At 45.7% G+C, this 115,343-nt stretch carries 100 protein-coding genes, 4 pseudogenes and 2 riboswitches (1 of these 106 cut by a window edge); of the genes and pseudogenes, 79 read left to right on the top strand and 25 right to left on the bottom strand.

The window, feature by feature from the left end:
• A protein-coding gene (locus tag C161_RS26500) for a sensor histidine kinase (protein WP_036673821.1) crosses the window boundary here: on the top strand, window positions 1-1,149 show its 3' portion. The gene continues 360 nt to the left of window position 1, outside the view; only the last 1,149 of its 1,509 coding nucleotides appear in the window; the start codon falls outside the window, past its left edge; it ends in the stop codon at window positions 1,147-1,149.
• A gap of 115 nt (window positions 1,150-1,264) precedes the next feature.
• Here the strand turns inward: C161_RS26500 and C161_RS26495 are convergent, their stop codons facing one another.
• Window positions 1,265-2,491 carry a glucose-1-phosphate adenylyltransferase gene (locus C161_RS26495; protein ID WP_036613675.1) on the bottom strand — a complete coding sequence of 409 codons (1,227 nt, stop codon included), beginning with the start codon at window positions 2,489-2,491 and terminating at the stop codon, window positions 1,265-1,267.
• Between the two features lie 193 nt (window positions 2,492-2,684).
• On the opposite strand from C161_RS26495, the gene glgB reads away from it, so the two are divergent.
• Together glgB and glgA are read left to right on the top strand one after the other, a co-directional pair.
• Window positions 2,685-4,691, top strand: a complete 2,007-nt coding sequence (glgB, locus tag C161_RS26490; protein ID WP_051449962.1) for a 1,4-alpha-glucan branching protein GlgB — start codon at window positions 2,685-2,687, stop codon at window positions 4,689-4,691.
• A complete protein-coding gene (gene glgA / locus C161_RS26485; protein ID WP_036673819.1) occupies window positions 4,688-6,130 on the top strand; it encodes a glycogen synthase GlgA in 1,443 nt (480 codons plus the stop codon). The genes glgB and glgA overlap by 4 nt, the downstream gene beginning before the upstream one ends.
• 142 nt (window positions 6,131-6,272) lie before the next feature.
• Here glgA and C161_RS26480 read toward each other — a convergent pair whose 3' ends face one another.
• Window positions 6,273-8,039, bottom strand: a complete 1,767-nt coding sequence (locus tag C161_RS26480; protein WP_036673818.1) for an alpha-glycosidase — start codon at window positions 8,037-8,039, stop codon at window positions 6,273-6,275.
• A gap of 238 nt (window positions 8,040-8,277) precedes the next feature.
• Entirely contained in the window at window positions 8,278-9,453 is a 1,176-nt protein-coding gene (locus tag C161_RS26475) for a M20 family metallopeptidase (protein WP_036673816.1), read from the bottom strand.
• A gap of 184 nt (window positions 9,454-9,637) precedes the next feature.
• Here C161_RS26475 and C161_RS26470 point away from each other — a divergent pair, with 184 nt between their 5' ends.
• The 3 genes from C161_RS26470 (at window position 9,638) to C161_RS26460 (ending at window position 12,900) form a co-directional block, all read left to right on the top strand.
• Window positions 9,638-11,101 (top strand): ABC transporter substrate-binding protein/permease, encoded by a 1,464-nt coding sequence (locus C161_RS26470; protein ID WP_083677436.1) that lies wholly within the window; start codon window positions 9,638-9,640, stop codon window positions 11,099-11,101.
• Complete coding sequence (locus C161_RS26465; RefSeq protein ID WP_036613682.1) at window positions 11,088-11,810, top strand: amino acid ABC transporter ATP-binding protein; 723 nt, start codon at window positions 11,088-11,090, stop codon at window positions 11,808-11,810. The genes C161_RS26470 and C161_RS26465 overlap by 14 nt, the downstream gene beginning before the upstream one ends.
• Before the next feature lie 218 nt (window positions 11,811-12,028).
• Window positions 12,029-12,223: riboswitch (cyclic di-AMP (ydaO/yuaA leader) on the top strand.
• A 2-nt stretch (window positions 12,224-12,225) separates the two neighbouring features.
• Complete coding sequence (locus C161_RS26460) at window positions 12,226-12,900, top strand: 3D domain-containing protein (protein ID WP_036673815.1); 675 nt, start codon at window positions 12,226-12,228, stop codon at window positions 12,898-12,900.
• Window positions 12,901-13,007: 107 nt separating this feature from the next.
• Here C161_RS26460 and C161_RS26455 read toward each other — a convergent pair whose 3' ends face one another.
• Window positions 13,008-13,799 (bottom strand): polysaccharide deacetylase family protein, encoded by a 792-nt coding sequence (locus C161_RS26455; RefSeq protein WP_036673813.1) that lies wholly within the window; start codon window positions 13,797-13,799, stop codon window positions 13,008-13,010.
• Between the two features lie 153 nt (window positions 13,800-13,952).
• On the opposite strand from C161_RS26455, the gene C161_RS26450 reads away from it, so the two are divergent.
• From C161_RS26450 to C161_RS26430, 5 genes are all read left to right on the top strand, one after another.
• Window positions 13,953-14,294 (top strand): prenylated flavin chaperone LpdD, encoded by a 342-nt coding sequence (locus C161_RS26450; protein ID WP_036673812.1) that lies wholly within the window; start codon window positions 13,953-13,955, stop codon window positions 14,292-14,294.
• A gap of 111 nt (window positions 14,295-14,405) precedes the next feature.
• Window positions 14,406-15,077 carry a PspA/IM30 family protein gene (locus C161_RS26445; protein ID WP_036673811.1) on the top strand — a complete coding sequence of 224 codons (672 nt, stop codon included), beginning with the start codon at window positions 14,406-14,408 and terminating at the stop codon, window positions 15,075-15,077.
• A gap of 95 nt (window positions 15,078-15,172) precedes the next feature.
• The gene (locus C161_RS26440; RefSeq protein WP_036613690.1) at window positions 15,173-15,574 is read left to right on the top strand and encodes a DUF350 domain-containing protein; all 402 of its coding nucleotides are present in this window, start codon (window positions 15,173-15,175) and stop codon (window positions 15,572-15,574) included.
• Between the two features lie 23 nt (window positions 15,575-15,597).
• Window positions 15,598-16,104: a DUF4178 domain-containing protein gene (locus C161_RS26435; protein WP_036673809.1), complete on the top strand. Its 507-nt coding sequence runs from the start codon at window positions 15,598-15,600 to the stop codon at window positions 16,102-16,104.
• An 11-nt stretch (window positions 16,105-16,115) separates the two neighbouring features.
• Window positions 16,116-16,856: a DUF4247 domain-containing protein gene (locus C161_RS26430; RefSeq protein WP_017688102.1), complete on the top strand. Its 741-nt coding sequence runs from the start codon at window positions 16,116-16,118 to the stop codon at window positions 16,854-16,856.
• A gap of 114 nt (window positions 16,857-16,970) precedes the next feature.
• Here the strand turns inward: C161_RS26430 and C161_RS26425 are convergent, their stop codons facing one another.
• A complete protein-coding gene (locus tag C161_RS26425) occupies window positions 16,971-17,261 on the bottom strand; it encodes an HNH endonuclease (protein ID WP_156946171.1) in 291 nt (96 codons plus the stop codon).
• 198 nt (window positions 17,262-17,459) lie between these two features.
• Here C161_RS26425 and C161_RS26420 point away from each other — a divergent pair, with 198 nt between their 5' ends.
• Both C161_RS26420 and mobB read left to right on the top strand, forming a co-directional pair.
• Window positions 17,460-18,749 carry a molybdopterin molybdotransferase MoeA gene (locus tag C161_RS26420; RefSeq protein WP_036673991.1) on the top strand — a complete coding sequence of 430 codons (1,290 nt, stop codon included), beginning with the start codon at window positions 17,460-17,462 and terminating at the stop codon, window positions 18,747-18,749.
• 6 nt (window positions 18,750-18,755) lie between these two features.
• Window positions 18,756-19,289: a molybdopterin-guanine dinucleotide biosynthesis protein B gene (gene mobB, locus C161_RS26415; RefSeq protein ID WP_051449961.1), complete on the top strand. Its 534-nt coding sequence runs from the start codon at window positions 18,756-18,758 to the stop codon at window positions 19,287-19,289.
• Window positions 19,290-19,536: 247 nt separating this feature from the next.
• Here mobB and xerS read toward each other — a convergent pair whose 3' ends face one another.
• The gene (gene xerS / locus C161_RS26410) at window positions 19,537-20,643 is read right to left on the bottom strand and encodes a tyrosine recombinase XerS (RefSeq protein WP_036613698.1); all 1,107 of its coding nucleotides are present in this window, start codon (window positions 20,641-20,643) and stop codon (window positions 19,537-19,539) included.
• A 178-nt stretch (window positions 20,644-20,821) separates the two neighbouring features.
• On the opposite strand from xerS, the gene C161_RS26405 reads away from it, so the two are divergent.
• From C161_RS26405 to C161_RS26390, 4 genes are all read left to right on the top strand, one after another.
• Window positions 20,822-21,310 carry a GNAT family N-acetyltransferase gene (locus tag C161_RS26405; RefSeq protein WP_036613700.1) on the top strand — a complete coding sequence of 163 codons (489 nt, stop codon included), beginning with the start codon at window positions 20,822-20,824 and terminating at the stop codon, window positions 21,308-21,310.
• A 78-nt stretch (window positions 21,311-21,388) separates the two neighbouring features.
• A complete protein-coding gene (locus C161_RS26400; protein WP_036613702.1) occupies window positions 21,389-22,162 on the top strand; it encodes an SDR family NAD(P)-dependent oxidoreductase in 774 nt (257 codons plus the stop codon).
• A 134-nt stretch (window positions 22,163-22,296) separates the two neighbouring features.
• Window positions 22,297-23,190, top strand: coding sequence for an aldo/keto reductase (locus C161_RS26395; RefSeq protein ID WP_036673806.1), 894 nt, complete (start codon window positions 22,297-22,299; stop codon window positions 23,188-23,190).
• A 624-nt stretch (window positions 23,191-23,814) separates the two neighbouring features.
• On the top strand, window positions 23,815-25,161 hold the full coding sequence (locus C161_RS26390) for an amino acid permease (RefSeq protein WP_036673805.1): 1,347 nt from the start codon (window positions 23,815-23,817) through the stop codon (window positions 25,159-25,161).
• Window positions 25,162-25,217: 56 nt separating this feature from the next.
• Here the strand turns inward: C161_RS26390 and C161_RS26385 are convergent, their stop codons facing one another.
• The 6 genes from C161_RS26385 to C161_RS26360 all read right to left on the bottom strand — a co-directional run bounded on the left by C161_RS26385 (window position 25,218) and on the right by C161_RS26360 (window position 31,253).
• The gene (locus C161_RS26385) at window positions 25,218-25,979 is read right to left on the bottom strand and encodes a YqcI/YcgG family protein (protein ID WP_036673804.1); all 762 of its coding nucleotides are present in this window, start codon (window positions 25,977-25,979) and stop codon (window positions 25,218-25,220) included.
• Window positions 25,980-26,061: 82 nt separating this feature from the next.
• Window positions 26,062-26,688 (bottom strand): LysE family translocator, encoded by a 627-nt coding sequence (locus C161_RS26380; protein ID WP_036673803.1) that lies wholly within the window; start codon window positions 26,686-26,688, stop codon window positions 26,062-26,064.
• A gap of 138 nt (window positions 26,689-26,826) precedes the next feature.
• Window positions 26,827-27,435 (bottom strand): DUF1989 domain-containing protein, encoded by a 609-nt coding sequence (locus C161_RS26375; RefSeq protein ID WP_036673802.1) that lies wholly within the window; start codon window positions 27,433-27,435, stop codon window positions 26,827-26,829.
• A 134-nt stretch (window positions 27,436-27,569) separates the two neighbouring features.
• A complete protein-coding gene (locus C161_RS26370; protein ID WP_036673801.1) occupies window positions 27,570-29,066 on the bottom strand; it encodes an amidase in 1,497 nt (498 codons plus the stop codon).
• Window positions 29,067-29,389: 323 nt separating this feature from the next.
• A complete protein-coding gene (locus C161_RS26365; protein WP_036673800.1) occupies window positions 29,390-30,370 on the bottom strand; it encodes a DMT family transporter in 981 nt (326 codons plus the stop codon).
• Window positions 30,371-30,514: 144 nt separating this feature from the next.
• Window positions 30,515-30,668: riboswitch (FMN riboswitch) on the bottom strand.
• Between the two features lie 84 nt (window positions 30,669-30,752).
• Window positions 30,753-31,253 (bottom strand): DinB family protein, encoded by a 501-nt coding sequence (locus tag C161_RS26360; protein ID WP_036673799.1) that lies wholly within the window; start codon window positions 31,251-31,253, stop codon window positions 30,753-30,755.
• A gap of 143 nt (window positions 31,254-31,396) precedes the next feature.
• On the opposite strand from C161_RS26360, the gene C161_RS26355 reads away from it, so the two are divergent.
• The 5 genes from C161_RS26355 (at window position 31,397) to C161_RS26335 (ending at window position 37,702) form a co-directional block, all read left to right on the top strand.
• Window positions 31,397-31,948 carry a CGNR zinc finger domain-containing protein gene (locus C161_RS26355; RefSeq protein ID WP_036673798.1) on the top strand — a complete coding sequence of 184 codons (552 nt, stop codon included), beginning with the start codon at window positions 31,397-31,399 and terminating at the stop codon, window positions 31,946-31,948.
• Between the two features lie 120 nt (window positions 31,949-32,068).
• On the top strand, window positions 32,069-33,439 hold the full coding sequence (locus tag C161_RS26350; protein ID WP_442789438.1) for an amidohydrolase family protein: 1,371 nt from the start codon (window positions 32,069-32,071) through the stop codon (window positions 33,437-33,439).
• 520 nt (window positions 33,440-33,959) lie between these two features.
• The gene (locus tag C161_RS26345; RefSeq protein ID WP_036673796.1) at window positions 33,960-35,396 is read left to right on the top strand and encodes an amino acid permease; all 1,437 of its coding nucleotides are present in this window, start codon (window positions 33,960-33,962) and stop codon (window positions 35,394-35,396) included.
• Between the two features lie 259 nt (window positions 35,397-35,655).
• On the top strand, window positions 35,656-36,735 hold the full coding sequence (locus C161_RS26340; protein ID WP_036673795.1) for a hypothetical protein: 1,080 nt from the start codon (window positions 35,656-35,658) through the stop codon (window positions 36,733-36,735).
• A gap of 46 nt (window positions 36,736-36,781) precedes the next feature.
• A complete protein-coding gene (locus C161_RS26335; protein WP_036673794.1) occupies window positions 36,782-37,702 on the top strand; it encodes a tyrosine-type recombinase/integrase in 921 nt (306 codons plus the stop codon).
• A gap of 271 nt (window positions 37,703-37,973) precedes the next feature.
• On the opposite strand, the gene C161_RS26330 is transcribed toward C161_RS26335, so the two are convergent.
• Window positions 37,974-38,903 carry an L-lactate dehydrogenase gene (locus tag C161_RS26330; RefSeq protein ID WP_036613729.1) on the bottom strand — a complete coding sequence of 310 codons (930 nt, stop codon included), beginning with the start codon at window positions 38,901-38,903 and terminating at the stop codon, window positions 37,974-37,976.
• Window positions 38,904-39,239: 336 nt separating this feature from the next.
• Between C161_RS26330 and C161_RS26325 the strand changes: the two genes are divergently transcribed.
• Both C161_RS26325 and C161_RS26320 read left to right on the top strand, forming a co-directional pair.
• Window positions 39,240-40,517 (top strand): WD40/YVTN/BNR-like repeat-containing protein, encoded by a 1,278-nt coding sequence (locus tag C161_RS26325; RefSeq protein ID WP_051449960.1) that lies wholly within the window; start codon window positions 39,240-39,242, stop codon window positions 40,515-40,517.
• A 146-nt stretch (window positions 40,518-40,663) separates the two neighbouring features.
• Entirely contained in the window at window positions 40,664-40,873 is a 210-nt protein-coding gene (locus C161_RS26320) for a hypothetical protein (protein ID WP_036673792.1), read from the top strand.
• 83 nt (window positions 40,874-40,956) lie between these two features.
• Here C161_RS26320 and C161_RS33210 read toward each other — a convergent pair.
• Both C161_RS33210 and C161_RS26305 read right to left on the bottom strand, forming a co-directional pair.
• Window positions 40,957-41,934: pseudogene (locus C161_RS33210) on the bottom strand (IS3 family transposase); the annotation flags it as partial.
• A gap of 399 nt (window positions 41,935-42,333) precedes the next feature.
• Window positions 42,334-42,855, bottom strand: a complete 522-nt coding sequence (locus C161_RS26305; RefSeq protein ID WP_036673790.1) for a hypothetical protein — start codon at window positions 42,853-42,855, stop codon at window positions 42,334-42,336.
• Window positions 42,856-42,938: 83 nt separating this feature from the next.
• On the opposite strand from C161_RS26305, the gene terS reads away from it, so the two are divergent.
• The 5 genes and pseudogenes from terS to C161_RS33450 form a co-directional block, all read left to right on the top strand.
• The gene (gene terS / locus C161_RS26300; RefSeq protein WP_051449959.1) at window positions 42,939-43,421 is read left to right on the top strand and encodes a phage terminase small subunit; all 483 of its coding nucleotides are present in this window, start codon (window positions 42,939-42,941) and stop codon (window positions 43,419-43,421) included.
• Window positions 43,422-43,809: 388 nt separating this feature from the next.
• Window positions 43,810-44,040, top strand: a complete 231-nt coding sequence (locus tag C161_RS33205; protein WP_235193944.1) for a phage minor head protein — start codon at window positions 43,810-43,812, stop codon at window positions 44,038-44,040.
• Window positions 44,041-44,187: 147 nt separating this feature from the next.
• Entirely contained in the window at window positions 44,188-45,246 is a 1,059-nt protein-coding gene (locus tag C161_RS26290; RefSeq protein WP_036673788.1) for a M4 family metallopeptidase, read from the top strand.
• Window positions 45,243-45,809 carry a histidine phosphatase family protein gene (locus tag C161_RS26285; protein WP_036673786.1) on the top strand — a complete coding sequence of 189 codons (567 nt, stop codon included), beginning with the start codon at window positions 45,243-45,245 and terminating at the stop codon, window positions 45,807-45,809. Before C161_RS26290 ends, C161_RS26285 begins: the two co-directional genes overlap by 4 nt.
• 50 nt (window positions 45,810-45,859) lie before the next feature.
• Window positions 45,860-46,093 (top strand): annotated as a pseudogene (locus C161_RS33450) (XkdF-like putative serine protease domain-containing protein); the annotation flags it as partial.
• 132 nt (window positions 46,094-46,225) lie between these two features.
• On the opposite strand, the gene C161_RS26280 reads toward C161_RS33450, so the two are convergent.
• A complete protein-coding gene (locus C161_RS26280) occupies window positions 46,226-46,429 on the bottom strand; it encodes an SOS response-associated peptidase family protein (RefSeq protein WP_268745233.1) in 204 nt (67 codons plus the stop codon).
• A gap of 462 nt (window positions 46,430-46,891) precedes the next feature.
• On the opposite strand from C161_RS26280, the gene C161_RS33195 reads away from it, so the two are divergent.
• The 17 genes and pseudogenes from C161_RS33195 (at window position 46,892) to C161_RS26200 (ending at window position 64,418) form a co-directional block, all read left to right on the top strand.
• Window positions 46,892-47,086, top strand: coding sequence for a YolD-like family protein (locus C161_RS33195; RefSeq protein WP_235193943.1), 195 nt, complete (start codon window positions 46,892-46,894; stop codon window positions 47,084-47,086).
• 234 nt (window positions 47,087-47,320) lie between these two features.
• The gene (locus tag C161_RS26270) at window positions 47,321-48,688 is read left to right on the top strand and encodes an ATP-binding protein (protein WP_051449957.1); all 1,368 of its coding nucleotides are present in this window, start codon (window positions 47,321-47,323) and stop codon (window positions 48,686-48,688) included.
• A gap of 349 nt (window positions 48,689-49,037) precedes the next feature.
• A pseudogene (locus C161_RS33190) lies at window positions 49,038-49,216 on the top strand (class I SAM-dependent methyltransferase); the annotation flags it as partial.
• Window positions 49,217-49,244: 28 nt separating this feature from the next.
• A complete protein-coding gene (locus tag C161_RS26265) occupies window positions 49,245-51,032 on the top strand; it encodes a serine hydrolase domain-containing protein (protein ID WP_162163215.1) in 1,788 nt (595 codons plus the stop codon).
• Between the two features lie 61 nt (window positions 51,033-51,093).
• Entirely contained in the window at window positions 51,094-51,873 is a 780-nt protein-coding gene (locus C161_RS26260) for an aminoglycoside phosphotransferase APH(3') (protein ID WP_036673785.1), read from the top strand.
• Between the two features lie 57 nt (window positions 51,874-51,930).
• Entirely contained in the window at window positions 51,931-52,356 is a 426-nt protein-coding gene (locus C161_RS26255; RefSeq protein WP_036673784.1) for an NUDIX hydrolase, read from the top strand.
• Window positions 52,357-52,597: 241 nt separating this feature from the next.
• Window positions 52,598-53,344, top strand: a complete 747-nt coding sequence (locus tag C161_RS26250; protein WP_036673783.1) for a class I SAM-dependent methyltransferase — start codon at window positions 52,598-52,600, stop codon at window positions 53,342-53,344.
• Window positions 53,345-53,533: 189 nt separating this feature from the next.
• The gene (locus C161_RS26245) at window positions 53,534-54,127 is read left to right on the top strand and encodes a C39 family peptidase (protein ID WP_036673781.1); all 594 of its coding nucleotides are present in this window, start codon (window positions 53,534-53,536) and stop codon (window positions 54,125-54,127) included.
• 315 nt (window positions 54,128-54,442) lie between these two features.
• The gene (locus C161_RS26240; protein ID WP_036673779.1) at window positions 54,443-55,582 is read left to right on the top strand and encodes a collagen-like protein; all 1,140 of its coding nucleotides are present in this window, start codon (window positions 54,443-54,445) and stop codon (window positions 55,580-55,582) included.
• A gap of 252 nt (window positions 55,583-55,834) precedes the next feature.
• Window positions 55,835-56,404: a hypothetical protein gene (locus C161_RS26235; protein WP_036673778.1), complete on the top strand. Its 570-nt coding sequence runs from the start codon at window positions 55,835-55,837 to the stop codon at window positions 56,402-56,404.
• 209 nt (window positions 56,405-56,613) lie between these two features.
• Window positions 56,614-57,006: a DUF2500 domain-containing protein gene (locus C161_RS26230; RefSeq protein ID WP_017688132.1), complete on the top strand. Its 393-nt coding sequence runs from the start codon at window positions 56,614-56,616 to the stop codon at window positions 57,004-57,006.
• 147 nt (window positions 57,007-57,153) lie between these two features.
• Window positions 57,154-57,903: a glucose 1-dehydrogenase gene (locus C161_RS26225; RefSeq protein ID WP_017688133.1), complete on the top strand. Its 750-nt coding sequence runs from the start codon at window positions 57,154-57,156 to the stop codon at window positions 57,901-57,903.
• 204 nt (window positions 57,904-58,107) lie between these two features.
• Window positions 58,108-59,793 carry a hypothetical protein gene (locus C161_RS26220; protein ID WP_156946170.1) on the top strand — a complete coding sequence of 562 codons (1,686 nt, stop codon included), beginning with the start codon at window positions 58,108-58,110 and terminating at the stop codon, window positions 59,791-59,793.
• Window positions 59,794-59,952: 159 nt separating this feature from the next.
• The gene (locus tag C161_RS26215; protein WP_036613979.1) at window positions 59,953-60,375 is read left to right on the top strand and encodes a cell wall hydrolase; all 423 of its coding nucleotides are present in this window, start codon (window positions 59,953-59,955) and stop codon (window positions 60,373-60,375) included.
• 75 nt (window positions 60,376-60,450) lie between these two features.
• Window positions 60,451-60,909 (top strand): spore coat protein GerQ, encoded by a 459-nt coding sequence (gerQ, locus tag C161_RS26210; protein WP_036673979.1) that lies wholly within the window; start codon window positions 60,451-60,453, stop codon window positions 60,907-60,909.
• A 232-nt stretch (window positions 60,910-61,141) separates the two neighbouring features.
• Window positions 61,142-62,725, top strand: coding sequence for a sigma-70 family RNA polymerase sigma factor (locus tag C161_RS26205; protein WP_084650491.1), 1,584 nt, complete (start codon window positions 61,142-61,144; stop codon window positions 62,723-62,725).
• Between the two features lie 376 nt (window positions 62,726-63,101).
• Complete coding sequence (locus tag C161_RS26200) at window positions 63,102-64,418, top strand: hemolysin family protein (RefSeq protein WP_036673776.1); 1,317 nt, start codon at window positions 63,102-63,104, stop codon at window positions 64,416-64,418.
• A 69-nt stretch (window positions 64,419-64,487) separates the two neighbouring features.
• On the opposite strand, the gene C161_RS26195 is transcribed toward C161_RS26200, so the two are convergent.
• Window positions 64,488-65,138 carry a hypothetical protein gene (locus C161_RS26195; RefSeq protein ID WP_036673775.1) on the bottom strand — a complete coding sequence of 217 codons (651 nt, stop codon included), beginning with the start codon at window positions 65,136-65,138 and terminating at the stop codon, window positions 64,488-64,490.
• A gap of 233 nt (window positions 65,139-65,371) precedes the next feature.
• Here C161_RS26195 and C161_RS26190 point away from each other — a divergent pair, with 233 nt between their 5' ends.
• Together C161_RS26190 and C161_RS26185 are read left to right on the top strand one after the other, a co-directional pair.
• Entirely contained in the window at window positions 65,372-65,647 is a 276-nt protein-coding gene (locus C161_RS26190) for a hypothetical protein (RefSeq protein ID WP_036673774.1), read from the top strand.
• Window positions 65,644-65,883: a hypothetical protein gene (locus tag C161_RS26185; RefSeq protein WP_036673773.1), complete on the top strand. Its 240-nt coding sequence runs from the start codon at window positions 65,644-65,646 to the stop codon at window positions 65,881-65,883. The genes C161_RS26190 and C161_RS26185 overlap by 4 nt, the downstream gene beginning before the upstream one ends.
• Window positions 65,884-65,885: 2 nt before the next feature.
• On the opposite strand, the gene C161_RS31730 is transcribed toward C161_RS26185, so the two are convergent.
• The 4 genes from C161_RS31730 to C161_RS26165 form a co-directional block, all read right to left on the bottom strand.
• On the bottom strand, window positions 65,886-66,848 hold the full coding sequence (locus C161_RS31730) for a hypothetical protein (RefSeq protein WP_235193941.1): 963 nt from the start codon (window positions 66,846-66,848) through the stop codon (window positions 65,886-65,888).
• Window positions 66,817-67,407 (bottom strand): RNA polymerase sigma factor, encoded by a 591-nt coding sequence (locus C161_RS26175; RefSeq protein ID WP_017688141.1) that lies wholly within the window; start codon window positions 67,405-67,407, stop codon window positions 66,817-66,819. Before C161_RS26175 ends, C161_RS31730 begins: the two co-directional genes overlap by 32 nt.
• A gap of 246 nt (window positions 67,408-67,653) precedes the next feature.
• Entirely contained in the window at window positions 67,654-68,886 is a 1,233-nt protein-coding gene (locus tag C161_RS26170; protein ID WP_036673772.1) for an aminopeptidase, read from the bottom strand.
• 90 nt (window positions 68,887-68,976) lie between these two features.
• On the bottom strand, window positions 68,977-70,209 hold the full coding sequence (locus tag C161_RS26165) for an aminopeptidase (protein ID WP_036673771.1): 1,233 nt from the start codon (window positions 70,207-70,209) through the stop codon (window positions 68,977-68,979).
• Window positions 70,210-70,419: 210 nt separating this feature from the next.
• On the opposite strand from C161_RS26165, the gene C161_RS26160 reads away from it, so the two are divergent.
• The 19 genes from C161_RS26160 to C161_RS26065 all read left to right on the top strand — a co-directional run bounded on the left by C161_RS26160 (window position 70,420) and on the right by C161_RS26065 (window position 97,286).
• A complete protein-coding gene (locus C161_RS26160) occupies window positions 70,420-70,692 on the top strand; it encodes a hypothetical protein (RefSeq protein WP_036613754.1) in 273 nt (90 codons plus the stop codon).
• Window positions 70,693-70,872: 180 nt separating this feature from the next.
• Entirely contained in the window at window positions 70,873-71,682 is an 810-nt protein-coding gene (locus C161_RS26155; RefSeq protein WP_036673769.1) for an MBL fold metallo-hydrolase, read from the top strand.
• Between the two features lie 179 nt (window positions 71,683-71,861).
• Window positions 71,862-72,872, top strand: coding sequence for an aldose 1-epimerase (locus C161_RS26150; protein WP_036673768.1), 1,011 nt, complete (start codon window positions 71,862-71,864; stop codon window positions 72,870-72,872).
• 132 nt (window positions 72,873-73,004) lie between these two features.
• Window positions 73,005-74,393 carry a class II fumarate hydratase gene (gene fumC / locus C161_RS26145; RefSeq protein WP_017688147.1) on the top strand — a complete coding sequence of 463 codons (1,389 nt, stop codon included), beginning with the start codon at window positions 73,005-73,007 and terminating at the stop codon, window positions 74,391-74,393.
• Between the two features lie 176 nt (window positions 74,394-74,569).
• Window positions 74,570-77,314, top strand: a complete 2,745-nt coding sequence (locus tag C161_RS26140) for a CHASE3 domain-containing protein (RefSeq protein WP_036673767.1) — start codon at window positions 74,570-74,572, stop codon at window positions 77,312-77,314.
• A gap of 221 nt (window positions 77,315-77,535) precedes the next feature.
• On the top strand, window positions 77,536-79,158 hold the full coding sequence (locus tag C161_RS26135) for a PucR family transcriptional regulator (RefSeq protein WP_036673765.1): 1,623 nt from the start codon (window positions 77,536-77,538) through the stop codon (window positions 79,156-79,158).
• A 239-nt stretch (window positions 79,159-79,397) separates the two neighbouring features.
• Window positions 79,398-80,903 (top strand): factor-independent urate hydroxylase, encoded by a 1,506-nt coding sequence (pucL, locus tag C161_RS26130; protein ID WP_051449954.1) that lies wholly within the window; start codon window positions 79,398-79,400, stop codon window positions 80,901-80,903.
• Window positions 80,903-81,280 (top strand): hydroxyisourate hydrolase, encoded by a 378-nt coding sequence (uraH, locus tag C161_RS26125; RefSeq protein ID WP_036673764.1) that lies wholly within the window; start codon window positions 80,903-80,905, stop codon window positions 81,278-81,280. The genes pucL and uraH overlap by 1 nt, the downstream gene beginning before the upstream one ends.
• Window positions 81,281-81,323: 43 nt before the next feature.
• On the top strand, window positions 81,324-82,727 hold the full coding sequence (gene allB / locus C161_RS26120; protein ID WP_036673762.1) for an allantoinase AllB: 1,404 nt from the start codon (window positions 81,324-81,326) through the stop codon (window positions 82,725-82,727).
• A complete protein-coding gene (locus tag C161_RS26115; RefSeq protein ID WP_051449953.1) occupies window positions 82,724-84,031 on the top strand; it encodes a Zn-dependent hydrolase in 1,308 nt (435 codons plus the stop codon). The genes allB and C161_RS26115 overlap by 4 nt, the downstream gene beginning before the upstream one ends.
• A gap of 6 nt (window positions 84,032-84,037) precedes the next feature.
• On the top strand, window positions 84,038-85,279 hold the full coding sequence (locus C161_RS26110; protein WP_036673761.1) for a pyridoxal-phosphate-dependent aminotransferase family protein: 1,242 nt from the start codon (window positions 84,038-84,040) through the stop codon (window positions 85,277-85,279).
• Window positions 85,273-86,868 (top strand): gamma-glutamyltransferase, encoded by a 1,596-nt coding sequence (gene ggt, locus C161_RS26105; RefSeq protein ID WP_036673760.1) that lies wholly within the window; start codon window positions 85,273-85,275, stop codon window positions 86,866-86,868. Before C161_RS26110 ends, ggt begins: the two co-directional genes overlap by 7 nt.
• Window positions 86,869-87,005: 137 nt before the next feature.
• The gene (locus C161_RS26100; RefSeq protein ID WP_036613764.1) at window positions 87,006-88,328 is read left to right on the top strand and encodes a 5'-deoxyadenosine deaminase; all 1,323 of its coding nucleotides are present in this window, start codon (window positions 87,006-87,008) and stop codon (window positions 88,326-88,328) included.
• A gap of 30 nt (window positions 88,329-88,358) precedes the next feature.
• Window positions 88,359-89,651 carry an XdhC family protein gene (locus C161_RS31725; RefSeq protein ID WP_235193940.1) on the top strand — a complete coding sequence of 431 codons (1,293 nt, stop codon included), beginning with the start codon at window positions 88,359-88,361 and terminating at the stop codon, window positions 89,649-89,651.
• A complete protein-coding gene (locus C161_RS26085) occupies window positions 89,617-90,264 on the top strand; it encodes a nucleotidyltransferase family protein (RefSeq protein ID WP_051449951.1) in 648 nt (215 codons plus the stop codon). The genes C161_RS31725 and C161_RS26085 overlap by 35 nt, the downstream gene beginning before the upstream one ends.
• Window positions 90,265-90,553: 289 nt before the next feature.
• Complete coding sequence (locus tag C161_RS26080; RefSeq protein ID WP_036673759.1) at window positions 90,554-91,468, top strand: FAD binding domain-containing protein; 915 nt, start codon at window positions 90,554-90,556, stop codon at window positions 91,466-91,468.
• Between the two features lie 33 nt (window positions 91,469-91,501).
• Complete coding sequence (gene pucD / locus C161_RS26075; RefSeq protein WP_036673758.1) at window positions 91,502-93,829, top strand: xanthine dehydrogenase subunit D; 2,328 nt, start codon at window positions 91,502-91,504, stop codon at window positions 93,827-93,829.
• On the top strand, window positions 93,826-94,344 hold the full coding sequence (locus tag C161_RS26070; RefSeq protein WP_036673756.1) for a (2Fe-2S)-binding protein: 519 nt from the start codon (window positions 93,826-93,828) through the stop codon (window positions 94,342-94,344). Before pucD ends, C161_RS26070 begins: the two co-directional genes overlap by 4 nt.
• Before the next feature lie 362 nt (window positions 94,345-94,706).
• Window positions 94,707-97,286, top strand: coding sequence for a glycosyl hydrolase (locus tag C161_RS26065; RefSeq protein ID WP_036673755.1), 2,580 nt, complete (start codon window positions 94,707-94,709; stop codon window positions 97,284-97,286).
• An 82-nt stretch (window positions 97,287-97,368) separates the two neighbouring features.
• Here C161_RS26065 and C161_RS26060 read toward each other — a convergent pair.
• Window positions 97,369-98,012: pseudogene (locus tag C161_RS26060) on the bottom strand (YczE/YyaS/YitT family protein).
• Between the two features lie 123 nt (window positions 98,013-98,135).
• On the opposite strand from C161_RS26060, the gene C161_RS26055 reads away from it, so the two are divergent.
• From C161_RS26055 to C161_RS26030, 6 genes are all read left to right on the top strand, one after another.
• Complete coding sequence (locus tag C161_RS26055; protein WP_036673754.1) at window positions 98,136-98,654, top strand: GNAT family N-acetyltransferase; 519 nt, start codon at window positions 98,136-98,138, stop codon at window positions 98,652-98,654.
• A gap of 691 nt (window positions 98,655-99,345) precedes the next feature.
• The gene (glpX, locus tag C161_RS26050) at window positions 99,346-100,428 is read left to right on the top strand and encodes a class II fructose-bisphosphatase (protein ID WP_036613775.1); all 1,083 of its coding nucleotides are present in this window, start codon (window positions 99,346-99,348) and stop codon (window positions 100,426-100,428) included.
• Between the two features lie 293 nt (window positions 100,429-100,721).
• Window positions 100,722-101,771, top strand: a complete 1,050-nt coding sequence (locus C161_RS26045; protein ID WP_036673753.1) for a LacI family DNA-binding transcriptional regulator — start codon at window positions 100,722-100,724, stop codon at window positions 101,769-101,771.
• Window positions 101,772-101,825: 54 nt separating this feature from the next.
• Window positions 101,826-102,998, top strand: coding sequence for a Gfo/Idh/MocA family protein (locus C161_RS26040; protein ID WP_036613779.1), 1,173 nt, complete (start codon window positions 101,826-101,828; stop codon window positions 102,996-102,998).
• Between the two features lie 69 nt (window positions 102,999-103,067).
• Window positions 103,068-103,793 (top strand): ThuA domain-containing protein, encoded by a 726-nt coding sequence (locus tag C161_RS26035; protein ID WP_036673752.1) that lies wholly within the window; start codon window positions 103,068-103,070, stop codon window positions 103,791-103,793.
• Window positions 103,794-103,889: 96 nt separating this feature from the next.
• Window positions 103,890-104,996: a Gfo/Idh/MocA family protein gene (locus C161_RS26030; RefSeq protein ID WP_036673751.1), complete on the top strand. Its 1,107-nt coding sequence runs from the start codon at window positions 103,890-103,892 to the stop codon at window positions 104,994-104,996.
• A 164-nt stretch (window positions 104,997-105,160) separates the two neighbouring features.
• Here C161_RS26030 and C161_RS26025 read toward each other — a convergent pair whose 3' ends face one another.
• Both C161_RS26025 and C161_RS26020 read right to left on the bottom strand, forming a co-directional pair.
• Window positions 105,161-105,979 (bottom strand): SPL family radical SAM protein, encoded by an 819-nt coding sequence (locus C161_RS26025; RefSeq protein WP_036673749.1) that lies wholly within the window; start codon window positions 105,977-105,979, stop codon window positions 105,161-105,163.
• Window positions 105,976-106,560, bottom strand: coding sequence for a bifunctional transcriptional activator/DNA repair enzyme AdaA (locus C161_RS26020; protein WP_200868514.1), 585 nt, complete (start codon window positions 106,558-106,560; stop codon window positions 105,976-105,978). The genes C161_RS26025 and C161_RS26020 overlap by 4 nt, the downstream gene beginning before the upstream one ends.
• Window positions 106,561-106,749: 189 nt before the next feature.
• On the opposite strand from C161_RS26020, the gene C161_RS26015 reads away from it, so the two are divergent.
• From C161_RS26015 to C161_RS26005, 3 genes are read left to right on the top strand one after another with little or no spacing between them, the layout of a single operon-like run.
• Window positions 106,750-107,730 carry a Gfo/Idh/MocA family protein gene (locus C161_RS26015; RefSeq protein ID WP_036673747.1) on the top strand — a complete coding sequence of 327 codons (981 nt, stop codon included), beginning with the start codon at window positions 106,750-106,752 and terminating at the stop codon, window positions 107,728-107,730.
• A gap of 30 nt (window positions 107,731-107,760) precedes the next feature.
• Complete coding sequence (locus tag C161_RS26010) at window positions 107,761-108,528, top strand: SAM-dependent methyltransferase (RefSeq protein WP_084650489.1); 768 nt, start codon at window positions 107,761-107,763, stop codon at window positions 108,526-108,528.
• Window positions 108,529-108,543: 15 nt separating this feature from the next.
• Window positions 108,544-109,437, top strand: a complete 894-nt coding sequence (locus C161_RS26005) for an NAD-dependent epimerase/dehydratase family protein (RefSeq protein ID WP_036673746.1) — start codon at window positions 108,544-108,546, stop codon at window positions 109,435-109,437.
• Window positions 109,438-109,673: 236 nt separating this feature from the next.
• Here C161_RS26005 and C161_RS26000 read toward each other — a convergent pair whose 3' ends face one another.
• Window positions 109,674-110,690 (bottom strand): LacI family DNA-binding transcriptional regulator, encoded by a 1,017-nt coding sequence (locus C161_RS26000; protein WP_036673745.1) that lies wholly within the window; start codon window positions 110,688-110,690, stop codon window positions 109,674-109,676.
• A gap of 412 nt (window positions 110,691-111,102) precedes the next feature.
• Between C161_RS26000 and C161_RS25995 the strand changes: the two genes are divergently transcribed.
• From C161_RS25995 to C161_RS25985, 3 genes are all read left to right on the top strand, one after another.
• Entirely contained in the window at window positions 111,103-112,893 is a 1,791-nt protein-coding gene (locus tag C161_RS25995) for an L-fucose isomerase (RefSeq protein WP_036673744.1), read from the top strand.
• A 124-nt stretch (window positions 112,894-113,017) separates the two neighbouring features.
• Window positions 113,018-114,508 (top strand): rhamnulokinase, encoded by a 1,491-nt coding sequence (locus C161_RS25990; protein WP_036673743.1) that lies wholly within the window; start codon window positions 113,018-113,020, stop codon window positions 114,506-114,508.
• A gap of 69 nt (window positions 114,509-114,577) precedes the next feature.
• The gene (locus tag C161_RS25985; RefSeq protein WP_036673742.1) at window positions 114,578-115,240 is read left to right on the top strand and encodes a class II aldolase/adducin family protein; all 663 of its coding nucleotides are present in this window, start codon (window positions 114,578-114,580) and stop codon (window positions 115,238-115,240) included.
• Window positions 115,241-115,343 lie beyond the last annotated feature (103 nt).

The following is a 115,343-nucleotide window of genomic DNA, read 5'->3' as shown; positions in this document are numbered from 1 at the left end:
ATGGGACGCTGGATTGGAAGACAACCGGGTACTGGAGAATCTGTCATGGCCGTTTCACACAAGTTTGATCTGGGCGGCGAAAATACTTATGTTATTCGATATCTGACATCACTTGAAGATGTGAATTCAAAGCTGTTGAATATGGGACTACTCGCAGCTGCCGTTGGTGTTGGAGTGCTTGCTATAGTGTTGATCATCAGTATTGGTATGGCAAATTCCATTGTACGTCCAATTAACAACATCACCGCAGTATCTGCCCAAATGGCTAGAGGACGGCTGGATGTCAGGGTTAAGGGGAATTATAAGCACGAACTGGGCGAATTGGCATCAACACTTAACTTCATGGCACATGAAATCGTGCGCAGTAATCAGATCAAAGATGATTTTATCTCTTCGATCTCACATGAATTAAGAACACCTCTGACCAGTATCAAAGGCTGGAGCGAGACACTGGATTCAGGCGGTTATGATCCGGAAGAAACCCGTATCGGTATGGGTATTATCTCCAAGGAAACCGAACGACTGATTGGACTTGTTGAAGAGATGCTGGATTTCTCCAAATTGCAGCAGAATCAGATGAAGCTGGTCAAAGGAACCGTCAACATTCGTGAAATTGTACAGGAAACGATGTTGAATGTCTGGGCCAAAGCGGAACAAAAACAGGTCCATCTCAAGTTGGAAACGGACGAGACTCGTGCTTATAATGTCCATGGAGACGGTAACAGACTGAAACAAGTCTTCCTGAATGTTGTGGATAATGCGATCAAATTTTCACATGAGAATTCCTGGATCTTCTTGTCGGTCAAAGAGGAGAATGGTCAGATCATTGCAGCTGTTCAGGACACCGGTATCGGAATTAGTGAAGAACATTTAATTAAAGTACGGGACCGTTTCTTCCAAGTGAATCATCAAAATGGGGGAACGGGACTGGGTCTTGCGATTACGCAAGAACTGGTAGAACTGCATGAGGGAACGATCACGATGCAAAGTGAACTCGGATCTGGGACAACCGTTACGGTTACGTTACCGGCTGTGGCTGAGGAGATGGGTCCAGAAGAATCTGTAACCGCGTCTGGTGATGCTGAAGTCACAGATGAGCGAACAGCTAGTGATGCAAGCGATACAAAATCAGATCTAGAAAAGTCTTAAGGTCTTAAAAGATAAGCGATTTTTCTACCTGATGATCGAGCATGTACGCTTTATAACTTCCATATCAACACAAAAAAAAGGTGAGCCATCCAAGGCTCACCTTTTTTGCATATTCTTATGAAGAAAGTTCACCAGCGCGTAGGCGCCCACTTTTTTCATATACTTCTTTCAACATACGAACAGGTTGCGTACGGACAGCCGGTTTGGCAGAGACGATCTCGTTAGGTCCAACGACCACAATTTCATCTGCTGTACCTTTAACGATTGCACCGTCCTTGATTATTGCACCTTCACCGATGATGGCACGTTCGATGTGAACCCCACGGCCTATGCGTGCGTTAGGCATAACAACACTGTCTTTAACCTCAGAGCCTTTACCCACTTCTGCACCGCAGAAGATGACGGAACGTTCTGAACGACCTTCGATTGCACAAGAGTCGTGAATCATGGAAGTAACATGTTCGATCTTTGTATGTCTTGCTTTGTAAGCACTTGGTTTGGAGCGCCAGTCGCGAGTAAACATCGGCCAGTTTTCTTTTTGCAGACTCCAGTCTTCCTCGTTGTGTAACAGATCCATATGTGCATCCCAAAGGCTCTTAACCGTACCTACGTCTTTCCAATAACCATTAAAGTTATAGACAAAGAGGGGATTATTTTCGTTCAACATTTGAGGAATCACATCTTTACCGAAGTCATGGCTGGATTCAGGATTAGCGGCATCTTCCAACAGATGGCGTTTCAGATAATCCCATTTGAACATGTAAATGCCCATTGAAGCCAGATTACTTTTTGGTTCAGCCGGTTTCTCGGCAAACTCGGTTACACGCAAATCAGCATCGGCAGCCATAATCCCAAAGCGATGTGCTTCATCCCATGGCACTTCCATAACTGAAATCGTTGCAGCGGCATTATTGGCTTGATGAGCCTCCAACATATCGCGATAATTCATATGATAAATATGGTCACCCGACAAAATTAGAACATTTTCGGGGTTTTGTTGATCAATATAGTCGATATTTTTATAAATAGCATCCGCCGTTCCCAAGTATTCGTCATTTCCTGTATGATAAGATGGAAGCAAGGATATTCCTGCCTCACTTGAGTTGCCATGTCCCCATGGTTCTCCTCCACCGATGTGATCGTGTAAAGATTCCGCTTGGTACTGCGTCAATACTCCTACAGTATCGATCCCTGAGTTTACGCAGTTACTGAGAGGAAAATCGATGATCCGGTAGTGCCCGCCAAACGGTACAGCGGGTTTTGCGATACTCGAGGTTAAAGGGGCTAATCGCTTCCCTTCTCCTCCCGCCAACAGCATAGCGATGCAATCTTTATTAAACATAATCGTTTCCCTCCCAAAATATTGTGCATTGTAGTACATCATTAACGCAAAGTAGAGCAGATGAAACGATTGTTACTGTAAAAATTCTGAAAATGTACAACATTTTCTAATTCACCGCATTTTTCTTTTCAACTTGGCTAGACTGGGGTAATGGTTACTGTTATATCTATTTTCTTGAGAAGAAGGTGATCTCTTGGCCATTCAACCGTTAGCACACCCGGACATATTGCCGGAGCATATTTATTTATTTCATGAAGGTAACCTTCATCACAGTTATCGAATGTTGGGCGCGCAACCTGAGACTTGCGATGGCCTTCAGGGGTATCGCTTTACCGTGTGGGCACCAAACGCCGTAGAAGTAGGACTGGCTATGGACCGCAATGAATGGAAAGGCGAAAAGGAACCTTTATATAAGATACCCGAATCAGGATTTTGGAGTCGTTTTTTCCCGGAAATTAGCGAAGGAACTTTATACAAGTTCCGTATATTAACGGAAGATGGAACAGAATTGCTCAAAGCGGACCCATATGCGTTTCAAGCAGAGGTTCGACCTCAGACAGCCTCTGTCACCAGTTCAATCGAAGGGTACAAATGGAATGATGGACCCTGGAGACGCAAACAACGTGCCATGTATAACAAACCTCTACATATTTACGAAATGCACATGGGAACCTGGAAGCGCAAAGAAGACGGAAGCCTCTATAGTTATCGCGAGATGGCTGATTTGCTTGTTCCTTACTTATTAGAAATGAAATATACACATGTTGAAATGATGCCCCTTAGTGAGCATCCATATGACCTTTCGTGGGGCTACCAAAACACAGGGTTTTATGCGCCAACCAGTCGTTATGGGCATCCAAAAGATCTGATGTATCTAGTGGATACACTACATCAGGCAGGGATTGGCGTATTGCTGGATTGGGTACCTGCACATTTTGCCAAAGACGCTCATGGGTTGCGTATGTTTGATGGTACGCCTTTGTATGAGTATGCAGATCCGATGTTAGCAGAGAAGCCGGGCTGGGGCACACTTAGCTTTGACTACTCGAAACCTGAGATTCGTTCATTTCTGATCTCCAATGCATTATATTGGATGGAGATGTATCATTTTGACGGACTCCGTGTTGATGCGGTTACGAGTATGCTACGGCTTGATTTTGAGAAGCAGCCAGGACAATATCGTACCAATGATGAAGGTGGTCTTGAGAACAAGGAAGCTGTAGCCTTTTTGCAGCAACTGAATGAGACGGTGTTCAAGTATTTCCCTTATGCATTGATGATGGCTGAAGAATCCAGTGCATGGCCAATGGTGACTTTACCTGTAGATGAAGGTGGTCTGGGTTTCAACTACAAATGGAACATGGGCTGGATGAACGATACGCTTGATTACATGGAATCTGATTTTCATGAGCGTCCTTCCAAACATCATTTGCTGACTTTCCCGGTCGTATACTCCTTTGCTGAAAATTATGTGCTACCTCTGTCACATGACGAGGTTGTTCATGGCAAAAAGTCGCTCCTCGACAAGATGCCAGGAACTTATGAGCAGAAATTTGCCGGCATGCGTGCTTTTCTGGGCTATTTTATGACTTTCCCAGGGAAAAAGCTGTTGTTTATGGGTGGAGACTTTGGCCAGTTCATTGAATGGAAAGATGAGGATCAACTGGATTGGTTCTTACTGGATTATGACAGTCACCGCAATTTGCATAAGTTTGAGCGTGAGCTGTCTAACCTGTACTTGAGTGAAAAAGCTTTGTGGGAGCTTGATCATTCCCTAGACGGTTATGAATGGATCACTCCGGATGATCAGGACCAGAGTGTCATTTCATACGTACGCAAAGGAAAAAAACCTGCGGATACACTCCTTGTGCTCATTAACTTTCAGCCGGTCAAGCGGGAGCGTTACCGGATTGGTGTCATGCGTCCCGGTATGTATACCGAAGTTCTGAACAGTGACCATTCCGTTTACGGCGGTTCAGGCATTACTAATGATATGCAACTGCCTACCGAAAAGATTCCTTTTCATGGGCATCCGCATAGTCTCGAATTGGTATTACCTCCGCTTAGCATCGTGATTCTAAAAAAGAACACACGTCGGAAAACGGATGAATCACCTGCGAGTATAACTTCCGTCAGTTCAAAAACGAAGAATAAAAATGAAAGCAACACGCTCAAACCGAAGAGGAGGACAAAGGCATGAATATTCTATTTGCTGCTGCTGAAGTACATCCATTTATCAAAACAGGAGGCCTTGCTGACGTAATCGGTGCTCTCCCGTTTGCTTTGAAGAAGAGCGGGGCAGATGTGCGGGTGATTATGCCTAAGTACAAGGGGATTCCCGATGAGTATAAAGACGCGTTACAGCCCGTAATTACAACGGATGTGCCTCTTGGCTGGCGCAGGCCCTATTGTGGAATAGAAATGCTGGTTCATGATGGGATTCCAGTCTATTTTGTGGATAATGAGTATTATTTTGGGCGTGATGGAGTGTACGGTTATATGGATGATGGCGAGCGTTTCGCCTTCTTCAACCGTGCAGTTCTCGAAGTGTTGCCACAGATTGAGTTCAAGCCTGACGTGCTGCACAGTCATGACTGGCATGCAGGAATGATTCCTTTGGTGCTTGAAGCACACTACAGACACGATCCATTCTACAGTGATATTCGTACGGTATTCACCATACATAACTTGTTGTATCAAGGGGTATTCCCGCATCAGTTATTCAGTGATATCCTTGAGCTGGACGATCGATATTTCACCGTGGATGGAGCCGAGTATTACGGTAATGTCAACTTCCTGAAGGCTGGAATTGTCTACGCTGACCATGTAACAACCGTTAGTCCAACTTACGCACAGGAAGTGCAAACGTCTTATTATGGATATGGCCTGGACGGACTGCTCAGTTCACTTGGAGATCGTTTCAGCGGGATTGTAAACGGGATTGATACCAAGAGTTACAACCCGGCAACGGACACCAAAATTCCAGTGAAATACAGAACAAGTCTGTCCAAGAAAACGGAGAACAAAATTGAGCTGCAAAAGGAACTTGGACTTCCTGTTCGTCCTGATGTACCACTCATGGTGATGGTGACAAGGCTCGTGGACTCTAAGGGGCTTGATCTTGTGTGCCGTATCCTGGATGAATTGCTGTACTATGATGACATTCAATTCGCGGTACTGGGAACAGGAGAGCCTATGTATGAACACTGGTTCCGTGAAGCCGCTAATCGTTATCCGCTCAAAATGTCTGCCCAGATCACGTTTAACGATGGGTTATCCCGCCGTTTCTATGCAGGCAGTGATATCTTCCTGATGCCATCAAGGTTCGAACCATGTGGTATTAGTCAGCTGCTGGCTCTGCGATATGGTAGTGTGCCTCTCGTAAGGGAAACAGGCGGTCTGAACGACACTGTGCAGGCATACAATGAGTTTACTGGAGAAGGGAATGGTTTCTCATTCACAAGCTTTAACGCTCATGACATGATGAGTACCATTCGGCGTGCTGAGGAGATCTACAAACAGCCAGAACACTGGAAGAAAATTGTGAAAAATGCAATGGGCGGAGAATACAGCTGGAATGTCTCAGCTGAAGAATATATGGATATTTATCGTCGGATCACACTTGACCCTGTAAATTGATGTAGTCTTGAATGAGTCACAGCACATGATGCTGTGGCTTTTTCTCATCCAAAAAAACACTTCCAAAGTTCAGAATGAAGTATCATCTGAGACGGTGGAAGTGTTTTTCTTTTCTTTTATATGACTGTTTAGAATTTAAACCTCAGTTGTGTTGGATAGTTGCCGGATCAAGCTGTCTGTACAAAATGCGATACCCATAGGGGTCAAGCTTAATGTTCATCATTCCATCGGCTGGAAACACAGGCTCTTCAGTTAATGCATCTTTCCAGTCTTTTGTTTCCATGGGATGAGAAAGCGTTCGATCTTGAGGTGTATTGTTCATCCATACGGTAAAGTGAAGGTTGTCATCCACACGCTCGTACACGATACAGGGATCATTGTGATCCGCCTTGAGGAATCGGAAGCGTCCTTTGCGCAGGGCTTCATTGCTTTTGCGTAGATCGATCATCAGACGATAGAAATCATACAATTCTCTGTCTTGCTTGTCCGGGTCCCATTCCATACATTTTCGACAATCCGGGTCAGCATCACCACTAATCCCAACTTCGTCGCCGTAGAAGATACAAGGTGTACCGATATAGGTGAAAAGAAATACTACCGACAATTTTAATCGTCGTTTGTCTTCTCCTAACCGGGTGAGCAGTCGTGGGGTATCGTGGCTGCACAGCATATTAAAGATCACTTCGTTGGTTTGTTGCGGATAGCGCATAATCAGTGAACCCATCTCGTTGGCAAAGTTATAACCATCCATTGAACCACAGAAGAACTGAAGCACTTTGTCGGCAAATGGATAATTCATGACGGAATCAAATTGATCTCCCATAAGCCAGGTCAAGGAGTCGCTCCATACTTCACCAACAATATAGGCTTCAGGGTTCGCTGCCTTAACAATCTTGCGCAAATCACGCCAGAAATGGTTGTCCACTTCATTCGCTACATCCAGTCGCCACCCATCCAGCTTAATTTCCTTGATCCAGTACTCAGCTACATCAAGTAGATATGACTTAACCTCAGGGTTGGCTGTATTGAACTTGGGCATGTTGCCATAGAACCCAAATGTATCGTAGGTTGGTATACCATCCTTGATCTGAACCGGATATTCATTGATGTGGAACCAATCGGCATACTTGGAGTTTTTTCCATTCTGGAGAACGTCTTGAAAAGGAGGGAAGTCTTCGCTGCAATGGTTAAACACCGCGTCAAGCATGACACGTATACCCAGGCGATGACATTCTTCTGTCAACTGTTTAAGCAGGGCATTATCACCGAAATGAGGGTCGACTTTTTTATAATCAATCGTGTCGTATTTGTGGTAGGAATTGGCCTGGAATAACGGGGTAAAGTAAATGGCGTTCACGCCAAGTTCAGTTAAGTCATACAGATGATCCAGCACACCTTGCAGATCTCCACCAAAATAATTGTCTAACTCAGGTTTGCCACCCCAGTCATGCGTTTCTTTTGGATTCAGCTTAGGATCTCCATTAGCAAACCGTTCCGTCATGATCTGATAAAAGACGGCTTCTTTGGCCCACTCGGGCACCTTAAACACATCAATTTCATGTATATACGAGAATTCATAATATCCTCCAGTTGGATAGGGGGTCTCATAATGAATTCCGTTATCCGCAAGAAAAACATCTTCTGAACCGGCAGTTATCCGAAATATATAAGTGAGACGTTTGAATTGTGGCTTGACGGCCGCCTCCCAATAATCAAACATGTTATCCGAAGCAGCCTTCTCCAATTGAATTTCCTTGTATGTTCCATTCCAATCGTACTTATCTCCGGTCAGTGCAGTCACGTATTGCACATCATTACGTTTGGTTCGTACGCGCAGATGTATGGTAGACGAATTATAGGCATAAGCCCACTTGTCACGAGGAACATGATACATGGCTTCGAGCAGCATGACAGCACCTCCTGAATATAGGATAAGTTATAGTTATAATTAACCAAGTTAGCCAGCAAACGAATCACATTTACTGTAATAAAATGTATTATTTTCATCGTTTTCAAAGGTTTCTTTCACAGCATTTCCAGCTTTGTGCTGAATATACTTACAGCTAATTTAGAAAAAAGGGTGCCCTGAACAGCTTGGAATTCAAGATTGTTCAGGGCACCCCTATATAACATGTTGAAAGTGAATTTTAGCGAATAGCTTGCTCGAACTCCGTGCGGATGGTTTGAAGCAGCTCTGGCTGGCTCAGTACGTCATAGGCTGTTGTTGCAAGTGCCTTGGCTCCCAGAATCATGCCATCCAGCGCACGCTCCTGAAGTGCAAGGTCACGGAAGGCTATGGAGTGCAGTGTATGCACCTCGTCTACAACACGAATGTAGGGATGAATTGCAGGACATTTCAGGGAAACATTACCGATGTCCATAGAGCCGTGATCATTACCACTCACAATCTCTTCTTGCGGGATCCCAAGTTCCATCAGATTTTGACTAAACGCAGCTGAGAATGCTTCATTGGTAACCATCTCGTCATAGGACGTTTCATAGTTGGATGTCACCAGCTTGCATCCTGTCTGGAGAGCAGAACCTTCAGCGATCTGAATCACACGTTCTGTGAGGATATTCAGTTCTTTGCGAGTTGCTGCCCGTACATAAAATTGCGCAGAAGCATAGTCAGGAATGATGTTTGCTGCCTGACCTCCGTTGTTGATCACACCATGAATCCGAACGCTGCTTTTAACTTGTTGCCGAAATGCATTGATTCCGTTGAACGTTTGAATGACAGCATCAAGTGCATTAATACCTTCGTGCGGACTTGCAGCGGCATGTGAAGATCGGCCATGGAATTCAAATTGCACTGCATCAATAGCCAGTGAGCTGCCTGACTTTTCGTAGGCATAATATGGATGCGCCATGAGAGCGACATCACAGTCATCGAACAAACCTGCTTCAGCCATCGGAACTTTGGCACCACGTGTCTCTTCAGCGGGGGTACCAAACACTTTAATGGTTCCACCTACTTCATCCAGAATAGATTTTAGCCCAACAGCGGCCCCAAGACTCATCATACAGATCAGATGGTGACCACAAGCGTGACCGATCTCCGGCAAGGCGTCATATTCGCACAATAAAGCAATGGTAGGGCCTGGTTTGGCGGCTGAATAGGTTCCGATAAAGGCTGTCTCCAGACCAAGGATTGGAGCCTCTACAGTGAAACCGTGGAAGAGCAGTTCTTCTTTCAAACGGGCAGAAGCGAGATACTCTTCATTTCCCAGTTCGGGGTTGGCACCGATATATGATGAAATGGTTTTAAAACGGGAAGCATATTGATCAATAACCGTTAGAATTTGTGATTTGTTAGCTGTCATTAGTAAACTCCTTATGCAAAAATGAAAATAATTCATTGATTATATCATGTTTGCTTTATTTTTTTCAGAAACAAGTCAAGATTTGTATTGTCAAAATGCATTGCATAATCATGCATTGTACTTTATAATGACTCAGTCATCAACATGAGAAGCATACAAAGTATTGTAAGGGGAGAGAAAAAGGTTGAAATTAATAAGTCGTTACACCATGATGCTGTTGACCTTTGTTATTCTGCTGACGACTGCCGTTCCTGTGGCACTTGCTAGTGGAACTACAGATAATTCAAGCAGTAAAAAGCTGGTGCTCGGTACAAGTGCCGATTTTGCACCATATGAATTCCATAAAGTGATTAATGGCAAAGATGAAATCGTCGGCTTCGATATTGAGATCGCCAAAGAGATTGCCAAAGATCTTGGCGCTGAGCTTGTGATTGAGGATATGGGCTTCGACGGTCTTCTGCCTTCATTGCAGAGCGGGCGTGTTGATCTGGTGATTTCAGGTATGACGCCGACGGATGAGCGGAAGAAAAGTATCGATTTTTCCGACACCTATTATAAGTCAAAACAAGTGATTATGGTTCGCAATGTGGATAAAGACAAATATCCAACCATGGCAGAACTTGAAAATGCGAAGATTGGCGTTCAGAAAGGCTCCATTCAGGAAACGATCGGACAGAGTATTCCAGGAGCGAAGCTTACTGCGCTGGATAAAATCTCGGATATCGTGCTTCAACTGCAAACAAAACGCATTGACGCGGCAATCGTTGAAGATACCGTTGCTGTAGGTTATCTGGACGATATCATTGGACTTGCTGCTGCTGTTCCGGACGAAGAGCAAGCAGAAGCGGCAATCGGGATTCGTAAAGGTAATACCGAGCTGCTAGCTGCAGTAAATGGAACACTGGAGCGACTGAAAAGCGAAGATAAAATCAATCAGATGGTGACGGACGCCAGCCTCTTGATGGCGGATAAAGCGAACAAATCACAAAATATTTTCCAAGTATTCTGGGAGTACAAAAGTTTCTATGCTACAGGTGTAGGATACACACTTCTGTTGTCTGCACTTGGGGTTATCTTCGGGGTAATTATTGGATTGATCATCTGTTTGTTCCGTTTGCATGACGCTGCAATCTTGCGCTGGATCGGTACGGCTTACGTTGAAGTGATCCGTGGCACACCGATGTTGGTACAGTTGATGATTATTTACTATGGTTTTTCCCTGAGCTTTGGCATTAACTTCACTGCACTTCAGGCAGGTATCATTACACTTTCAATCAATAGTGGTGCCTATCTGGCGGAGATTTTCCGTGCAGGTATCCAAGGTGTGGATCGTGGTCAGTTGGAGGCAGCGCGTTCATTAGGTATGGGAAGAGGCGCCGCGATGCGTTATATCATATTGCCACAAGCCTTCAAAGCTGTATTACCAGCGATCGGTAATGAATTCATAACTATCATCAAAGAATCCTCCATTATCTCCGTTATCGGTATGGTGGACATTATGTATCAGGCAAGTGTAGTCAAGAACATTACGTACCAAGGCTTGAGTCCATTTTTGATTGCAGCAGCCATCTACTTTGTAATGACGTTCATTTTGTCCAAGCTGCTGGGACGACTGGAAAGGAAGTTGAGTGCAAGTGATAGACGTTAGACAATTACACAAATCTTATGGAAATAACGATGTGCTTAAGGGCATAAACGTGACGATTGGCAAAGGTGAGGTTGTCGTGGTCATCGGTCCTTCTGGTTCAGGTAAAAGTACGTTCTTGCGTTGTCTGAATCTGCTGGAACAGCCTACCTCAGGAGAGATTGATTTTGAAGGCGTGTCAATCACGGACCCCAAGCATAACATTAACGCAACTCGTGAGAAAATGGGCATGGTGTTCCAGCACTTCAACCTGTTCCCACACAAAACGGTAGAGCAAAACATTACGATTGCTCCAATTAAAGTGAAGAAACAATCCACTCAGGAAGCGGAAAAAATTGCTGCTGATCTGCTTAACACCGTGGGCTTGTACGATAAAAAAGATACATTCCCGAATCAGCTGTCTGGTGGACAGAAGCAGCGGATCGCCATTGCTAGAGCATTGGCCATGCAGCCGCATGTGATGCTGTTTGACGAGCCTACGTCGGCACTGGATCCTGAGATGGTCGGCGAAGTGCTGGATGTCATGAAACGTCTTGCAGAAGGCGGAATGACGATGGTCATCGTAACCCATGAGATGGGTTTCGCACGTGAAGTGGGAGACCGCATCTTGTTCATGGATGGCGGGGTTATTGTGGAAGAGGGAACACCTGATGAGGTGTTTGGAGCACCCAAAAATTCACGTACACGTGATTTTCTTGCGAAAGTACTCTAAACGATGTGATCAAATAGCGTTACTGACTTCGAGTCGGTAACGCTATTTTTTATGGATAATAATGACGTATGGATTCGGAAAAGTAACTATTCTGTTACCAAATGTAAAGGAATCGGGTCAACCAAACTTTCTGAATTAACCAGTATTCTTACAAATGCTTACATGCTAAAAACCATTTGGTAAGAATTACTACAAGTTCAGGTTACAAAATTGTGATATATTGAACTCTGCCGAAACTTCCGGACAGGGAGTGCGGGGGATGTAACGATGCAGATTGTGCAGGGGGAAGATCTACAGCACACTGCTTGGGGTGAATTGGGTACATAACGTTTCAAATGTAACGAAGAACCTATAGGGTGGGCTCCTCATCCGAATCCGACAACTAACTTCGCAGGCACAATGAGGGAGGAAGACCATGATTAACAAGAAACGTATAGCCAAAACAGCAGTAGCATTAATGACAACAGCAATGCTCATTCAAGCCGTTCCGGCTCACGCCGATTCAGTTCATGTGGCCAAAGAAGGGGATACCTTCTACACCTTATCAAAACAATATGGAGTAGCACTCAACACGTTAATTAAAGCAAACAACGACATTTCGGCTTACAACATTTATGGTGGTTTGAAAATTACGATTCCCGGTAAGGCAAACAATGTAGCAGACGCTGCGGCAACGGAGAGCAAGACCCAAGCGAAGACTGTTACTACAGCAAGCTTGGACGTCAACGCAGATAATAAAGTTGTTCAAGCCTGGGGTAAAACATTCGATTACAGCAAAGCTGTGAACGTAAAAGCAACGGCATACTCTGCAGATCCGTCTGAAAATGGAGGCTGGGGTGCAGTCGATTATTTCGGAAATGACCTTGAACTGGGTACGATTGCAGTTGATCCAAGTGTAATTCCACTTGGAACCAAAGTACTGGTAACTGGTCACAGCCATCCAGGATTGCCAAAACAGGCTTTTGTAGCCACAGCGCGGGATGTGGGCGGTGCAATCAAGGGTCACCGGATTGATATCTTTATCCCGGGTAGCAAACAGTCTGTAAGCTCATTTGGTTTTCAGGATATCGAGCTGTACATTCTGAAGTAGAGAGAAAATAACATTTAAAATGAATTCAAACAGGGTGTCTGCCAGTCGCTAATTCGCGATTGAACAGCACCCTTTTAATATTCTCATTATTTGTTATCACGGTCATCCTAATCTTTGGCCTTGGGCAATCCCAGCATTTCGTCCAAGGTGACCAGTTCATATCCCCGATTACGTAGTTCCTCAATAATTTCAGGCAAAGCCTCAATCGTGCCGTTCAGGTTTGACCCTACACCGCCTCCAGCATGTTGCAGAACGATGGAGCCAGGTTTCACGGCAGAGAGGATGTTATCTTTCACCTGTTCCTTTGAAAGGCCTTTCCAGTCCAGGGAGTCTACGTTCCAGTTCACAATGCTATAATGTTGTTTGGCAGCCCATCTCAGCTGTTCTTCATTAATGTCTCCATAAGGTGGCCGAATCATCTTGGGCGTATATCCCGCCAAACGTTGAATAATATCCCCGGTATGTAAAATTTGTTTGCGAAAGGCATTCATCGACAGCTTACTGAATTCAGGATGATTGTAGCTGTGATTACCAACCATATGCCCTTCCTTAACGATGCGTTTCACTAGATCCGGATGTTTCTCAGCACGACTACCCACGATGAAGAATGTAGCTCTGACATTGTATTTCTTCAATACATCCAGCACTTGTGGAGTAAACCGTGGATCAGGTACATCATCAAAAGTCAGTGCAACCTTCTTGGTTGAAGGACCATTGGTTTTGAACGTATCGGCATATTTTTGACGTAATTGTCCCAATGTCAGTTGTTCTTCTTCCGCAGAATCCAAACCTGATACGGATTCACCTGGCGGGCTTGAAACATCCCGCGATGAAACTGGAGCATGAGATCCCCCGAGAAAAATAACGATAACCATCAGCATAATGAGGCGTACGCGCATAATATCGGCCTCCTTTTTCAAAATGACGTTCTCCTTGGTATACCCGGGGGCTCCATAAAATATGCGCAGTGTGAGAAGTTTCATTGTGGATTTAGCTCATGACAGCCATAATTCCTCCATATATAACATATAGAAAAGGATAGGTGGATGGGTATGAGTACATCTGATTTGAAATCCATACGTTTACAGGTGATTGAAGCAGGAGAAGATAAGGTTTTTCTCGTTACCGGAGGAAAGGCGCATATTGGCGCCGTAGCCACGTTCTATGTGGATCATGAGCGCGTAAGCGGGACGACGGTACATATTCCCGGGCATAAAGAACAAGAGCTGTGTGAGCGGCTTGCCCGAAAGGCAGCCTTGCAACTGAAAGTAACCGTTACGGTGATCATGGGTATCCATTTTGATTCCATCACGCGGATGCAGATCGACGAAATCGTGCAGACTGCAGAGAGGTTGATGGAGGATCATCTGAACAAAGATAAACGATCTTCCTGACATAAGAGCCATCGAATGTTTTGATTTTATTTGCTAAAATTGAAACGAGTTGTAGATTGTTACGTATGTATGTTTATATACGATGTAATATCGACTAGGAGGAATAACATAATGTCCATTTTCAAACGTTTGCGTGATCTAACCATGTCTAACATCAACGCCATTATTGACAAGGCGGAAGATCCAATCAAGATGACGGACCAATATATCCGTGACATGCAAGAGGATCTGGAAGATGCGGAGAAAGCAGTAGCTCAACAGATCGCCATTGAGAAGAAATTCAAGCAGTTGTTCGAAGAGCAGGAAGCTCTTGTGAAGAAACGTGAAGAGCAGGCGCATACGGCGGCACGTGCTCAGAATCTAGATTTGGCTCGACGTGCTCTGGAAGAGAAAAAGGTTGCTGAAGAGAAGATGGCTGAGTACAAAACCAGCTATGACCAAAACAAGGCTTCTGCAGATAACCTGCGTGGCAAGCTCGACGAGATGCGTAAGCAACTGACTCAAATGAAGAACAAACGCGAAACACTGGTAGCGCGTTACAATGCAGCAAAAGCCCAAACGGAAATCAACAAAGCGTTGAATGGGTTTGGCTCTGATACCGCAAGTGCTGGTATGAAGCGTATGGAAGAGAAGATGATGCAGATGGAAGCACAGGCAGAAGCAAGCAACGAAATGTCTTCCAAAGGAAAATCTTTGGATGAAGAGTTCGAGAAGTTGGGTAAAGATCAGGCTGTTGAAGACGAACTCGCAGCATTGATGAAACAGTACGATAATAAGAACTAATACCTTGGTTGTCAGCAAGGTTAACCAGCGGAGGAGAAGAGTATTTCTCCTTCGCTTTTAAATGCGGTTCATGTTGATATGTGGGGGCTGTGTAAATGGATTTGAACATTTTGGCGATGCTGGTCTGGACCGGATCTGGTTCGGTTTTGCTGTTTGTCCTGATGTATGTTGATTCACTGTTCACGAAATATAAGGATTTTGCTGAAGTTAAGGCTGGCAATATGGCCGTTACTACACGTATGGTTATGAAATTATTTGCACAAGGATATGTACTCGCTACGTCCATTTCTACGGCCGGTCACCTGGGAGAAGCACTGCTGGTCTCCGTTGTATCCTTTATCATTTTGTTGATTCTGGAGAGTGTTGTACACTTTATGATTCGCAAATGGGCCAATCTGGATCTGGATACGGGAATTCAGCAAGGGAAGACAGGGTACGGATTGTTCTCTGGCGCTTTACATATCGTGGGCGCACTGATTATTGCAGCTTGTTTATAAGATAAGGAACAGGAGTAATTCTCATGAGTGTATGGAAACGAATTAAAGGAATACTAACGAAACCTGAACCACCGCAGGCAGAGAAAACGATGCTTCAGCTTGCACCTGGTGATATCTGTGAGGTTTCTCTGGTCACTTATGAAGTCGTTGGTCGGGTACAAAATCGTGCTCGAAATGCAGTTGTGCTCACGCTGCAGGATGGTACCGCATTTCGATATTTGCATATCGAAGAACGGGAACTCACACGTTACGCCCTATATACACCAATTGATGGCAGGCTTGATGCACATGATGAGGTGCCCACATTGCTGGACCTGGATGGACGCGCATATCATCTGGAGGAAGAGTATGGAGGCATGGTATCAACGGCAGGTAGAACTCCATATGGCCAGGCTGGAGAACAATTGGTATGGCAGTATCAGTCGGATGATAATATGCTTCTTCGCGTGGAGTGGCAAGACAGAAGATTTACACTGTATGAGGGTGAGTCCATTCTTCCTGCGGATATCAAAGTGATTCGTTCGAGCTAGGAGAGGTTCCAATGAAAAAACGCTTGGCACATGGATTAAAATTAATGCTGGTCCTCAGCCTTGTGATGTCTCTGTTGTCCGCGTGCGGAGCAGCACCTTCTGTTCAGGACACATATCCGCTTGAATCGGTTAACGGCAGTGGTAACTCAACGTCCTATGTGTACCGTGCTTCGGACCGTACCGTTCCGGAAGTGGCTCAGGAATTGTCTGACCAAAGGCAACCGGATCAGATATCGGCGGAGAACACAGAGCGTATGTTCCTCGTGTATCAGGACGAGTATTATCACCTGCAACAAGACCCGAACAAGCCGGAGGATACCTTGGTTGAGGTGGACTCCAAGGAATATGTTCGGCAGAACTACGATTCATCTTTTTTACAAGGTTACCTCACCGCTACATTAATTGGTAATCTGTTCGATTCTTTTGGCGGGCGAGGTTATGGCAACTATCGAGGATATACCAATAAAGATACGTATAAACCGAGTGCAGGATCTTATCGTGCACCAACAAGTAATGACAAGAAGCTTGCTCCACCTATTACTGTTGATCGGAAAGGTACGATTACAAGGCGCGGAAGCGATAAAGATTCAAGCGTGGGATCTGGCGGAGGATTATTCAACCGCAACAAGGATCAGAGTAAGGGAACCATTGATCGCAACAAGAGCAGTGGTGGGCTGTTTGATTCACCTAAGAAATCCTACAAAAAACCAAAAACCAGAGTGGGCGGCGGCCGAATCAAGAGGCGAAGATAATGATTTAATTATAAGCTTGGCTGCCCAACATATAGTTCAATCCAAAAAGAACAGGAAAAGGTATGACGGATTTATCTCTATCCGCGCATTTACCTTGGAACTGTTCTTTTTGGTTTACGATTTGCGAACATGATTGGACTTGCGTACGCGGGGAATCGTTGTAGCAGGTTGTTTGCGAATCCAGCGGATAAATGGAATCATTCGTTCATCCTGTCTCAAGGATTGCAGATCAGTGAGACCAAGGGTTACAATGTCGCGATTGGTGTATAGCGAATGAATCTGTTTGTGACAGGGGATGCACAGGTTGGCCGTTGGCAGAAATGTTCCGCCCATTTCTTTGGGTGTAAGATGATGAATGGTCGTATTCACAGGTTCTCTTTCGCATAATTCACATCGATTACTCATGATCATCGCCTCCCTTTGTCACTTATATTATGGGCAGACAAGATGCCTTTCATGTTGAACATAGGTCAAGGAATGTTACACCTGTAAGAAATAAGATTTGTCACAGGATCAATAAGTGATGTACTTGTTATCTTACTGTATTCGGGCTACACTTTCTTAAAGGATGATAGTCTTTAGGAGGTAAGAATACTTTTGAAAATGAACTCACATTCACATGATATGACAACTGCCAAATTCAATCGTACAGCTGTACAGGTACCGGATGCCCAAGCCAAAATAGCTGCAAGAGTTACTGTAGGCTCCATAGAGAAAGTTCACCTTGAATCTGCTCATGGCCGCACACTTGCAGAGACGATTCAGGCACCCCATCCGTATCCATTCTTCCGGAGATCGGGTATGGATGGATTCGCTATTATAAGTACAGATACCATAAATGCATCGAGTGATCATCAAGTTTGGTTTCGAGTCATTGATGAAATCCCTTGCGGCTACACCTCGGATCACACCATTGTTTCAGGTACGACGGCTCGCATCATGACGGGTGCACAGGTTCCGGAAGGTGCGGATGCGGTAGTTATGATGGAGATGACCGAGAGCAAGGTAGAGAATGGAGAACAGTGGATTGCATTGAAACGGCACATATTGTCGGGTGCTAATATCACCCCAATCGGACTGGAAGTCCAAGAGGGACAGCAACTGCTCGAAGCAGGAACGATCATCAGGGCAGGAGAGCAGTCCGTGTTAGCTACTTTTGGCATAGCAGAAGTTCCTGTATTTAAACGTCCAAAGGTGGCGATATTCGCAACCGGCACGGAATTGCTTGATGTAGATGAGCCATTACAACCAGGTCGGATTCGGAATAGCAACAGTTACATGTTGCGCTCTCTGGTTGTAGAGGCAGGTGGAGAGCCTGTGATGTACGGTTCTATTGCAGACGATGTGAATACGGCAAGGGCCAAACTGGAAGAAGCCATTCAAGATAATGATATCGTGGTGACCACAGGCGGAGTATCCGTCGGGGATTATGATATTATGGGCGAACTTGTGCTTGAAGAACATGTGGAGATGTTGTTTAACAAAGTGACGATGCGACCAGGCAGTGTGACCACAGCTGCTATATATAAAGATAAATTGCTTTTTGCACTTTCGGGTAACCCGGGGGCTTGTTTTGTAGGTTTTGGTCTGTTTGTTCGTCCAACCATTCGTTCCATGCAGGCGGATGCTCATCCTTATATGGAAGAATGGACTGCGATCTTGGAAGAAGAGTACACCAAAGTTAATAATTTTACACGTTTCGTACGTGGACGCACAGAGATCCGCAACGGCATGGTGTACGCGATACCGGCTGCCGCCCGTGTAGATGAATCCAGCGTGATGATCACCATTAAGGACAGTGATTGCCTGATTGTTGTTCCACCTGAGAAAAAAGGCATTCCTGCGGGTGAGCAGGTACGTATTCTCAAACTGCCCTCAGGTCATGTGAGGTAGTGGTAGATGACTACAATGAGTGATACAAAGCCACATATCATACAGATTGTTGGATACAAAAACACAGGCAAGACAACCCTGACAGCCGCGCTGATCGGGCACTTTTCTTCTATGGGACTTAAAGTAGCAGCAATTAAGCATGATGGTCATGACCATTTTGAGATGGATCAAGAAGGAACGGATTCTTATCGATTTGGAGAGTCTGGGGCTTCGGCGGTGGTTATCATGTCAGAGAAACGTACTGCGATTATGGAGCGACAGGCAACCAAGCTGGAGGATATGCTGAGCTATCTATCGGATTATGATTGGATTGTTGTTGAAGGATTCAAGAATGTTTCTTATCCCAAATTTGTGATGGTTCGAGAAGAGAAAGATCTGACCTTGGTTGATCAGCTTGAAGGGGTAGTGGGTATAATCTCATGGCTACCTTCAGAGCAGTTTATAGAGCGGAGCGCCGTAAGCAGAGAGATAACATGGTACTCGGTTCATGAAACGGAGGATATAGCCAAAGCGTTGTTAGCGATGGTTGAAAGCAAGTGAAGGCAGAATGGTGAAGTCTAATCGTAGAAACGTTAAAAAAGTAGGATATTATGATCGCTGGATATGATTGAATTTACAGAGAGCGTGATTGATTCTTTTTAATACAACGTAATATTTATTATGTAAACTATAATTATTTCTACTTATGCTCTTCTCCTTGAATGATGCAAAAAAAACAAAAAAGCAGCAGACCTTTCTCGGATCGAAATCCTTGATGCGGTTTGCTGCTTTTATTATGTTCGGGATGTTACATCCCTTCGTCGGTACGACGTTCAATGGCTTCGGACATCGTTTTGTCGGTAAGGTGAGCATAGATCTCGGTTGTTTCCGTAGAAGCGTGTCCAAGCTGCTCTTTTGTTTTGTAAATATCATTTTGCAAATAATAGTCGGTTGCGAATGAATGGCGTAATTTGTGCACGGTCAAGTAGGGTTTACCAAAGCGCTTGGCATATTTCATAATCATGGCCTGGATCGCTCTTTTGGTCATTCGACTGCCTTCTGAATCTCCGTTACGCAAAGCAATGAACAGACCTTTCTCCCGCTTGGGTGTACGGTAACGTGATTGCCGCAGGTTCATATAAGTTGCGAGTTCGTCCTTGGCCTGTTCCCTGAAATAAACGGGAGTTTTGTACGTCTCATCATTGTTACCTTTGCGATAAACATACAGGAGTTTGTTGTTCAGATCGAGATCATCGACGTTCAGGTTCACAACTTCCGACACCCGTAAGCCGGAATTCAGAATCAGGCTGGCAATACAGGCGTCCCGTTCTTTGTTGATTTCATGGGAGTATAGGGCCTGCTTATTCTTCTCCATATCGACAGCGTAACCTTCAAGAATATAGCCGATGAATTCCAGCAGTTCCTCTTCCTCCAGAATTTTACCTTTGAGTTTGGCAGCGGTGTCCTTGGGTTTATGGGTACGCTTGATCTCGATTTTGGCCATAATGTTCCGCTTCAGCAAAGGATAAAAGTCTTCATCTTCCGCAATCTGGCTCAGGTAATGAAAAAGGGAGCGAAGGGAAGAGAGCTTGCGAGATACGGTAATTCTGGAATTGGTTCCTTCCCGTTTGGTTGTAAGAAATAACCGATAGGCGGTAACCGAATCCATGCGAAGGACTTCCAGTTCAGTCAAGGTAACTTCTTTATTAGAGCTTGCCTCGGACAGCCCTTCTGCTCGCAACCATCCGAAGAAAGCTTCGTAATCTCTCAGATATTCGAGTAGGGTAGAGGGGGACAGGTCAGGCAGCTTGTAGTCCATGAATTGCTGAACGAACCAAGGCATGGAAGGTAGTTTGTCATCCAGCTTGCGTCGATCAATCTCTTTTTGCACGTTGGTCAAGTTCGACACCTCCATGTGAAAAACATATAAAATGAATATTCAATTTAATAGTATTCTATGCTCTAGTGTACCATAATTTACATGCTCACAGCTTGTTCACCAAAGCATGCAGTAAGTAGGGTATGCTTCCTTGCCCTTCGGCGCGTAAACCTTTAAAGTAATTAGTATACGTAAAGCAGAGGAGGTGAACCGGATGAATATGAAAATAGAACTGGTTCCCCGGGAACGCAGTCAGGTGATTCGGCATTTAATGCAATTTTATTTATATGATTTTACCAAATACCTGAATATTGATGTGGACAGTAACGGCATTTTTCCGGAATATCCCGGTCTGGAGGCATTCTGGGCAGAAAAGGACCGCAAGTTTCCTTTTTTGATTACAAGTGATGGGGCACCTGCAGGGTTTGCTCTGGTGGAGAAATTGGAGCCTGGTAGTAAGGATAATGACTACTATTTGACTGAGTTTTTTGTGATGCAAAAATATCGGCGCAGTGGAGTGGGTACTCGGGCAGCCTATGAACTGTTCAAACGTTTTCCAGGAAGATGGAAAGTGACCCAGGTTCGTAACAATGTCATTGCCCAGGCGTTCTGGCGAAAAATTATAGGGGATTATACCGGAGGCCGCTTTCGAGAAAAGTTCCATCCGGAACTGGGCAATCCAAGCCAGTATTTTGTAACCTGATTCCCATCGGGGTTTACCTACATATAAAGCATTCTGCTTGAATGCTGAAATAAAGAATCTGATGAAGGAGTGAGTGACATGAACGTACCCACATTCCATCTCGATGGACAGACAGCACTGGTGACAGGTGCAGGGAGAGGGATCGGAAAAGCAATTGCGATTGGACTTGCCCAGTCAGGCAGTGACGTTATACTTGTATCCCGAACGATGAAAGAAATTGAGGAGACAGCAGCCTACATCTATGAACAGACAGGGCGTAAAGCGCTCGCTCTGACTGCGGATGTGACATCAAAAGAACAAATGGAAGAGACGTTTCAAGAGGCGATCTCGGAGATGGGTAGCCTGGACATTCTGGTGAATAACGCAGGTATGAACATACGGACACCAGCACTTGAAGTAACAGACGAGCAGTGGGAGACCATCATGCAGACAAACTTAAAATCGGCTTTCTTCGCTTCGCAATTAGCGGGACAGCATATGAAAGAACGTGGGACTGGGAAGATCATTAACATCTCTTCGGTAGGTGGGCATACGGCTTTGCGGACAGGGGTTGTATATGGTGCGACCAAAGCTGCATTAATTCATATGACCAAAGTTCTCGCACTGGAATGGGGCAAGTATGGAATCCGTGTCAATTCAGTAGGGCCATGGTATTTCCGAACACCTTTGACTGAAAAGTTGCTGGATGATCCCCATTATTTGCAGGAAATTGTAAGCCGTACACCGTTACAGCGAGTGGGAGAACTGGAAGAAGTGGTAGGGCCGGTTGTATTCCTGGCATCAGATGCAGCGGGATACATAACGGGTCAGACGTTATTGGTTGACGGTGGAATGTCCATTTATGGCTTTTAAATAAATGAAGTTGGTTGCAGTTTGGAAAAGTGGGTGGCATAACCAAATCATGGGTAATAACATAAGGGAAGTTGAAGTTAATCTGTATTTCTATTTATCTGTACCCAATTCACTGAACTTGGAGGAAGATAACCATGGAAACGCGCAAGTACGGTAATACTGGCATGAACGTAAGTACACTTGGATTTGGCGGAGCGGAAATAGGAAAAAATGTATCCAAAACGGATGTAGCAACATTGCTGAATAGTGCCCTGGATGCTGGATTAAACGTGATAGACACGGCTGAATGTTACGGTGACAGCGAGGAATTAATCGGCGAGGTGTTGTCACATCGGCGTGATGACTACTATTTGTTCACCAAATGTGGACATGCTGCCGGGATCGAAGGCCCGGATTGGGATGCCAAAGTACTGGAGCAAACGATTGACCGCAGTCTGAAAAGGCTGAAAACGGACTATGTGGATGTTATCCATTTGCATAGCTGCTCCGAAGAAGTACTCCGACAAGGAGCAGTGATCGAAGTGCTACAGCGTGCCAAGGAATCAGGTAGGACCAGGTTTATCGGATACAGTGGGGATACAACAGATGCGCTATATGCGATTCAGACCGGAGTATTTGACAGCCTGGAGACTTCATTAAATATCGCAGATCAGGAAGCAATTGATCTTACGTTGCCTGAGGCAAGAAAAAGAAACATGGGTGTCATCGCCAAAAGACCAATTGCCAATGCGGCCTGGACGTATGATACACTTTCAGAAGAGGCTTATCCATTTATATACTGGAAGCGCTTAAGTGAACTGAACTATGGTTTTCTGGGTGAAGATGCCCAGGCAGCGGTGGAAACAGCACTGCGTTTTACGCTAAGTACCGAAGGGGTAGACACAGCTATTGTAGGAACAGCCAAGCCCAATCGCTGGCAGCAAAATGCTGATCTTGTGGCTAAAGGGCAACTCCCACAGGAATTGTATGATGAAATTAGAGCACGATGGAAAGAAATCGCCGGAGCAGATTGGACTGGCCGGACTTAAAACAGAAATATTAGCGAAGCCGCCATATGGCGGCTTTTTTATGACCAACATAAAATATTTTCAACATATGAAAAATTCACAATAACTTTCGGATCAGGGGCTACGAAAAATTTTAGGGGATAATGTCTATACGTCAGCTTAGTTCAAAACGGGTGACAAAGGATGAAAGAGGAAAAATCCCAGGAAATAGCCTTTATTTAAAACAATTAAATTTATAAAAAAAGATAAAGCTATTGAGAAAATACGAAAAAGAGGCATTCTACGTTCAATTTAAAAGAAATAACGACTTATTTTATAATATTTCAACATATGAAAAATTCACAATAGAAAGATCATTTTCTCACCCTAGTTACCATCTCTCATATAGTCACATTGACGCACCACCAAGTTTAAAAGGAAAACCATTTTAAGCAATTGAAGTCAATACTTTTTTTGCGGATTTTAAATAGGATTGGGAATATATCTTTATGAATGATGCGTAAAAGCATACAGCTTAAATTCATTATCAGAATAATATTAACATATTAATTATTATGTAAACCAATAACAATTCTTTTGGCAATACAGACATAAAACCTCCATGACCTGTAAATCGTAAGGGGATAAGGCAGAAGGAGGAGCTTCATGAAAAGTCAGCAACACCGTAAAAACGACGACGAAAAACTAAGTTGGGTCAGCCTGTCTTTGTTTGGCGCGGGTTGCACACTGGGAACGGGATTTTTTCTAGGGACCAGTCTGGCGATCCATTGGGCCGGCATATCCGTACTTATATTGTTGGTGCTGGCGGCAGCAGGTACTTACTTTGTATTTGGTGCGCTGGCACAGATGACCGCAGATGATCCTAAGGAAGGCGCTTTTCGAACGTACGCGGGCGAAGCATTCGGACCTTGGGCTGGTTTTGGTAGTGGATGGATGTACTGGTTCTCTGAAATGCTCATCATGGGCAGCTCATTAACGGCACTTGGGCTGTTCTCTCAATTCTGGTTTCCCAAGTTTCCGCTTTGGGCATTTGTCGCGATCTATGCCGCTATAGGTCTGTTCATTGCTGCACTGGGAGCGAAGGGATTAACCAAAACGGAGAATATTCTTGCTGTAATCAAACTTGCTGCAACGGTTGCATTTATAGCTATAGCAGGAGCGGCTTGTCTGGGTTGGTTACCTGTAAAAGTGACACCAGAGCAATTGAAGAATGAATGGTTCCCGCATGGAGGTAAAGGGGTATGGACCGGTTTCATCTATGCATTTTTTGCTTTTGCCGGGATCGAGGTTATGGGTTTGATGGCTGCTAACCTGAAAGAACCAAAAGATGCAGTGAAATCAGGTCGAGTGATGCTATTATCGGTGAGTACACTCTACGTCATTTCAATTGCGTTGATCCTGTTGCTTGTGCCTTCAGCTCAGTTAACTCCAGATGAAAGTCCGCTCGTCAAAGCCATGTCAACTATTGGATTCACCGTTGTGGTCCACATTCTCAATGGAATTCTGATTATAGCCGGATTCTCGACGATGGTGGCTTCGTTATATGCCATTACGTCCATGTTGGTGAAACTCGCAGAAGATGGAGATGCACCAAAGCTGTTCACAAAGACCTGGGGGAAAAAGGACATGCCACTTCAGGCATTGTGTTGCACAGCGGCCGGATTACTCCTGTCTACGTTGATGGCATTATGGATGCCCAAGAGTCTGTTTGAATATGTGACGACAGCAGGTAGTCTGGTATTAATGTATACATGGCTACTCATCTGCATCACGTACATTAAGAAAATGAAGCCCGTGAAATGGAATCGCATCAAAGTGTGGATTGCCATAGTATTAATTGTGGCTGCTGTGGCTGGGACAGCGATGGAAAAAGCCAGCAGAACGGGTCTGCTGGCAAGTGTGGGACTTTTGGTGTTCCTTGGGATCATCACGTATGTTGTTCATAAGGTACGTGGCTCGAAACCACCGCAGTCAGCACCATCCAAACCATAAGCAACTCTCAGCAACTTTTGTGGAGGTCGTACAACGGATTAATGAGTGCTTTAAGATTATTTCGTCAACTTGCCTAAGGCTTGCTTCATCCGCATGAATGGACATTTGGAAGGTGTCTGCTCATCATCAGGCAGGAAATACTGTTTCCATTCCAGATTATCCTGCTGACCATACCACATCAGCGAAGGGTGAGCAGGTACAGCATCATACGCAGCGAGACGTTTGCGAATCAAGGTTTTCATTTTACGGCCAAGAGGGGTGTTGTCATTAATGGATTCGAATACCCACCGCGGTTGAAAAGCAAACATGAGATAAGGAAAATGACGGCTGGCTCGGAGTTCATGTGCAGGAGTTGCACAGAAACAAAAGTAAGGCTCTCCGCCAAAGCAAAACTCCCATGATGAATCATGAGGATCGGTTGAAATATGTTCCGGCCACGGCTCGGTATCGTGTGAACTTACCCGATTAAGCATTTGCCAGAATAACGTCTGATATTGCTCTACGGTTGTATGATCTTTCAGATCGCTTGGCGTCTCACAGATCACGACCATGGAAGCGTAATGACCGGTGTCTCTGGAGACAGGACCATATTGTCTAAGCAGATCGGCCATATCTTCGGCAGCATGTTCAGATCGGGGGTCACACGTAAATCCGTACCTCAAATGTCCTGACAGAAATCCCATTCGTCCAGGTACACATGGATACGTATTATCTTCGTCGGCGATCATATCTGCAAATTGCGAATAAGCGTCCTGCTGCCAAGATGGAAGACGCTCAAACAAGGTGTTTATTTCGTCGGCACTATACAGCTCCGCCATTGATTCCCAACTCCATTCCACATGATACCGTTACAGTATTAATGTGGGGGAAGTTGGGTGACTGTCCAGCCTGATTTTGTTGTCAGAAAAATACGGAACGTACAGCTTCGTACCCAAAATACAAACCAAATCCGATCAGGCAGATTCCCGAAATGATAGAGATCCAGCGCAATACATTCTCACTGCTATGTTTGTGGAATCGACTGGCCATGCCAGCCATAATGACATCCCACACCAGAATACCAATGAATATGCCTGAACTGTAGAGCAGCAAATGAGCGGTATCCGTATGTTTCACAGTTGTCGCGAGAATAGAGCCATAGATCCCAAGCCAAAATAAAATATTCAGTGGATTGGACAGGGCCATCAAAAATCCGGATATAAATGATTTTCGAACAGTTGCTTCCGCAGTAGATGTACCCTGAATGCCTTGCTTTAGCTTCGAGAGCGTTTCAACCCCCGTGTAAATCAGAATAAAACTGCCAAATGACCAGAGAAAAGAGCGCATGAACGGCGTGTCCAGAAAATGGGCAACTCCAAAATAAATCAGCAGCATATACACCAAATCTGCAAACATAGCTCCGAGTCCTAGAATCCAGGCATGCATGAATCCGTGGCGGGCTCCGCGGTCGAGTTGGGCGGCGTTAATCGGACCGATTGGAGCGGACAATGAGATTCCCAGAATAATATAACTGAACAGTACAGACATAAACACGTTCACTCCTTAACGGGTTCGATGAATTGTACCAGTTGTCACAGAAAATGGGTACAAGTCATCGTATTCCCGCAAGGAGTGAATTAGAACAAACTACTTTTAATCATATCGCCTTATGGCCTTGTTATTCTGTTATAGTTCCACATCCAATTGAATTGGGGTGCAGTTGTATCCGTTGCATGAGCTTTCTTCACAAGGACAAGCGGAGAGCCCAATTGTGAGATCCATTAATGCCTCCATCTCGATATAATCACCTGCACGAGAGTCGGGAGCTACAACATCAATCTTGCCTTCACTGTCTACAACGGACTTCATAAACAGGTTAAATGGATAGTGTTGATCCGGCGGTAAGATTCCGAAGGGTTCTAGTGCTGTGTTCAGATTGTGATAACAACTGGCGTGATTCTTTTTGTCGTATAACACCTCATACATCTCGGGACGACAAGCAGAGTTGAAGAAATCATGTACCCCAACGGTGTCACGGACAATCTTGAGTAAAGGTTGATACTGATTGGAATATACAAATTGTCCTGGTTTAATTCGATAAGCACGCAATACGTCCATTGTCACGCCGGGATCCAAGCGATGGTTAGCATCCGTAGCATCATATGCCACAAAATCAATGACTTGCTGTCCCTCCAGATCCGTTATGCGTAGTAAAGAACCCTTGTTTACTTTCAAGGCATATCCCGTTTTGGCTGGGATACGATAAGACTGTTTATGGCGCTGATTTGTATTCATCTGTTACATTCCTCCGCTACTGTTTGCTTTCAGTATGCGGAGCAGATGATGCTTTCATGCACTGTTATGGCGATGCACTCTGTACTCAGGCAGGAACATCCAATGGTAAATTTAACACACCACATAATACGTCTTTATGCTGGAAATAGTGGATTACCTCTCATCCCGATCCAGAGGTCTGATTGTTCAAGCTGTCCAGCCAGATGTAATAACCAATCTTCGCGTCCCTTGGTTGCCATCACTTGAACGCCCATTGGCAACCCTTCAGGTGTCATATGCAGAGGTACACTTATCGCAGGCTGACCTGTCAGATTTGCAAGCTGGGTGAACGGTGTATACGTAAGACTTGGCTCAAACATTTCATAAATGAGTTGCTGCTGCTGGGTCTTGTCCAATTCACTAATTTGCATCAGATTACGGATCTGTTCGTCATGAGGTGTTAATTCACCAATCTTAGGCGCAGGAAAAGCATTAACAGGTGTGACGTAGAAGTCATAACGCTCGAACAAAGTGGACATCTGGGCTGCAGCTACATCCCATTCAGCTAAGCTATGTACAAATTCCGCAGCGGACACCTTTTTGCCTGCTTCAGCCAGAACCCAAGATTCAATCTCCATATCATCTGAGGTCAGAGCCCGGCCCATGGATCGTTCCATGGAAGAGATCATCGCGGCCATCTCACCACTGTTCATCATGTAATAGTTCTCCATCAACCGAACTCCATTGACTGGACTCAGTTTTTCTTCAACATGATGACCTTGATCTTCCAACCAGCGAACGAGCTTGTATACAGACTCTTTGGCTTCTGCGCTGACAGGTGTTCCCACGGGCGAATCCGTTGTGTATGCAATTTTCAGTTTGCGTTGATGTGGATAGCTCATATCAGCCAAGTAACTGCCTGGAAAGAGTGGAGCATGGAACGCAGCTTCGGGCTGAATGACTTGTAACGTATCAAGCAATGCAGCACTGTCCCGAACCGAGCGAGAGAGGGCAAAATCAATCGATGCGCCTTGCCATTGACGACCAACTCCCGGTCCTACAGGTGTGCGCCCGCGGGTTGGCTTCAATCCAAACAATCCGCTAAAGGAAGCCGGGATACGAATCGAACCTCCTCCGTCACTGGCTCCGGCAAGAGGAACAATACCCGAAGCTACAGCAGCAGCGGCACCACCACTTGAACCACCCGGGGAGTGATTGATATTCCATGGATTGCGAGTGGGACCATGAAGACGGGGCTCGGTAATATTTTTTAAACCAAATTCAGGCGTATTGGTATGTCCTATGAAGATAAAGCCTGCATCACGGAGTCGAGTGACAAAATTGGAATTGCGTAATGCACGATGCTCGCTGAACAAACGGGAGCCTGAAGTCAGAAATTCACCTTCCAAGGATTGCGAAATATCTTTCAGGAGCAGGGGAACACCGGCAAAAGGTTGTTCTCCAGGTCGAACCAAACCGGCTTCCTCCCGTGCACGAGATTCATATGTACGAATAACCGCATTAAGTTGCGGATTCACTTCTTCAAGGCGTGCAAACGCCGCTTCAAGCATTTCAACCGGGGATACTTCCCGGGATCGGATCAGTTCAGCCAAACCTACGGCGTCGTAGGAGGTATATGAGAATGAAGACATTATGATCGTTCCTCTCTGAATATAATTCATCTGTTTATTCCATATGTCATCGTACCACCGGATTAGACAAAAGACAAAACATAGAAGAATCGTAGTGCGATGATATGGATATTCGTTATGAGGTTGGAGGGAAAGAGGGGAGTATTTGCATTTGCGATATAGAAATAAAGCACAGGGTCAATAGCTCATATTGCTAAGTGAGAAAATGAACGAGTAATATCGAGTCATGGAAATAAAAAAACCACTGCTCATCTAATTTGATGTGCAATGGTTTTATTTTATATTTGACTATTTGTTTATATGTGAACCTCAGATATATCTACTTATTCTGTACGCAGCTTTGGTGCAGCATCGGCCGCAGTTGATGATCTTTCCTGCTGTCTGGAAATGGCGAAGAGGGCCACCCAGATCAGAATAAAACCAAGCAACTGCTCCCATGTAATCAGTGTACGGAAAGCAATCCAGTTCACCAACACACCCGCCATCGGGAAGCTAAGTTCTGCGAGTGTTGCAACAGAAGCTTTGGTTGACGACAAACCTTTGTAATACAACAGAAGACTGAGCAAACCTGGTAACAATGCCTGACCGAGAATGTTGAGGATGACAGCGGTCTGTTCACCCGTTCCGGACGGAAACGTCCATGCCGCACCTTCGTTCCACGTCATAAAGATCAGGAGCGGGAGAGCAACGACAAAACGAAGAGAGGTGACGGTTTCGTAACGCGCCTGACCCAGCATCAATCGTCCCATAACGGTTGAACCTCCCCATAAGGCAGCAGCCCCAAGGGATAACAAGCTTCCGGCATGAATCCAGTTGTCCCAGTTACCTAATGGCAATGTGAAGCCAAATGTAAGCAGGTACGTTCCTGCTAATGCAATGAAGAACAATCCACCGAAGCGACGTGGCAACGTTTCTTTTAATAACAGTTTAGCCAGCAAGATAGCGAAGAGTGGCTGCATTTTTTGCAATAAAAGCACAGTATTCGGATCGTTATGTGTTAGTGCCATGGTGAACAATACCGTTGCGAGTGCTGATCCTCCCCATGAGATAAAAATCACGGCAATCCAGTGGCGAGCGCGCAGGTTTTTCAGATCAGCCCGAAATTTCCACAGCACGGGAATGGCAATAAGACTGACGATGATATGTTCCACCAGTACAATCTGCGTGGAGGTCATCGTATTTAGCAAAATAATGCGGAAGAGTGGGTCGACACCCCATAAGGCGGCGCCGAGAACTACAAGCCAGAATCCGGTATTACTTCGTTCCTTGCGGTAAACCGTTGATGCTGCTGATGTCTTTTCCATATTCAGGACTCCTTCGTCAGAACACGGAATCTTCAGTTGGCAAAATCGACAAAAGCCCCCGTTTTGGTATATACCAAATAAACGGGGGCTCATCCAAGGACATGCGTCAGGAAAGAGGCCTTCCCGTGAACGGCATGTCAATGTGTTGATCTTCTCTCATCCGGACTGTACCGTCGGCCTTGGATTCACACCAAGTCAGTCGCTGAATGTCCTTCGTTAAGAACAATTAGCGAGTCGCGGGCTGGTTCCGAAGAACATCACCGCCGGTTGGGAATTGCACCCTACCCCGAAGATCCTATTCAATTATATAGTGTGTTGAACAAGCTGTAACATTAATAAGTTCATCTTATTCCTGTAAGCGCTAGCAGTTCAAGCATTATTTTTAGAAAACGATTTTCCAGCTTCCTTGCTGTCTGCGAAGGAGCACGATCTGACCTGCGTGATACGCATCATGGAGTACCCAGCGAGCCAGTTCGTGTGCCCATTTCTCTTCGGAGTCCATATATGCGGCTTCAAGATCAGACTCTTGTAGTGCAGCTAATTGATCTCGCAACTGCTGGGCTAATCGAGTTGTACCCTGCATCAGTGTATTCCAACCAGCGGCATCCGTTGCATCTCCCGGATTCCCAAATGTGTATTCATTGGAGTCTACAGCAGGAAGGGTAGGCTCCTTACCTTGCATGCGACATAATAAGCGATGGTTGTAATAATACATATGGTTAACCAACTGCCAGATGCTTAATCCCCCTGAGGGTGGAATCCAGGCTGCTTGTTCTGCTGTAAGGCCCTCCAAGGATTTCGACAAAGGTACAATCCAATTACATTGATCCCAAGTATCATCCTTTTGAATAAGTAACACATCTAGTGCTGTTGTGTTCGTCATTGCCTTTTCCTCCTTGCGTATAATTGTGATAGGTGATGTAACTAGCTAAAACTAATTAATGAGGTTACACTTAATATAACACATCAAAGATGAGTTGTAACCTTCTTTGTTTAATTAGATGGTTACAATAAACGGAGGTATATATGGACAGGTTATGGACCGATTTTGTAAACAGCGATTATCACGATTGGCGTGGGGGAGATCGATCGGAGGACAGGCTTGGGAAGGCGAGCTGGCAGCAAGATTTTCTGGAACGATGGCAACTTAACGCTTCTGTCCCTGCATCTCCAGAAAATGAGTTGTCGATGAGAAATTTCAGGAATGAATTGATAGCTCTTGGAGCCCGCTTATCTTCTGGAGCATCATTAACGGATATAGAAAAACAATGGTTGAACGGCGTTATGGAAGCAGGGCATGTGAGAAGAACATTGACTACAATTGATCAGGAACTGAAACTCCAACTGGTAGCTGTAGAAGCACATTGGAGTCAGGTTATGGCTGAGGTAGCTGCTGACTTTGCTTTGACTTTGGTAGAGGGAGAAGGCGGCAGGATCCGGATCTGTGATAATTCGGATTGTCGCTGGATGTTCTATGATGATACCCGAAGCAGAACACAGAAGTACTGTGATGATAAGATGTGTGGCAATCTGATGAAGGTCAGAAGATTTCGGGCGAAACGTAAATCCCAAAATTGATAAATACTAACAATAACTATATAATGTATATATACTAGCGAAAAAATAGTCAGAAGCAGTACGGATTCGTAAGCAGGATGTGATCGTCTTTCAAACCAAAATAGATGGGAGATGTTTCTTGTGCGGACAAGTTATCTGTTGAAAAATGGCTGTGTGTTGTCGATGGATGCTAAAATTGGACAGTATAAGAGGGCGGACGTTTTGATTCAGGATTCACTGATCATGGCGGTTCAGCCCGACCTGGATATTCCGGATGCGGAGATCATTGATGCTTCATCGATGATTATTATGCCTGGGCTGGTGGACACGCATCGGCATATGTGGGAATCACTTGTCAAAACAGCTGGAACCAACTGGTCCTTGCCAGTTTATTTGCAAAATCTCTATTATGGTGCGATGGGAAGCAAGCTCCGCCCACAAGATAGTTATATTGCCAACCTGCTCGGTTCCTTGGAAGCGCTTAACGCAGGAGTGACGACAGTAATGGATTGGAGCATGCCATATTCCCCTGACCATACGGATGAACTGATTCGTGGACTTCAGGATGCTGGCATTCGGGCGGTATTTGCTCACGGAGTCCCTGGTGAGACGGACTACTGGAATCGGGATAGTCAACTCACGTATTCGAATAATGATGTGAGAAGAGTCAAAGAACGTTATTTTTCATCACGGGATCAATTGCTTACTTATGGGCTTGCCATTCGTGGTCCGGAGTTCAGTCATTGGGATACAACCGTGAAAGAGATCGAGCTAGCACAAGAACTGGATGCGATCTGTTCCATGCATGCCGGATTTGGCAGTTGGGGATCTGCGGATCGCTCGATCAGTCACTTGTACGAAGCGGGACTCTTAAGTCCACGGGTGAATATCGTTCATGGTAACACCATGGGCATGGATGAATACAAAATGCTGGCAGATAGCGGCGCTTCCTTGTCGGTCACACCTGAGGTTGAAATGATGATGGGTCATGGATATCCGGCCACCGGCTATTTTCTTGAACATGGGGGAACACCTACACTTGGTGTAGATGTGGTGACGTCTACAGGCGGAGATATGTTCTCGCAGATGAAGTTTGCACTTCAAGCTGAACGATCCAGAGCCAATGAACAACTTTTGCAGCAGGGTGAGATGCCTGGTGAGTTGAACTTGCAGTCCAGCCAAGTGCTGAGATTTGCAACTTCAGCTGGTGCCCAAGCGTTGGGATTGGAGCAAAAGGTGGGTACGTTGACCCCAGGGAAAGAAGCGGATCTGATCATGATTCGTACCACCGATCTGAATATGTTCCCCGTTCATGATCCAATCGGCGCTGTTGTGCAATTTGCCAATCCATCCAACGTGGATACGGTCTTTGTGGCAGGTAGACTCGTGAAGCGAGAGGGTAAGCTGTTGAATGTTGATCTGGATGCGATTCGTCATGCGGCGATGCAGAGCAAAGATTATTTGTTAACCCAATACCGGATGTCGGACGCGGAGAGAATTACGTTCTCATAATTTACTTTTTCATAAAAACCTGAAATGAAGTCAGTTCGTATTTTTATATACACCTCTACCTATAGCAAGAAATAAAGGGCCGCATAATGATATGTGGCTCTTTTACGTGCCTTCATATCGTGGAATTAGACAGGATAAGGTAGGAAGGGACAGCAGAAAAAGACGAAAAGAGCTCTCTTTTTCTTGACTTCGGATAACAGGGATTATAAGGTGTTTTTCACGAAAATTAAGGCTCATAAAAACTGCGCATAATATAAATTATACGCAGTTTTGTTTTAAATCCATTTTCATATTCAACCACGTGCAACAGATCATGATAAATTTCGCGGAAAAAGAACAAAATAAGTGATCTACAAAAATAAATTTAACCAAGCAACGCGATAACGTGTAGAATTCGATAGGTTTTTATAGGTGATCGATAAGATAGAACAAACGACTTTTTCATAGAACAGATGGGAAGCCATCCAATCGCTGCTACATCCATAGCACATTCAAGATTCATGACGAGAGGAACATGACTATGCATGAGAACAAACAACGATCTTCATTATTTCGTAAAAAACCAATTGCCTCCGTGGGCGATAACAGCAGTGCATTGAAACGGGCGCTCGGTCCGTTGGACTTAACCACACTCGGGGTAGGTGCCATTATCGGCACAGGGATTTTTGTGTTGACTGGTGTAGCTGCCGCAACGTATGCCGGCCCGGGACTTGTACTGTCATTTTTGCTGGCAGGTATCATATGTGCATTCGCGGCATTATGTTACTCGGAATTTGCATCAAGCATACCGGCATCGGGTAGTGCGTACACGTATAGCTATACGGCTTTTGGCGAAGTGATTGCCTGGATTCTGGGATGGGATCTGATATTGGAGTATGGATTCGCAAGTGCGGCGGTAGCCAGCGGATGGTCTGGATATTTCCAAACGTTATTGTCCGGATTCGGACTGGAGTTACCCCATGCGCTAACGAGTGCGTTTAGCCCGGAAAAGGGAACCTATTTTGACATCACAGCTGCGGTCATTACGTTAATTATCACTTTTCTGCTTACCCGAGGGGTGAAGGAAGCGGCTCGTGCGAACGGCATCATGGTAGCGATTAAAATTATCGTGGTGTTGATCTTCATTGGTGTGGGAGTCTTCTATGTAGAGCCAACCAACTGGCAGCCATTTTTGCCTTTTGGTATCTCAGGTGTAACAGCTGGAGCAGCGACGGTATTTTTTGCCTACATCGGATTTGATGCGGTCTCCACAGCGGCAGAAGAAGTTAAGCAGCCACAACGGGATTTGCCGATTGGAATTATTGCGTCACTGGCAATCTGTACCGTTCTCTACATTGTTGTATCATTGATCCTCACAGGGATTGTGCCTTATAACATGTTGAATGTAAGTGATCCAGTTGCGTTTGCATTTGAATTTGTTCAATTGAAGGGATTGTCCTGGATTGTATCTCTTGGAGCGATTGCCGGCATTACGACCGTATTGCTGGTCATGATGTATGGTCAGACACGTCTGCTCTATTCCATGTCTCGTGACGGACTGCTGTCTCCGGTCTTTTCCAAAGTTAGTGGCAAGAGTCAGACACCTGCGGTAGGGACATGGGTTGCAGGCATTATCGTGGCTCTGTTCTCCGGGTTCATCTCGTTGGGACATTTGGCGGAGCTTACGAACATCGGAACGTTGTTTGCTTTTGCAGTTGTAAGTCTGGGCATTATCGTATTGCGTAAAAATAACCCGGATCTCAAACGCGGATTTCGCGTTCCACTTGTGCCACTGATTCCGATTCTGAGTGCCTTGGGTTGTGTATACTTAATGACACGCCTTGCAGCGCTGACATGGATTACGTTTTTTGCTTGGTTGATCATCGGATTAATTATCTACTTTGCGTATGGAAGGCATTACAGTCATCTGAATCCGAAACGCCGGATCTCGAGTGCTTTCAGGGCAAAGGATAAATAGATTAGTTGAGAACGTCTTTAACCGAGAACATCTTCAATTTTCCTCATTTCGTATCGCTTAGGCGAAGCGGGATGGGGATTTTTTTATATAGAAAGATAAAGGAAGATAACAGCAGGGGAGGGTTGGGATTTTCTTCATATATGGGTAAGTAATAAGGGACGTGACGAACTTAATCACGGGAGCGGGGTTGCGGCTAAGCCAAATATGAAATATATTGGGGGATGTGACATGCCATCAGACATAAGAGAGGGGATGTATCATGAACACACCATTACATACGAATTCAGATCATCAAAATGCAGCTTTTGGATTTGCACTAGCTGACTCATCCGTACTTGCAGAGGCGCAATTAATTGTTTCACAATTAGGACGTGAAGACGGATTGCAGTTGGATATTGATCCGCAGCGCCTTCTGAAGGATGGACGTAAGGTATCTGTCATTGCACAACAGTTGGATTCACCCGGCAATCGTCAGGATGCCAATATAATCTATGGTCAGGAGCTAGCATACGTGCAGTATGCTGTTAACCTGAAACCGGATAGCACAATCTCCATTGCTTCTATTGAGGGGGTTGAACAGCCTGTTGATCTGGGTTGGTCAGCATTTGCAGAAGGGGAATACGAACTTCGAATCTCCCTGCATATGAAAACACCTCGTATTGCTGAAGGTGCACTCGAACCTGAACAACTTGCAATGGTTAAGTATGCGCAAGTTATCACCGTATATATATCGCTTTTCCCGGCACAAGCAGCGTCGTTGAGTTCACCATCTCAAGCTGTATGGAGCAGAAACCATCATGTATTTGATTCCTACGGCAGAGGGGGATTCATTCTCGCTGACCTGCCTCGACTCGCTGAGCGTGTGGAGGAACTGATTGGACCAGGTAACCATAATCTGATCGAACAATTTGCGGAAGGGGAACTGTCGGATACGTTGCTGGAAGAGGGGGTGATGGCGATCGTCTGGGGCGTGACTCCGTGGTGTTATTCACTCTATTCTGCACCAGATGAGCAGTCTGCTCGAATACTCGCCGTGGACAAGCTGGGCGATGAACCTGAACGGCAAGGGATCTACCGTATTGATCCGTCCATTCAGCAATTAAGTATCGTACCTGCGAATGAGCTGGCTTATTGGCCTGCCTGTGTGCAGAATGATTGGCCTGTTATTGATGTGGCGGTTGAAGGCGAGACGTTGCATATGGATTTATATACTCAAATCTGTGAATCCGTGAATGGTCTGCACGAGAATCCATTGCCATCGTTTGTACTTACCCGTAGTCAAGGCAAACCCGAAGCGATCATTCCGCTAATTGACGTTGTCATTGTGGATGAAGCATAGAGCACTATTCAACTTATAAAGAACCGAATTGAGGTGACGTAGACAGATGATGACCGAGGAGATTCAGGAGCAATATGCGGACGAGCTAGAAGCTTTTCACATATGGATGAAGGATGCCGGATATACAGGCCATACGGTAAAATCATACACCGGTGACGTGGTGGAATTCCTGGTCTCCATTCAAGGAAAGTCACTGGAGCAGGTCAAAAAGCTGCATGTGTTGTCTTTTCTGTCCCGCGCGCGGGAGCGTGGGGTTAGTGATGCCACGAGAAATCGCAAACATGCGGCGGTGAACTGTTTTTACAAGTCCCTCATTGAACTCGAATTGTTAACCAATAATCCGGCGTTTGGGATCAAAAAATCCAAAACCGAGAAAAACCGTGCGCCCGTTTTCCTTGATGAAAGTGGGCTGACACGTTTTCTGGAGTCGGTAGATGGGAAGTATCGCACACGTAATCTGGCTGTTTTTCTACTGATGGGATATATGGGATTACGGGTTGGAGAAGTACATGCGTTGGATTGCAAAGACTATAATGCGGAGCGGCGTACATTAGATGTATTTGGTAAAGGTCGTAAATGGCGCTCACTCCCTGTACCGGAGACTGTGGCAAAAGTATTATCTCAAGCGATGGCTGAGCGTCTCGATCCTTGGCGGCCAAAAGAGGAAGCACTATTTGTCTCGCAGAAAGGGAAGAGACTGTCGATTCGCAGCATCCAGCTCATATCTACGGAAACCTTTGAACGCTTCCAGCAGGAATCACCAGCCAATCAACGTCAAAACTACTCCAGTCATAAGCTGCGTCACTCCTTCGCGACCATGATGTTACGGCGTGGAGCCGATCTGCGTACCGTGCAGGAGCTACTTGGTCATGCATCGATTCAAACAACAACCGTGTACACACACGTCACCAGTAGGGAGAAAGAAGAGGCTATGGCTTTGCTGGACGTTAAACTTCCGACATATTAGAAGTGAAAAGCTAATATTTAACCCGAAAAGGAGTCTGTCCAAGTGACAGGCTTTTTTGTTATTGATTTGGATGGTGGATATTTAAACATAATTAATATTATGTAAACTAATATCTGAAATCTAAATTGGCCTATAATAGAAATCAAACAAAAGAACCATTCGCCTCTTCTCTTTAGAAGAAACAAATGGCCCTTTTGGCTAAGACAGATATCTTAATTTACAACTTTTAACGTGCTAAATCGTTCACGATATGAATGATTGCGTGGCTAGATTATTCCAATCCAGCAATCTGTTCTTTTAATTTGTTAGCAGAAGCCTGGAAAGCCACTTTTTCGGTTTCATTCAGCGGAAGAGGCAGAATTTCGCGCACACCGTTGCGATCGACAACACATGGAACACCCAGATAAACATCCGATACACCATTGTAATCTTCAAGGTACGTGGATACGTTCAGAACGGAGCCTTCGTTGCCGAGAATTGCAGCTACAATGCGGTCCAGAGCAAGGGCGATTGCATAGGAAGTCGCGCCTTTGGCATTAATAATCTCATACGCTGCATTTTTGGTACGGTCGAAGATATCCTGTTGTGTTTCTTCATCCAATTCCAGATCTGTTCCTGCAACGTTAGCCAGGCTCCATACCGGTACTTCGGAATCTCCATGCTCACCAATAATGTGTGCGTGAATACTACGCGGGTCGATCCCTTTATTTTTACCAATCAGGTAACGGAAACGTGCGCTATCGAGCAATGTACCTGAACCGATGACACGGGAAGCAGGCCATCCACTTTGTTTCCATGAAGTATAGGACAAAATATCTACAGGATTGGTTGCAATCAGTAAAATACCATGAGAATTCACTTCAGTAATACGCTCAATAATATCTTTGAAAATGCTTGCATTTTTCTTCAGCAGATCAATCCGGGTTTCGCCCGGTTTCTGGGAAGCACCCGCTGTAATAATAATGATATCTGCATCTTTGCAGTCGGAATAATCGCCAGCCCATACTTTCACGCCTCCCGTAAATGGAAGACCGTGGTTCATATCCAGCATTTCGCCGGTTGCTTTATCATGATTCACATCCACAAATACCAACTCGGACGAACGCTGTCTCAACATTAGCGTGTATCCCGTTGTTGTTCCCACCGCACCCATGCCTACAATCACGACACGACTTGGTTTCAGAGCTGCACTATTTGTCATGTTCAATATCCTCTCCTTTTTGGGTTATACTCCCATCCATATTAAGGGATTAGAGAATATAAAGCGAGTGTTGTCTATAAAATAGTTCACATTTCATGTCTTTTTACCAATTATTCCGTCGAAAAACAGTTTAGGATGAAATTAATGGTAATAAATGTGCGACCTATAGCCCAGAGTATGAGCTGGAAAAAGGGAGCGGCCGACCATGAGTGGGCAATGAGCCTTTTACATAAGGTTTGTGGTAGAATAGGAGCAGTGGATTCTGATGAATCGTAAATAAAACGCCATAGGACAGGCATGCGCGCCTGTATATTGGATGAGAGAGGTGGAACCCACTTGCGTTTGCAATGGATTAAAATCGCGCAGACAGCATTGCTGTCTATAGGTATAGCAGCTGTATTGGCTGCATGCACCGACTCAGATCAACCTCCGGTAGCAGAACCTCCGCAGCAGCAGGAGGACGCCGGGAATACAGGGCAGACATTAACTGTCGTTCCCCCTGTAAACAGTACAGAATCTGCAGATATGGCCAAGTACCAGATACAGACCCGTTTGACCGATTTTCAGTTGCTCAATGACAACGGAGGATTGGCGTGGGGTGTGACGCGGAATGCGCTGCGCCTGTACTACACTCAGGATCAGGGAAAGACCTGGACCAATATTTCACCTTCGGAAAATGTACAGTTTCCGGCTAACCCTAAATATGGACAAAGCATTTATTTTGTAGATCGTGCACATGGTTGGATTGTTCGTGAAGGCATGGGTGGAACAGATACCATGGTGCTTCGCACCAATAATGGAGGCGTAACTTGGAGCCTGTCATCTCTGTCCAAGACGGATAAAGTGACTGCGATCTCATTTGTATCTCCTGAGAAAGGCTGGATTCTCACCACGGTCGATACCGCTATTGGTAAACAGGACAAGAAACTTTACTTTACCGAGGACGGTGGAATTACCTGGAATCGGATGTCTTCCAGTGATGAAGATGGCAAACAGGAAGCAGAAGAGATTTCCAAACGTGGATACACCACGGGCATGACTTTCTCGGATCCAAAACATGGTTTCTTAACAGCGCTGGAGTTCGGCACACCGAAGTTGTATGTAACATCAGACGGCGGAGAGAACTGGAATACTGGACCATCCTTCTTTGATCGAAACAAATTCAACGGGTGTGGTAATTTCAGTGTTAGTTCACCACAATTTTTTGGACGTGAAGCGCAGTCAGCTTGGATGTCAATGTCCTGTTCTAAAGGCGAGAGCACGACATTTAATGGATTCTTTACCACCGATGGCGGAAAGAGCTGGAAGCTGTCCAATTTCACTTTAAACAAACAAACGGGTCCGAATCGTAACCTTTCACCGGTATTTCTGAACGCATCGGAAGGTTGGGCGATGCAAAAGGGCATAACCTACCACACCAAGGATGCGGGCAAAACGTGGAGTGCTCTTCCTGCAAGCAGTGTACTGGAGAAAATTCTCGAAGATTATCCGGAAATTGTGAAGATGCAGATGGTTACCCCCAAGCTTGGCTGGATATTGGTTGAAAATACAGATGCCAAAAGATCGTTGTTATTGCAAACGGTAGATGGCGGTGTACATTGGAAAGTACTCTAAAGTAGAGTGTTATCGATGTGAATAGATAGGAGAAAGGAGAGGAGCCTACGGGTGCCTTTTCTTTTTTTCTTAGTTTGTGAAATAAATCACAAATAAATCCGCTAGAAGGTGATATATTTAACTCAACAAGAGAAGGAGTGATGAAGATGAGAACCAACGGTCAAACTCAATTCACGCAGGCGGATGAATTAACCAGATATATGCTTCAATTATGCTACACATGTGACGATGCGAATCGTTGTACAACAGAGGATGCAGTGAAGGCTTGCATGGCAGAACACGCACAGGCAGACCAGCCCGAACTAGCTGAAGGTGGAGAAGTAACTCGCGGGTATATGGACTTGATGTACGCTTAGTTATCAAAAAGGATCAAAAAAAGCTAATATATCAACGGGACTGCACCCCTTTTATGAGACAGAGATCAAAACACCTTGCAAGTTTAAGCAGCCAGTCTTCGGAAATTTATCGGAGACTGGTTATTTAGTTTCGCTTGAATCCGAATTAAGTTATAGTAGGTGATGTAGTCTCGAATGGTCTGTTCAACGATGGTCGTCGTTGTGCACCTAAGATCTTCGAGGTAGAACATTTCAGACTTTAGTGTGGAATGAAACGACTCAATGGGGGCATTATCAGCGGGCGTTCCTTTACGGGACATGCTCATGGTAATGCCTTTTCCCTTTATTACAGTTTGGTAAACTTGAGAAGTATACACGCTACCCTGGTCGCTGTGGAGCAGCATATTTGCCCGCTCTGGAAGCTGGTCTAACGTATCCAAAACCAAGGATGTGTCCTGCTTATCCGCTATACTGTAAGCGACAATCTCTCCGTTGTACAGATCCAAGATGCTTGAAAGGTATAACATTTTATTACCGAAAGGCAAATAAGTAATGTCGGTCATCAGTTTTTGAAATGGAGCTTCTGCATAAAATTTGCGCTTTAGTAGATGTTCTGCAGGTTTTGCAGGTTGCCCCGTAGTTCTTTCGTTTTTTCATCACTCGGCATTGTAAACCCTCGTACTGCATAATTCGCTGTACTCGTTTATGATTTATGGGGCCTTCAATCCGAAGCAAGGCAGTGATTTTTCGATATCCATACCGGAACTTGTGCTGAGTACAAAGCTGAACTACTTTCTCGACCATCGGATCTGGACACTTGCTCTTCCAAACTGTCTTCCAGCGGTAGTAGGTCGCTCGAGCAATGCCAAGCCATGCACAGCCCTCAGATATCGTCACTTCTTTTCGAATGGACTCGACCCAAGGGATAACGACTTCTGCTTCCACCTCTTTTCCCGTTCGTTGTACTTTTTTAGCAGATCCAGTTGCTGTTTCAAAAATCAGTTTTCTGCCTTTACTTTTTCCAGTTCTGTCGTGTGTTCTGGACCTCTTCCATAGCTATATTGCTTACCAACCGGTTGCTCTCATTATAGATAAACATGCAAAATAAAAGGGAGGACACGGTAATGTCCTCCCTTTCCTCCAGGGTATCCCCCGGCTGAGATCGCGGGCCGCCGCGCGCGGCATTTATCGACACCGCCCCTATCTCGCATTCCATCATAACGGAAAGCTGAGGGGTACGCATTAGAACACCAGATGAAGATTTATTGCAACATGAACTCGCTGTAATGGAAGGTATCCTTGAGAGTAAAGAGCAGTACCGCAAAACCGTCAAAGCTGCCATTGCCCAGTGGGTTCATGACCTGTAGGCTGGACATATAAAGATGCAGACCGTTCAGGATCTGGAACGGCTGATTTGAGCTGGATACTATTCTTCAGCAAGTCAGATATTGAAGATAAAATCTCACCAAAAATAATAGTTTCTAAGGTACGTATATTTTGCTGGGATTTTGAATTACTTCTTCAATTATAATTAAATGTTCAACTATTAATTTATCTGACTTGGAGTGTGAAAAGGCGGATACCTGAGAAAAAAAGAACAAAGTAATAATCATGATAGAAAATCCTGTAATAATTTCTAAGTAACCAGGAAAAAAGAACTCAATTGAGTCTTTAAATGCAGCTATAGCCAACGGTACTGACATTGCTATAAGAGGAACTAGCGAAATAATCAATTTAGATTGTTCATCAAACATAGTATCTTTTAGGTGTATTTCTTTTAGGGTTTTTAATTTAATATGAGCTTCTAAGAACTTATCAGGGTTACTTCTATAAAGACTCCTATAAGTATTGAGTAAATCATCGGTTTTTTTTGAGTAATCTGCATCTAAATGTGAAACAATGTTCTTCTTGAGTTTATGAAATTGCTTAGTTTCCAAAATACAAATAAAAACGGCAAGAATTAAGAATAAGATAATAAGCCTAATGATGACTGGACTTGGCATGGTATGTGCCTCCTTTACATTTATAGGAGTTTATCGGTTATAAGGAGATTCTTATTTATATCTGGGGGTGGTGATGAATGTAGATGGCCAGAGAGAGAAGTCCTGAACGGGACAAGGCTACACTGATGTGGCTGGAAAGCGGCGGGATGATGAAGCTAAAAGACATCGCCGCCGCTTTTTCTATTCTCGAGTCCAAAGTCCGCAACAGGATGTCCATGGATCGTTGGGAAGACGAGCTGAATGGGAGCGCTCCGAAATCAAGGGGAGCGCCCAAAGGCAGCAAGAACGCTGTCGGAATTCGTGGCGGTGCCCAACCCGGGAATAGAAATGCTGTGGGGAACCGCGGGGGTGAAGGTGGACCCTATCGTAACAAGCATGCGCTCAAAACAGGCATGTATGAAACGAACTTCTTGGATGCGTTAGAACCTGATGAACAGGATATGTTCAATCAAATTGACACTGCCCCCCTGGCGCAGCTCAACGAACAACTAATCAAGTTATCCCTGCAGGTGCGGCGGCATATGAAGCGGGTTAAGTCGCTTGAAGCTGGCCTGATGGATGAGTAACGTAAGACCAAGCAAGAGCTTTTGGAACGTCAAGACAAGGTTTCTATGTTGAGCCTTAAGATGGGAAAACAGATCACAGTGCCTGTTACCACCAAGGGAATGAAGGTCTGAACTGTTTGAGCTTGATGATGAAAAGGTGTGGAGCACTAAGAATAAGGCGGCCAAGAAATTTGTTAAGGAGATCCGCAGCCCGGGTTCCGATATGAACCAGTCTTCAACGGATACCCTCTTGCGAAGCTTTGAAAAGGCCATTGATGAAGGGAACACTCCTTCAGAGCGGGCTTGCTTGTTCAGGAGATTAGCGCTCTTGCTGCTACGGGCGATGATGGACCTTATAGCATGGAGCGAGCTCAACGAGTATCACGAACAATGAGCACGGCAGCGGCCAATGGCGGCAAGCTTTCAGCTGGAAACAGTCCGAGATTGTAAAGTTAAGAAATGGCGGTCTGCTTCTGGCACACGTACCCGAAAGAGCCATCGTAAGGTAAATGGTCAGGTGGTTCCGCTGGATGAACCCTTCAAAGTAGTTGACAGCAAACTGATGTATCCCGGTGATCCTTCCGGGGAAGCGAATGAGATTGTAAGCTGCCGATGCGCGATGCAATTTGTAATAGGTTAACAACCTGGGGTCTGATTCAAACAGATAATACACAAAAAAAGGTTTTAATTCAAAATATATGTTTATATTCTTTTTATTACCTGTTTAATATAAGCCCTTTTTTCACAAATTATGTTTGTTAATAAATTTTAAAAGGGAGCTGTTAACATGAGTAGAGATCACAAACATGAAGAAGGATTTATCCCGAATTACCTGCTTAAAGAATTGGCGGAGAAAGGAAATGAAAATGCAGAGAAAACCCTTGCGGTAACGAAAGAAATAGAAGAAAAAAGAGAAGAAGTAAAAAAAAACTTAACAGAAAGAAATATAATGGGAATTAGTGAGAGATCACCAGAGCGGCTTGTATATGATAGTGAGAATACAGGAGAGTTTCAACATAAGTTGGTTCGTCGAGAAGGGGGACCAAATTCCACGGACGATATAGTAAACATTACCTATGATTACTGTGGAAAAACTTTAGAGTATTTCAAACAGAAGTTAAATAGGAACTCTATTGACGGAGCTGGTATGGATGTTATAAGTAATGTCCATTTCAGAAAAAATTACAATAACGCGATTTGGGTCGGTGATCAATTAGCCTTGGGAGATGGAGATGGTAGTATTTTTATTAATTTGGGACGGAGTATTGATGTCGTAGCACACGAAATAACTCACGGAGTAACCCAGTTTGTTAATGAGCTCGAATATGAGAGACAATCAGGGGCATTGAACGAGCATTTCTCTGATGTAATTGGTACTGCTGTTCAGCAGTTTGTAAAGGGCCAGACAGCAGATACAGCAGATTGGCTTATCGGGGATGAAATTGTTGGTCCAAATTTCCCTGGGAAGGCCCTACGATCTATGAAGGCACCAGGAACAGCATATGATGGAGATAGACAAGTAGCACATTTTGACGATTTTGATCCCAACCTACCTTTAAGTAATGATAACGGAGGAGTACATTACTATAGTGGTATCCCTAATAAGGCTTTTTATCTGACAGCAGTTAAGATTGGGACTGACAAGGCGGCGTTCTTATGGTATACAGCGTGGCATAACCGAAAGATAATTCACCCGAATGCGACTTTTGAGGAGGCTTTACGAGCTATTTTAGAATCTGCTGAGACATTAATGCATCGTGGGGAATTGCCTCAAGAAACAGTAACTGTTGTAAAAAATGCTTTCGAAGAAGTTGGTGTTTCTGCACCCGTACCAGTATTAAAATGAATTTATTTTTTGTGCGGCATGGTAAAGCAAAGGGGAATGCAGCTAAAGATCCTCTAACAGAAGAAGGTATTCAACAAGCCAAACAACTTGCCTCCTTTTTAAACACAAAAATCGTTGATAAAGAAATTCAGCTAATAACTAGTCCTTTTTACAGGGCGTTTCAAACTGCAGAGGAAATTGGTATAACAATGAATTTAGGTATAAAGAATGAAGTGCTATTAGTTGAACGAAACCTCGGTGATATTACTGGTTTGTCAGATGAGGAACGTTTGAAAAGAATAGAGGAGCAATTTGAGCATACGGAAATGTCATTCCCTGGGGGAGAGTCAAATCTTGATGTAACTTTGCGAATCAAAAAATTTCTCGATCAACCATATTTAAATGATGGGTCTGTAAAAATAATTGTTTCGCACAGAATAACACTTTCTTTACTGCTACAAGAATTTGGTCAAAAATCTGCTTACGAAACATTCCTAACAATGACAAACCCAGATGTATACCACATTGAAACAATGCCTGATGGAAGTATTCAAATTGAGCATATTTGGGGAGTGCAAACTTGATCACTTCTTTTACTTGAACAAAAAATCATGAGAGGGGATGAACAAACAAAATGGCGCGAAAGCTGCAAAATGCAAACATTACCCATATTAGCTATGTGGATTAAGGAGCAAATCAAAAGCGGTTCTTTTTCACGAAAAGTGCGAAGAAACCGAACTTTAAAAAGCAAATTCACTTAATTACCAAAGCTGACGACCTAAAACAACTGATCTACGGTGTGGTATATGAGCCAGACGTCGAAGATACACACGGGAACATGATGACAACCGATGAAATTGAAAAGGCAGTGTGTATGGTATAGAAAAATCTACAATGTATCATTTTATTTTGATACAAGCGGCTATGCTGATAGCATAATTTTAACGAATATGTAAAACTAAAAAGAGCAGTGAGGTTGTCCCTCCTGCTCTTTTTCTCTCTAACCTACTTCTCTAACCAAATCCACATTATTATTCCTCATATTACCGACTTCCTTCGGTACTTCATATGCTCTCATCTCAGACGCTTGATATGGCTTGAGCAGATTGAGTAGAGCCTGAATGTCATCATTATCTCTTCCAAGCCACTCAGCTTCATCCTCAGGACGCAAGATGACTTGCATACGATTATGAATGTCTCCCATCAGTTAATTAGGCTCTGTCGTGATAATTGTGCAAGTACTCAGTTTATTCCCATCCGGAACGAAACGCCGTATCCAGGTTAAAAGCATCGATACGGAATGATCAAAGCTGATGATCTATTGTCGGGGCAGCCACGGAGATTTAAAGAAGCCGGTTTACTGGCATGTCATCCGATCATGACGACACCACAGGGGGCATAAAAATGTTGACGGATTACGAACGGAAAGTACTAAGGATCTTGTTTAGCTTCCCAAGGCACCGCCACTGGTACAGTAGAATGATTTAAGTTACTGGACCCAATATTAAGGATGAACGCAACGTGGCAAGCAAGTTGACCGCCAATGGTGTTTATGATGAAGGATCAAGGATTATCCTTCCCGTGCCCAGGGAGGCGTACTTAGTTCAAGAAACGTTACAATGGAGGCTCGGGAAGTCAGCCTTAGTCGAACAAGAAATGCAGCTCATTGAGAGAAGCTATCTTTGAATCGTACCAGGAATGTAGATCAGTAACGTTAATTGTGTTCAGCCCTTTTGATGACGATGAAATTAGGGGTGTCATCACATCAATTGAGAAACCAAACAGGAGAGTCAAAATTGTACGGGGAGAAGAGGACTACATTTGGATTAAAATAGAAGAGATTATTTCTACAAAAATATAAATTGTGCCCTGATCTTTATGATTTGGACACTTCTTGTTATAATCTGGATTGTTCAGTCTGTATAATTTTTAGTCAAGTGTTTTTCTGCTACATAAGTAAACAAAAAAATTTACAAGGGAAATGAATCAGATTAATTTGTGAGAAGGATTGCGGTTAAAACATTACGATTTCAGTTGAAATCTGAGGTGAAATACTGCTTTTAATTTAAGATCAACTCGAAAAAGGACTGTTTACATGATAAATAAAGACAAGTTTTATGAAATATTGGCTACAGGTAGGGAAGATGATAAGTGGGACTTTAAAGAAAACCTATCAATTGATAATAAACAGAAGTTCTATAACGTCTTAAAGGATATGCTAGCTTTTGCTAATTCTGATGGGGGTTATTTAGTACTTGGAGTTAAAGATAAAACTCATGAGTTAGTAGGAGTAGAAAACGAAATAGATGAAGCAGAATTATCCCAAAAAATTGAATCTTCTTTAAATACGATTATTGATTTTAAATTACTTTACTTTGAAGATAATTTAAACGGAGAAATTAAAAAGTTTGGGTTACTTGAAGTTAAAAGTGCTCGTCGCCTGTTCTACTCTCCTAAAACATATTCATCTGAGAAAGGTGTAATTATAGAATCGGAAGCTGTTTACGTAAGAAGAGGTACAAGAAGCATTAAAGCGACTATAGAACAATTAAATCAGATAATAACGCGAGTACACAAAATTTATTCATATAATTTTACACCAAAAGAACAAGAAATTATAAAAGCTAATAAGGAGTCAGCATACACTGAATATAAAGTTTTTCATAATTACTTAAATGGAAACTTTGAATTTACTGCAATGAATTTCGGAGACAAGATTAAGGAATTATGTTTTTATCAATCCAAACTGAATAAACTAGAAGTAGCAAAATGGCTAGGTTTTGAAGAGGATAAAATAAATGACTATTTTAATGGACTTGCGTTTCCGACGTTAGAACATATTTTAAGAGCCTCAAAGTATTTCGATGTCCCATTAGCATTCTTTTTCAAAGCCTCCTATATGGGAAGAGGTCCTATATGGGATGAAGCTTTGGTTAATTTCAGTATAATACAACATGTTGTACAAAAAAATGAACTTTTTACAATGGACTTAGGTCCATTCTTTTCTAATGTACTGTGGGACATGGCTAAAAATATCTGTTTATTCGTTGAATGGATGGGAACGGATTATAATGATTATTTAAAAGCAAGCGAATCTACTGATATTTTTACTATTAAACCCAAAGCGTTTGAGCTATATGATTATTTGTCTGATATGTCTCAGGAGGAAGTAATAGACTTTAAAGATTCTTTAAGTGTTCAACACTACAAGATAATCGAAAAAGTATATCATAAAGAGGATCGTACCTGGCTTCCAGAAGAACATTTCTTATTTAGTTTAGTTGGATTTGGAAAAGAGTTAGTTTGTCGTCTAATAAATGAAAGTATCAAATCAATTGAAATAACACACGGAAGTATAGAAGTGAAATATCATTTTATCGAAGAAATAAAAGCTAAAAAAATTAATGGAAGAGAATACAAAGAGAAAGATTTGAAATTAGTAATACATGAGAAACGAGTGTAGAAAACTAAATTATTTGTATCAGCAATACTAAATGAATAACATCACATAAAAGATCACAATCTCTGCGAATAAAGCCAGATATAAATGATACTTTCTATGACTAAAACTCAGATGGGAAGCAATAAATCAGCATGTACAACTATAAACGTACGTCAGCGAAAAGTATAGTAAGATGGAGCTGATATACGCTTAGCCTATATTCACGAAGAACGCTCCTGCGGGAGGGTTCTTTTTGATTTGGAGTGAAATGTATGCGCTCTTAAATGTACTTCGCAAATATTGCAGCATGGGTTATTATAGAAATAATTAAGGTGATTTTCTCAAAATGTGGAATTGATTTAAGCCACCACTATCGGAGCGTAAACTATCAACCTATGTAAATGCGTTAGCAAAAGCGGGATTTGCCATTGAGCAATTATTTGAGGACTCTGATGATGAATTGCTCAATGGCAAAATGATGATTTTGCCACTAAAGCAAAGATGCTCCCTGTCAACTTTGTGTTTGTGATAAAGGCACGAAAACTATAGTAGAACGATAAGGGGATAGCCAATGAAGATGAATCGAAAATATTATTATGTTAATAAAGTAATCGCTTGTGTTCTGGTACTTGCATTCATCATAATGACGTGTGAGGTACCTGTGCACGCTGAGGTAGAGCAGATGGAGACAACACCCTCCAGAATTGCGTTGTCTTCGCTAGAGGAAACGATTGATTCATATGTGGCCACGAATCAGAAGAATACCGCTGCCGTTTCGGTTGTAGGTATCAAGAACGGTGAGACCATCGTGAATAAGGCCTATGGATATGCAGATTTTGAGCAACAGAGAAAGGCAGACACCTCTACTGTATTTGAATGGGGTTCAACTTCTAAACTATTGGTCTGGACGAGTGTTATGCAGCTTGTAGAACAGGGAAAGCTTGATTTGGATACTGATATTCAGGACTATTTGCCGGAAGGATTTCTAAAGAAGCTTGAATACGATGCTCCCATTACCCTAATGAACCTTATGCATCATAACGCAGGATGGGAGGATAGATTGATCGATTTATGGTATTCATCCGAGAGTGATATTGTGGAATTAGGTGAAGCTTTACAAAAATTTGAACCAAGGCAGATCAATAAACCTGGGAGTGTTGTTGCTTATTCAAACTATGGTACGGCTATGGCTGCTTACATCGTTGAATTACAAAGCGGACAACCCTTTTACAAATATGTCAACGAACATATATTTAAACCACTGAACATGAAAGACACATCGATTCACCCGTCACAGTATGATAATCTAAACGTCTTGAAACGAAGAAATGAGATTCAAGGATACACTACGAATCTGAAACTAATTCCTAAGAACAGAGCATACATAAGCTTATACCCTGCGGGGGGCGCCATTGGAACAGCAGAGGATGCAGCTAAATTTCTCGCAGCCTTGATGCCTGTGGATCGTAGCAATTTATTGTTTGAGAACAAGGACACGTTAGACGAGATGCTGTCAACAAGTCTATATTACGATGGGACTTCTACTCCACGAATTGCACATGGTTTCTTTGAAGTAGAGTACTGGGTGCCTGCATTAGAACACGCTGGAAGTACGGCGGGATTTTCAAGTAAATTTGTTTTTGACCCGGAGTCTAATTTTGGGTTAGTAGTCATGACAAACCAGTCAAATGAAATGGCTTATAACGTTGGTCTTGTCCAGAAGGTGTTTGGAAGTAGTTTCAGCACGAATTCAGTTGAATCTGAGAGTGGAGGATATTATCTGCCTGCGCGACGGGTCGATTCCGGTTTTACGAAGGCGTATTCAATGTTAAGTCTGCAGAAGTATACAACATTTGACCTTAGTAACTTTGCAAATGTTGTTGAGCGTAACGGCACTGTTGAGAAGGTCTCCATTTCTTATAATGACTTTTTGCCCGTATCCAATTTAACGATAAACTTGATCAAAGCATCTTTTATCGCTCTTGCAATAGCGATCCTGCTCAGTTTGAGAGCGATAATCGGCTATTTTATTCGGTTATCCAAATACAAATTAAAAAACTGGGAAAGGCCCGGTACGGGATTTGATAAATATCATATTGTTATTAATATTGCTAGTCTGGCATTAATTTTGAATACGATCCTATTGTTTATGCGCGCCTTAGGCTTCTCCCCGTATTCTTCATTGCGCATACATCTCATTTTGAACCTGGTTTATGTGATTCTAGCTGTGGCGTATCTTGTCTTGTTGTTCTACAAACTGCTGAAAAGAAGCTATAGTAAAAAGCAAAAGGCGGTATACATCATGTCTGGCATGTCGGCTTTCCTATTTGCTGCTTTTATTATGGGATGGGATTTATACTTTTAGAGCGGAATTATCGACGAGAACATGATCAGAAAGAGCATTAAATAGTAGAAAGGATAAAACTATGAACATTCAAGATCTCCCAATTGAAATAAAAGAACATATAGGGGAAGTCCAGAAAATCACTTTTCCTAAGCAAGGTCATACTTCTACTGTGGCTATACTGGATACGTTTGATCAAAAGTACATCATCAAGAAGACAGAAAACGATCTTTATAATGAATGGTTATCCGATGAATATAAGGTGCTCCAATACCTTTACCATACGGGACTCCCTGTTCCAAAAGTATATTCATTTCATACTGAGGACACATCGAGATGGCTTCTGATGGATTATATTGATGGAATAAGTTTAAGAGAATTTCTCTGTAAGATGCCTGACCTCCAAAGTAAAGAAAAAGCGATTTTTAACTATGGGCTTTGTTTAAAGAAAATACATGAATGCACTTGTCCTGTTGAATTATTGAACAATGCTAGTCCTTGGTTAGATACAATGCTTAGTAAAGCAGAATATAATCTAACTCACTTTGCTGTAGACGGATCAGCAGAATTACTTCAACAGTTGAAAGAAGGAAGACCAAAACCATTAGAGAACACTTTCATCCATGGAGATTTTACTATTGATAATGTGCTAGTTAATGATTGCAAGATTGTTGGAGTTATTGACTGGGCAGGAGCAGCTTATGGCGATCCAAGATATGATGTAGCATTAGCCATTAGACCGAAACAGAACGCGTTTGATAATGAAAGAGATGAAGAAATATTTTATAAAGGGTATGGAAAGTTAAGAATAACGGATGAAGAATATAATTATTTTGAAGATGGGATATATAACTTCTTTTAGTCTGGCTATAAATTGTTCTTCAAACGTATATTAATCTCTCTAGAAGGAGTCGAATAAATGAGCCCTCCAAAACATATCTTATCTGCCGCTGCAATCGTGATCAACGAACAAAATGAATTATTACTTATTAGAGGACCACGAAGAGGATGGGAAATGCCAGGCGGTCAAGTAGAAGAAGGAGAATCCCTAAGTCAAGCTGCGATCAGAGAAACGAAAGAGGAGTCCGGAATCGACATTGAAATCATCAAATTCTGTGGAATATTTCAAAATATCGAAAATTCAATATGCAACACATTATTTCTAGCCAAACCAATAGGAGGAGAATTAATCACATCAACGGAGAGTTTAGAGTCTGGTTTCTTTCCGATCGAAGAAGCCATTTTAAAAGTCGAATGGAAAAACTTCAGAGAAAGAATAGAGTATTGCTTAAAACCTGAGATGCAACCTTTTTGCATTGAGTTCAGTGATAAGAATAATATTTAAAAGTTTCCGGAAAGGAAGTTCAATCAATGAAACGAGTCGATGTAAATCGTCGGAGGGAGAGAAGAGATATCAAGACCAGACGAAATCTCTGAGATTGCATGGTTGGATATAACACAGGCAGATGAGCTTATGCCTTACTACAAGAATGGCTTTAAAAACTTACTTAATGGCAATGAGATTACATATTTCAACGAAGGTAACAAGTAATGTTCTGAATGTAGTGTATAAAGGAGGCTATCAGATGAACAAGTACAGTGTTTATGAAACAAACAGCTTTTATTGGGATACAAAAGGGAATGACTTTTTGAGAGCAATCGTGCTTCCACATTATGGAGCATTTATCTCAGAAGAAAAACACCAACTTTTTGGTGATGTCTCAGGATTAAAGATGTTAGAGGTGGGCTGTGGAAATGGTCAATCCTTGCAGTATCATGGAGACCGCAAAGCTGGTGAGCTATGGGGTATGGATATATCCCAGAAACAGATAGAAAAGACAGAACATCACTTGAGGACATACGGCATTTCTGCAACATTGATATGTTCACCCATGGAAGAGGAATGCGGTATTCCTACTAATTATTTTGACGCTGTGTATTCGATTTATGCCATAGGTTGGACAACCGATCTTGAAGGTACTTTCAGCCGAATCGCTTCTTATCTAAAGAAAGATGGTATTTTTATTTTCAGTTGGTCTCATCCAATTCATAGATGTGTCGTTGAAGAAAATGATAGATTTGTCTTCAATAAGCCATATTCTGATGAATCTTGGTATGCGATATCTCCTGATTTTTGTCAGGGTGAATTAACCTTGGCTGATCGTCAACTATCAACCTATGTCAATGCGTTAGCAAAAGCGGGATTTGTCATTGAACAAATGATAGAAGAATCCGATGAGGATATCATGCAATTACATAATAATAGCGATAGTCTCCTTAAAAGAGCAAAGATGTTACCTGTATCCTTTGTGATTAAAGCAAGAAAACGGTGATTAACTGAAATGAATCGGAAAGTGGGCTATGTTTAAATATCAAATGGATACTGCTACCTATGTATCGCTATTATTTATGGGTTGAAAGCAGATCAATGGAGAACGTAATAAATCAAATTTTATTTTAAAGAACTGGTGTGTTGAATGAACATTTAAAAGACATCTTGATGAGACGAAGGAGGCCACGAATTGTTTCTCAATGTATTACTTTGGTTGATTATTTTCTGGGTGATCTCCCTTTATTTTAGTTTTCCTAAGAAGGATCGCATGTACACAGACAATGTGCCAAGCACATATTACATTCAATCTTCAAATCGGTTGGATATGCAGAAAAACTACGAATGCGCTGCATTTTCCAGTGCGTTTGTCTTGAGACATTTCGGTTTGGAGTCCAACGGAACAAAGCTTTATGAAACCTATCCTCGCAAATTACTGGATGGGACGGTATATCCCAAAGCGGTCGTTGTTTTTTTCAGAAAACTAGGATATCAGGCAATGTACTTACGAGGAAATGTGAATACGTTGAAAAAACAGATCAGCCAAGGTGTGCCTGTTATTTTATTTATTAGAGTACATCCCAAACAACGTTATTTACATTTTGTTCCCGTCGTTGGTTATGATGAAACGCATTTTTACTTGGCAGAATCGTTAGACCACAAGATTAATTGTAATGAAGAATATTACAATCGAAAAATCAGCATAAATGAACTCAACATGTTATGGAGGTCGTGGTTACCTTTTTCTCAAAACTCCTATATCGTCGTACACCCGATGCAGATTTAAGACGGCTCTCTTTCAAGGGACAAGATATATTTCTTTAAACGAACTAATCTGCTTTATTCGGAACGTCTGCTTAGTTAAACCAAGCAACTCATGCCCAAATGGCATGAGTTTTTTTGAACAAATCTCCTCACGTAAACCAGCTCGACTCAATTAATGGTTTTGAACAAAATAGATCAAACGTATAGGCAGTTGCTACTGATTTTATTGTTTTACCTGATAATTAGCGGAGTTTTTTAGTTAAAATGGTTGTTCGTCCACGCATCTTTTCATCTACATACGTACGTTAAACCATGTCTATAGGGAGGTGTCCACACTGTGAGTCATTCAGAAGTGAAGAAACGTATGAAGAGAAAAAAGGCAACATTCCATCCGTGTAAAGTTAAAAGAAAAGAACGCCGGTTGAAAGTGGTCAAAAAGTTCGTTCAAGTAAAATGTCCCCCTCCAGAAGTGAATATATCTACCCCTACTGTCGTTGGCCCAACAGGACCACAAGGTATACAAGGCGTACAGGGCGTACAAGGTATTCCAGGTAAACAAGGGGTTGAAGGGCCAACTGGAGCTCAAGGACCAGCAGGGGGGCCACCTGGACCACAAGGGCCTCAGGGACAGCCTGGTCCTGCTGGAGCGGTAGGTTCTCAAGGTCCGGTCGGGCCTGCTGGACCTATGGGAGCACAGGGGATTCCGGGAGAAGCAGGGGCCGTAGGGCCACAAGGTCCGCAGGGTAATCCTGGACCTGCCGGGGCAATTGGGCCTCAAGGTGTTGCTGGAGCTGTTGGGCCGACGGGTGCGACAGGAGCTGCAGGAGCAGTAGGCCCGGCAGGCCCAGCCGGTGCAGCAGGAGCGGTAGGCCCAGCAGGGCCAGCCGGTGCAGCAGGAGCGGTAGGCCCAGCAGGGCCAGCCGGTGCAGCAGGAGCAGTAGGCCCAGCAGGGCCAGCCGGTGCAGCAGGAGCAGTAGGCCCGACTGGTGCGACAGGAGTAGCTGGTCCAGCTGGAGCCACGGGAGGTACAGGTGCAACAGGAGCAGCCGGAAGCGTACTGGGATTTGCTGACTTTTTCGCACTGATGCCACCTGATAATGCAGCAACGGTTGCTCCCGGTACTGATGTAAGCTTTCCTCAGGATGGGCCGACAAGTGGAACAACTATCGCACGTACGGGGCCTAGTTCATTCAATCTGGCAGCCATTGGTACGTATCAGATTTTGTTCCAGGTGAGCATCAATGAAGCCGGTCAATTAATCTTAACTCTCAATGGGGCAGATTTGGCTCCTACTGTAGTTGGGCGAGCAACGGGAACGTCTCAGATTGTGGGTATGGCTTTAGTGCAGACAACCGTGATTAATTCTATTCTGACCGTTCGGAACCCGGCTGGTAATGCTACTGCATTAACAATCACGCCACTTGCGGGCGGAACAAGACCTGTATCGGCACATCTTGTGATCACACAATTAGCGTGAATCAGTTAACAGGCTAGCTAATTGTCCTCAGCTTTATTAAATATGCATCCACAAGGGTAACATGGGTTTGCTTGAACTGAGATAGCAGTGCTTTACCTGAGGCTGTTATCTCAGTTGGAGCGGATAATGGTACAGGAGTAACTACATATCGGATACTCTTTTTGTTTGCGAGGAATGGTGAAAACGTCACTACTAATTATTTTTTCAGTTGATAATATGATAAAATATTGGAAAAACATCAGAGGTGAGTACATGAAGAATGGACACTGGAGAAAAATAACATGGATTGTTGCGGTATTATTATTAATCATGGTCACGGCTTGCAGCAATAGCAAATTCAATCCAAATGAATTTTCAGAACAGGATCTGGCTGTGACGAAGACTGACAGTGAGGATAAGATTACGTATGGAATGAGTCAGGAAGAGGCGGAGAAAATTCTCGGCGAGGGAACATCAACGGGTGTGGGTGAATCCTATCAATACAATAACGGGATCACGATTGGTTATAGGGATGCCAAAGTCGTTAGTATCATCTTGAACAAGGACTCGAAAGGGTACTTTAAGACGGCTCGCGAGGCAGAGGCGGGGATGACACATCAAGAGATTCTTGATCTGTATGGCAAGGAACATGTTTTGGTCGAATCTGAACGTAATATCGATTATGCCTATCATATTCAGAAGGAAACATTCCTGGATGAGAAGTCGCTGCAAGCGGAAAAAGATGATCTGGCTATCTATCGTGCATCGTTTATGCTGACAAAAGAGGGACAGGTTAATCAGGTTATATTGTCGGATCAACGATTTGCAACAACCTTTAAGTAAAATATGGCTGCTAGGCAGCAGGGTATTAGATAATGAAATAGTACTTATTTTTCGTATGAAGCAACCCTTCGATATTCTGCCTGAGGGTTTTTCCCTTCAAATCGTTGGATTTCAATCCGGATAACAAGTTCCTTGTTTACGTGCATATACATTACAGGAGACGGGTCAAGACTCCGGCTGTCCTAAGTTGTATGAACGGAGGGAGAGACATGGGCATTGAATCATCCTGGATGTTTGATTTGTTTGGAACCGTCTTTCCGGTTGTATTTGTTCTGATTATAGGTATAGTCCTTCTGTCGATGGGAAAGGAGGTATGGAGGTGGGGACGCAACAACTCGGAGCCGCTATTGACCGTGCCTTCACGAATCACCAGCAGACGGATGAAGATGAGTCAGTCGCAATCTGAACCGGGCAGTACAGCACGAACGTTATACTACGTCACCTTTGAAGTAGAAAGTGGAGATCGGCTCGAATTCAAAGTCAATGGCGAAGAGTATGGTTTGTGTGCTGAGGGGGATGAAGGACGGCTCTCGTTCAAAGGAACGCGTTATGTAGGCTTCGAGCGATATAATCGCGTATATTCTGAACGCCTACGGGGTTAAACTGAGCAGCTTGCGCCAGAATGGCGTGAGCTTTTTTTGATTATTTGCTGGACAAGCGTTTCTTAATGGGCCTAACGTGTTTTTATATAAGAAGAGGCGTAATGAGATTATGATCAAAGGATCATTACCATAGAGGAGGCAATCAATATGTCATTTACAGATCAGGTCGTTGTTGTAACCGGGGCCGCTCAGGGAATAGGACGAAGTGTGGCTGAGGCTTATGCAGTCGCTGGCGCCAAAGTTGTACTTGCTGACTACAAGGAAGCAGAAGGGGCGGCAGCGGCAGCTTCCATTCGTAATGAAGGCGGAGAAGCCATCTTTGTCCAATGTGATGTTCGGAGCGAGCAGGATATTACGAATCTTTTTCGTACAACCGTGGAAGAATTCAAGCAAATTGATGTTTTGGTGAATAATGCAGGACTCGCCAAGTGGAAGTCACCCTATGAGCTGACGCTGGAAGAATGGGACGATGTACTCAATACCAATGTGAGAAGTTGCTTTTTGGCGAGTCGGGAAGCAGCCAAACATATGAAAAGCAATGAACATGGGGGTGCCATTATCAATATGGCTTCTACTCGTGCACTGATGTCTGAGCCGGATACCGAAGCTTATGCCGCATCCAAAGGAGCGATTGTAGCTCTGACGCATGCGCTGGCGGTCTCACTGGGCAAGGACCAAATTCGGGTCAATTGTATCAGTCCGGGATGGATTGAGACAGGAGACGTGGAAAAACTGAAAAAGGAGGATCATGAACAGCATCCCTCCGGTCGTGTGGGTGTTCCTTCGGATATCTCCCGTGCTTGTTTATATTTATCTGACCCAAGCAATACCTTTGTCACAGGGACCAACCTCGTTATTGATGGAGGCATGACCCGAAAAATGATATATGAGGACTAGAACCGGGATTAAGCCGGGCGAGCCCTAAGCTGTCCCAACTTCAGAGTGATAAGCCCAAGTTAAGCACTTGGGCTTATTTGTTTTTAATAACTCGGTTGCTATAATAAATGTGATTTTACAACAGTAGAGGAATGGAGGGAGTATATGTTCGGGAAACAATCCCGGAAGGTATTTTGGCTGTTACTGCTGATCGGAGGGATGATAATGATAGGGAATGAGTCACCTGCTGAAGCAGACGGCGCAGATATACGGGCGGCCTGGGTATGGCAGGCACAGTCTGTTAGCAACGGAGATGAGCTGTTGGCCAATGCAGCTAAACATAAGATAAACAGGCTGTACGTGAATGTAGACATGACGCTATCCAAGGAGGTATACCAGACGTTTATAGCCAAAGCAAGCCGTGCAGGTATTGCGGTTGAAGCGCTGGGAGGCGATCCATCCTGGGCACTCAGTGGCCGTGAAGGCCCCATGCTCAGATTAGCGTCTTGGGTAAGTGATTACAATCAAGCTGCTGAGCCCAACGAACAATTTGATGCCATACATCTGGATATCAAGCCCTATGTGTTACCAGCCTGGAAAGAAGATGCTAAGCCACTGGTACAATCCTGGGTAGCCAATATGAATCTGTTATTTGAGCAAGTGAGACAGGATGGCGCAGTTGCAGTGAATATTGACCTGCCATTTTGGCTGGATTCCTATACCGTCACAGGAAATAGAGTTTCTGAGGATGCAGATAACGAACCATTGTCACGTTGGTTCATTGAACAAGTGGAGCATGTCACTTTACTCGCTTACCGTGATAACGCGCAAGGGAACAATGGTATCATACGTTTGATTGAACAGGAAATGAACTGGGCCGATGCCAGCAATGTGAGCGTCACGGTTGGGTTGAACACCAAGCCCATGCCTGGCGAGGAGTTCACGTCATTTGCCGGGAAAGGTGCAGCACAACTGGAAAGTGTTATTGAAGAAGTTGCCTCCGCATTCGGCGAGCATAGTTCCTACGCAGGTTCTGCAGTACATGACATCGTATACTGGGGACAACTGGAGCCGTCGGAACTGCCATCACCGGAGATTCCATCCAATCAGCCTGAGATTCGGGGAACGTATATCTGGGAGGCCTCTCAGGTGACGAATGACGGGGGAGAGCACATCCTAGCGTTTGCTAGAGAGCAGAATATTAACTGGTTGTATGTCCGGTTGGACCTGGATCAACCCTACTCCAGTTACCGCAGTTTTGTGAAACGGGCAAAAGCGCAGGGCATTGAGATCCATGCGATGGGTGGACACCCGATCTGGGGCAAGGAGGAGAATCGTCCACGGATTAAGCGCTTGATTGATTATGTGAAAAACTATAATGCTGAATCCGAGCCGGATGAACGATTTGAAGGCATCCATCTGGATATTGAGCCTTACACATTGCCGGAGTGGGAGAATAGTCGGGACACCCTGTTGACCGAATGGGCTGCCAACATTACATTTTTCCAGGAAGAAACAAAGAAGGACAGTGATCTCGAAACAAGCGCAGACCTTGCTGTATGGCTGGATAGCTTCGCGTTGCCAGGAAAGGAAACATCTGTGGCTGAATTTATGATCCGTACACTCGATCATGTGTCGCTGATGGCTTTCCGTAACAACGCCGAAGGTTCCAATGGGATTGCTGCTGTTGTGAGTCAGGAGATGGAGATTGCGGATCGTTTGGGTAAAAGGTTGATGATTTCGGTCGAAATGAAGCAGAACCACGAAGGTCCTCATATTTCTTTTTATGAAAAAGGGGCAGCGGAGATGGAACTTCAGCTTGCCAAGCTTCCGGATCTGCTGGCCGAATATCAGGCTTACCAAGGCAACATTGTTCATGCCTATGATTATTGGATTGAAGCCAAGCCTTAAACAGGCAAGTATTATAAGAAACGAGTTGCTTCGGGACTTCACCTTGGGTGAGGTTCCGGGCTTTTTTTATGGAAAAAAGATGGAATCGTGTCACCGAATGGGCTCCTGCACAATACGATGTACGGTGATGAACAGCTGAAACAAGGGAGGAAACAGATTATGGCTGTTATTAAAGCCAACTCAGAGGACGTCAAGCTGCTGGCTAGGCTCATGAGGGCAGAGGCTGAAGGTGACGGCGATCAGGGTATGTTGCTTGTGGGCAATGTAGGTGTGAACCGGGTGCTGGTGGATTGTCTGGACTTTAAGGATATTCGCGATATCAATCGTATGGTATTCCAGAATCCAGGAGGCTACGAGTCAACACAGAAGGGGTACTTTTACCAACGGGCAAGACAGTCCGAGATTCGTCTCGCACAACGGGTGATCAATGGAGAGCGCATCTGGCCAGCGAGCAATTCATTGTGGTTTTTCCGACCTGTGGGCGACTGCCCACCAACGTGGTATGACCAGCAAAATACAGGACGTTTCAAAGCGCATTGTTTCTTCAGTCCGACAGGCGATGACTGTCCGGAAGTATATTAAATTTTGGGAGGAATCACCATGATTAATCAGCCTTATCAACCAACAACTCAAACACTGGGGCAGCAAGCAAATTCTATGATGGGTCAACAAGCCAATTCTCAGGTTCAAGGTACGTCTTACAAAATCGGTAACGGAATGCCTGCCATGTCACCAACGCCAGGGATGGTATCACCAAGCTCCACAAGTGTACCGCCACTCGTATCCAGTGGAAGCCCAATGACACCAACGGGTGCAGTGATTACAACAACTGCTCCACAGTTTGAGCAGTCATACATTGAGAATATTTTACGTTTGAACCTTGGGAAATTCGGTACGTTCTACATGACATATGAAGGCAACAAAGAATGGAACGCTCGTATATTCCAAGGTATCATTGAAGCAGCGGGACGTGACCATATTATCATCAGTGACCCAAAGACAGGTAGACGAATCATGCTGTTGATGGTCAACTTCGACTATGCTACATTTGATGAGCCGTTGTTGTATCAATATCCGGGCGTGGTAGGCAATTACCCGCAAGCTCCAAGCAGATAATCATTGGCACTTCATCATGTTGATTGATAACTGACATGTCACATGTCTAACACATACTGATTTATTTCGCTGTCCTGAATGTGGAGGTAATCCGCAGACAGGACAGCTTTTACATAAACATATATACGAAGGTTACTATAGGTTTAAAGTCATACGTAACCTTTTGGCGATAACATGGCACTTATACATGAATAGAACAAGCAGCATGCTTATATGAAGGGAGTCCATAGCATTGAATTCATGGATTGAAGGAGCGATGAAGGGTGAACCCGAAGCTTACGCACAACTGATGTCTCAATATCGCGGGATGGCTCTTGCTGTTGCCTACAATCGTTTAGGAGATACATTTTGGGCTGAAGATGTCGTACAGGAGGCATTTACTGAAGCCTTTGGCAATCTGTCCAAGCTGGAAGCTCCTGAGGCTTTTCCCGGGTGGTTCAAGGTAATCGTGGAGAGGCAGTGTTATCGCTGGCTAAGACGCAAGCAGCATACCATGATCCCAGTTCAGGAGCTGGAGCATGTATTCCATGAAGAGGATCAGGCGCATAATCCGGAAAAACAAGCGGTGCAAAACGAAATGCATCGTACGCTGCGTGATTCTATTGCAATATTGCCATCATCGATGCGGATTGCTGTTGAACTGTTTTATTTGGAAGGATACTCGCTCAAGGAAATATCGGATTTCCTCGGGGTCAAGGTACCTGCATTAAAGAAAAGATTGTTCGATGCCCGATCCAAACTCAAGCGCTCTATGCCTGTAAGGGATCTGGTGTCTGTATTCAGTGACTTGTATGAAGGAGGAAAAGGATTGTTACACATTATGAATGGGGATCACGCTGCCAATCGTTTAAGAGAGAGTGGAATTCAGGGAGACATCCTGGTATGGAGAGAGTTGTATACTTTCGGCCCGGTAGCCAAAGAGATGGGAGATACGAAGGAGCGGCAGAATCGGGCATCCGTGTTAGAGCAGCAGTTGGGCATTCCACAGGCGGAATACTTGAAGATTGAGGAACTTGAACGCAAGTTACATTCGTTTCAACAATACAAGGAAATTGTCTTATGGTTCGAATACGATCTCTATGATCAGACGATGTTATCTTATCTATTGCATTATTTCAAAGGACAAGCACTCCAGAATACAAAACTGAATCTGCTCTGTATTGACTCGTATCCAGAGATCGAGCATTTTAGAGGACTGGGACAGCTTACCTCCACACAGATTGAACGTCTGTCCGGCAGTTGGCATGTGATTGAGAAAAACGAGTTACAAGCCGGTGCACAGTTCTGGCAAGCCTATACGTCGACTGATTTCCGGCATCATCTGGATTACTTACAGGCAGATACTTCTGCTCTACCCTTTGCGAAAGCTGCCTTTAAGGCACATTTGTCCCGTCTGCCATCTGTATCCAACGGTCTGGGACTCATTGAGCAGACAACACTGGAGACTATTAGAGCAGGTGTGGAACATCCGTATCCATTATTTCGCGAGGTAGGAGACAAGCTGCATATTCTCGGGATGGGTGATCTTGAATACTGGGCACATCTGAAGCGGATGACAGAAGGACCTCATGCCCTTCTTCAGATGAGCGGTGCAACCACTTTCCCTAAATTCATGCAGCATGATGAAAAATTCCGTGACGGAGTCCTGTCGCTAACGGAACTCGGAATTCAGGTGTTGAATGGAGAAGTCGATTGGGCACTGCTGAAGCAGGATGAATTCTGGATCGGTGGGCTGCATAACGAAAGCGGGGAACGAGCGAAGTGGCGCTGGAATCCCGCTTCGAAAACCGTAGTGGAGATTGAGTCGACATCGTAATTAACGGATAGAATCTGAGAAAATAACAGTATTGCAAAAAGAGAGTATCCAGTCATGCGGAAGCATGAGCGAGGATGCTCTCTTTGGTTTGGTTCTGGTAGATCATTGTTTGTGAAATGTTAAAAAACAGCGTAATCGAGACTTTTGTTAAAGAAAAAAGGCGTTTGTGCCATTTCGTTGTCATAGTACACGGATTGACTGTGTAGTTTAGAATTATATAATAAAAGAAGCATATCTTTTTTATTCGACAGAACAAGGTGGAGGTGGAAGCATTGGGAAGTTGAAATTGCATATGAGCGGCAGAATGGCAAATATCCTACATTTTCGAAGGAGGTGGACCTATTTGCCGAAGAATGACGGCGAATAGGATGAAAATTTGAGTGACCCCTTACCGAGTATTTTAAATTTAGTAATCATTGGTTTACTTGTATTAATGAATGGTTTCTTTGTGTCGGCGGAATTTGCGATGGTGAAAGTTCGTGGAAGCCGGATTGAGGCTTTGGTGGAAACAGGCAACAAAAATGCCATCTATGCTTCCAATATCGTACGTAATCTGGATGCATATCTATCAGCTTGCCAACTAGGTATAACTTTGGCTTCACTGGGACTCGGGTGGCTGGGAGAACCGGCAATTGCACATCTGTTAGAGCCCATGTTTACCGCATTTGGACTGGGACCAGTCTACGTTCATGGAATCTCTATTGCCATTGCATTTGTGATTATTACGATCTTGCACATTGTACTGGGAGAACTTGCTCCCAAAACGATGGCGATTCGAAAGTCTGAGACGATCACGTTGTGGTCTGCGGCTTTGCTAACGTTCTTCTACAAGTTAATGTATCCATTCATATGGGCACTGAACGGTATGGCTAACGGCTTGTTGAGACTGTTCCGAATGGCACCAGCTTCGGAGATTGACTCGGCACATAGCGAAGATGAAATACGTATTCTGATGAAAGAAAGCAATAAGAGCGGTTTAATTGACAACACTGAATTAGCACTTGTTGATAATATATTTGATTTTACGGATACAACCGCCCGTGAAATTATGATTCCGCGGACGGAAATGATCTGTCTGAATGCCAATGAGTCCATGCTGGAGAATCTGGAGATTGCCAGTGAGAGTATGCGAACAAGGTATCCGGTATATAATGGAGACAAGGATCATATTATCGGCTTTATTCACATTAAGGATCTGATGCGATCCCAACTTACGGATACCATCTCCGTGATCCGGCCCATCCTGGCTGTGCCAGATACCACGCTGATCAGTGATCTGCTCAAGCGTATGCAGCGTAGCAAGACACAGATTGCGATTCTGATTGATGAATACGGGGGAACCTCCGGGCTTGTCACACTTGAAGATATCATGGAAGAGATCGTAGGCGAGATTCAGGATGAATTCGACCATGAGCGTCCTGTCATTGAACAAGTGGATGAGATGGAATACTCTATTGATGGATTGATGCTGATTGAAGAAGTCAGCGAACGATTCGGACTGGAGATGGATCGTGCCGATTACGATACCATCGGGGGCTGGCTGTACTCCAGAGTAGATGCCATTCCACCTGAGGTTGGTCAATCGGTTGAGTATGGGGGTTATGTATTTGTCATTCAAGAGACAGAACATAAGCGGATTTCCCGAGTAAATGTGATTAAGCTGGAACTGTTGGTTGAAGAAGAAGGAGCGTAGCCGGATCCAAATTGTAACAAATGAAGCTGTATGGTGACGTAATGGTCATCGTACAGCTTCTTTGCATGCTCATGATTCTTTGGGTGCATGAATGACAATATCGGCGTAACGATTCTCCGTGACCAAGCTGTTCTCGATAGAAATTCGCTTATAAGTGACGTAAACATTCTCTCCCGGAGCCAGATCATGCTGGATATTCAGCTTTTTTCGAGTGGATTGGGTTGTTGTCGGTGTCTTAATGGTGATGATGGTGTACATAGGCGTATCGACAAAAGTAACCTCGTAAGAATTGAAGTCCCCCACCTTAGTGGTGGATAATACCGGATTTTGCTTATACTGGGTCAGGTGATCATTCACCATGCCAAGTGTTACGGGTAACACATAAAACAGAAGTACCAGAGGCAGAAGGGAGAAAGCAATCCCGAAAACACGTAAAAATTTGACATGGGAAAGGGTCCGTCCGCTCTGCTTGAGGAAAAGAAAAGCAAGGATGGGGGACAGTACAAGTCCCCAGATCATAAAGGGCAATACATAGCGGTCAATCCCCATGCTTATCCAGCTTTCCCGAGCTGTAGCCAAGAAATATATTAAGGTCCCTGCGGTAAGCGCACTCACCAAGATAACAAGCCAACGTTTGAACGAGCCGGAAACTTCGATATGTAGTTGATTCGGATTGGAGCTGTGACGATGCCTTCTGGATTTGAATTGAAATTTACTCAAGTTATACACCTCATTTGCAAATCTTGTTGGTTCATATGGTTTCGTGTATCCATTACCCAATACATACGGGCTGGAATAATTTAGGTTTCAACTATGCTGGAGATGCATGCAAAGATAAAAGACGCTGCCGACAGAAACATCGGAGCGTCTAATTTTTTTTTGAAACCTGTCACCCGATCCGTCCGTTTATACCCTTACACAAAATCAAGTATGGAAGCGGAGGATGGATCAATATGCGGGAAATGAAAACGAAGAGTGCAGCATCTATACTAAAAATAACCCTTGTTGCCTTGTTAATGGTGCCAACAATTCTGGCTATACCTACGTCCGAACCAGCCGTTGCAAGCCCGATGATCAACGTGTCCTCTGGTGCCCTTACAGCTCCGCCACCGCCAGAACCATCCATCCATTCGCTTGCTACCACTCGAGAACTTGGACATATCTATCAAGCGGTCGGTGCAGTCATTCCGGGGGGGGACTATCGGCTATCGTCAATACCAAGACCATGACATATACAGCAATGAAGACACTTTCCGTAGATTATCGACTTGAGCGCTGGACAGGAACAGCATGGGTAACTTTTAAAATGAGTTCCAACAATGCAACGAATACAAACTTACTGAATGCTACATCGGATTGGACCGTTATGCCAGGATATTATTATCGCGTTACCAGTATTCATACAGCGTATGATGGAAGTACCACGGAAACAAGCAAACATGTCTCTGGCACCGTGTTATTTTGATCTTATCGACGGGTGCTGCCTGGAAACTTCTGCTCTTGAAAATCATTGGCAATAGCAGTCATTTCTTCTTCCGAAAGGGTGCCAAACAGACTCATATTGTTGGAACCCATCATCCACTGAAAAGAGTTATAGGGTGGGCCGATATACATCAGTGCTTCCGAGCCATCTGCCAGCTTTACGGTGCTCATATCACGAAGCATGGCCCCTTCAATTTTCTCCCCAGGCATGACATGGACATAATCAAACTGGATAATCTCATCCTCTATGCTCTTGCCTTCACTGGTATATTGAACTCTCATTTGTGTGGACTCATAATAATCGTCTGGATTCACAGGGTTTTCAGTATCGATCACGAGTTCGAATTTGACCTTGTTGAATCTCTCGGGAATGGCATTGGATAACAGAAAGTCACCCATGAACCCTTCGCGTGCGATCTCTTCCGTAACAAGTACTGGACGAAACAGATGGCTCGATAACTCATACGAAGGTGTATTAAGAGCTTCTTCTTCTTGTACTTTAAGAATGTCGTCTAAGCTGGTTTCTGGTGGTGGAGGCGTTTTGGCTGTTGACGGATCAGCCCCCAATTGGGTCGTACGATCCTCAATGATAATGGATTTCATGCCATTACCCCAATCCTTGATGGATTGCACAAAAGGGGATACTGCTTGCGTACCGGATGGCAGGCTGAAAATAACGGCTCCGATGGTCACGGACGCAGCTACGACGACTGAAAGTCGCAAGGTACGTATTCTTTTTTTACGTAAACCGATTCTGTTAATTTCCCTGTTTACCTTCTGCCAGGATTGCTGCATGGCTTCGGTATGGGAGGCGGAAGGGGCAGAGACGGCCTGATGGAAAGCTTCATCAAAAGCCAGGTCAAACGCAGCGTCGAAATATTCGTCTTCCAGCTCTGAATCGAATCGCTCCACGTTTTTATCGGACTTGCCTTTGCTCAATGCTTCCACCCCATTCCTTATGTAATTTCTTCTTGATACTGCCACGGGCTCTGAACAAACGTTGCTTCACAATGTCTTCGGAGGTATCCAGCAGTTCGGCCATCTCTCGGTAGGAGAGACCTTTTTTCCACCGTAACTCCACCAGTACACGATATTCCGGTTTGAGCTGTCTGAGATAATATTCAATGGACTCTTCCATCATCTGCGTTTCTACCATGCTTTCCACGGAAGCTGCGGTCTGATTCATCGTCTCCATATCTATAAAAACACTATCCGTATCCAATTGGTTACGGTTATTTTTATTTTTTCTCAGATAATTAATAGCTGTGTTCCGTGTGACAACCTTGAGCCAGGCTTTCAGTTTGACCTCGTCTTCAAAGATGGGTTTGTTTTTAATGATTTTGATAAAAGCTTCCTGAATAATATCTTCTGCTGCAGCACGCTCCTTGATGATATAAACAATAAGACCATGTACCATATTATAATATTCATAATACACTTCTTCTTGAAGTGCAGAGCCTAAATTATGGAAATCTGAGGCTAGTAATAACTGGAGCCGATTGGCCATGATGTTCTCCTTTCTGGTGAACAGTCCACAAACATTGGTATCATTACATTTTACAACATAATATGGAAACGGTACAATGGGAGGTTGGTCAGGGAAAAACCAGATGAGAGAAGTGTGTATAACATGCGGGAAAGTTTGCTGAAAATTAATAAAAGGCCGTCTCGCCAACCATGAATACATGGTTGCAAGACAGCCTTTCGACTATTCAGAGAACATACATTACGGGAGATAACTCTCCGCGATCATTTAGAACGCCCAGTCTCCCTTAAGGAAGATGGCTTCACGTTCGCCGTTTGCCGTGATACCGTAGATGTCCGTCTCGGGAGAGCCCATCATGAAGTCCACATGGGTGATGCTGGTGTTCATGCCACGAGCCGCAAGTTCTTCAGGAGACATCGTTTTGCCACCTTCGATATTGAATGCATAGGAACTGCCAATCGCAAGATGGCACGACGCATTCTCATCATACAATGTAGTGTAATACAGGATGCCACTCTCAGAGATCGGTGAATGGAAGGGAACCAAAGCGACTTCGCCGAGGTAATGAGATCCTTCATCCATGGAAATGAGTCTTTCCAGCGTATCCTGACCTTCTTCAGCATGAAAATCAATGATACGTCCGTTCTCAAATGTGAGTGAAAAACGATCAATGATACTACCGCCATAGCTGAGTGGTTTGGTGCTGGACACTTTGCCATTAACGCCATGTTTGGCTGGAGCGGTGAATACTTCCTCTGTCGGGATATTCGCGACAAAAGGGGTGCCTTGCTCATTCACGCTACCTGCCTGCGCCCAGATATGACCTTCTGGAAGCTCGACAGTAAGATCCGTCCCTGGGGAGAGGAAATGTAATGCTTGATACTTCTTGTTGTTCAGGGCAACGGCTTTGGTCTCCAGTCGTTCAATATGCTGTTCCCAAGCCGTTACAGGGTCCTCCAGATCGGCTCTCACCGCAGCAAAAATGGCTTCCCACAACTGGCTAACCTGCTCAGCTGCCGGGAGATCCGGGAATACTTTGGCTGCCCAATCGGGCGAAGGACATGCCACACCCGTCCAGCTCATTTTATCCGCCTGTTGATACTGACGGTACTTGGCCATCGCCTGACCATATGTACGCTGATGGGTGGAAATCCGCTCCGGGTCAATACCTTTCATTAGGTCTGGGCTGGATGACAATACGGTCAGGAAGGCTGCATTATTGGCCGCCAGTTCTTCAAGCTCCGCTGCATGCCATTTCGGCGGCTCTTGGAAGGATTCCTCAGGGGCCATCTCAAACCGCAATCGATTGACGGTTTCATCTCCGTATTTTACAATCACCTGCTTGGCTCCAGCTTCATATCCCTTACGTACCAGCAAACGTACAAATTCAGCGGTATCAATCATCGCAGAGATGACAAATACTTGCCCTGGTTGCACATTAGCACCTACTCTTACAGCAAGTTCAGCGTAACGATCCAGTTTTTGTTCAAAACTTAACATATGAGTTCCCTCCAATTGTTGAATTTTTGACCTGTTGACGCAGGAAAAGAGAGGAGTAATCTCCTCTCTCCTAAATCACATCAAACGGGATTAGAATGCCCAGTTTCCTTGCAGGAAGATCGGCTCTTCCGCGCCTTCGGAGGTCACACCGTGGATGTTCATTTCTCCGGATCCAATCATGAAGTCTACATGAGTGAGGCTGGAGTTCATACCACGTTCAATCAGCTCTTCTTTGGACATCGTTTTACCACCTTCCAGACAGAAGGCATAAGCATTACCAATCGCCAAATGGTTGGAGGCATTTTCATCAAACAAAGTATTGTAGAACAAAATATTGGTATCGGAAATTGGGGACTGATGTGGAACGAGGGCTACTTCACCCAGATAGTGTGCGCCATCATCTATCTCGATCAGGTTTTTGAGTGCATCGAGACCTTGATCGGCGGTATAGTCAACAATTTGGCCGTTCTCGAATGTTAGTGAGAAACCGTCAATCAGGTTGCCGCCGTAGCTCAGTGGTTTCGTGCTTCGCACTGTACCGTTAACACCCGTTTTCAGCGGAGCCGTGAATACTTCTTCCGTAGGCATATTGGCAATAAAGACATGTCCTTGCTCATTCACACTTCCACCGGATACCCAGATATGGCCTTCTGGAAGTTCAATGGTCAAGTCTGTGCCTGGAGCTGTATAGTGAAGCTTCTTGTATTTTTTGTTGTTCAACAGATCAGCGCGGGAATCCAGGTTTTGCAAATGGGTTTTCCATTCGGCAACAGCATCCTGCTCACCGATCCGTACCGTTTTGAAAATGACATCCCACAGGCGGTCCACTTGTTGCGCTTCCGGCAGATCCGGGAACACTTTAGCTGCCCATTCCGGAGAAGGAACGGCCACGATAGACCAGCTGAATTTGTCAGCCATCTGATAAGAACGATATTTTTCTAGCGCTTTGCCGCGCACTTTTTGGCTAGTAATAATGCGTTCCTGCGCTACACCGTTCAGCAGATCCGGATTTTCAGCGATGACGTGCAGAATAGCGGCACCTTCTTCAACCAGTTCAGTCATTTCAGCTGCAAACCATTTCGGTTCAATGGAGAAGGCTTCATCAGGTGCAAGATCGTAATGAAGACGTGTAACGGTTTCATCACTCCAGTTTACTTTGACCAATTTCGCACCTTTACCGTAGGCTGCTTTGACAATCAGTCGTACAAAATGTGCTGCCGAGATTGGAGCGTTAACCACGAGTGTCTGCCCAGGATGGACATTGACACCGACTTGTACAGCCAGTTCAGCATATTGCTGCAGATTCGTTTCAAAAGTATTCATGCTATTTTTTCCTCCAATGTGATAATAATATCGTAGCTTGTTGGCTATTATAGTCCTCATTACAACTATGTAAGGACTCAGAATGGTTCCTTCATTGAATAAGGTATACGTTGCTACGTTATATATTGTACAATTAACCAATAATAATTACCAAACTAGGTTTACCAGAAATGTTGGAGACCGACTGTAGATGAAAGATTAAAGGAGAGAATGATTGTGAATATTGAAATTATAAGTACTGAAATGCGCCGTGAAGGTGAAAAAGGATACGTGGGAAATACCGTTTACCGCACAGAAGGCGAAAAGTCAGTATATGAGATTACCTTCATGAGCAAGAACGGAAAAGATTGGGACTATAGCTTGCATTTCACGGAGCAATCCGGTGATGAAGAAGAGTTACTGCGGATGGACGAGTTGCTTGAGAATGATGACGATCTGTACAATCAATTGCTCGATGCTGCTTTGGAGGCATTTCCAGCTTAACTGGCTGAGATGTTCTTGTTCTATTGTGTTGTGTCGATGACTATACTAGACGGTGTATGCCCGAAACAGGGTGTATACCGTCTATTTTATTGGAAATGTTGAATAGATGATCCAGAAAAGGGAAGTCTACGAGATGAATGGAACCAGAGAGACAATCCGCCTAATGGGAGGTAACCGTGAATGGCATCTGACAATCTGATTACAGAAGGATTGACGGGACTTGAAGAAGTCGCGCCCGATATTCTCAGTCTACGTACACTATTCGTTAATGTCGTGTTCATCGGAGAGCCAGGAAGCAGGAACTGGGTCCTCGTGGACACTGGAATGGCGAGGTTCACAGATCATATTGTTCAGGTTGCGACAGAACGATTTCAAGGTCCGCCGTCTGCGATCATATTGACGCATGGTCACTTCGACCATGTAGGAACCGTTATTGAGCTGGAACAATTCTGGGGTGTGCCAGTGTATGCTCATCCGCTTGAAATTCCGTATTTAACGGGATTAAAAGATTACCCGCCAGCGGACCCTTCTGTAGGTGGAGGTTTAATGTCCAGGTTGTCTTTCGCTTATCCCAATGAGGCAATCAATCTGGATGATCGGATATTCAGTTTACCCAAAGATCATTCCGTTCCAGGTCTATCAGGATGGGAGTGGGTGCACACTCCAGGTCATACGCCTGGACATGTGTCGCTGTTTCGTGAAGCAGACCGTTTGTTAATTGCGGGAGATGCAATCATCACAGTGAAGCAGGAGTCGCTGTGGAGTGTGTTGCTTCAGGACAAACAGTTGCATGGCCCGCCTTCCTATTTTACAACCGATTGGCAGGCTGCTCATCAATCTGTCCAGCATATAAGGCATCTGGAGCCGAAACTTGCAATTACCGGGCATGGGCATGCCTTGAGCGGAGATATGCTGAGTGAATCCTTGAAGCGGCTTGATCTGGACTTTGAAGAGAGCACTGTGCCGGATCACGGCAAATATGTGGATTAATTGAACCATCATATGAAAGACAGCAGAGACAGCCGTAACGTGTTGCAGCTGTCTTTTTCCTGTCTTTTTTGTTTTTCTATTATGAATTTGTTCTCTATCATAGATTGGTATTTTGCGCTCGGGCATGATATAGTCGAGCCGTATAATATAACCTTAGTATGCAGGAGGTACATATAACGATGACACAGCAAAATGCAGCATTTGAAGAACAATTTGGAGGGATACCAGCCATTTGGCTTCGTTTTAATCAGTTTGAAGCGGCAGTTATTCCAAGCGTAGGTGCGAACCTCGTTGCTTTCCGTGATACAGAAAAGGGTTTTCGTTACTTGAGAGAACCAAATCAGGATCAGATGGATGAGTTTATGGCTGCACCTGCGGTCTATGGAATTCCGATTCTTTCTCCACCAAACCGTTATGAGGATGGACGCTTCCCCTGGAATGGTAAAGTCTATCAGTTGCCTGTGAACGAACCGGCTACAGGTAACCATTTGCATGGATTTTTGCATGATGCCGAGTGGAAGGTTGAGGGATACGGTTCGGATCAGCTGGAGAGTTATGTGTTGCTTAGCCAGGATGTGAAAGAAGGGCATACATTCCATCAGTACCTGCCGTTTACGTTTACGGTGACGCTTCGTTACTCTTTGAGCAGCCAAGGACTTCAGCAACAATTGATCGTCCGCAACAACGGGACTGAATATATGCCGAATTTGTTTGCATTCCACACGGCGATTGCTGTACCTTTTGCACCGGATAGTCAAGCCTCGGATTACACGGCCAAAGTTACGATTGGACAACGTCGTGAATTGAATGAGCGTTCCCTGCCAACAGGACAATTTCAACCGCTTACAACTGAGGAAGAACAATTGAAGAAAGACGGGGTTAGTCCGTTCTTTGCTGCCATGGATAATCATTACACTGCGGAGCCGCAGAATGGACGTAACTATATGGAACTTACGGATCACCGTACTGGAGACAAACTGGTATACGATGTGGGTACCTCCTACAAGCACTGGATGATCTGGAACAATAACATGGGTGGCGAATTCTTCTGTCCTGAACCACAGATGAACCTGGTTAACGCTCCTAATGTTGAAGGCATACCTGCAGAAGAAATCGGATTGATCGGTTTGGAACCAGGTGAACTATTCGAACAGAGCAGCCGATTGTATCCAATTGCGTCACAAAAATAATTCACGCTCATTTTGCGATACGCTTACAATTTTGTCGAAAAGGTGAAAACCTGCTCGCAAATCATGTATAATATGACGAGATACACAAGCTTTGTAGAGACCCAAACCATCTTTTTGGAGGAGGACAAGCAAGTGGAATACCGCATTGAGAGAGATACGTTAGGCGAAATGAAAGTACCAGCCGACAGGCTGTGGGGAGCTCAGACGCAGCGCAGCAAGGAGAACTTCCCGATTGGCAATGAACATATGCCGATGGAAGTTATCCGTGCCCTTGCCATTTTGAAAAAAAGTGCTGCGGCCAGTAACCATAAATTAGGTAAATTATCTGCGGCTAAATCCGATGCTATTGCTTATGCAGCAGACGAGATTATTGCAGGCCGAATTGATGACCATTTCCCACTGGTAGTATGGCAGACGGGGAGCGGAACACAATCCAATATGAACGTGAACGAAGTGATTGCCAATCTGGGGAACCAACTGCTGGAGCAAAAGGGCAAGGAAGAGCGTCTGCATCCAAATGATGATGTGAATATGTCCCAGAGCTCCAACGATACATTCCCGACGGCTCTGCATGTTGCAGGTGTTCTGGCTGTTGAGGATCAACTCTTGCCGGCCATTGCGGTATTAAAAGCCACTTTTGCAGACAAGTCGGAGGCATTCAAGGATATTATCAAGATTGGACGTACTCACCTCCAGGATGCAACACCAATTACGCTTGGTCAGGAGATCAGTGGTTGGGAAGCCATGCTGGGCAAGAGTGAGCGTATGATCCGTGAAAGTGTACAGTATCTGAAGGAGCTTGCAATTGGCGGTACAGCTGTCGGAACGGGCATTAATGCGCATCCGGACTTTGGGGACTTCACTGCCAAGGAGATTGGCAAACATACGGGGAAAGATTTTGTATCTGCACCAAACAAATTCCACGCACTTACAAGTCATGATGAAGTTGTGTATGCGCACGGTGCGGTTAAAGCGCTTGCAGCTGATTTGATGAAAATTGCCAATGATGTCCGCTGGTTGGCCAGTGGCCCTCGTAGTGGATTGGGCGAGATCCGTATTCCTGAGAATGAGCCAGGCAGCTCCATTATGCCGGGTAAAGTCAACCCAACTCAGAGCGAGGCCATTACTATGGTGGTTACGCAGGTCATGGGTAATGATGCAGCGATTGGTTTCGCGGCAAGTCAGGGTAATTTTGAGCTGAATGTATTCAAACCGGTTATCATCTATAACTTCTTGCAATCCGTGCAACTCCTGGCGGACTCCATTATTGCGTTTAATGACAAGTGTGCCGTAGGCATCGAGCCTAACCTGGATCAGATTGAACATAATCTGAACAACTCGCTTATGCTGGTTACAGCGCTCAATCCGCATATTGGTTATGAGAATGCAGCCAAAATCGCGAAGCTCGCGCATAAAGAAGGTTTGTCCTTGAAACAGGCGACGTTACAAACAGGCCTGCTTACCGAAGAGCAATTTGATCAATATGTCGATCCGGCCAAAATGATCGCTCCAAAGGCCTAAAATCAGCCGAAATGAGCAATATAGATCACTGAAGAGGACGACCTGCACAAGCAGGTCGTTTTTCTTATGATTATCGATGAACTTAAAGCTTGTCAGACTATACGTATACATATAAACTACATATGCACCAGTTTTAATTTAATTATGGGATTCGTATATATTTGGAGGTTTCCGCGTTGTCAAAAACGAGAAGATTTACGATACGCTCCAAAATTTTATTGGGCTATCTTGTGGTTGTGCTTTTGTTTGGAGCTGTTCTGTTAGTGCTTACGGCCCAAATTAATGTGTTACAGAAGGAGAATGATTTTATCTCCCATCATGATCTGGAAGTACATAATCTGACCAACGCGATTGAAAAAAATGTCTTGAACATGGAGACAGGACAGCGTGGATTCATGATTACAGGCAATGAAAGTTACTTGGAGCCTTATTCCCAAGGCCTATCCCAGTGGAGTTCCAACTATGATCAGTTGAATGCTCTCATTAGCGATAATCCTTCACAGCAGCAGAGTCTGCAAAGCATCAAAGCTCATATTACACGCTGGATTGAGATTGCTGGGGAGCCGTCGGTGGACTTGAAAAAGCAAGGGGATCAAGCGAAAGTTGTTGCATTCTTTGAATCTGATCCGGGTAAAACTGAAATTGATCTACTGCGCTCGCAACTTACAACCTTCCGTAACACGGAGATCACTCTGACCGAGGCGAGGGTGACTGAACTTGCCAGACGCAGTTCCACACTGCTGACGATTATGTACACGTTGTGGGGTATTATTGCAGCATTATCCATTGCAGCCGCGATTGTGATATCCGGAAATATCGTCAAAACGTTGCGAGATGTTATGCAGACCATCAGTGATATCTCCAAAGGTGGAAACCTGAAACAGCGGATTCAGGTGCGCACACATGATGAAGTGGGAGACCTGGGCCACGAAACCAACAAATTACTGGATGAAGTACAGGAACAGAATCGGGTCAAGGACCAGATTACAGGCATTGCCACACTCTTACAGAACCCGACCAATCTGGAAGGATTGTCCCGCTTGTTCCTGAACGAGCTAGCCATGTTGTTTGAAGTTCCCTATAGCGTCTTATATTACTGGAAAGACAATCGACTGCTGCGCTTGGCTGCATATGCTGGGGATGGAGAGAAAGAACGTTCGCTCGGTAAAGTGTCGCTTGCTCCGGGTGAGGGGCTTGTAGGTCAAAGTGCTGTGGAGAAGCGAGTTTTACGCATGAATGATCTGCCCCAGAATTATATCCGAATTTCTTCGGGTCTTGGGTATACATCTGCCACATCACTTACTGTAGTACCGGTCCTGTTCGAAGGCAGAACGATTGCGGTAATCGAGCTTGCTTCAATGAAGCCGTTGCAAGAGAATGATATGAAGCTGATGCAAGAACTGACGGATATTTTTAGTGTTTCCCTACACTCTACCGTCACTCGCATGGAATTACAGCAATTATATGATGAGTCACAAGTTCTAAATGAAGAATTACAGGCACAATCGGAGAAACTTCAGGCTCAGACCGAAGAGATGCTGTCTCAGACGGAGGAACTGCAGATGCAGACCGAAGAGCTTCATATGCTGAACGATCGTCTGGAAGTACAGAAGAGTGCTGCAGAGACATCAGCCAATGAACTTTCGGTTGTGGCAGATCAGTTACGAACGAGCTCGGGGTACAAATCCGAATTCTTGGCGAACATGTCCCATGAACTGCGGACACCGCTCAACAGCATGTTGATTTTATCTGAGATATTGTCTGAAAATAAAAATCAACACTTGAATAGTGAAGAGCAGAACTATGCTTCAGTCATTCACAAATCAGGAAAAGACCTGCTGAATCTGATCAATGATATTCTGGATCTATCCAAGGTGGAAGCCGGACAGATGGAAGTGGATTTCGATGATGTCTATCTGGGCAGTGTTCCTGAAGTTATGAACCAGTATTTCCTGAAAACAGCGGAACAGAAAAAAATAGATTTCCGGATTCAGCTCCAAAGTCCTTTACCGGAAACGATCGTGACGGATGAGATGAGATTGCATCAGATTCTCCGAAACCTGCTCTCGAACGCATTCAAGTTCACCAGTGAGGGTGAAGTTGCCTTAACCATCTCCAAAATGAGTCTGGCTCATCCTGAATTGAAAGATCAAGAGACCGACGTGATTGCTTTTTCCGTCAGTGATACAGGAATCGGAATTGCGGAAAGCAAACTTCTACAGATCTTTGATGCATTCAAACAGGCGGATGGAGCTACAGCACGTAAATACGGGGGAACCGGACTTGGCCTGTCTATCTCTCAATCGCTTGCGAATTTACTGGGGGGTTCAATCTCGGCAACAAGTCGTGAGGGGCAGGGCAGCGTGTTCACGCTATTCCTGCCACTGCGAAGAGATGAACCTGAGACTATGAATGCATCGCGGTTGTTCCTGAATGAGGTGGCTACCACTACACCTGAGATCAATAAGCTTCCTTCTATCACTTCCGGACAATCGGATGTTTTATTGACACCTCTGGAAGAAGCGTTGCTCAGCGGACGCCAAGTACTTGTCGTTGATGATGATATACGTAATGTATATGCCCTGGCTAACGCCCTTGAGCAATACGGTATGAATGTCATTTCAGCGCAGAACGGGTACGAGTGTCTGGAATTGTTGGAGCGTGGAGGAGTCAAACCTGATATCATCATGATGGATATTATGATGCCGGAACTGGATGGTTATGAGACAACTCGCCAGATCCGTGAACGACTTGGTCTGACTCAGCTTCCGATTATTGCGCTGACAGCCAAGGCCATGAAAGAGGATCGGGAGAAATGTATTGCAGCAGGTGCTTCGGACTATCTCAGCAAGCCATTGAATATCAAAGATGTATTATCCCGTATGAAATTATGGATGAATCACGAAACCATGGAAATCTGATCTAAAAACCTATGCCGATTACAGGAAATTGCGCTGTAATTAGGTCATAGGTTTTATTTTTTTGCCGTGTAAGCTTTATTCAGAAAAATGATGTTATAATACTTAACAACAAATAAAAGTTGAACGCATAAATATGGATTTAATTAGAAAAATAATGCGAAATTTAGTTTCGTTAACCAGAATGACATAATATTGTGTTATATATATGGGAGGTAGTGTCCATGCAACTTACGGTTAAAGAGGCTTTACAGGTATACCCGTTGTCAGAGGCCAAACTGGTTGCGGGTGGAGAAGGGACTTCACGGATGATGAAATCCGTTAATGTCATGGACGCTCCTGATATCGCGGATTGGATCAAATCCGGAGAAATGTTGTTCACCACCGCTTTTATTATGAAAGACAGTGAGACGGATGCACTGCGTTTGATGCGACGTTTGAATGAACGCGGCTGTGCAGGACTCGGCATCAAGCTGGGACGTTTCTGGCAGTCCATTCCCCAAGGTATTGTCGAAGAAGCAGATCGACTTCGGTTGCCACTCCTTGAACTTCCTTTTCAATTCACCTTCTCCGACCAGATGAATGCCTTGTTCAAGGCTGAACATGAACGTAGCAACCGATTGCTGCATGAAGTCGTGCAAAAGCAGAAAAAATTAATGCAGTTTGCACTGCAACAGCAGCCACATCGGAATGTGTTCGCCGAACTTGCCACGGTGCTGAACTATCCGCTTGCCGTCATTGGTTCACGTGGGCATGTACTGTATGGTAGTGAAGGCATTGCAGGGGATGCTGTAACCCAAGGCTGGCCTTGGAAATCCGTCATGCACCGAGTGAAATGGAATCAGGGGAGTTGTCATCGCGTACCGATCAAGCAAAATGATGAAGAGTACGGGGCGTTGCTTGTGTTTACGGATTCAGCCCTATCGCTTCGAGCAGAGGAAGAGCTGTTTCAACAGGCTGCCGATGTGCTGGCATTTTATATGGATATGACTTATCGTGAGCATATTAATCCGACTGTGCAAGATGAGATGCGTACACTGCTTTCACAGTATCTGGATAACAAAATGACTGTTCAGGAATTGACCACTTTGAGTGAAAACAAAGGTGTACATCTGTTCCAGGGAACCTATCAGTGCGTATTGATTACACTTGAGCCGACTCTGTTTGCCGAGGGAAAGCTACTTAAACAGATTCATCGTGAGTTGCAATACAATCCGCTGATGCAATTCACGGCCTCACAGCATTTTCAGATTGAGGATGGCATTCTGTCCATCTACACCTGTCCAACAGGGCGAGATTATGGAGAGGAGCTGTCGAGTTTTCTGTTGAGCCGTTTCGGTGATGTTCTGGCAGCCCAAGAAGCGAAAGGGGCACCGGCTCCACGCTTCTGGATCAGCAAAATGAAACATGAACCCAAATCGCTCCGTGAAGCATACCAGGAGTGTCTGGATACACGACAACTGGCTCGTCGATTTGGTATGAAAGACCGTGCGTTGCAATTTGAAATGCTTGAATTTGCCTATGTGTTTCAACACGTACCGGATAACATCATGGAGAACTACTGCAACAAAGTACTTGAACCGTTACTTGCCAGGGACGGTGACCCCAATCAGGTATTGATGAATACATTGGAGTCCTTTATCGAAAATGATGGACTGATCAATGAAGCTGCCAAACAACTGTTTGTGCATCGCAACACGGTCACTTATCGGATGGAGAAAGTCGGCAGCTTGCTGCAAATGGACTTTAAGAAAACGAATGATCTGCTTAAGTTAAAGCTGGTATTCACCTTCCGCAAGTTCGTGCGGGACAAAGCAGCTGCAAGACCGCACAATGTCCAACTCTAGACCGCAAATTGTGCAACATGACAATGCTAGCGGGTTAGACCCCCAAGAACCGCATTCCGTTGATGGAGTGCGGTTTTTTCATGTTTAAGGGTAACAAAAGCTGATCTTCCCGTGCACAGCAAACAAATCACAACTCTGATGTTATGTTATATTACAAAATTGCGTAAATATTGTTGTCGCGACATTGAACGGCACTTAGAATGAAGAACAATAATCCACAACAGACCGGAGGTTCTAACATGAGCGACTTAATTAAACTTGTTAACAACTGGTCTATCACACAGTTTGTGCATGCGTTTGGCGGCTTATTTGAGGAATCACCATGGGTGGCTGAGCGTTCCGGGCTTTCACGACCTTTTGATTCATTTGAACAGATGATGAAAGTGATGAAAAACGTGGTTCAGGCATCGGATGAACAGGTGAAGTTGCAGTTGCTTCGAAATCACCCGGATCTTGGAGCACGAATCAGCATGAGCAGCAGCTCCGTTCAGGAGCAGGCTGGTGCAGGACTTGATTCACTCTCACAAGAGCAATACAACGAACTTCAACAATTAAACAAAGCATATACGAGCCAATTTGGCTTTCCTTTCATATTGGCCGTTAAAGGCCATACCGCAAGCTCCATCCTCGAATCCATGAGACAACGTCATCGCCGAGGCAGGGAAGAAGAATTCGAGACTGCATTGAAGGAAGTATTCAAAATTGCGGGCATTCGCTTGGAGCAGTGGCTTGCACAGATCGGTCATGAACATGAGTTCGTGAGCAAGCGAGCCGCAGTGCAGCAGCGGACGATGTATTACGGCAAAGGGGATGTGTGGATGTACCGTTCCTACGCCAAACCGTTGACGGGGATACAGTCCATTCCGGAATCTCCTTTTATGGGACGCAGCAATATTCTGTTTGGATTAAACATCAAGGTGGCTGTGCAGGGGGATGAATTCTTGCCTTCTTTTGCAGAAGGGGATAATTCGCTGGTGGTCGCAACCGATTCGATGAAAAATTTCATTCTCAAACATGCAGCGGATTACACAGGAGCGACGGTGGAAGGATTTCTTGCGCTGGTAAGTCGGCGTTTCCTGGAGACGTATCCGCAGATGAGCAAGGTTCAGATGACAGCGGACCAGATTCCGTTTGAAGATATACCCATTGGATTAGAAGGAAGTTATCGACCGAGTGCGCTCGTATTTCGTTATTCGCAGAATGATCGGGCGACAGCTGCCGTGGAAGCAGAACGATCAGGAGACTCGATTGAACTCAGCAACCATTTCAGTGGTGTAGCCGATCTGAGACTGATCAAGGTCAAAGGCAGTGAATTTGCCGGATTCATGCAGGATGAATATACCACTCTTCCAGAGACATGGGATCGACCGTTATTTATTTTTCTGAACATCAATTGGCGTTATGAAGATCCGAGAGATGGCATGGACGATCAGCGTGGACGGTATGTAGCGGCGGAACAGGTCAGAGATTTGGCTGCTGCGGTATTTCATGAGTGTCGATCCGCTTCCATTCAACATCTGATCTACCAGATTGGACGAAGGTTGTTAAGTCGATTTGAGCAACTGAGTGAGGTTTCATTTGAGTCCAACAATCGGACATGGGAGACAGTGCTGGAGGAAGTAAAAGAGGGGGAAGGCAAAGTGTTTACCGAGCCGAGACCGCCATATGGATTCCAGGGTTTCTCGATGACAAGGGATGATCTGGGAGCAGACGGCCGTGACTCCGGGAAAGCAGGTGACGTCTAATGGCGCTGTCTGATGGACGAATTACAACTCATGTGCTGGATACATCCAAAGGCGTGCCTGCTTCCGGTGTTCGGATCGAGCTGTATACCCTGAAGAGGGATGGAGAACAGGAAAGCAAGACAAAAGTGGCTGAGTCGGTGACCAATGCGGATGGACGTTTGGAGGCACCGCTGCTGGATGGAGGCAAGTTGGAGTCAGCCATATATGAGCTTCAATTCCATGTCGAGAGTTATTACGCACAGCGTTCGTTGGAGGAGCTAGGCCAGGCATTATGGACGATTGTTCCGATTCGTTTTGCCGTATCAGATGCATCAAGACATTATCATATTCCGTTATTGATTGCTCCAGGGGGTTACAGTACATACCGGGGAAGCTGAACATGCACACATCCGGTTCTGATTCAGGAGGAGGGTCATACACATGACAACATTTGATACCATCATCCGGGGGGCCCGGGTGGTGCTGAGAGATCGGGTAGAACAACTGGATATTGGCATAACTGGTGAAAAAATAACGGAACTATCCACGCGCCTGACCGCTGGTGAAGCGACTTTCATCATAGAAGCTGAGGGGCTTACAGTGATGCCGGGTGTCGTGGACATTCATGTACACTTCAATGAACCCGGACTCGCCAGTTGGGAGGGATTTCGATCGGGTTCGGCAGCTCTTGCCGCAGGTGGAATCACGACCTATGTCGATATGCCGCTTAACGGCGTACCACCAACCACAAGGCCGGAAGCGTGGGAGATGAAAAAGAAAGCAGCCGCAGACCAATCCTATGTTGATTATGCGTTCTGGGGAGGCTTGGTTCCCGGCAATCGTGGTGATCTTGCTCCACTGGCAGGGTTGGGTGCTGCCGGATTCAAGGCATTTATGTCCGAGCCAGGTGGAGATGGGGAAGATATTTTTGCCAGAGCCGATGACCATACGCTATTGGACGGGATGCATGAACTTGCCAAATTAAACCGTGTGCTGGCACTTCATGCAGAGGACGAAGGCATGGTTGCCGAACTCGGCGTGAAAAGCATTGCAGAGGGAAGGACTGGACCGATGGACTATGTCCAGTCCCGTCCTGTGGAAGCCGAAGTCGTCGCGGTTGCGCGGGCATTGAGATACGGTGAACAGACCGGGTGTGCGCTGCATTTTGTGCACATTAGCACCCGGGAAGCCCTGGATCTAATTGCAGAGGCTAAACGGCGTGGGCAAGACGTCACTTCGGAGACATGCCCTCATTATCTGACGCTGGTCGATCAGGATGTGGTCCGTTTGGGTGCTGTAGCGAAATGTGCTCCACCACTTCGTAGCTCTTCCGAGCAGGAGCAGTTATGGGAAGCACTGACTTCGGGATTGATTGATGTTATTGCCTCAGACCATTCGCCATGTCCGCCATCCATGAAACAATCCGATAGCTTTTTTGAAATCTGGGGAGGTATATCCGGAGCGCAAAGCACACTGCTGATCATGCTGGAGGACGGACATCTTCAGCGTAATATCGACCTCCCGTTGCTCGGAAGAGTACTCTCCCTTCAGCCTGCCAGAAGGCTTGGTCTGGAGAGTAAAGGGGAGATTGCAATTGGCAAGGATGCAGATCTGGTCCTGATTGACTGGGAGAGAAGCACAACCCTGAACACGGAGGATCTGCTCTATACGCATAAACAGAGCCCTTATGTGGGACGTACATTTAACTGTCAGATTGCAGACGTATTTTGCCGTGGGCAACGGGTATATAACTCGGAATCCGGATTATCTCCTGTGCCTCTCGGGCAACACATTGTGGCTTACTCTTCTAGTCCCATCGAAGCGGGAATGGAGGAGACGCCATGACAGAATCTGGAGTATACCGGTCATCCGGTACCAATAATGCACCTCTTCCTTTGCCGGATGTGGAACAGGTGGAGCTGCAAGCCATGCTTGACTGGCTGTCGACATATGGTGCGGATGCACAGGGCGGCGTCACACGACTGTTGTATGACTCGGCTTGGTGTGAAGCACAAGGTGCCCTTGCAGCCAAAATGCAGGAGAAAGGGCTGTCTCCCGAATTTGACCAGTCCGGTAATCTGTATGGCACACTCAAGAGTGAGGGTAAGGAATCAGCGACTGATACTGAAGAATTACCGATTGTGACCGGATCACATATAGATACTGTGGTGTATGGCGGCAAATATGATGGTGCTTACGGTGTGGTGGCGGGAGTCCTGGCATTGGAGTATTTGCAGAAGCATTTCGGAGCACCGAAGCGCACACTTCAAGTGGTATCGTTATGCGAAGAAGAAGGAAGTCGATTCCCTTTTGCGTATTGGGGTTCACGCAGTATAACAGGCATAACGGCTCTGGAAGACGTAGAACATTTGAAGGATCAAGACGGCGTTACCTTTACACAAGCGATCCGGGATGCGGGTTTTGGACCCGATAGTGCATATAGACCTGCCGCGAAAAATTACGGTGCCTTTATTGAGCTTCACATTGAGCAAGGTCAGGTTCTGGAACGTCTTGGACATTCGATTGGAGTTGTATCCGATATCGTAGGTCAGAAGCGGTTCAGTATTACCGTAAGCGGGGAAGCGAATCACGCAGGAACGACGCCGATGTCCTGGCGCAAAGACGCACTTGCCGGAGCAGCCGAGATGATTGCTTCGGTACGGAGTATTGCATTAGATGTAGGAGAACCACTCGTAGCCACGGTTGGGCGAATCACGGCCGATCCGGGTGTTGGGAATGTGGTTGCAGCACGGGCGGTGTTTTCACTCGATATCCGCCATATCCGGCAGGAGAGTATTGATCGTTGCTGGCAGGAGATGCTTCAGGCGTTTAGTCGCATTGCAGCTGAGCAGCAGCTCGGACTGGACTGGGAAGAACATCTGTCGGTGACACCCATTCCTATGAATGCGAAGATGATCTCGGACATTCAAGATATCTGTGAACAGGAGCAATTGTCCTATTGGCCAATGCCAAGCGGCGCGGGACATGATTCGCAGATTTTTCAGCCGGCTTGTCCGACGGCCATGATCTTTGTGCCGAGTCAGGACGGTATTAGTCATAATCCACTTGAATATACAGCTGAAGCAGACCTGATGCACGGTTTTCAGGTTCTGGTCCGGCTACTCTATAAATACGGTTACGGGAGTTGAATGCAGATGTCCAACTATAAAGAGTTATCTCCGTCCTTGCGGACCATTATGACCCCGGGACCCGTTGAGGTTGATCCGCGTGTGCTAAGAGCATTATCTTTTCCGATCCTGGGGCAGTTTGACCCGGAGTTCACATCCTTGATGAACGAGACAATGGCGATGCTGCGAGAGCTGTATATGACAGATAACGAGTGGTGTTATCCAGTTGATGGTACATCCCGTTCAGGGATAGAAGCTGTGTTGGTCAGCCTAATTCAGCCCGGTGACAAAGTTCTCGTTCCGATCTACGGGCGATTCGGACATCTGCTGGTTGAAATCTCGGAACGTTGCGGTGCAGAGGTTGTCTTTTTTGAAAAGGAATGGGGAACGGTATTTGATCCGGAAGAGGTGATCAAGGCGATCCATACCCATAAACCAAGTCTGGTTGCGATGGTTCACGGTGAGACTTCCACCGGACAGATGCAGCCCCTTGCCGAGATTGGCAAAGCCTGTCGTGATCTTGATATTTTACTCGTTGTGGATGCTGTGGCTACCATTGGTGGGACTCCGGTGGAGACGGATGCGTGGCATCTGGATGCGGTAATGGGTGGTACGCAGAAATGCCTGTCTGTTCCTTCAGGGATGGCACCTCTCACATACAACAGTCGAGTGGAGCAGAAACTGATGAGCCGCAAAACAGTTGAACGCGGACTGCGAGATGCAACCAGTGCGAGGGCAGAAGGCCGCACGATTGCCAGCAATTATTTTGACCTGAGCCAATTGCAGGATTACTGGAGTTCAGCACGGTTGAACCACCATACAGAAGCTACCTCCATGCTCTACGGTCTTCACGAAGGATTACGTATTCTGCTGCAAGAAGGATTGGAGGCAAGGTTCCAGAGACATCTGGTGAATGAACGTGCGTTGGTCGCTGGAATTCAAGGAATGGGACTACAGTTGTATGGGGATATGTCAAGCAAACTTCCGGTAGTCACCTGTATCACCATTCCGGAGGGGATTGATGGTGAGTCGGTGCGCAGCATGTTGCTGAACGATTTCAGCATTGAGATTGCCAGTTCATTTGGACCGTTGAAAGGGCAAATCTGGCGGATCGGTACAATGGGATTCAGCTGCCAACGCAAGAACGTACTTCATGTGCTGGGAGCGCTGGAAGCTGTTCTATTACGTCATCGTCATGTACTACCTGCCGGTGAAGCAGTGCAGGCCGCATTGGATGTGTATGCAGGGAAGGAGGGTGCCTTATGTTAAACCAGATGCCAATCTCCAGGGAGGTCATGGTTACTACTCCTCATTATCTGGCGAGTGCAGTTGGAAGTTCTATCCTCCAGCAGGGCGGGAATGCTTATGATGCTGCTGTTGCGGTCAGTGCAGCTCTGGGTGTGGTATATCCGCATATGACCGGACTTGGAGGGGATGCCTTCTTCCTGATTCATGATGGAGCCAGCGGTGAGATTACCGCCTATAACGGAAGTGGCCGCTCAGCCGCAGGCATTCATGCGGATACGTTCAAAGCGATGGGCATGAATGCCATCCCTCAGCGCGGAGTGCTTAGTGCCATTACGGTTCCGGGAATGGTGGATGCCTGGTGGGAAGTCTGGTCCCGGTACGGTAAGTTACCGTGGGAGCAGTTGCTTGAACCTGCCGCGCAGTATGCGGAAAAAGGATGCCCTGTATCCCGTAATCTCCGCCTGTGGATGGAAAGGGATGAAGATTTCATTATGGGCCATACACCGCTGCGAGCGGTATTTGCGCCTTTGGGTACACTTTTGCAGGAAGGTGAACTGCTGATCCAGCCTGATCTTGCTGCCTCCATTCGTCTGATTCAGACGGAAGGGCGAGATACTTTTTATACAGGAGAACTCGCGGATCGTCTGACTTCAGCTATTCGTGAGGATGGGGGCATGCTTGCCCCAGCAGACTTTGCAGGCCATCGTGGCGAGTGGGTGAAACCGGTCAGTACGGGGTATCGTGGCTATGAAGTTCATCAGATGCCGCCCAACTCGCAGGGATTCTCGATGCTGATGATGTTAAATATGCTGGAGCATACGGATCTGTCCTCTGTAGCACGTACCTCACCGGAATTCTATCATCTGATGGCGGAAGTGGTGAAAAAGGCGTTTCGTGATCGTGATCGTTATCTGACAGACCCGGATTTCAGGGATATTCCGCTGGATCATCTGTTATCCAAGGGTTATGGAGACCAACTGTGGAATGAGATTCAGTCTGCTCCACCTGTGGCACAACCGTTTTTGTCCAAAACAATAGGTCAGGACACGGCGTATGCAGCCGTTGTTGATAGCGAAGGCAATGCCGTTTCGTTCATTCAAAGCCTGTATTTTGACTTCGGTGCAGCGTATGTTCCGGGGGATACGGGAGTTATCATGCAGAACCGGGGGTCGTTTTTCTCCTTAGATCCGAGGGATGCCAACGTACTGGAACCGAACAAACGCTCATTCCATACCCTCATGCCGGGCCTTGTTACACGAGATGGCAAACCATATATGCTCGTGGGTACACAGGGAGGAGAAGGCCAGCCGCAGACACAATTATCGGTGCTTACCGGAGTGCTTGATTACGGGCTGAACATCCAGGAAGCAATCAGCCTGCCGCGTTGGGTGTATGGGCGTACCTGGGGCGAAGAAGGCGATACGATGCGTGTGGAGAACCGATATCACGATGACGTATGTGCAACGCTTGCCCAATGGGGACATAACGTTGAAGCGAGAGCACCGTGGGACGGCATTATGGGACAGTCGCAAGGCATTGTCATTCGTGAGGACGGCATGATTAGCGGCGCAGCAGACCCTAGAGGCGATGGTATGGCAATAGGATGGTAACAGCTAAATGAACACTTATAAGTTCAACTAGATATATACACGATAACAGCGATCGGAAGGTTAGTCTGTCATTGGAGTGAGAGTGTAAATATGTATGAGTTGTACTATATAGACAGACACAGATAGGGGAGATTGGCATGGGAACGATCCTGCTGAAAGGTGCACAGCTTGTGACGATGAATGCAGAAGAGGAAGTGTTCATCGGAGATCTGTTGATCGAGGATAACAAAATCAAGGAAATTGCAGCGCACATCGACGTTCAGGCTGACCAAGTCATTGATGCTCGTGGCAAAGTGCTGCTGCCTGGTTTCATTCAGACGCATATTCATCTGTGTCAGACCTTGTTCCGTGGACGTGCGGACGATCTGGAACTGATGGATTGGCTCCGTCAACGAATCTGGCCGCTGGAAGCAGCACATGATGAGGAGTCCGTGTATTATTCGGCAATGCTTGGACTCGGCGAATTGATCTCCAGCGGAACCACGACCATTCTGGATATGGAGACGGTACATCACACGGACTCGGCGTTTCAGGCGATGGCACAGAGCGGCATCCGGGTCATCTCTGGCAAAGTGATGATGGATCATGGGGACGAGGTTCCGGAACCCCTGCGTGAGGATACAGCAACTTCGCTACAACAGAGTGTGGATCTGCTGGAGAAATGGAACGGGTTTGGCGGAGGTCGCATTCAGTATGCTTTCTGTCCACGCTTCGTTGTATCGTGTACCGAAGAATTGCTGGTAGAGGTGCGCGACCTGTCGAATAAATATCATGTCAAAGTCCACACCCATGCCTCCGAGAATCGCGGAGAGATTGAACTGGTAGAACACGAACGCGGAATGCGTAACATCGTATACCTCGATCATATCGGTCTGGCGACCCCCAGATTGGTACTGGCACACTGTGTATGGCTAAGTGAGGAAGAGAAAGAGATCATCCGCAAGCGCGGTGTCAAAGTCACTCACTGTCCTGGATCAAATATGAAACTTTCCTCCGGGGTAGCGGATATTCCAGATCTGCTTAATCGTCAGATCGCGGTTGGGATTGGGGCAGATGGTGCCGCATGCAACAACAATCTGGATATGTTTCAGGAGATGCGCCTCACGGCCCTGATGCAGAAGATCCCTCATGGCCCAACGGTGATGGATGCACGGACGGTATTGCGCATGGCTACTATGGGTGGTGCAGAGGTGCTTGGCTTGTCGAAGGAAATCGGCAGTCTCGAAGTGGGCAAAAAGGCAGATATGCTGTTGCTAGATCTGGATGATTTCCACACGTACCCTTCCTATGAGACGGATGTCTATTCCCGCGTAGTGTATTCCGCAACACGTAGCTGTGTGGACACCGTGATTATCGATGGCAGCATTGTCCTCAAGAATCGTAAGATCCAGACGATCGATCGTGGCATTGTGCTGCGTGAGTCGGATAAGAGTATCGCGAGATTGATGAAACGTATCTGATCGAAGGAAGTTTATGCAATTCCAGAAAGGATGGAGACCACTATGGAAATGCATGATCTGTGTGCAATCGCAGCCCGTGAACCGCGCTGCGTGCTCGCAACAGCGATTAAGGTAGAGGGTCATGCTTACCGTAAGCAGGGAGTCTCTATGCTGTTGACTGAGGATGGCAAAATGGTTGGCAGTATCAGTCCGGGATGTCTGGAGAGTGATCTTCAGGCCCGGGTGAGCCATGTGCTGGATACGAAGCAGATGGAATTCGCGGAATACGACATGCGTCCCGAGGATGATCTGTCCTGGGGGGAGACGATTGGCTGCGGCGGACTCGTTGTTGTGTTGCTTGAACCCGTGTGTGGTGAACTCCGATATACGTTGCAGAAGATGCACGAGTGTTTTCAATCCGGCGCTGCAACAGCGTTAACCCGAACGTTCCAAGATGGTTACACAAGGGTTCGATATGGCTGGAGACGGATTGAACCAACGGGTCCCCGGCGCCAGCCAATCTTGCGTCCTTCGCTCGTCCCACCTCATGATCGCGTGACGAACAATAATCCAGCTTCATTGCAGGTTGATGTACAACACAGCAGTGGTAATATCAAGCATGAACATACGGCATCAAAACAATATTCTCCCGACATACCTCGCCTTACGCTTGTGCCTGAAGTGGTAACTGCTACGTCAAACGAATCTCACTCTTCCCATCTATCCGGTGATTCACAACATATCTCTGAGTCTGATGCTGAAATAGCGACAAACAACACGGTTTCAACGAATCCCTGGGACCTCCCGCAGCAACTTACTTCGCTGTACACGCCTAAACCTCGCCTGATTATCATCGGAGCTGGGAATGATGTTATTCCTGTTGCCAGACTCGCCCAATCCGCAGGATTCCGAGTAGTCGTAGCCGATTGGCGAGAGTCCTTATGCACCTCGGAAAGGTTCCCAGAAACTGAACTTATACTTGGTTTCCCATGTGAGATCATGCCTCAGTTAAACGTAAACAACGGAGATTATTTGATTTTAATGAGTCACAATTTTCCCCGCGAACGTGAACTGTTGGAGATGGTAGTGGACTGTGAGTACGCGTATCTTGGCATCATGGGTTCCAAAACACGAACAGCCCGTCTGCTGGATGGCTTACCACCGTTGAAATATGTGCATTCTCCCGTTGGTTTGAGCATCGGAGCAGACGGTCCCGAACAGATCGCCATCAGCATTGCAGCGGAATTGATCGCATGTAAACATAAGGTTTCTTCCTTGAGTTCTGAGGTGCAGAGGGGGAGCGTTGCACATGCGAATGACGGGCATAGTTCTGGCAGCAGGTAAGAGTCGTCGCCTTGGTCGGGATAAACTCTCGGTTGTCATGCCTGACGGAAGGTCACTGGCTGCATGGTCATTGGAAGCTGCGTTGAATTCGGAGCTAGATCAAGTGGTCTGTGTGGTCAAACCGGAAGATTCGCTGGCATGGCTACCTGTAAAATGGTTTGATTCTGCTACGTATGCCTACCATCCCACAGCGAGACTTCGAATTGTGGTCTGTGCTGACTATGCCTGCGGCATGGCCAATTCTCTTCATTCTGGCGTATTGTCGGCCATGCAGTACAAACCGGAGGGCATTCTCATGTTACTGGGTGATCAGCCTTTATTAAAAACGCAGGATATTAATCGGGTGACTACAGAACTGGCTACCCACAAGTTATGTGACTATGTCGCAGCTACCGACGGTGAGGGAGGCAAGCCGCCCGTTGCTTTTCGCTCCCATATGTTCGGTCCTCTGTTGTCCTTGCATGGAGATGAGGGGGCACGCAAGATTATGCGCAGCGCTAACTATTCAGGTGTACATGTACCACTGTCTGAGACTAGTTTCTGGGATGCGGATACAGAACCGGAATTGGAACGCATTCTGAGTCATGTATATGAATCACAGCAGACAGACTAAATAACAGGAGAAGATTATTAACTATGTATAATTTAATTACATGATCAGGTCAGCCAGGCAGTCTGGTTGGCCTGTTTGTCTTCTTTTCACGTATGGTGAAAAGACTTCATGTTAGCTTTTGATAGATCGTGATGCATCAGGCACAAATAAAACGCAGGTTTTATACATTTATCCAAAACGATGTAAAGGTAATTGACGTTGCTGCTGAACTCTCATATGATTTGAAGAATTATTTGGATCAGACGGTTGAATTTCCTGCTCAAGGAAGAGAGAGAAAGGGGATGCAGCGATGGTAACAGCGGCATACGGTTCTGGAGCCATGCCATCGGTATGGCAGCCTGAGAACCTGCAAGAACTGCAAACGTTGAGAAGTAGACTCAAGGGGATATGTTGTTTCTCGGCAGGTGGAACATTGCTACGAACCCAGTGGGAGGGTGGCTTGGTTCCAGTGCCTGAACACATGATTAGTCTGGGTTGTATTCCAGGAATGAGCGGTATATCTATTCGTGGAGATGAGATGGTCATTGGCGCGATGACCAGATTAAAGGAATGTGCTGCACAAGCGTTGCTGCATCAACTGCCGATCCTGCAAGAAGCGGTGAATGCAATTGCTGCTCCTTCCATTCGAAATGTGGCAACCATTGGCGGGAATATTGTGTCCGGAGTAGGGGATACGCTGCCTGCTTTGCTTGTATATGATGCGGAGCTGCACTGGTTGACAGACAGCGGCATTGAGATCCGCAGTGTGTCTTCCTGGCTGCAGGGTGGACGGGATGGCAGCCGTAATCCAGGTGATGTGTTGATTTCCATTCATATCCCGATAAGACCGTCATCTATGTTCGATGTGAACAGTGAGCACAGACCTGCTGCACGAGAAGTTTCCTTTTACCGCAAGCTGGGTCGACGGGAGACGTTCAGTGCTTCGCTGGTGACGGTTGCGTTATACGGTGAGATTGATTTGGATAACCGCTGGACCAAGATTGCGATTGCGGCTGGTGGAGGCTCAGGCATGGCGATGCGACTTCTGGATTCGGAACGACAGCTTCTTGGTAGCGAAGCTACTGTTATGCAAGCGGCGACTCTTGCAGCTGCTGTGACTGACGAATTTACGACGTATGGCGATGCATTTGCAACGGAACATTATCGCAAACAGACTGCTGGCAACATGCTTGGTGCCGGGTTATGGGAAGCACTTCACGAATAGAAGACTTCGATCAAGCAAAGGAGGAGAGGCATCATGCTGCTGAATCGGCAACAGAGCGGGAAACGCTGGCACCTGCGGCCAGATGGGGCACCCAAAGTAACAGGCCAGCTTCAATATCTGACGGATATGACGCTACCTGACATGATTCATGGCAGAGTATTACGAAGCGAATATCCTCATGCTCGTATACTGTCTATAGATACTTCGGAAGCTGAGGCGTTGGAAGGTGTCTATGCGGTGCTGACCTCCAAAGATGTGCCTGGTCTGAATCGTTTTGGCATAGCGACCCCGGATCAGCCTGTGTTCTGCGAGGATATTGTACGTTATGTCGGTGACGCCATTGCAGCGGTTGCTGCGGATTCCCCGGAACGTGCGGCGCTTGCACTGGATGCGATCCGTGTAGTGTATGAGGAACTCACACCTCTGAATAGTACAGACGCTGCCTTGGCTCCAGGTGCACCAGAGCTGCATGAGCATGGACCAGGTAATGTGCTGCATCGGACGGAGATCAAACGTGGAGACGCCGAGCAAGCTTTTGCCACTTGTGATCATATCGTGACAGAGACGTATTATACGCCTCGCCAGATGCATGCGTACATGGAGACAGAAGGTGGCCTGTTTGTCCCGGATGAAGAGGGAAGGCTGAATGTATACGCGGCAACGCAACATGGTTATAAAGACCGGATGCAGCTTGCGCGCATCATTGGTTGTCCTGAAGAAGATATCCGGGTGGTGTCTTCACCGATTGGTGGTTCGTTTGGCGGAAAAGATGAACTAAACGTACAGCCCTATGGTGCATTGCTGGCCTTGAGATGCGGACGTCCTGTGAAAATGCATAATTCACGTAAAGAATCCGTGCGTGCAGGGTTGAAACGGCACCCAATGAAGATTGAAATGCAAACTGGCATGAGTCGAGAAGGCATCATACAAGCGCATCGTGTACGTATTACAGCAGATACCGGAGCGTATGCCACGCTTGGTGCACCGGTGCTGAACTTCTGTACCGAGCATTGCCTTGGACCGTACGCTATTCCAAATGTGGATGTGGAAGGTGTATCTGTATATACGAATAACGGGCTGTCAGGTGAGTTTCGTGGATTTGGCGGGAACCAGGCGATTTTTGCCATGGAAGGCCAGATGGATCGGCTTGCAGCAATCATGAACATGGACCCTTGGGAGTTCCGCAGACGTAATATGAGGGAAAAAAATGATCCTGGACCACTGAATCAACGCATTCTGGTTACGGATGGACTGTCCCAAGTATGGGAGGCATTGGATCGCTCCGAACTGTGGCAAAAACATCAGAGTCCCCCGGCACATCCTGCCCTGCCACCGTGGATCAAACGCGGAGTCGGAGCAGCCATCGCCATGCACGGTGCAGGGCTGGGTTATGGCATTCCAGACCCTGCGGGAGGCCGCCTGTCCCTGAATAACGAAGGCAAGATTGAGGTGGCATTCAGCTACGAGGAATTTGGTCAGGGGCTCATTGCAACGCTGGAAATTATGTTATGTGATCTATTCCAATGCAGTACATTGGATCTCAGTATTATTATCGGCGATACGGATCGTGTGCCACACAGCGGATCAAGCACAGCTTCACGTTCAACAACGATGGCCTGGATGGCTCTTCAACGCTTGCAGACTCCATTTCGTTCCCGTGTTCTCACTGTTGCCTCTGCCTTGTCAGGCGTTCCGGCAGATGAACTGGTAACAGGACCTGGTGGTGTATGGCGCAAAGGCCAGCTTCCTGCCGAAACTTCAGAAGTAGAATCAGAATCAGGCTTATTGATCTCGTATGCCGAACTCGCAACGCAGGGCGAAGCCGATGAATGGATTTTTGATACAAAGTTTGATTACCCAACTACGCCAGACAACATGGTAGGCGGGCATTATTTGTATACGTATGCGGCGGTTGCAGCAGAGGTGGAAGTAAATACATTAACCGGCGAAACCAAGCTACTTGATACACGCCATGTTGTAGCGGCAGGCCCGGTTATCAACCCTATGGGTTATATCGGACAGATTGAAGGTGGCAGTGTCATGGCGCTTGGATTCACGTTAACGGAGGATGCGGTCATGCAGGACAGCCGTTATGTAACCACGAACCTCGACACGTATCTGATCCCAACCATTCAGGATATTCATACCAATCTGGAGGTTGAGGCTATTGAAGACTTGCCCGAAGGGGATTCATTTGGCCCTAGGGGGATCGGTGAAATTGGTTCCGTAGCACTTGCGCCGGCCATTACAGCCGCAATTCATCAGGCGACAGGCGTATGGGTTAACCGTCTTCCTGTACCGAAGGAACAACTGGTTAGACCTTTAAATGTACCTTTGCAGGAAGGAGTGAGTCCATCATGAGTAAACCACTTGAGAATCACTGGACAGCCGTTGTGAATGGCGAACAGAAACATCTGGAGATCGCGCAAACGACCCGACTTGTCGATGTGCTTCGGACTCATTTGCAACTAACGGGTACCAAAGTATCCTGCGAAGTTGGTCGCTGCGGCGCATGTATGGTTCTGATGGATGGAGAACCCGTGAATTCCTGTCTTGTCATGGCTTATCAATGTGAAGGCAGTGACATTATGACGATTGAAGGTCTGCACGGCGAGGAGAAAGGCACTCTGCATCCGATTCAACAGGCTTTTGTGGAGGAAGGTGGCTTCCAGTGTGGTTACTGTACTCCGGGCATGGTGATCTCAACCAAGGCATTACTGGATGCACATCCTGAGCCTTCTCAAGAACAGATTGAAACGGGATTGTGTGGGAATCTGTGTCGTTGTACCGGCTACGGTGGCATTATTCGGGCGGTACGCAAGGCAGGGGAACGCTGTGTGGTAAAAGAAACGTCTGCCGAGGAAACCGTAAGTTGAGGCGGCACGCAGGACGTAGACATAAGTAAGGGCAATTGAAGAAACATACGTGAAAAAGCATCCGAATAGGAATGCTTTTTTTGTTGTTTATCAGTTTTTCTTTCAAGTACACATCTAATGTGAGATGAAGTTTCATACGCTAAATTGATTAGATTATGAACCGTTTTCGTCAATTATCAATTCGGATGAGAGAAAGGAAATATAATGTTCAAAGTACTGGTACAAAAGAATTTCAAACATTCTCATTCACCATATATTTACAAAAATTGATGCACATGCTATGTTTAAAATGAAAGCGCCATCATGAATGGGTTCATTGACATTTCATTATCATATTTCACTTGGGAAGGAAGATGGAATTGATGAAAAATTTGCTCAAAAAGGCAACCGCAATGATGCTGGCATTGGCCCTACTGCTTGGATTAATGACAGCGCCCGTTCATGCAGACACACCATTGTTCACCATCGAAAGCGAAAATGCGCAGCTGACCCCGGATCTTCAAGTGGTTACTTCAATCTATGGGCAACCCAAGCCCGGATTCTCAGGGGCTGGATTTGTCTGGATGCAGAACTCTGGCACATTAACCTTCACAGTGACTGTCCCGGAAACCGGCATGTACGCGATCTCCACACGATATATGCAGGAGCTCAGTGCAGATGGCAGGTCACAAAATTTAATCGTGAATGGTGTTACGAAAGGGGCGTTCATGCTACCTTACACGACAACATGGTCAGACTTCGATTTTGGCTTTCACAAGCTGAATCAGGGTGCCAACACGATTGAACTGAAGGCTGGCTGGGGCTTCGCGTATTTTGATACTTTTACAGTGGATCATGCTGATCTGGATCCCCTGAATGTGCAGCCAGTTCTCACTGATCCTGAAGCTACACCGGAAACTCAAATTTTGATGAATTATTTAACGGAGGTATACGGAAACAACATTATTTCTGGTCAGCAAGAGATCTACGGAGGAGGGAATGACGGAGATACAGAGCTTGAATTCGAGTGGATTCATGATCTTACCGGAAAGTATCCGGCTATCCGTGGCTTTGATCTGATGAATTATAATCCGTTGTATGGTTGGGAGGACGGTACAACCGATCGCATGATTGATTGGGTGAATAACCGTGAAGGTATTGCAACAGCTTCCTGGCATATCAATGTACCTCGTAATTTCAATACGTATGAGCTTGGGGACTTTGTGGATTGGAAAGAGGCGACCTACAAGCCAACAGAAACGAATTTTAATACAGCCAATGCGGTAATTCCCGGTACCAAAGAGTATCAATACGTGATGATGACCATCGAGGATCTGGCAGAACAATTGCTGACTTTGCAAGATAACGATGTGCCAGTGCTTTTCCGTCCGTATCATGAAGCAGAAGGTAACGGCGGGCTGAACGGGGAAGGTGCATGGTTCTGGTGGGCTTCGGCAGGTGCAGAAGTGTACAAAGAGCTATGGGATCTGCTGTATACCGAACTGACCGAGACGTATGGCTTGCACAATCTGATCTGGACCTACAACAGCTACGTATACAGCACTTCTCCTGCCTGGTATCCGGGCGATGATCAGGTAGATCTCGTCGGATATGATAAATACAATACGATCTACAACCGTTATGACGGTTTATCCGGCGTACCGAATGAAGATGCGATTACCTCGATTTTCTATAAGCTTGTTGAGTTGACGAACGGTACGAAAATGGTAGCCATGACGGAGAACGACACGATTCCAAGTGTGAAAAATCTTACAGAGGAGAAATCAGGATGGCTGTACTTCTGTCCTTGGTATGGCGAGCATCTGATGAGTTCTGCTTTTAATTACCCGGCAACATTGAAAACGCTTTATCAAAGTGATTATGTCATTACGTTGGATGAGTTGCCAAATCTAAAGGTTAACAATCCCAATCCCAGTGCATCCATCACACCTGGAAACGTCGAATTTGACAAATACACACCCAATCAAAGCGATAAAACCGTAACCGTGAATGCAAACGGCAATACGCTAACTGCTCTCCGGGCAGGCAGCAATGCGTTGACCGCAACGACAGACTATATTTTGAACGGAAGCACATTGCTGTTGAAAAAAGCTTATCTGGCAACCCTGCCAGTTGGTGAGCATTCGATTGTTCTGGATTTTAATCAAGGCCAGGACCCTGTGTTAAAAGTCAAAATTGTGGATTCAACACCGGGTACAAATGCTGTGATTTCTCCTGTGAATGCAACATTTGATAAAGCGACGAATCCCGCGCAGGATATTACCGTATCTCTCACCTTAAACGGCCGTCAGCTCACAAGCATCACAAAGGGGGATGTTACGCTTGTATCAGGTCAGAATTATACAGCATCCAGCTCTGCTGTTGTTCTGAACAAATCCTATCTTGCGACGCTTCCCCTGGGCCAGAACGTATTGACCTGTCACTTCAATGGAGGAAATGACGCTGTGCTAACGGTGAACGTCGTAGATAGCACGGTTACTGTGCCAGCGGGGGATTTAACGATTCAATCTTTTAACGGCAATACAAGTGCATCCACCAACGGCGTCTCACCCAAGTTCAAATTGATCAACTCAGGCAATTCGGCTATTCCGTTAAGTGATGTAAAACTCCGGTATTACTATACAATTGACGGGGAGGAAGCTCAGAGTTTCTGGTCCGACTGGGCCAGTATGGGCAGTGCGAATGTAACGAGCAATTTCGTTAAACTGGCGACTCCAGTTGCCGGAGCGGATCATTATCTTGAAGTGGGTTTTACAAGTGCGGCGGGATCACTGAATGCGGGCCAGAGCGCAGAGATTCAAACACGCTTTTCCAAAAACAATTGGTCGAATTACACTCAGACTAACGATTACTCGTTCAAGGCAATCGGTAGTCAGTTCGCGAACCATGATAAGGTTACCGGGTATGTGAACGGTCAGCTGGTATGGGGAATTGAGCCGTAAAGGTAGATAGCACGTTTAATGGGCTGGATCAGGGATTGAACCTCTGATCCAGCCTTTTTATGGTGTAGAAGGTGTACACCGATTAGACTGAATGTTCTTTATCACTTGTAGTATGTGACGATGTATCCATATCTGTTAATATGCGATCTATTATCCTTTTCGTATGGCCCATGATGAATTGAAGAAGTACACCTGCACAACATACGGTTATCAACGTTCCAAGCCCGATTGGCTCACTGAGCAGAAACGCCAGAATTAAAAATACAAGGTAAATGAATGTTCTCGATACAAATAAGGGAGTTCGAGTGATTTCATGCAAGATTAATGTTAAACGGTCAATCGGAATGGGTGCAAAATTGGTCTGTAAATGAATCGCCGTGCCGATACTTATGATCACTAAACCAATGACAAAAGTCATTAATTTGCTGTACCAAACTTCGGGTGTGATCAAGGAATCAGATACATAAGCCAGATATCAATCCCCACACCAGTAATGAATGCAGTGACGAGACCCAGGAACTCGGGTTTTTGCTGCTTCAAAAGCGAATTACATCCAATTAATAGGAAAGCAATGATGACCTCCCAGCTTCCTACACTAAGCCCTACATGATGTGACAGCCCTACCAGAAGCGCATCAAACGGTGAGGTGCCCAGTTCAGATTGGATGGTAAGGGAAATGCCAAGTGTTAAGATGAGAATACCTGCGACAAAAAGTACATATTTCAAATTCATTCAACCTCTTTTTTGATATTATGTTGCAAATACAACAAAATTGAGCTAAATTTAATGTAACCCTTTTTTAGTGCATTTGCAACAAACGATTAACTTGTTAAAGGAATGTGAATATAGATGACGATTCGTATAGAGATATGTACCATTGAACATGTATGTGAACTGCAGGAGATTAGTTATGAGACGTTTAATGAAACGTTTAAAGGGCAAAATTCACCCGAAAATATGAAAGCTTATCTGGAAAAGGCGTTTAATCGGGAGCAATTAGAAACGGAACTGTCCGTGGCGGATTCACAATTTCTTTTTATTTATGTCAACCATAAAGTGGCAGGGTACATGAAAGTGAATATCAATGATGCTCAGTCTGAGAAGATGGGCTTGGAATCCTTTGAGATCGAGCGGGTGTACATCAAAAAAGAGTTCCAAAAACATGGCCTAGGTAAGGTACTGCTCCATAAAGCCATAGAGATGGCAACAGAACAACACAAAACGAATATTTGGTTAGGCGTGTGGGAGAAAAATGAAAATGCCATCGCATTTTATGAAAAGATGGGGTTTGTACAGACAGGAGCTCATGCTTTTTACATGGGAGATGAGGAACAGATTGATTTTATAATGACCAAAACGATACTGTAACGGGATCATCGAGGGAAAAGCTTGGGAGAAAAATGCTATTGAGCAGAATTCTTTTGAGCTTTTTTATGTTTTGCCAGAACCGTTGAATCATAAAATGAAGAAATTGACGAAGTTTAATACATAATAAATATTATGTAAACTTATTATTTTCGATGACCTTCATAAGCTGCATCTATGGCTTTAGCAAAAGTTAAAGGCCTGATTAATACATAATTAGCAGTATAATTTTGCTCAATAATCGTGAAGGTAATAGGCTGATCTCAAGGATCATCAATACATTTTATTAGTTTATTTCTACGTTTGGACAGTCAGCCGAAAATCGTTTTCGTTCGTAGTTTGTTAGATAGCGTTACGTTCTTAATAATCAGTACATAAGTTGTATATACCTCATGTTAAAAGAACTTTTTGCGCATGAAACGGACGTGTTAATCCACCATGTTGAATTATTTAGTTTTAGAGCGGAAAATGGAAATTAAAATTAATATTTCAAGTGAGAAATCAGGTGGATTGGACTCTTAAAACCAGCCGAAAAAAGGAGCGAAATCGATCAATATATTAATTGGATAAATAAGGTATAAATCGTTAAAAAGGCGCTACTACGCCGATTATAGATCAATTTCATATGGATTTGCGATGGATTTAGTACCGCTTTCACGTTATGCTTTTGGAAATTGGAAAGGAAGTGGGAAAAATGGAACGCGAACTGGCGTTGGAAATTGTCAGAGTAACAGAATTGGCTGCGTTAGCTTCAGCACCCTGGATGGGACGAGGCGACAAGAACAGTGCAGATGAAGCGGCTACTTTGGCCATGCGCGCCATGTTCGATTCCGTGTCCATTCGCGGCACGGTGGTAATCGGTGAAGGAGAAATGGATGAAGCACCCATGTTGTACATCGGCGAGGAAGTAGGCAACGCTGAGGGCCCTGAGGTTGACGTGGCTGTAGACCCGCTCGAAGGTACAGAAATCGTGGCCAAAGGACTAAACAACGCTCTATCGGTTATTGCAGTGGCGGGAAAAGGTAACCTGCTCCACGCACCGGACATGTATATGGAGAAACTGGCGGTAGGGCCTGCGCTTGTAGGCAAGGTCAGCATTGAAGACCCGGTTGAAGTCACACTGGAGAAAGCCGCTGCCGCATTGAACAAAAACATCTCGGACCTCACTGTGATGATTCTGGATCGTGTGCGACACGAGAGTACCATCAAGACGCTACGAAAGGTTGGCGTACGGATCAAGTTTCTCAGTGACGGTGATGTTGCGGGTGCGATGGCACCGGCCTTCCCGGAGGCGGGCATTGATCTGTATGTCGGATCTGGAGGAGCGCCAGAAGGTGTGCTGGCTGCCGCAGCGCTATCTTGCCTTGGGGGTGAGATCCAAGGTCGTCTGATGCCTGCCAACGCAGACGAATTCCAGCGCTGCTTGCAGATGGGGATCGATAACCCCTACAAAGTGTTAACGATGCAGGATATGATCGGCACAGAGGATGTCATTTTTGCCGCAACGGGTGTGACGCCAGGTGAGATTTTGGGAGGGGTACGATATCTTGCGGATGATCGTGCCGAGACGGATTCGATAGTTATGCGTGCCAAAACCAAAACAATTCGGTTTATTCGTTCCCAACACTTCCTGCCCAACAAAGAAGTGCTGCATAAAGTAAGACAGCTCCAATCCACGCCAGAACCCTCGGATCGCATTCCGAGTCATGCGAAAACAATGGAGCAGGCTGAGTTTAGTCAATCCTCCGTTGATCTTGGCGTTACAACGACGTTGTGAGCTGCACTCCCATAATTGAACAAACAGGATCAACTGAAATCGTTGTATTTAAGGTTGTATTTAAGTTTGATAAGTAAAACTTGAACTCCTAAGATTACAGAGCATGAAGTTAATGAAAGTACCATCTCTGGCAAGATAATAATGAGGGCTTGGATTAACCCAAACCCTCATTATTTTTTTGTGTTAAAAGCATTGACAACGGTTACATGGCATGAGAAAATGTACGCGCGTACATAAATATCGATTTTTAATTACTATTTGATTTATTGATGAGCTAGAAGGGGGTGAAATTCATGGCATCTCGTAAAGAAGTGGCTGATCTTGCGGGTGTTTCCGAGGCGACGGTCTCCCGGGTGCTTAACGGGGTAGGTCCTATTAAAGAAGAGACACGCCGCAAGGTTCTTGAAGCTTCCGAACAGTTAGGCTATGTGCCCAGCGCTCTTGCTCGCAGTTTTGCCAGAAGTAAAAGCGGGAACCTTGGGGTGGTATTACCCTATGTTCCGAAGGCGCATCTGTTCTCGGCGTATTTTTTCTCGGAAATGCTGAGTGGGATTGGAAGCAAAGCCAGAGACAATAGCATGGACCTGTTGGTTATGTTCCGAACACCCGGTGAAGTGATGAATTATACGGATCTGTTCCGGCGTCAGAAAGTGGACGCCTGCATTATCCTTGGTGCCAGAGATGATCATGAAGAACTGGCGGCCATGCAGCAACTTCATCAGGAAGGACACCCATTCTGTGTCATGAATCAGCATTTTGAAGGCCAATCATTCACGGAAGTGGATGCGGATCATGTGGAAGGAAGCAGACTTGCCATACGTCATCTTACGGATCAGGGGTATCGCAAAATCGCTTTTCTCAATGGTCCAGACAGCTATTCCAACAGCCAGGAGCGAATGGAAGGCGTTCGTCTTGGCCTGCAAGAAGCAGGTATGGAGCTGGAGCCGAGTCTATTGCTTAAAGGGAATTATAGTAGAAGAAGTGGCATTGAGGCGGCAACGATTGTAGCAGATCGCCTACATGAGATTGATGCTGTATTTGCGGCCAATGACCGGATGGCTATTGGTGTCATGCATGGTTTGCGTGAGCGGGGAATAGGGCCTGCGGATTTTCCGGCATTTGTGGGTTATGACGACTCCGATGCCGCCGAGATGGCGGTTCCGCCGCTGAGCAGCGTCAGGGTTCCATTTTTTGAGATGGGTGAACTTGCAGTATCGAAGCTTATGCATGGGTCTGTGGGTGATACACATAAAGCGAATAACTCTGTTGTAGCGGTAACCGAATCTGCGAGAGCGTTGTTGCCAACCGAACTGATCATCCGTGCTTCTTCTATCCGTCAATAGTTAATTGGTACACATATTGAAAGACTTTTTATTATTCCAAAGGAGGAAATGATCATGTCAAATCGTCTTCGTGTCGGAATGGTTGGATACAAGTTTATGGGGAAGGCTCACAGTAATGCCTATCGCAGTCTGCCGATGTTTTTCCCGTCTGCTCCGTTGCAGCCTGAGATGTCTGTGATCTGTGGACGTAACGAGCAGGGAGTGCAGGAGGCAGCGAATCAGTTCGGTTGGTCCGAAAGTGTAACGGATTGGCGCGAACTGGTGAAGCGGGATGATATTGATCTGATTGATATTAACGCGCCAAGTGATGCCCATAAGGAAATTGCGTTGGAAGCAGCCCGTCAGGGAAAACATCTGTTTTGTGAGAAACCACTGGCCCTGTCACTTGCGGATTCGCGTGAGATGCTTCAGGCAGCTGAGGATGCTGGAGTCGCACATATGGTCGGGTTCAACTACCGTTTCTCACCAGCGGTGCAATTAGCGAAGGATCTGGTGGAGAGCGGACGACTGGGTAAAATCTATCATTTCCGTGCTTTTTTCTTGCAGGACTGGATCATGGATCCTTCGTTCCCGCTGGTATGGCGTTTGCAAAAAGAAGTGGCTGGCTCCGGTTCCCACGGGGATCTGGGTGCACACTTAATCGACCTGGCTCGTTTCCTCGTTGGTGAATTCCAGGAAGTCATCGGCATGAGCGAAACCTTCATCAAAGAACGACCGCTTGCAGCTGAGATGACCGGTCTGAGTGCAAAGGGCAGTTCGAATGCGGATGCACCGAAAGGAGAAGTGACCGTCGATGATGCGACGTTGTTCCTGGCGCGATTCGCAGGAGGGGCGCTGGGCAGCTTCGAGGCTACACGTTTTGCAGCGGGGCATCGGAGTACAAACTCGTTTGAGATTAACGGCAGTCTCGGCAGTGTACGATTTGATTTTGAACGGATGAATGAACTGGAAGTGTATTTCACAAAGGATGAAGAGGACGTACAGGGATTCCGCCGTGTACTGGCGACCGATCCGGCACATAAATATGCTGAAGCCTGGTGGCCTGCTGGACATACGATTGGATTCGAGCACACGTTCACCCATGAAATGCTGGAGCTGGTGACAGCGATCTCTGAAGGACGCCAACCATCACCGAGTTTCCACGATGGGGTCGCGTGTCAGGCTGTACTGGAAGCAGTAGAACGTTCGGTAACAGAACGGCGCTGGGTGACGCTTGAAGAGATGTGAGCAAGCAAGACAGTGACGTCAGAAATAAGGTTGAACACATAAAACTAGGCGAAAGCGAGTGAATAAACGATGAGTAAAGCACTGATTGTATGGGGCGGCTGGGATGGACATGAACCGGAGCAGGTAGCAGCGATATTTGAGCGTATTTTGAAGGAAGAACAGTTTGAGGTTGAAGTCTCGAATACGTTGGAGTCTTATGCGGATGCAGAGAAGCTGATGGGTCTGGATTTGATCGTGCCGTTGTGGACAATGGGACAGATTGAGCAAGAACTCGTCAATAACGTATCAGCGGCTGTTCAGAGTGGTGTGGGCTTGGCTGGTCTTCATGGCGGGATGTGTGATGCTTTCCGAAATAACGTAGACTGGCAGTTTATGACGGGTGGACAATGGGTTGCTCATCCAGGCAATGATGGTGTGGAGTATATGGTGAACATGAAGCGTGGCTCTAGCCCGTTATTGGATCATATCGAAGATTTTCAGGTGAAAAGTGAACAGTACTACCTGCACGTAGACCCGGCAGTGGAAGTGCTGGCAACAACTCGTTTCCCAGTGGTGGCTGGTCCGCATGCGGCGAATGGTCCTGTAGATATGCCTGTTGTCTGGACGAAACGCTGGGGCGAAGGGCGGGTATTCTACAACTCCCTGGGACACCATGCAGACATTGTAGACATGAAACCCGTGACTGAAATGATGCGCAGTGGTTTTAAATGGACAGCAGCAGGCAAAGAGCTTGCCAAGAGTCGAGTAAGTTCAGCAACTGAAGTGTACACAGGTATGGCGGACAACCAGAACTAATGAGATTATAGTTTGATTGCAAACGTAACTTCAGTGTTAACCATTCATCCTCAATGGATAAACCATTTCTGATCCACGGCGAAGGGAGCCCCAGGTATGAAAACAATGAAAGTAGGCATTATTGGCTGCGGTAAAATCAGCGGTATTTATATGGAAAACTGTCACCGGTTCGAGGTGCTGGAACTTGTTGCTGTTGCGGATCTCGACCGGAAACGTGCCGAGGAGCAGGCAGCAGCCTATAACGTGCCTAACGTATACAGCGTCGACGAAATCTTGGCTGATCCCGAGATTGAGCTGATCATCAACCTGACGATTCCTTCCGTTCATGCGGATGTATGCTTGCGGGCACTTGAATCTGGCAAACATGTTTATGTAGAAAAACCGCTCGCGGTTACCCGTGAAGAAGGGCAGGCCGTGCTCGAAACAGCGAAGCGTAAAGGATTGCTTGTGGGCTGTGCACCAGAAACGTTCTTTGGTTCAGGTATCCAGACTTCACTTCAATTGGTGGAAGAAGGGGTAATCGGCAAGCCGGTGGCGGCGACCGCATTTATGATGAGCCGTGGTCATGAGCACTGGCACCCAGATCCGGAGTTTTATTACGCGTCAGGCGGTGGGCCAATGTTTGACATGGGTCCATACTACCTTACGGCATTGGTTCAACTAATGGGACCGATCAAGTCGATCGCAGGTATGACAGGTAAAGCAATGGAAGAGCGGACGATTACGAGTGAGAAAAAGAGAGGTCAGACGGTTCCCGTCGAAATTCCTACTCACGTTACCGGTCTGTTACAGTTTGAACAGGGAGCCATATGCACACTGATTACAAGTTTTGACGTATTTGGCGGAAGTGCATTGCCACCGATTGAGATATATGGCACGCACGGTACATTGCAGGTACCTGACCCCAATACCTTCGGGGGTCCCGTTCGTTACCGTTTGTTAGGCGAACATGAATGGACGGAAGTTCCGCTTCTCCCAGGATATCAGGAAAATACACGCGGCATCGGTGTGGCAGATATGGCCTATGCAGCACATAGTGGACGTGCACACCGTGCGAGTGGGGAACTGGCATACCACGTACTTGAGGCCATGTGGGCATTCCACGATTCATCAGATGAGCAGACGTTCTACCAGATGAAAAGCTCGTGTCAGCGCCCAGCTGCATTGCCAGTGGATCTGCCATTGTATACATTGGATAAATAATAGCTATTATTGCTTATGTCATAACGAACAGCCCCTTTTCCTTCAAACAAGGAAAGGGGCTATTTTTTATTAAATCGAAAAAATTGGAGATAACAGCGATCGGAAGGTTGTTCGGTCATTGGAGTGTCCAGTGTAAATATTCTTTAGTTCATCTTATATAGCCATTAGGGCTCAAATCCCGCCTGACTGATCCAGATCTCATCTTCGGCAAAAACGTTTTTCATCCACTGAACTACAGTCTGATACGCATCTGGATGGTACCAATGTTCCATCCCCACTTGCTGATAAAGCGACTCCATGCCGAGCCGCCGGGTGCGCTTGCCCTCACTGCCATCACCCATGAAATAATCGTCAATGCATACACGCTGAACCAGAGGTCTCAAGATGGCTGCAAACTGTTCACTGCTGGGTAATACGGGAGCAATCGCAACCTGCGTGGGTATTCCGGCATCCCGCAACTGTTCTAGTGCACGTAATCGGCCTGCAATTGGGGGAGCGGAAGGACTGAAATGCTTCCGCATATCGTCCAGATCTGTCTCCACCGTGATACTGACCCGAACCCGGTCACCTAACTGTTGTAACAGATCTATATCCCGGGTAACGAGTGGACTGCGGGTCTGGACTAATACAAAATCGGGCGGATGCTGTAACATGGTTTCAAGCAATGAACGCGTGATACACTCCTTGTATTCGGCGGGTTGATACGGGTCGGTACTGGATGACATGAACAGAGTGACTTTCCCTTTGGTCTGGGCACGCTGCAACTCTTTGGCGAACACCCGGGAGGCCTCTTGTTTTACATCCACCCAGCTCCCCCAATCCTCTTTACGAAATAGGGAGACAGGCATCTGTCTGACATAACAATAAGAACAACCGAAGGCGCATCCTGTGTAAGGATTCAGTGTATGTGTATAGCCATTAAGGAACCCTGTCCCCTTGTTGAGTAACGTTTTGGGTACTTTGTAAGTAAGATTTGTCTTCATAAGTTCTCATGCCTTTCGCGGTAGTGTGCAGGTGTGAGACCTGTGTGTTTGCGAAATACAGTAATGAAATAAGCTGAGTTAGGTATACCGACATGGCGGCCAATATCGGTGACGGTAAGTCCGGTATGTTCAAGCAACTTCCGGGCTTCGGTAATTCGTTTATCCTGAATATATTGAACCGGTGTGCGGCCTGTAATCCGCTTGAACACACGATGCAGATGATAAGGACTGCCATGACTTACAGTGGCAAGGACATCCAAGGTTAGAGGTTCGGCGTAATGATGTTCGATGTAATCCGTGATCCCGTATATCCACTCCTGATCAGGTACCCGCTCGCCTGTAGGTTTACAACGTTTGCAGGGTCTGAACTTTCGTGCCAATGCTTCTTCAACATGTTGAAATATCAGCACATTTTCAGCTTTGGGTGCTCTGGACTTACAGGAAGGTCGGCAAAAGATACCCGTTGTCTGCACACCGTAAAAGAACGTTCCATCATAAGAATTATCGTTGTGGATGATGGCGTGCCAGTATTTTTCATCTATAGATTCGGGCAGTATGCGATCTTGATCTCGACTTTCCACGGTGATCACCTCATCTCTAATTATACCCTTGATTCGAAGGGATTGACGAAGTTCTAACTTAAAAAGCAAGATATCAATATTTGGAGATAAAGTACCTTCCTTCAATCTGAACGAAATATGAGCTACAATATACAAGATGGAGTGGTTTATATCTCAAATGAAATTTATAGATGAAAGAGGTAGGTAGGCATGGTTCGTTTTGGCGTAGTGGGTACCAACTGGATTACAGAAAGGCTTCTGGAAGCGGCAGCACAGGTTGAAGGATTCAAATTGACCGCTGTGTATTCCAGAACTGAAGATAAGGCTAGTGCATTTGCAGATAAATATGATGTTGAACACCGATTCACCGATCTGGAAGAGTTGGCGGCAAGTGATGTGATTGATGCAGTCTACATCGCAACACCGAATACGGTTCATGCGGAGCAGGCTGAGCTTTTTCTGAGAAACGGTAAACATGTATTGTGCGAGAAACCTCTGGCTGCAAATAGCGCCGAAGTTCGGAGTATGATCGATACAGCACGAGAACACGAGGTTCTGCTCATGGAAGCGATGAAATCGACCCTTGTTCCCCAGTTCAAAATAGTGCAGAAGAGCCTGCATAAAATCGGTCCTGTCCGCAAATATGTAGCAGGATACTCTCAGTATTCTTCGCGTTACAACAAGTACAAAGAGGGGATCGTCCTGAATGCGTTCAAGCCTGAACTCGCCAATGGGGCGTTAATGGATCTCGGTGTGTATTGTCTATATCCATTGATTACGTTGTTCGGTGAACCTAACCGGGTTCAATCCCAAGCGATGATGCTGGAATCTGGCGTGGATGGACAAGGTAGTGTGCTGCTGGACTATGATGGGATGGATGCGGTCGTTACATACTCCAAAATCTCCAACTCTCATTTACCAAGCGAAATCATGGGTGAGCTGGGCAGCATCATCATTGACAAGATTGGCTCACCGGAACATGCAGAGATACGTTACAATGACGGTACGGTGGAGCAGCTCACAGTCGAACAAAACCATCCGGCGATGTATTATGAAGTGGAGGAGTTCGTGAATCTGGTTGAGCAGGGCCAAAAGGAGTCTGACATGAACACGTATGAACGCTCTTATGTGACGATGCAGGTTATGGATCAGATTCGGAAGCAGATTGGGCTTGTGTTCCCTAACGATTGATTCAAGCGCAGGAAAGGAAGCTGAGACGAGATGAGCAGAGATGAGCAGAGCAACAGTAGAGAAGAGAAGAATAACAGCAGAGAAGATCAGCACTCCAATGATTCTGGAGGTTTGGAACTGTCACAGATCGTTTTCATAGGAAGAACCTTCGAAGAATATATGAAGATGTTCAACCTGACGGTGGACGAGATTAATGGCAAGTCTATTCTGGATTGTCCGGGTGGAGCGTGTTCGTTCAGTAGCCAGGCGCGCAAGTTGGGTGCTGATCCCGTGGCCGTAGATATTGCCTACGAATACGAGATCGACGAGCTTGAAGTAAAGGGATTTCAGGACATTGAGCATACGATGAAACAGATGGAACCCGTGCAAGGGATATATGTGTGGGATCAATTTGGATCAATCCAGGGGTTAAAGGAAGAACGAACTCGTGCCATCACAGATTGCATCGCAGATATGAGAATGTTTCCTGACCGTTATGTGGCGTCTGTGCTCCCGGATCTACCCTTTGCCGATGAACAATTCGATCTGACGTTATCCGCCCATTTCCTGTTTACGTATGCGGATCGATTGGATGTTGATTTTCATGTTGCAACCATAATGGAGTTGCTGCGTGTGACCAAACAAGAGGTTCGCATTTTTCCAACAGTGGATCTGTCTGGTGAACGTTACAAGCACATGGATGAATTAAAATTAATACTCCAAGAGCGTGGATGCACGGTATCCGAAGAACCAACTTCATATGAGTTTCAACGGAATGCTCACACCATGCTTCAAATTGTTAAACATAATCGAACATGATAGGAGGTTTTTTGGATGAATAAAGTACTTATACTTGGGGGTACACGTTTTTTCGGTAAACGTCTCGTGGATCACTTGCTGTGGGAAGGGAAGTCTCAGATCACAGTCGCAACTCGTGGTAAAACGGATGTTGACTTTGGATCCGAAGTAAACCGAATCAAGATGGATCGTGAAGACCCGGAATCTCTGGCAGAGGTTGCACAGACAGACATGTGGGATGTCGTGTACGACAATATCTGTTATTCCCCAGATGCGGCGAAAGCGGCATGTGAAGCTTTTGCAGGACGCACCAAAAGATACGTTCTGACATCCACACTCTCGGTGTACGGTGATCCCAGACCTGGATTTAAGGAAACGGATTTTGACCCGTATACATATCCATTGCAGTATGGAAGTGCAGAGGATTTTTCGTATGGAGAAGGCAAACGGCTTGCGGAGGCTGTATTTTTCCAGGAAGCGAATTTCCCGGTTGTGGCGATGCGCATTCCCATTGTACTCGGGATTGATGATTATACGAGAAGACTTCATTTTCATATTGAACATGTGCAAAAAGGAAAACCGATCGGCATGCCAAATCCGGATGCAGAGATTGGATTTATCAATTCCACAGAAGCGGCAAGATTTCTCGCTTGGCTTGGACATTCGTCCATTACCGGTCCGGTGAATGCAGCTTCCAAGGGTGCGATTACGCTGTCAGCCATGATACATCTGATCGAGACGGTCACGGGTATGCAGTCCCAGATCCTCACGGAAACGGTGAAAGAGGACATGTCACCCTTCGGAATTGAGCAATCATGGACGATGGAGACGACCAAGGCAGAACAAGCGGGATATACGTTCGAAGCTCTGATGGACTGGTTCCCGGGACTTGTTCGTGAGGTCGCTCTTGCATTACAGTCTGAGCGGTAGAAATATCGGCATGTATGGAACTGAAGGAAACGACGAGCCTGAATGAAACAGACGAACCAAACGGCTCGAACGAAGGATCTTTTCAACGAATGAATGTAAAACAGGGTGCAGCCAGAGCATAATCTCCGGTGCACCCTGTTCATGTTTTATATTTTTCGAATTTGAACAGGACCTAATCTAGATAAGTGGGACTAATCATTTACACGATAATATTTAGTCAACTCACGTGCTTAACTCTATTCTTGCTCACGTGGAGCAGCAGCTGAAGCACGTATGCGCAGTTCTGACGGTAGAATGACGGTTTGGGCTTCGGAAGGGGCTTTTCCCTCAATTCGGTCAATCAGCATCTGTACGCCTTGAAACCCAAAGTCATATGCTGGCTGTGCAGCTACAGTCAGAAAAGGATCAAAAGCAGAAGCCAGATCCAGATCGTCGAAACACACAACAGAAATGTCTTCTGGTACACGCAGTCCCCGTTTGCGCAAAAGCCGAATGACCCCAATCGCCAGCATGTTGTTGGCGGCAAAAATGGCTGTTGGTTGATCCGGTTGAGAGAGCAGTCGATCAAGTCCCTCTTCATCGCTGAAATCCCGGTACCCGGTTCGAAGGACAAGCTCGGGATCAATATCAGCTCCGGCCTCACGTAAACCCGCTATATAACCTTCCTCCCGCAGTCTGGCGGTAGAAACCTCCGAAGAACCATTGACCAGTGCAATGCGCCGGTGACCCAATTGCACCAGATATCGGATCAGCTCAATCGCGCCTTCCCGGCTATCTCCGGCAATAATATCTGAGGTAATACCAGGTACGGTGCGGTCCAGAAAGACAAACGGAATGTGACGTTCCTGCAGCTGTTTCAGATGAGGCAGAGAACGATCCCCCGCAGGGGCATAGAGTACACCATCCACACGAGTAGACAGAATTGCATCCACGTAATCCTTTTCCTTATTGTAATCCTCGTCACTATTGCCGAATAAAAGACGGTACCCACGAAGATGGGCTGCATCTTCAGCACCACGCGCCAGTGTTGTATAAAAAGGGTTGGTAATATCCGTAATAAGCAGGGAGAGCATCTGGGTTCGTTGAAGCACAAGGCTGCGTGCATTGGAGTTCGGGATGTAACCCAGTTCGTCGATCACCTGTTGCACACGTTCACGTGTCGCGGAACTTATACGGCCTGTATGATTAATGACCTTGGAGACCGTCATGGCGGAGACGTTGGCTTTTTTGGCAATATCGTAAATGGTAATCATTAGAATCTAACCTTTCCGCAACATAGTCTTACCATTCTATAGGATAATGCCAATTGACAGCAAGATAGGCTCATGCTATGTTAGGGTTACCGATAACCCTAAAGGGTTCTGAACGTCTTTACTACATAAACCATTTCGTTGAATTCGCTCATGCACGTTCCATTTTCTTGAATAGAGGAACTACAAACATAGCTAATTAATGAAATGGTTTATTGTTATTTTTTTAAATATGTAAACGTATTCAAACTAAAATAAGGCTCTTGGCAATCTGTGTATGCAGCTCTTGTATACCATTCGGGTATCGGTTGTATTTCCGTCATTATTTCATTCCAATCAATGCATATGAATCAGACAGAAGGTTTCTCAATTCAACCCAAATCCTATGAAACGATTTGAAGGAGGACATTCCAGTATGACACACCAGGATTATCGTTATAAACAGGCTTTCCCCAAGATTGGTATTCGTCCCACGATTGATGGAAGACGCAAGGGTGTTCGGGAGTCACTGGAAGAGCAAACGATGCGGATGGCGACATCTGTTGCGGAACTGCTTGCAGCCGAACTGCGTTATCCTGACGGGTCCGCGGTGGAATGTGTTGTGGCCGAGACCTGTATTGGCGGAGTGGCCGAAGCGGCCGCAGCATCAGAACTATTCAGTCGTTCCAACGTTGGCGTAACGATCACCGTGACACCGTGCTGGTGTTATGGTACGGAAACGATGGATATGTCACCATCCATTCCTACTGCTATCTGGGGGTTTAACGGGACTGAACGTCCGGGTGCAGTCTATCTGGCAGCGGTACTTTCTGCTCATGCACAGAAGGGGATTCCTGCCTTTGGAATCTATGGAGAGGATGTTCAGGACGGCGGGGATACAACGATTCCCGATGACGTGCGTGAGAAATTGCTCCGGTTCAGCCGTGCGGGACTTGCAGCCGCGACCTTGAAAGGGCAAGCCTATCTGTCTATTGGATCAGTATCCATGGGGATTGCAGGCTCAATTGTGAACGATTCATTTTTCCAGGAGTATCTGGGCATGCGTAATGAATACGTGGATATGAGTGAACTCACTCGTCGTATCGAAGAAGAAATCTACGACCCCGAGGAGTATAAGCTCGCACTGGCCTGGGTGAAGGAGAATTGTAGCGAAGGTCCGGACAACAACGCTGCCCATCTGCAAACGGATCGCAAACGCAAAGAGTACGAATGGGAAACCGTTGTGAAAATGACCCAAATCGTGCGTGACTTGATGGCGGGCAACCCAAGATTGGCAGAGCTTGGTTTTACAGAGGAGTCGATGGGTCACCACGCGATTGTATCCGGCTTCCAGGGACAACGGCAGTGGACGGATCATTCACCTAACGGAGATTTTCTGGAGTCGATATTAAACTCTTCCTTTGACTGGAATGGCAAACGTGCGCCTTATTTGGTTGCAACGGAGAATGACAGCCTGAACGGGGTATCGATGTTATTCGGTTCGCTGCTGACGCATACGGCACAGATCTTCGCTGATGTGCGTACGTATTGGAGTCCGGATTCGGTACAGCGTGTGACGGGGCACCAGTTGGAAGGAAACGCAAAGGATGGCATTCTGCATCTAATCAACTCTGGTTCGGCAGCCTTGGATGGCACTGGACAACAGTCCAGAGATGGTAAGCCTGTACTCAAGCCATTCTGGGAAATTACAGATGAAGAAGTTCAGGACTGCCTGAAAGCAACATCGTGGAGACCGGCATCCGTAGAGTATTTCCGCGGGGGCGGCTATTCAGCGGATTTTCTGACCAAAGGCGGCATGCCTGTAACGATGACACGTCTGAATCTGGTCAAAGGACTGGGACCAGTGCTGCAAATCGCTCAGGGTTACACGGTCGATCTGCCTGAAGATGTACATGATACGCTGGATCAGCGGACAGATCCAACCTGGCCATCCACCTGGTTTGCACCTGTTCTAACCGGAGCGGGAGCGTTTACTTCCGTATACGAAGTCATGAATCAATGGGGCGCCAACCATGGCTCCATCTCGTATGGACACATCGGTGCTGATCTGATTACGCTTGCTTCCATGCTTCGCATTCCGGTAAATATGCATAATGTACCTGAAACGGAAATTTTCCGTCCGCGTGCATGGGGATTGTTCGGCACAAGTGAGCCGGAGAGTGCAGACTACCGTGCTTGCAGTGTGTTTGGCCCGTTGTATCGTTAGAATAAAGTTTCATTCCTGTCAAACGCCATGTTCCTTGTGAGATGAGTTAACATGGCTTTCTCTTGAAAGCTGTGCTCAGAACTCGAATACGGCTTATCGCGAAGAGTTAAGGAGGCTTGAAAGAATGGGCGATCAAGCAACACATGTGCTTGCTGCCGATTACGGTGCCGGTAGTGGACGCGTAGTCCGGGGTTCTTTTGATGGAAACAGACTCTCGTTACAAGAAGTGCATCGATTCAACAACGAACCCGTGCAGCTGGGGGACGGATTGTATTGGGATTTCTTACGACTTTTTCATGAATTAAAACAAGGCATTGTGAAAGGGACGCAAGGCGTCTCTCCATCGGTCCGTTCTATAGCAGTGGATACGTGGGGAGTGGACTATGGACTGGTGGATGGTGCGGGAAGGTTGTGCTCGAACCCACGTCACTATCGGGAAGCACGCAACGCACAGTGGATGGAAGAAGTTCTGCACATGGTGAAAGATGAAGAACTGTATGCCATGTCCGGCGTTTTGCCGCAGCAGATCAATACAGTATTTCAACTGCTAGGCAGTGTACGAGAGCAGGCCGAAGGTTTGCGTACGGATGTGCGCATGTTATTTATGCCGGATTTATTTCACTATTATCTATCCGGTCAGCAGGCTTGTGAGTATACGATTGCAAGTACCAGCGGGCTGTTGCATGCAGGCGAGGCGCGTTGGAATGAACACCTGATCGGGCGTCTCGGTATTCCGGAAACATTATTTCCAAAGCTCGTTCAACCGGGTACCGTGCTGGGCGATTTAACAAATGAGTTGTGCGCCGAGTTACGGACTGGACCGATGCAGGTAGTCTCTGTGGGCTCACATGATACCGCATCTGCCTTGGCAGCGATTCCTGCAATGGATTCGGATTTTGCTTTTATCAGCTGTGGTACTTGGTCTCTTATGGGGGTGGAGCGTGATACACCTGTATTGGATGACCGAAGTCGTACACTCGGATTCACCAATGAAGGGACGGTAAGTGGAAAAGTACGCACCCTGAAAAATCGTTCAGGCTTGTGGCTGCTACAGGAATGCAAACGACAGTGGGAGCGGGAGAATCAACTTTTTACACATGAAGAACTGATTCAACTGGCTACCTTGGCAACGCCGCATCAAAGTTATGTATCGCTGGGAGATGGCGTGTATTTGGCGCCAGGAAATATGGCTGAACGAATACGGCAACAATGCAGTCTCACCGGACAGACTGTACCCAAAACGACTGGAGCGATTGTACGCTGCATTCTGGAAAGTCTTGCACTGGAATTCAGACAGACGCTGGATGAATTGCAGTTGGTTACAGGTACAAGACCTCGTGTCATTCATATGGTTGGTGGTGGTGTACACAATCGACTATTATGCCAGTTTACAGCCAATGCAGCCGGTGTCCCGGTGGTGGCAGGCCCGGCAGAGGCGACTTCAGCCGGGAATTGCATACTGCAATTCCTTGCGCATGGAGAAGTGAGTAGCTTGGCCGAGGTACGGGAGGTCATGGCTGCTTCCTTTTCCCCCGAGACCTATGAGCCTGAGGATACAGAGCTGTGGCAGGAAGCTTATGAAAGCTACCAAAGTCTGAATCAAATCAAAAGGTAATGAACAGATTCAATGCAATGAGCATTGACGAAAATGCTACAAAGAAAAGTATGAGGAGTGGAGAGCAACATGTCTGAAGAGCAAGTAAGGGAAGAGTTGACGAAGTATGCACGTAGAGCAGTTGCCCAAGGGTTGGTTGTAGGACCCGGTGGGAATTTGAGCGCTCGCTCTGGGGGAACGATGTTGTTGTCTCCGAGCGGTTATGCACTTGAGGATCTGGAGCCTGACGAATGGATCGCCATTGATATCGAGACAGGAGAGACTCGTGCGGGAACAACACGTCCTTCTTCCGAAGTATTAATGCATCTGTACAGTTATCGTGTGAATCCTGATATCCAAGCCATTGTGCATACGCATCCGGCATATACGATCGCACTTAGTCTCGTTTTCGATGAATTGCCACACTTGTTCCCTGATCAGTCCGCTTTGGTGGGCGATATCGGATTTGTTCCATACGTTCTGCCAACGACGAAACAACTTGCCGATGCAGTCTCAGCAAAGGTAGAAGAACATACGGCACTCATTCTCGTCAATCACGGATTGGTTACGACCGGTAAAAACCTCCGCGAAGCCTATTACCGCACCCAAGTGGTGGAAGAAAGCGCGAAGGTATATATGATCGCCAAGGCAGCGGGGGAGCCCAAAGTGTTAACTGCTGAAGAATATAAGGAAATTCAATCCCTTGAAAGTGAAGCCTACCGCGTGCAGTTACTGCAACAACTCAAGTCCTGATACCTTAAGGGCAGATTGCATCCTCCAGATAAACGCTGGAATAAAGGATGTGAAATGCTCTTTTTTAATTTGAATTTTGAAATAGAAAGGCGCAGAGTATAGC

It is taken from the genome of Paenibacillus sp. FSL R5-192 (assembly GCF_000517845.1).
GTDB lineage: Bacteria > Bacillota > Bacilli > Paenibacillales > Paenibacillaceae > Paenibacillus > Paenibacillus amylolyticus.
Note: the sequence above shows the minus strand (reverse complement) of the source record. Positions and strands in the feature narration are given on the sequence as shown.

Bases quoted from the DNA above. Each gene is read 5' to 3' on its own strand.
- C161_RS26495 (WP_036613675.1), bottom strand. From the start codon at position 2,491: ATGTTTAATAAAGATTGCATCGCTATGCTGTTGGCGGGAGGAGAAGGG.
- glgA (WP_036673819.1), top strand. From the start codon at position 4,688: ATGAATATTCTATTTGCTGCTGCTGAAGTACATCCATTTATCAAAACA.
- C161_RS26480 (WP_036673818.1), bottom strand. From the start codon at position 8,039: ATGCTGCTCGAAGCCATGTATCATGTTCCTCGTGACAAGTGGGCTTAT.
- C161_RS26475 (WP_036673816.1), bottom strand. From the start codon at position 9,453: ATGACAGCTAACAAATCACAAATTCTAACGGTTATTGATCAATATGCT.
- C161_RS26460 (WP_036673815.1), top strand. From the start codon at position 12,226: ATGATTAACAAGAAACGTATAGCCAAAACAGCAGTAGCATTAATGACA.
- C161_RS26455 (WP_036673813.1), bottom strand. From the start codon at position 13,799: ATGCGCGTACGCCTCATTATGCTGATGGTTATCGTTATTTTTCTCGGG.
- C161_RS26450 (WP_036673812.1), top strand. From the start codon at position 13,953: ATGAGTACATCTGATTTGAAATCCATACGTTTACAGGTGATTGAAGCA.
- C161_RS26445 (WP_036673811.1), top strand. From the start codon at position 14,406: ATGTCCATTTTCAAACGTTTGCGTGATCTAACCATGTCTAACATCAAC.
- C161_RS26440 (WP_036613690.1), top strand. From the start codon at position 15,173: ATGGATTTGAACATTTTGGCGATGCTGGTCTGGACCGGATCTGGTTCG.
- C161_RS26435 (WP_036673809.1), top strand. From the start codon at position 15,598: ATGAGTGTATGGAAACGAATTAAAGGAATACTAACGAAACCTGAACCA.
- C161_RS26430 (WP_017688102.1), top strand. From the start codon at position 16,116: ATGAAAAAACGCTTGGCACATGGATTAAAATTAATGCTGGTCCTCAGC.
- C161_RS26425 (WP_156946171.1), bottom strand. From the start codon at position 17,261: ATGAGTAATCGATGTGAATTATGCGAAAGAGAACCTGTGAATACGACC.
- C161_RS26420 (WP_036673991.1), top strand. From the start codon at position 17,460: ATGAACTCACATTCACATGATATGACAACTGCCAAATTCAATCGTACA.
- mobB (WP_051449961.1), top strand. From the start codon at position 18,756: ATGACTACAATGAGTGATACAAAGCCACATATCATACAGATTGTTGGA.
- xerS (WP_036613698.1), bottom strand. From the start codon at position 20,643: ATGGAGGTGTCGAACTTGACCAACGTGCAAAAAGAGATTGATCGACGC.
- C161_RS26405 (WP_036613700.1), top strand. From the start codon at position 20,822: ATGAATATGAAAATAGAACTGGTTCCCCGGGAACGCAGTCAGGTGATT.
- C161_RS26400 (WP_036613702.1), top strand. From the start codon at position 21,389: ATGAACGTACCCACATTCCATCTCGATGGACAGACAGCACTGGTGACA.
- C161_RS26395 (WP_036673806.1), top strand. From the start codon at position 22,297: ATGGAAACGCGCAAGTACGGTAATACTGGCATGAACGTAAGTACACTT.
- C161_RS26390 (WP_036673805.1), top strand. From the start codon at position 23,815: ATGAAAAGTCAGCAACACCGTAAAAACGACGACGAAAAACTAAGTTGG.
- C161_RS26385 (WP_036673804.1), bottom strand. From the start codon at position 25,979: ATGGCGGAGCTGTATAGTGCCGACGAAATAAACACCTTGTTTGAGCGT.
- C161_RS26380 (WP_036673803.1), bottom strand. From the start codon at position 26,688: ATGTCTGTACTGTTCAGTTATATTATTCTGGGAATCTCATTGTCCGCT.
- C161_RS26375 (WP_036673802.1), bottom strand. From the start codon at position 27,435: ATGAATACAAATCAGCGCCATAAACAGTCTTATCGTATCCCAGCCAAA.
- C161_RS26370 (WP_036673801.1), bottom strand. From the start codon at position 29,066: ATGTCTTCATTCTCATATACCTCCTACGACGCCGTAGGTTTGGCTGAA.
- C161_RS26365 (WP_036673800.1), bottom strand. From the start codon at position 30,370: ATGGAAAAGACATCAGCAGCATCAACGGTTTACCGCAAGGAACGAAGT.
- C161_RS26360 (WP_036673799.1), bottom strand. From the start codon at position 31,253: ATGACGAACACAACAGCACTAGATGTGTTACTTATTCAAAAGGATGAT.
- C161_RS26355 (WP_036673798.1), top strand. From the start codon at position 31,397: ATGGACAGGTTATGGACCGATTTTGTAAACAGCGATTATCACGATTGG.
- C161_RS26345 (WP_036673796.1), top strand. From the start codon at position 33,960: ATGCATGAGAACAAACAACGATCTTCATTATTTCGTAAAAAACCAATT.
- C161_RS26340 (WP_036673795.1), top strand. From the start codon at position 35,656: ATGAACACACCATTACATACGAATTCAGATCATCAAAATGCAGCTTTT.
- C161_RS26335 (WP_036673794.1), top strand. From the start codon at position 36,782: ATGATGACCGAGGAGATTCAGGAGCAATATGCGGACGAGCTAGAAGCT.
- C161_RS26330 (WP_036613729.1), bottom strand. From the start codon at position 38,903: ATGACAAATAGTGCAGCTCTGAAACCAAGTCGTGTCGTGATTGTAGGC.
- C161_RS26320 (WP_036673792.1), top strand. From the start codon at position 40,664: ATGAGAACCAACGGTCAAACTCAATTCACGCAGGCGGATGAATTAACC.
- C161_RS26305 (WP_036673790.1), bottom strand. From the start codon at position 42,855: ATGCCAAGTCCAGTCATCATTAGGCTTATTATCTTATTCTTAATTCTT.
- terS (WP_051449959.1), top strand. From the start codon at position 42,939: ATGGCCAGAGAGAGAAGTCCTGAACGGGACAAGGCTACACTGATGTGG.
- C161_RS33205 (WP_235193944.1), top strand. From the start codon at position 43,810: ATGGCGGCAAGCTTTCAGCTGGAAACAGTCCGAGATTGTAAAGTTAAG.
- C161_RS26290 (WP_036673788.1), top strand. From the start codon at position 44,188: ATGAGTAGAGATCACAAACATGAAGAAGGATTTATCCCGAATTACCTG.
- C161_RS26285 (WP_036673786.1), top strand. From the start codon at position 45,243: ATGAATTTATTTTTTGTGCGGCATGGTAAAGCAAAGGGGAATGCAGCT.
- C161_RS26280 (WP_268745233.1), bottom strand. From the start codon at position 46,429: ATGGGAGACATTCATAATCGTATGCAAGTCATCTTGCGTCCTGAGGAT.
- C161_RS26270 (WP_051449957.1), top strand. From the start codon at position 47,321: ATGATAAATAAAGACAAGTTTTATGAAATATTGGCTACAGGTAGGGAA.
- C161_RS26265 (WP_162163215.1), top strand. From the start codon at position 49,245: ATGAATCGAAAATATTATTATGTTAATAAAGTAATCGCTTGTGTTCTG.
- C161_RS26260 (WP_036673785.1), top strand. From the start codon at position 51,094: ATGAACATTCAAGATCTCCCAATTGAAATAAAAGAACATATAGGGGAA.
- C161_RS26255 (WP_036673784.1), top strand. From the start codon at position 51,931: ATGAGCCCTCCAAAACATATCTTATCTGCCGCTGCAATCGTGATCAAC.
- C161_RS26250 (WP_036673783.1), top strand. From the start codon at position 52,598: ATGAACAAGTACAGTGTTTATGAAACAAACAGCTTTTATTGGGATACA.
- C161_RS26235 (WP_036673778.1), top strand. From the start codon at position 55,835: ATGAAGAATGGACACTGGAGAAAAATAACATGGATTGTTGCGGTATTA.
- C161_RS26230 (WP_017688132.1), top strand. From the start codon at position 56,614: ATGGGCATTGAATCATCCTGGATGTTTGATTTGTTTGGAACCGTCTTT.
- C161_RS26225 (WP_017688133.1), top strand. From the start codon at position 57,154: ATGTCATTTACAGATCAGGTCGTTGTTGTAACCGGGGCCGCTCAGGGA.
- C161_RS26220 (WP_156946170.1), top strand. From the start codon at position 58,108: ATGATAGGGAATGAGTCACCTGCTGAAGCAGACGGCGCAGATATACGG.
- C161_RS26215 (WP_036613979.1), top strand. From the start codon at position 59,953: ATGGCTGTTATTAAAGCCAACTCAGAGGACGTCAAGCTGCTGGCTAGG.
- gerQ (WP_036673979.1), top strand. From the start codon at position 60,451: ATGATGGGTCAACAAGCCAATTCTCAGGTTCAAGGTACGTCTTACAAA.
- C161_RS26190 (WP_036673774.1), top strand. From the start codon at position 65,372: ATGCGGGAAATGAAAACGAAGAGTGCAGCATCTATACTAAAAATAACC.
- C161_RS26185 (WP_036673773.1), top strand. From the start codon at position 65,644: ATGACATATACAGCAATGAAGACACTTTCCGTAGATTATCGACTTGAG.
- C161_RS26175 (WP_017688141.1), bottom strand. From the start codon at position 67,407: ATGGCCAATCGGCTCCAGTTATTACTAGCCTCAGATTTCCATAATTTA.
- C161_RS26170 (WP_036673772.1), bottom strand. From the start codon at position 68,886: ATGTTAAGTTTTGAACAAAAACTGGATCGTTACGCTGAACTTGCTGTA.
- C161_RS26165 (WP_036673771.1), bottom strand. From the start codon at position 70,209: ATGAATACTTTTGAAACGAATCTGCAGCAATATGCTGAACTGGCTGTA.
- C161_RS26160 (WP_036613754.1), top strand. From the start codon at position 70,420: ATGATTGTGAATATTGAAATTATAAGTACTGAAATGCGCCGTGAAGGT.
- C161_RS26155 (WP_036673769.1), top strand. From the start codon at position 70,873: ATGGCATCTGACAATCTGATTACAGAAGGATTGACGGGACTTGAAGAA.
- C161_RS26150 (WP_036673768.1), top strand. From the start codon at position 71,862: ATGACACAGCAAAATGCAGCATTTGAAGAACAATTTGGAGGGATACCA.
- C161_RS26135 (WP_036673765.1), top strand. From the start codon at position 77,536: ATGCAACTTACGGTTAAAGAGGCTTTACAGGTATACCCGTTGTCAGAG.
- pucL (WP_051449954.1), top strand. From the start codon at position 79,398: ATGAGCGACTTAATTAAACTTGTTAACAACTGGTCTATCACACAGTTT.
- uraH (WP_036673764.1), top strand. From the start codon at position 80,903: ATGGCGCTGTCTGATGGACGAATTACAACTCATGTGCTGGATACATCC.
- allB (WP_036673762.1), top strand. From the start codon at position 81,324: ATGACAACATTTGATACCATCATCCGGGGGGCCCGGGTGGTGCTGAGA.
- C161_RS26115 (WP_051449953.1), top strand. From the start codon at position 82,724: ATGACAGAATCTGGAGTATACCGGTCATCCGGTACCAATAATGCACCT.
- C161_RS26110 (WP_036673761.1), top strand. From the start codon at position 84,038: ATGTCCAACTATAAAGAGTTATCTCCGTCCTTGCGGACCATTATGACC.
- ggt (WP_036673760.1), top strand. From the start codon at position 85,273: ATGTTAAACCAGATGCCAATCTCCAGGGAGGTCATGGTTACTACTCCT.
- C161_RS26100 (WP_036613764.1), top strand. From the start codon at position 87,006: ATGGGAACGATCCTGCTGAAAGGTGCACAGCTTGTGACGATGAATGCA.
- C161_RS31725 (WP_235193940.1), top strand. From the start codon at position 88,359: ATGGAGACCACTATGGAAATGCATGATCTGTGTGCAATCGCAGCCCGT.
- C161_RS26085 (WP_051449951.1), top strand. From the start codon at position 89,617: ATGCGAATGACGGGCATAGTTCTGGCAGCAGGTAAGAGTCGTCGCCTT.
- C161_RS26080 (WP_036673759.1), top strand. From the start codon at position 90,554: ATGGTAACAGCGGCATACGGTTCTGGAGCCATGCCATCGGTATGGCAG.
- pucD (WP_036673758.1), top strand. From the start codon at position 91,502: ATGCTGCTGAATCGGCAACAGAGCGGGAAACGCTGGCACCTGCGGCCA.
- C161_RS26070 (WP_036673756.1), top strand. From the start codon at position 93,826: ATGAGTAAACCACTTGAGAATCACTGGACAGCCGTTGTGAATGGCGAA.
- C161_RS26065 (WP_036673755.1), top strand. From the start codon at position 94,707: ATGAAAAATTTGCTCAAAAAGGCAACCGCAATGATGCTGGCATTGGCC.
- C161_RS26055 (WP_036673754.1), top strand. From the start codon at position 98,136: ATGACGATTCGTATAGAGATATGTACCATTGAACATGTATGTGAACTG.
- glpX (WP_036613775.1), top strand. From the start codon at position 99,346: ATGGAACGCGAACTGGCGTTGGAAATTGTCAGAGTAACAGAATTGGCT.
- C161_RS26045 (WP_036673753.1), top strand. From the start codon at position 100,722: ATGGCATCTCGTAAAGAAGTGGCTGATCTTGCGGGTGTTTCCGAGGCG.
- C161_RS26040 (WP_036613779.1), top strand. From the start codon at position 101,826: ATGTCAAATCGTCTTCGTGTCGGAATGGTTGGATACAAGTTTATGGGG.
- C161_RS26035 (WP_036673752.1), top strand. From the start codon at position 103,068: ATGAGTAAAGCACTGATTGTATGGGGCGGCTGGGATGGACATGAACCG.
- C161_RS26030 (WP_036673751.1), top strand. From the start codon at position 103,890: ATGAAAACAATGAAAGTAGGCATTATTGGCTGCGGTAAAATCAGCGGT.
- C161_RS26025 (WP_036673749.1), bottom strand. From the start codon at position 105,979: ATGAAGACAAATCTTACTTACAAAGTACCCAAAACGTTACTCAACAAG.
- C161_RS26015 (WP_036673747.1), top strand. From the start codon at position 106,750: ATGGTTCGTTTTGGCGTAGTGGGTACCAACTGGATTACAGAAAGGCTT.
- C161_RS26010 (WP_084650489.1), top strand. From the start codon at position 107,761: ATGAGCAGAGATGAGCAGAGCAACAGTAGAGAAGAGAAGAATAACAGC.
- C161_RS26005 (WP_036673746.1), top strand. From the start codon at position 108,544: ATGAATAAAGTACTTATACTTGGGGGTACACGTTTTTTCGGTAAACGT.
- C161_RS26000 (WP_036673745.1), bottom strand. From the start codon at position 110,690: ATGATTACCATTTACGATATTGCCAAAAAAGCCAACGTCTCCGCCATG.
- C161_RS25995 (WP_036673744.1), top strand. From the start codon at position 111,103: ATGACACACCAGGATTATCGTTATAAACAGGCTTTCCCCAAGATTGGT.
- C161_RS25990 (WP_036673743.1), top strand. From the start codon at position 113,018: ATGGGCGATCAAGCAACACATGTGCTTGCTGCCGATTACGGTGCCGGT.
- C161_RS25985 (WP_036673742.1), top strand. From the start codon at position 114,578: ATGTCTGAAGAGCAAGTAAGGGAAGAGTTGACGAAGTATGCACGTAGA.